The organism is Streptomyces sp. NPDC037242, from assembly GCF_055604165.1.
This window is the reverse complement of sequence record NZ_JBVJUY010000022.1, coordinates 1-107759: the sequence shown is the minus strand read 5'-3', so window position 1 is coordinate 107759 and position 107759 is coordinate 1. Positions and strand designations below refer to the sequence as shown.

Annotated in this window: 105 protein-coding genes (1 of these 105 running past the window's edge); 42 read left to right on the top strand and 63 right to left on the bottom strand. The window is 73.6% G+C overall.

Features of this window, described 5'->3' with window-relative positions:
* The 3 genes from ACZ7GJ_RS25005 to ACZ7GJ_RS24995 form a co-directional block, all read left to right on the top strand.
* Positions 1 to 538, top strand: partial view of a DUF4352 domain-containing protein gene (locus ACZ7GJ_RS25005; RefSeq protein ID WP_470754846.1) — the 3' portion only. The gene continues 101 nt to the left of window position 1, outside the view; 538 of the gene's 639 nt are visible here — the last part of the coding sequence; the start codon falls outside the window, past its left edge; the stop codon is at positions 536 to 538.
* 116 nt (positions 539 to 654) lie between these two features.
* Positions 655 to 1986, top strand: a complete 1332-nt coding sequence (locus ACZ7GJ_RS25000; protein ID WP_470754844.1) for a glycoside hydrolase family 18 protein — start codon at positions 655 to 657, stop codon at positions 1984 to 1986.
* 116 nt (positions 1987 to 2102) lie between these two features.
* Entirely contained in the window at positions 2103 to 2987 is an 885-nt protein-coding gene (locus ACZ7GJ_RS24995; protein WP_470754843.1) for an aldo/keto reductase, read from the top strand.
* On the opposite strand, the gene ACZ7GJ_RS24990 is transcribed toward ACZ7GJ_RS24995, so the two are convergent.
* Both ACZ7GJ_RS24990 and ACZ7GJ_RS24985 read right to left on the bottom strand, forming a co-directional pair.
* Positions 2988 to 3968: a PfkB family carbohydrate kinase gene (locus tag ACZ7GJ_RS24990; protein ID WP_470754840.1), complete on the bottom strand. Its 981-nt coding sequence runs from the start codon at positions 3966 to 3968 to the stop codon at positions 2988 to 2990.
* Positions 3965 to 4633: a bifunctional 4-hydroxy-2-oxoglutarate aldolase/2-dehydro-3-deoxy-phosphogluconate aldolase gene (locus ACZ7GJ_RS24985; RefSeq protein WP_470754839.1), complete on the bottom strand. Its 669-nt coding sequence runs from the start codon at positions 4631 to 4633 to the stop codon at positions 3965 to 3967. Before ACZ7GJ_RS24985 ends, ACZ7GJ_RS24990 begins: the two co-directional genes overlap by 4 nt.
* Positions 4634 to 4737: 104 nt before the next feature.
* On the opposite strand from ACZ7GJ_RS24985, the gene ACZ7GJ_RS24980 reads away from it, so the two are divergent.
* Positions 4738 to 5547 (top strand): IclR family transcriptional regulator, encoded by an 810-nt coding sequence (locus ACZ7GJ_RS24980; RefSeq protein ID WP_470754838.1) that lies wholly within the window; start codon positions 4738 to 4740, stop codon positions 5545 to 5547.
* Positions 5548 to 5752: 205 nt separating this feature from the next.
* Entirely contained in the window at positions 5753 to 6970 is a 1218-nt protein-coding gene (locus tag ACZ7GJ_RS24975; RefSeq protein WP_470754836.1) for a phthiocerol/phthiodiolone dimycocerosyl transferase family protein, read from the top strand.
* 88 nt (positions 6971 to 7058) lie between these two features.
* Here the strand turns inward: ACZ7GJ_RS24975 and ACZ7GJ_RS24970 are convergent, their stop codons facing one another.
* Complete coding sequence (locus tag ACZ7GJ_RS24970; protein ID WP_470754835.1) at positions 7059 to 9176, bottom strand: tetratricopeptide repeat protein; 2118 nt, start codon at positions 9174 to 9176, stop codon at positions 7059 to 7061.
* Between the two features lie 132 nt (positions 9177 to 9308).
* Positions 9309 to 10274 carry a hypothetical protein gene (locus ACZ7GJ_RS24965; RefSeq protein WP_470754834.1) on the bottom strand — a complete coding sequence of 322 codons (966 nt, stop codon included), beginning with the start codon at positions 10272 to 10274 and terminating at the stop codon, positions 9309 to 9311.
* 118 nt (positions 10275 to 10392) lie between these two features.
* On the opposite strand from ACZ7GJ_RS24965, the gene ACZ7GJ_RS24960 reads away from it, so the two are divergent.
* The 3 genes from ACZ7GJ_RS24960 (at position 10393) to ACZ7GJ_RS24950 (ending at position 15366) form a co-directional block, all read left to right on the top strand.
* Positions 10393 to 11085 (top strand): MerR family transcriptional regulator, encoded by a 693-nt coding sequence (locus tag ACZ7GJ_RS24960; protein WP_470754832.1) that lies wholly within the window; start codon positions 10393 to 10395, stop codon positions 11083 to 11085.
* Between the two features lie 76 nt (positions 11086 to 11161).
* On the top strand, positions 11162 to 12808 hold the full coding sequence (locus ACZ7GJ_RS24955; protein ID WP_470754830.1) for a sigma-70 family RNA polymerase sigma factor: 1647 nt from the start codon (positions 11162 to 11164) through the stop codon (positions 12806 to 12808).
* Positions 12809 to 12924: 116 nt separating this feature from the next.
* Positions 12925 to 15366, top strand: coding sequence for a helicase associated domain-containing protein (locus tag ACZ7GJ_RS24950; RefSeq protein WP_470754828.1), 2442 nt, complete (start codon positions 12925 to 12927; stop codon positions 15364 to 15366).
* Positions 15367 to 15392: 26 nt separating this feature from the next.
* Here the strand turns inward: ACZ7GJ_RS24950 and ACZ7GJ_RS24945 are convergent, their stop codons facing one another.
* Positions 15393 to 16799 carry a glutamate decarboxylase gene (locus tag ACZ7GJ_RS24945; RefSeq protein WP_470754827.1) on the bottom strand — a complete coding sequence of 469 codons (1407 nt, stop codon included), beginning with the start codon at positions 16797 to 16799 and terminating at the stop codon, positions 15393 to 15395.
* Positions 16800 to 17055: 256 nt separating this feature from the next.
* Between ACZ7GJ_RS24945 and melC1 the strand changes: the two genes are divergently transcribed.
* Positions 17056 to 17454: an apotyrosinase chaperone MelC1 gene (gene melC1 / locus ACZ7GJ_RS24940; RefSeq protein ID WP_470754826.1), complete on the top strand. Its 399-nt coding sequence runs from the start codon at positions 17056 to 17058 to the stop codon at positions 17452 to 17454.
* Positions 17451 to 18296 carry a tyrosinase MelC2 gene (gene melC2, locus ACZ7GJ_RS24935; RefSeq protein ID WP_470754825.1) on the top strand — a complete coding sequence of 282 codons (846 nt, stop codon included), beginning with the start codon at positions 17451 to 17453 and terminating at the stop codon, positions 18294 to 18296. The genes melC1 and melC2 overlap by 4 nt, the downstream gene beginning before the upstream one ends.
* On the opposite strand, the gene ACZ7GJ_RS24930 is transcribed toward melC2, so the two are convergent.
* On the bottom strand, positions 18254 to 18958 hold the full coding sequence (locus ACZ7GJ_RS24930; RefSeq protein ID WP_470754824.1) for a response regulator: 705 nt from the start codon (positions 18956 to 18958) through the stop codon (positions 18254 to 18256). The two genes, melC2 and ACZ7GJ_RS24930, sit on opposite strands and share 43 nt — an antisense overlap.
* Positions 18955 to 20571, bottom strand: coding sequence for a sensor histidine kinase (locus ACZ7GJ_RS24925; RefSeq protein WP_470754823.1), 1617 nt, complete (start codon positions 20569 to 20571; stop codon positions 18955 to 18957). The genes ACZ7GJ_RS24930 and ACZ7GJ_RS24925 overlap by 4 nt, the downstream gene beginning before the upstream one ends.
* A gap of 105 nt (positions 20572 to 20676) precedes the next feature.
* Here ACZ7GJ_RS24925 and ACZ7GJ_RS24920 point away from each other — a divergent pair, with 105 nt between their 5' ends.
* Positions 20677 to 22029, top strand: a complete 1353-nt coding sequence (locus ACZ7GJ_RS24920) for a cation:dicarboxylate symporter family transporter (protein ID WP_470754822.1) — start codon at positions 20677 to 20679, stop codon at positions 22027 to 22029.
* Between the two features lie 276 nt (positions 22030 to 22305).
* Positions 22306 to 24072, top strand: coding sequence for a S8 family peptidase (locus ACZ7GJ_RS24915; protein ID WP_470754821.1), 1767 nt, complete (start codon positions 22306 to 22308; stop codon positions 24070 to 24072).
* A 97-nt stretch (positions 24073 to 24169) separates the two neighbouring features.
* Here the strand turns inward: ACZ7GJ_RS24915 and ACZ7GJ_RS24910 are convergent, their stop codons facing one another.
* Positions 24170 to 24838 (bottom strand): (2Fe-2S)-binding protein, encoded by a 669-nt coding sequence (locus tag ACZ7GJ_RS24910; RefSeq protein ID WP_470754820.1) that lies wholly within the window; start codon positions 24836 to 24838, stop codon positions 24170 to 24172.
* 6 nt (positions 24839 to 24844) lie between these two features.
* Between ACZ7GJ_RS24910 and ACZ7GJ_RS24905 the strand changes: the two genes are divergently transcribed.
* Entirely contained in the window at positions 24845 to 25528 is a 684-nt protein-coding gene (locus ACZ7GJ_RS24905; RefSeq protein ID WP_470754819.1) for a GntR family transcriptional regulator, read from the top strand.
* Positions 25529 to 25768: 240 nt separating this feature from the next.
* Here the strand turns inward: ACZ7GJ_RS24905 and ACZ7GJ_RS24900 are convergent, their stop codons facing one another.
* Complete coding sequence (locus ACZ7GJ_RS24900) at positions 25769 to 26569, bottom strand: alpha/beta fold hydrolase (RefSeq protein ID WP_470754818.1); 801 nt, start codon at positions 26567 to 26569, stop codon at positions 25769 to 25771.
* A gap of 140 nt (positions 26570 to 26709) precedes the next feature.
* Between ACZ7GJ_RS24900 and ACZ7GJ_RS24895 the strand changes: the two genes are divergently transcribed.
* Positions 26710 to 27396, top strand: a complete 687-nt coding sequence (locus ACZ7GJ_RS24895) for a GNAT family N-acetyltransferase (protein ID WP_470754816.1) — start codon at positions 26710 to 26712, stop codon at positions 27394 to 27396.
* A gap of 64 nt (positions 27397 to 27460) precedes the next feature.
* On the opposite strand, the gene ACZ7GJ_RS24890 is transcribed toward ACZ7GJ_RS24895, so the two are convergent.
* The 3 genes from ACZ7GJ_RS24890 to ACZ7GJ_RS24880 are packed head-to-tail and all read right to left on the bottom strand — an operon-like array spanning position 27461 to position 30699.
* Complete coding sequence (locus ACZ7GJ_RS24890; protein WP_470754814.1) at positions 27461 to 28489, bottom strand: TolB family protein; 1029 nt, start codon at positions 28487 to 28489, stop codon at positions 27461 to 27463.
* Between the two features lie 30 nt (positions 28490 to 28519).
* On the bottom strand, positions 28520 to 29818 hold the full coding sequence (locus ACZ7GJ_RS24885) for an MFS transporter (RefSeq protein WP_470754813.1): 1299 nt from the start codon (positions 29816 to 29818) through the stop codon (positions 28520 to 28522).
* Between the two features lie 2 nt (positions 29819 to 29820).
* Positions 29821 to 30699 (bottom strand): alkaline phosphatase family protein, encoded by an 879-nt coding sequence (locus ACZ7GJ_RS24880; RefSeq protein WP_470754811.1) that lies wholly within the window; start codon positions 30697 to 30699, stop codon positions 29821 to 29823.
* Positions 30700 to 30961: 262 nt separating this feature from the next.
* Here ACZ7GJ_RS24880 and ACZ7GJ_RS24875 point away from each other — a divergent pair, with 262 nt between their 5' ends.
* Positions 30962 to 32191 carry an alpha/beta hydrolase gene (locus tag ACZ7GJ_RS24875; RefSeq protein ID WP_470754810.1) on the top strand — a complete coding sequence of 410 codons (1230 nt, stop codon included), beginning with the start codon at positions 30962 to 30964 and terminating at the stop codon, positions 32189 to 32191.
* Here ACZ7GJ_RS24875 and ACZ7GJ_RS24870 read toward each other — a convergent pair.
* A complete protein-coding gene (locus ACZ7GJ_RS24870; RefSeq protein WP_470754808.1) occupies positions 32169 to 33671 on the bottom strand; it encodes a carboxylesterase/lipase family protein in 1503 nt (500 codons plus the stop codon). The genes ACZ7GJ_RS24875 and ACZ7GJ_RS24870 overlap by 23 nt on opposite strands.
* Positions 33672 to 33797: 126 nt before the next feature.
* Here ACZ7GJ_RS24870 and ACZ7GJ_RS24865 point away from each other — a divergent pair, with 126 nt between their 5' ends.
* Positions 33798 to 34148: a hypothetical protein gene (locus ACZ7GJ_RS24865; protein ID WP_470754807.1), complete on the top strand. Its 351-nt coding sequence runs from the start codon at positions 33798 to 33800 to the stop codon at positions 34146 to 34148.
* 95 nt (positions 34149 to 34243) lie between these two features.
* Positions 34244 to 34519, top strand: coding sequence for a chaplin (locus tag ACZ7GJ_RS24860; protein WP_470754806.1), 276 nt, complete (start codon positions 34244 to 34246; stop codon positions 34517 to 34519).
* Positions 34520 to 34617: 98 nt separating this feature from the next.
* Here the strand turns inward: ACZ7GJ_RS24860 and ACZ7GJ_RS24855 are convergent, their stop codons facing one another.
* The 8 genes from ACZ7GJ_RS24855 to ACZ7GJ_RS24820 all read right to left on the bottom strand — a co-directional run bounded on the left by ACZ7GJ_RS24855 (position 34618) and on the right by ACZ7GJ_RS24820 (position 41463).
* Positions 34618 to 35481 (bottom strand): tyrosinase family protein, encoded by an 864-nt coding sequence (locus ACZ7GJ_RS24855; protein ID WP_470754804.1) that lies wholly within the window; start codon positions 35479 to 35481, stop codon positions 34618 to 34620.
* Positions 35482 to 35487: 6 nt separating this feature from the next.
* Positions 35488 to 35868, bottom strand: a complete 381-nt coding sequence (locus tag ACZ7GJ_RS24850; protein ID WP_470754803.1) for a tyrosinase family oxidase copper chaperone — start codon at positions 35866 to 35868, stop codon at positions 35488 to 35490.
* Positions 35869 to 35927: 59 nt separating this feature from the next.
* Positions 35928 to 36464, bottom strand: a complete 537-nt coding sequence (locus ACZ7GJ_RS24845) for a GNAT family N-acetyltransferase (RefSeq protein WP_470754802.1) — start codon at positions 36462 to 36464, stop codon at positions 35928 to 35930.
* A gap of 16 nt (positions 36465 to 36480) precedes the next feature.
* On the bottom strand, positions 36481 to 37092 hold the full coding sequence (locus ACZ7GJ_RS24840; protein WP_470754800.1) for a trimeric intracellular cation channel family protein: 612 nt from the start codon (positions 37090 to 37092) through the stop codon (positions 36481 to 36483).
* Between the two features lie 126 nt (positions 37093 to 37218).
* A complete protein-coding gene (locus ACZ7GJ_RS24835; RefSeq protein WP_470754799.1) occupies positions 37219 to 38019 on the bottom strand; it encodes a hypothetical protein in 801 nt (266 codons plus the stop codon).
* Positions 38020 to 38075: 56 nt separating this feature from the next.
* On the bottom strand, positions 38076 to 39278 hold the full coding sequence (locus ACZ7GJ_RS24830) for an acyl-CoA dehydrogenase family protein (RefSeq protein ID WP_470754797.1): 1203 nt from the start codon (positions 39276 to 39278) through the stop codon (positions 38076 to 38078).
* A complete protein-coding gene (locus ACZ7GJ_RS24825) occupies positions 39275 to 40465 on the bottom strand; it encodes an acyl-CoA dehydrogenase family protein (RefSeq protein WP_470754796.1) in 1191 nt (396 codons plus the stop codon). Before ACZ7GJ_RS24825 ends, ACZ7GJ_RS24830 begins: the two co-directional genes overlap by 4 nt.
* The gene (locus tag ACZ7GJ_RS24820) at positions 40462 to 41463 is read right to left on the bottom strand and encodes an NADPH:quinone oxidoreductase family protein (RefSeq protein ID WP_470754794.1); all 1002 of its coding nucleotides are present in this window, start codon (positions 41461 to 41463) and stop codon (positions 40462 to 40464) included. Before ACZ7GJ_RS24820 ends, ACZ7GJ_RS24825 begins: the two co-directional genes overlap by 4 nt.
* Positions 41464 to 41624: 161 nt before the next feature.
* Here ACZ7GJ_RS24820 and ACZ7GJ_RS24815 point away from each other — a divergent pair, with 161 nt between their 5' ends.
* Positions 41625 to 42596 (top strand): SDR family oxidoreductase, encoded by a 972-nt coding sequence (locus ACZ7GJ_RS24815; protein ID WP_470754791.1) that lies wholly within the window; start codon positions 41625 to 41627, stop codon positions 42594 to 42596.
* A 121-nt stretch (positions 42597 to 42717) separates the two neighbouring features.
* Here the strand turns inward: ACZ7GJ_RS24815 and ACZ7GJ_RS24810 are convergent, their stop codons facing one another.
* Together ACZ7GJ_RS24810 and ACZ7GJ_RS24805 are read right to left on the bottom strand one after the other, a co-directional pair.
* Positions 42718 to 43551, bottom strand: a complete 834-nt coding sequence (locus tag ACZ7GJ_RS24810; RefSeq protein ID WP_470754789.1) for an enoyl-CoA hydratase/isomerase family protein — start codon at positions 43549 to 43551, stop codon at positions 42718 to 42720.
* Between the two features lie 23 nt (positions 43552 to 43574).
* Complete coding sequence (locus ACZ7GJ_RS24805; protein ID WP_470754787.1) at positions 43575 to 44342, bottom strand: PIG-L deacetylase family protein; 768 nt, start codon at positions 44340 to 44342, stop codon at positions 43575 to 43577.
* A gap of 18 nt (positions 44343 to 44360) precedes the next feature.
* Between ACZ7GJ_RS24805 and ACZ7GJ_RS24800 the strand changes: the two genes are divergently transcribed.
* Both ACZ7GJ_RS24800 and ACZ7GJ_RS24795 read left to right on the top strand, forming a co-directional pair.
* Positions 44361 to 45197, top strand: coding sequence for an MBL fold metallo-hydrolase (locus ACZ7GJ_RS24800; RefSeq protein ID WP_470754785.1), 837 nt, complete (start codon positions 44361 to 44363; stop codon positions 45195 to 45197).
* Positions 45194 to 45892: an alpha/beta fold hydrolase gene (locus ACZ7GJ_RS24795; RefSeq protein ID WP_470754783.1), complete on the top strand. Its 699-nt coding sequence runs from the start codon at positions 45194 to 45196 to the stop codon at positions 45890 to 45892. Before ACZ7GJ_RS24800 ends, ACZ7GJ_RS24795 begins: the two co-directional genes overlap by 4 nt.
* A gap of 61 nt (positions 45893 to 45953) precedes the next feature.
* Here the strand turns inward: ACZ7GJ_RS24795 and ACZ7GJ_RS24790 are convergent, their stop codons facing one another.
* From ACZ7GJ_RS24790 to ACZ7GJ_RS24780, 3 genes are all read right to left on the bottom strand, one after another.
* Positions 45954 to 47270: an alpha/beta fold hydrolase gene (locus tag ACZ7GJ_RS24790; protein ID WP_470754781.1), complete on the bottom strand. Its 1317-nt coding sequence runs from the start codon at positions 47268 to 47270 to the stop codon at positions 45954 to 45956.
* Between the two features lie 127 nt (positions 47271 to 47397).
* Positions 47398 to 48483: an S-(hydroxymethyl)mycothiol dehydrogenase gene (locus ACZ7GJ_RS24785; protein WP_470754778.1), complete on the bottom strand. Its 1086-nt coding sequence runs from the start codon at positions 48481 to 48483 to the stop codon at positions 47398 to 47400.
* Positions 48484 to 48557: 74 nt separating this feature from the next.
* The gene (locus tag ACZ7GJ_RS24780) at positions 48558 to 49547 is read right to left on the bottom strand and encodes a LysR substrate-binding domain-containing protein (protein WP_470754774.1); all 990 of its coding nucleotides are present in this window, start codon (positions 49545 to 49547) and stop codon (positions 48558 to 48560) included.
* Positions 49548 to 49618: 71 nt separating this feature from the next.
* Here ACZ7GJ_RS24780 and ACZ7GJ_RS24775 point away from each other — a divergent pair, with 71 nt between their 5' ends.
* Both ACZ7GJ_RS24775 and ACZ7GJ_RS24770 read left to right on the top strand, forming a co-directional pair.
* Positions 49619 to 50512, top strand: a complete 894-nt coding sequence (locus ACZ7GJ_RS24775) for a dihydrodipicolinate synthase family protein (protein WP_470754773.1) — start codon at positions 49619 to 49621, stop codon at positions 50510 to 50512.
* Positions 50513 to 51008: 496 nt separating this feature from the next.
* Positions 51009 to 51692, top strand: a complete 684-nt coding sequence (locus tag ACZ7GJ_RS24770; RefSeq protein ID WP_470754772.1) for a LysM peptidoglycan-binding domain-containing protein — start codon at positions 51009 to 51011, stop codon at positions 51690 to 51692.
* On the opposite strand, the gene ACZ7GJ_RS24765 is transcribed toward ACZ7GJ_RS24770, so the two are convergent.
* From ACZ7GJ_RS24765 to ACZ7GJ_RS24730, 8 genes are all read right to left on the bottom strand, one after another.
* Complete coding sequence (locus ACZ7GJ_RS24765; protein ID WP_470754771.1) at positions 51656 to 51832, bottom strand: hypothetical protein; 177 nt, start codon at positions 51830 to 51832, stop codon at positions 51656 to 51658. The genes ACZ7GJ_RS24770 and ACZ7GJ_RS24765 overlap by 37 nt on opposite strands.
* Before the next feature lie 10 nt (positions 51833 to 51842).
* On the bottom strand, positions 51843 to 52757 hold the full coding sequence (locus ACZ7GJ_RS24760) for a phytoene/squalene synthase family protein (RefSeq protein ID WP_470754769.1): 915 nt from the start codon (positions 52755 to 52757) through the stop codon (positions 51843 to 51845).
* A gap of 18 nt (positions 52758 to 52775) precedes the next feature.
* Positions 52776 to 54482 (bottom strand): serine/threonine-protein kinase, encoded by a 1707-nt coding sequence (locus ACZ7GJ_RS24755; protein WP_470754767.1) that lies wholly within the window; start codon positions 54480 to 54482, stop codon positions 52776 to 52778.
* A gap of 27 nt (positions 54483 to 54509) precedes the next feature.
* On the bottom strand, positions 54510 to 56186 hold the full coding sequence (locus ACZ7GJ_RS24750) for a peptide-N4-asparagine amidase (protein WP_470754764.1): 1677 nt from the start codon (positions 56184 to 56186) through the stop codon (positions 54510 to 54512).
* A gap of 101 nt (positions 56187 to 56287) precedes the next feature.
* Positions 56288 to 56773, bottom strand: coding sequence for a ribonuclease E activity regulator RraA (gene rraA / locus ACZ7GJ_RS24745; RefSeq protein WP_470754761.1), 486 nt, complete (start codon positions 56771 to 56773; stop codon positions 56288 to 56290).
* Positions 56774 to 56843: 70 nt separating this feature from the next.
* Entirely contained in the window at positions 56844 to 57110 is a 267-nt protein-coding gene (locus tag ACZ7GJ_RS24740; RefSeq protein ID WP_470754758.1) for a GlsB/YeaQ/YmgE family stress response membrane protein, read from the bottom strand.
* A gap of 84 nt (positions 57111 to 57194) precedes the next feature.
* Positions 57195 to 58082, bottom strand: a complete 888-nt coding sequence (locus ACZ7GJ_RS24735; RefSeq protein WP_470754756.1) for a hypothetical protein — start codon at positions 58080 to 58082, stop codon at positions 57195 to 57197.
* Complete coding sequence (locus ACZ7GJ_RS24730; protein ID WP_470754753.1) at positions 58079 to 59134, bottom strand: phosphatase PAP2 family protein; 1056 nt, start codon at positions 59132 to 59134, stop codon at positions 58079 to 58081. Before ACZ7GJ_RS24730 ends, ACZ7GJ_RS24735 begins: the two co-directional genes overlap by 4 nt.
* 168 nt (positions 59135 to 59302) lie before the next feature.
* Here ACZ7GJ_RS24730 and ACZ7GJ_RS24725 point away from each other — a divergent pair, with 168 nt between their 5' ends.
* A complete protein-coding gene (locus tag ACZ7GJ_RS24725; protein ID WP_470754751.1) occupies positions 59303 to 59959 on the top strand; it encodes a TetR/AcrR family transcriptional regulator in 657 nt (218 codons plus the stop codon).
* A 156-nt stretch (positions 59960 to 60115) separates the two neighbouring features.
* On the opposite strand, the gene ACZ7GJ_RS24720 is transcribed toward ACZ7GJ_RS24725, so the two are convergent.
* Both ACZ7GJ_RS24720 and ACZ7GJ_RS24715 read right to left on the bottom strand, forming a co-directional pair.
* The gene (locus ACZ7GJ_RS24720) at positions 60116 to 60640 is read right to left on the bottom strand and encodes a TerD family protein (RefSeq protein ID WP_470754749.1); all 525 of its coding nucleotides are present in this window, start codon (positions 60638 to 60640) and stop codon (positions 60116 to 60118) included.
* A gap of 122 nt (positions 60641 to 60762) precedes the next feature.
* Entirely contained in the window at positions 60763 to 61827 is a 1065-nt protein-coding gene (locus tag ACZ7GJ_RS24715; protein WP_470754747.1) for a hypothetical protein, read from the bottom strand.
* Positions 61828 to 62065: 238 nt separating this feature from the next.
* Between ACZ7GJ_RS24715 and ACZ7GJ_RS24710 the strand changes: the two genes are divergently transcribed.
* The gene (locus ACZ7GJ_RS24710; protein ID WP_470754746.1) at positions 62066 to 62878 is read left to right on the top strand and encodes a glutamate ABC transporter substrate-binding protein; all 813 of its coding nucleotides are present in this window, start codon (positions 62066 to 62068) and stop codon (positions 62876 to 62878) included.
* On the opposite strand, the gene ACZ7GJ_RS24705 is transcribed toward ACZ7GJ_RS24710, so the two are convergent.
* Both ACZ7GJ_RS24705 and ACZ7GJ_RS24700 read right to left on the bottom strand, forming a co-directional pair.
* Positions 62862 to 63821, bottom strand: a complete 960-nt coding sequence (locus ACZ7GJ_RS24705; protein ID WP_470754745.1) for an SMP-30/gluconolactonase/LRE family protein — start codon at positions 63819 to 63821, stop codon at positions 62862 to 62864. The two genes, ACZ7GJ_RS24710 and ACZ7GJ_RS24705, sit on opposite strands and share 17 nt — an antisense overlap.
* A gap of 148 nt (positions 63822 to 63969) precedes the next feature.
* Positions 63970 to 64536: a DJ-1/PfpI family protein gene (locus tag ACZ7GJ_RS24700; protein ID WP_470754743.1), complete on the bottom strand. Its 567-nt coding sequence runs from the start codon at positions 64534 to 64536 to the stop codon at positions 63970 to 63972.
* 255 nt (positions 64537 to 64791) lie between these two features.
* Between ACZ7GJ_RS24700 and ACZ7GJ_RS24695 the strand changes: the two genes are divergently transcribed.
* Positions 64792 to 65634 (top strand): endonuclease I family protein, encoded by an 843-nt coding sequence (locus tag ACZ7GJ_RS24695; RefSeq protein ID WP_470754741.1) that lies wholly within the window; start codon positions 64792 to 64794, stop codon positions 65632 to 65634.
* A gap of 114 nt (positions 65635 to 65748) precedes the next feature.
* Complete coding sequence (locus ACZ7GJ_RS24690; RefSeq protein ID WP_470754903.1) at positions 65749 to 66081, top strand: DUF3040 domain-containing protein; 333 nt, start codon at positions 65749 to 65751, stop codon at positions 66079 to 66081.
* Positions 66082 to 66154: 73 nt separating this feature from the next.
* On the opposite strand, the gene ACZ7GJ_RS24685 is transcribed toward ACZ7GJ_RS24690, so the two are convergent.
* From ACZ7GJ_RS24685 to ACZ7GJ_RS24675, 3 genes are all read right to left on the bottom strand, one after another.
* Positions 66155 to 67798 (bottom strand): beta-N-acetylhexosaminidase, encoded by a 1644-nt coding sequence (locus ACZ7GJ_RS24685; RefSeq protein WP_470754901.1) that lies wholly within the window; start codon positions 67796 to 67798, stop codon positions 66155 to 66157.
* Between the two features lie 61 nt (positions 67799 to 67859).
* Positions 67860 to 68297, bottom strand: a complete 438-nt coding sequence (locus ACZ7GJ_RS24680) for a GlcG/HbpS family heme-binding protein (RefSeq protein WP_470754739.1) — start codon at positions 68295 to 68297, stop codon at positions 67860 to 67862.
* Positions 68298 to 68340: 43 nt separating this feature from the next.
* Positions 68341 to 69552, bottom strand: coding sequence for an MFS transporter (locus ACZ7GJ_RS24675; protein WP_470754737.1), 1212 nt, complete (start codon positions 69550 to 69552; stop codon positions 68341 to 68343).
* Positions 69553 to 69740: 188 nt separating this feature from the next.
* On the opposite strand from ACZ7GJ_RS24675, the gene ACZ7GJ_RS24670 reads away from it, so the two are divergent.
* Positions 69741 to 70196 carry a MarR family winged helix-turn-helix transcriptional regulator gene (locus ACZ7GJ_RS24670; RefSeq protein ID WP_470754735.1) on the top strand — a complete coding sequence of 152 codons (456 nt, stop codon included), beginning with the start codon at positions 69741 to 69743 and terminating at the stop codon, positions 70194 to 70196.
* Positions 70197 to 70294: 98 nt separating this feature from the next.
* On the opposite strand, the gene ACZ7GJ_RS24665 is transcribed toward ACZ7GJ_RS24670, so the two are convergent.
* From ACZ7GJ_RS24665 to pdxR, 4 genes are read right to left on the bottom strand one after another with little or no spacing between them, the layout of a single operon-like run.
* Positions 70295 to 70855: a hypothetical protein gene (locus ACZ7GJ_RS24665; RefSeq protein WP_470754733.1), complete on the bottom strand. Its 561-nt coding sequence runs from the start codon at positions 70853 to 70855 to the stop codon at positions 70295 to 70297.
* Positions 70852 to 71508, bottom strand: coding sequence for an RNA polymerase sigma factor (locus ACZ7GJ_RS24660; protein ID WP_470754732.1), 657 nt, complete (start codon positions 71506 to 71508; stop codon positions 70852 to 70854). Before ACZ7GJ_RS24660 ends, ACZ7GJ_RS24665 begins: the two co-directional genes overlap by 4 nt.
* A gap of 8 nt (positions 71509 to 71516) precedes the next feature.
* Positions 71517 to 71945 (bottom strand): LAETG motif-containing sortase-dependent surface protein, encoded by a 429-nt coding sequence (locus ACZ7GJ_RS24655; RefSeq protein WP_470754731.1) that lies wholly within the window; start codon positions 71943 to 71945, stop codon positions 71517 to 71519.
* 44 nt (positions 71946 to 71989) lie between these two features.
* Positions 71990 to 73510: a MocR-like pyridoxine biosynthesis transcription factor PdxR gene (gene pdxR / locus ACZ7GJ_RS24650; RefSeq protein ID WP_470754730.1), complete on the bottom strand. Its 1521-nt coding sequence runs from the start codon at positions 73508 to 73510 to the stop codon at positions 71990 to 71992.
* A gap of 29 nt (positions 73511 to 73539) precedes the next feature.
* On the opposite strand from pdxR, the gene ACZ7GJ_RS24645 reads away from it, so the two are divergent.
* Positions 73540 to 74511, top strand: a complete 972-nt coding sequence (locus ACZ7GJ_RS24645; RefSeq protein WP_470754729.1) for an EamA family transporter — start codon at positions 73540 to 73542, stop codon at positions 74509 to 74511.
* A gap of 48 nt (positions 74512 to 74559) precedes the next feature.
* Entirely contained in the window at positions 74560 to 75402 is an 843-nt protein-coding gene (locus ACZ7GJ_RS24640; protein WP_470754727.1) for a helix-turn-helix domain-containing protein, read from the top strand.
* 39 nt (positions 75403 to 75441) lie between these two features.
* Here the strand turns inward: ACZ7GJ_RS24640 and ACZ7GJ_RS24635 are convergent, their stop codons facing one another.
* The 6 genes from ACZ7GJ_RS24635 to ACZ7GJ_RS24610 form a co-directional block, all read right to left on the bottom strand.
* Positions 75442 to 76068 carry a class I SAM-dependent methyltransferase gene (locus ACZ7GJ_RS24635; RefSeq protein ID WP_470754726.1) on the bottom strand — a complete coding sequence of 209 codons (627 nt, stop codon included), beginning with the start codon at positions 76066 to 76068 and terminating at the stop codon, positions 75442 to 75444.
* Positions 76069 to 76093: 25 nt separating this feature from the next.
* Complete coding sequence (locus ACZ7GJ_RS24630) at positions 76094 to 77509, bottom strand: VWA domain-containing protein (protein ID WP_470754725.1); 1416 nt, start codon at positions 77507 to 77509, stop codon at positions 76094 to 76096.
* 24 nt (positions 77510 to 77533) lie between these two features.
* Positions 77534 to 80974, bottom strand: a complete 3441-nt coding sequence (locus ACZ7GJ_RS24625) for an endo-alpha-N-acetylgalactosaminidase family protein (protein ID WP_470754724.1) — start codon at positions 80972 to 80974, stop codon at positions 77534 to 77536.
* A 156-nt stretch (positions 80975 to 81130) separates the two neighbouring features.
* A complete protein-coding gene (locus tag ACZ7GJ_RS24620) occupies positions 81131 to 81505 on the bottom strand; it encodes a YbjQ family protein (RefSeq protein WP_470754723.1) in 375 nt (124 codons plus the stop codon).
* A gap of 51 nt (positions 81506 to 81556) precedes the next feature.
* Positions 81557 to 82330, bottom strand: coding sequence for a response regulator (locus ACZ7GJ_RS24615; protein ID WP_470754721.1), 774 nt, complete (start codon positions 82328 to 82330; stop codon positions 81557 to 81559).
* On the bottom strand, positions 82320 to 83522 hold the full coding sequence (locus tag ACZ7GJ_RS24610) for a sensor histidine kinase (protein ID WP_470754720.1): 1203 nt from the start codon (positions 83520 to 83522) through the stop codon (positions 82320 to 82322). Before ACZ7GJ_RS24610 ends, ACZ7GJ_RS24615 begins: the two co-directional genes overlap by 11 nt.
* An 876-nt stretch (positions 83523 to 84398) precedes the next feature.
* On the opposite strand from ACZ7GJ_RS24610, the gene ACZ7GJ_RS24605 reads away from it, so the two are divergent.
* Both ACZ7GJ_RS24605 and ACZ7GJ_RS24600 read left to right on the top strand, forming a co-directional pair.
* Positions 84399 to 84563, top strand: a complete 165-nt coding sequence (locus ACZ7GJ_RS24605; protein ID WP_470754719.1) for a hypothetical protein — start codon at positions 84399 to 84401, stop codon at positions 84561 to 84563.
* Positions 84564 to 84729: 166 nt separating this feature from the next.
* Positions 84730 to 85548: an SAM-dependent methyltransferase gene (locus tag ACZ7GJ_RS24600; RefSeq protein WP_470754718.1), complete on the top strand. Its 819-nt coding sequence runs from the start codon at positions 84730 to 84732 to the stop codon at positions 85546 to 85548.
* 43 nt (positions 85549 to 85591) lie between these two features.
* On the opposite strand, the gene ACZ7GJ_RS24595 is transcribed toward ACZ7GJ_RS24600, so the two are convergent.
* Positions 85592 to 86500, bottom strand: a complete 909-nt coding sequence (locus ACZ7GJ_RS24595) for a helix-turn-helix domain-containing protein (RefSeq protein ID WP_470754717.1) — start codon at positions 86498 to 86500, stop codon at positions 85592 to 85594.
* A 91-nt stretch (positions 86501 to 86591) separates the two neighbouring features.
* The gene (locus tag ACZ7GJ_RS24590; RefSeq protein WP_470754715.1) at positions 86592 to 86822 is read right to left on the bottom strand and encodes a DUF397 domain-containing protein; all 231 of its coding nucleotides are present in this window, start codon (positions 86820 to 86822) and stop codon (positions 86592 to 86594) included.
* A 357-nt stretch (positions 86823 to 87179) separates the two neighbouring features.
* Here ACZ7GJ_RS24590 and ACZ7GJ_RS24585 point away from each other — a divergent pair, with 357 nt between their 5' ends.
* Both ACZ7GJ_RS24585 and ACZ7GJ_RS24580 read left to right on the top strand, forming a co-directional pair.
* Positions 87180 to 87635, top strand: coding sequence for an SH3 domain-containing protein (locus tag ACZ7GJ_RS24585; RefSeq protein WP_470754714.1), 456 nt, complete (start codon positions 87180 to 87182; stop codon positions 87633 to 87635).
* 177 nt (positions 87636 to 87812) lie between these two features.
* Positions 87813 to 88478: a hypothetical protein gene (locus ACZ7GJ_RS24580; protein WP_470754713.1), complete on the top strand. Its 666-nt coding sequence runs from the start codon at positions 87813 to 87815 to the stop codon at positions 88476 to 88478.
* Between the two features lie 57 nt (positions 88479 to 88535).
* On the opposite strand, the gene ACZ7GJ_RS24575 is transcribed toward ACZ7GJ_RS24580, so the two are convergent.
* The 4 genes from ACZ7GJ_RS24575 to ACZ7GJ_RS24560 all read right to left on the bottom strand — a co-directional run bounded on the left by ACZ7GJ_RS24575 (position 88536) and on the right by ACZ7GJ_RS24560 (position 91910).
* Positions 88536 to 89444 (bottom strand): phosphatase domain-containing protein, encoded by a 909-nt coding sequence (locus ACZ7GJ_RS24575; RefSeq protein ID WP_470754900.1) that lies wholly within the window; start codon positions 89442 to 89444, stop codon positions 88536 to 88538.
* Positions 89445 to 89480: 36 nt separating this feature from the next.
* Complete coding sequence (locus tag ACZ7GJ_RS24570) at positions 89481 to 90689, bottom strand: RNA ligase (protein WP_470754712.1); 1209 nt, start codon at positions 90687 to 90689, stop codon at positions 89481 to 89483.
* Between the two features lie 63 nt (positions 90690 to 90752).
* Complete coding sequence (locus tag ACZ7GJ_RS24565) at positions 90753 to 91445, bottom strand: Rossmann-fold NAD(P)-binding domain-containing protein (protein WP_470754709.1); 693 nt, start codon at positions 91443 to 91445, stop codon at positions 90753 to 90755.
* A 30-nt stretch (positions 91446 to 91475) separates the two neighbouring features.
* Complete coding sequence (locus tag ACZ7GJ_RS24560) at positions 91476 to 91910, bottom strand: VOC family protein (protein WP_470754707.1); 435 nt, start codon at positions 91908 to 91910, stop codon at positions 91476 to 91478.
* A 70-nt stretch (positions 91911 to 91980) separates the two neighbouring features.
* On the opposite strand from ACZ7GJ_RS24560, the gene ACZ7GJ_RS24555 reads away from it, so the two are divergent.
* Positions 91981 to 92694, top strand: a complete 714-nt coding sequence (locus tag ACZ7GJ_RS24555; protein WP_470754705.1) for a DUF1275 family protein — start codon at positions 91981 to 91983, stop codon at positions 92692 to 92694.
* Here ACZ7GJ_RS24555 and ACZ7GJ_RS24550 read toward each other — a convergent pair.
* Together ACZ7GJ_RS24550 and ACZ7GJ_RS24545 are read right to left on the bottom strand one after the other, a co-directional pair.
* Positions 92651 to 93634: a tellurite resistance/C4-dicarboxylate transporter family protein gene (locus tag ACZ7GJ_RS24550; protein WP_470754899.1), complete on the bottom strand. Its 984-nt coding sequence runs from the start codon at positions 93632 to 93634 to the stop codon at positions 92651 to 92653. The two genes, ACZ7GJ_RS24555 and ACZ7GJ_RS24550, sit on opposite strands and share 44 nt — an antisense overlap.
* Positions 93635 to 93657: 23 nt before the next feature.
* Positions 93658 to 94071 carry a hypothetical protein gene (locus tag ACZ7GJ_RS24545; protein ID WP_470754703.1) on the bottom strand — a complete coding sequence of 138 codons (414 nt, stop codon included), beginning with the start codon at positions 94069 to 94071 and terminating at the stop codon, positions 93658 to 93660.
* A gap of 206 nt (positions 94072 to 94277) precedes the next feature.
* Here ACZ7GJ_RS24545 and ACZ7GJ_RS24540 point away from each other — a divergent pair, with 206 nt between their 5' ends.
* From ACZ7GJ_RS24540 to ACZ7GJ_RS24530, 3 genes are read left to right on the top strand one after another with little or no spacing between them, the layout of a single operon-like run.
* Positions 94278 to 94913, top strand: coding sequence for a metal ABC transporter ATP-binding protein (locus ACZ7GJ_RS24540; protein WP_470754702.1), 636 nt, complete (start codon positions 94278 to 94280; stop codon positions 94911 to 94913).
* Positions 94910 to 95779 carry a metal ABC transporter permease gene (locus ACZ7GJ_RS24535; protein ID WP_470754700.1) on the top strand — a complete coding sequence of 290 codons (870 nt, stop codon included), beginning with the start codon at positions 94910 to 94912 and terminating at the stop codon, positions 95777 to 95779. The genes ACZ7GJ_RS24540 and ACZ7GJ_RS24535 overlap by 4 nt, the downstream gene beginning before the upstream one ends.
* The gene (locus ACZ7GJ_RS24530) at positions 95737 to 96555 is read left to right on the top strand and encodes an ABC transporter substrate-binding protein (protein ID WP_470754698.1); all 819 of its coding nucleotides are present in this window, start codon (positions 95737 to 95739) and stop codon (positions 96553 to 96555) included. The genes ACZ7GJ_RS24535 and ACZ7GJ_RS24530 overlap by 43 nt, the downstream gene beginning before the upstream one ends.
* Positions 96556 to 96632: 77 nt before the next feature.
* On the opposite strand, the gene ACZ7GJ_RS24525 is transcribed toward ACZ7GJ_RS24530, so the two are convergent.
* Complete coding sequence (locus tag ACZ7GJ_RS24525) at positions 96633 to 98345, bottom strand: AMP-binding protein (RefSeq protein WP_470754696.1); 1713 nt, start codon at positions 98343 to 98345, stop codon at positions 96633 to 96635.
* The gene (locus ACZ7GJ_RS24520; protein ID WP_470754695.1) at positions 98342 to 100198 is read right to left on the bottom strand and encodes a CoA transferase; all 1857 of its coding nucleotides are present in this window, start codon (positions 100196 to 100198) and stop codon (positions 98342 to 98344) included. Before ACZ7GJ_RS24520 ends, ACZ7GJ_RS24525 begins: the two co-directional genes overlap by 4 nt.
* A gap of 209 nt (positions 100199 to 100407) precedes the next feature.
* Between ACZ7GJ_RS24520 and ACZ7GJ_RS24515 the strand changes: the two genes are divergently transcribed.
* Positions 100408 to 101496: an acyl-CoA dehydrogenase family protein gene (locus ACZ7GJ_RS24515; RefSeq protein WP_470754693.1), complete on the top strand. Its 1089-nt coding sequence runs from the start codon at positions 100408 to 100410 to the stop codon at positions 101494 to 101496.
* Between the two features lie 43 nt (positions 101497 to 101539).
* Here ACZ7GJ_RS24515 and ACZ7GJ_RS24510 read toward each other — a convergent pair whose 3' ends face one another.
* Complete coding sequence (locus ACZ7GJ_RS24510; protein WP_470754691.1) at positions 101540 to 102604, bottom strand: sugar ABC transporter permease; 1065 nt, start codon at positions 102602 to 102604, stop codon at positions 101540 to 101542.
* Entirely contained in the window at positions 102601 to 103767 is a 1167-nt protein-coding gene (locus tag ACZ7GJ_RS24505) for an MFS transporter (protein ID WP_470754897.1), read from the bottom strand. The genes ACZ7GJ_RS24510 and ACZ7GJ_RS24505 overlap by 4 nt, the downstream gene beginning before the upstream one ends.
* A 352-nt stretch (positions 103768 to 104119) precedes the next feature.
* On the opposite strand from ACZ7GJ_RS24505, the gene ACZ7GJ_RS24500 reads away from it, so the two are divergent.
* The 4 genes from ACZ7GJ_RS24500 to ACZ7GJ_RS24485 all read left to right on the top strand — a co-directional run bounded on the left by ACZ7GJ_RS24500 (position 104120) and on the right by ACZ7GJ_RS24485 (position 107660).
* A complete protein-coding gene (locus tag ACZ7GJ_RS24500; RefSeq protein WP_470754690.1) occupies positions 104120 to 104731 on the top strand; it encodes a hypothetical protein in 612 nt (203 codons plus the stop codon).
* Between the two features lie 164 nt (positions 104732 to 104895).
* The gene (locus ACZ7GJ_RS24495; protein WP_470754688.1) at positions 104896 to 105489 is read left to right on the top strand and encodes a sigma-70 family RNA polymerase sigma factor; all 594 of its coding nucleotides are present in this window, start codon (positions 104896 to 104898) and stop codon (positions 105487 to 105489) included.
* A gap of 99 nt (positions 105490 to 105588) precedes the next feature.
* On the top strand, positions 105589 to 106863 hold the full coding sequence (locus ACZ7GJ_RS24490; protein ID WP_470754686.1) for a VWA domain-containing protein: 1275 nt from the start codon (positions 105589 to 105591) through the stop codon (positions 106861 to 106863).
* Complete coding sequence (locus ACZ7GJ_RS24485; protein ID WP_470754685.1) at positions 106863 to 107660, top strand: hypothetical protein; 798 nt, start codon at positions 106863 to 106865, stop codon at positions 107658 to 107660. The genes ACZ7GJ_RS24490 and ACZ7GJ_RS24485 overlap by 1 nt, the downstream gene beginning before the upstream one ends.
* Positions 107661 to 107759 lie beyond the last annotated feature (99 nt).

Here is a 107759-nt window from a genome sequence, read left to right as displayed (position 1 = left end):
CCTGCTCGCGCCCGCCCTGCTGGGCGCGGCCGGCGCCTCCGGCGAGACCATCTCGCTCTCCGGCGACGGGCCGGGCGAGCGGCTCGACGTCACGCTCACCCGGGTGGTGGACCCGGCGACCCCGACGGACCCGGCCGACCCGGCGATCCCGGCCGACCCGGCGATCCCCGCCGAGCCGACGGAGCCCGCCGGCCCAGCCGACCCGACCGCCCCCGCGCCCGCGCCCGCGCCCGCGCCCGGCAGCGCCGATCGCCTGGTCTCCGTGGAGTTCCGCCTGGAGAACACCGGGACCGCCGTGTACGAGGACTCCCCAGCCGCCGCCGCGCACCTGCTGGACACGTACGGCCACCGGTACACCGGCGCCGGCATCTCGACGCAGGCGGGTGCGGCCTTCCCCGACACCGTCACCCTCGACCCCGGCGGCACGGCGCTCGGCTTCGCCACCTTCCGGCTGCCGAAGGACGCCCCGCTCGCCGCGGTGCAGTTCGCTCTGAACGGCGGCCTCGCCGACGACGTCGGCCACTGGAGCCTGTCCTGAAGCAGCCGGACCCGCCCTCTTGACCCACTCTGGTCCAGACCAATAGTTTCCGCATGCACAGCGCACGCACAGCACGGCTCAGGAGCACCACTCCCCCGCGTCCGTAAAGGAAGCCCATGCGCCGCAGCATGCTCGGCAGGCTGGCCGTCGCCGCCTGCTCCCTCTCCCTGCTCACCGCCTTCGCGCCCGCCTCCTCCGCCCACGGCGACGGCGACGGCGCCCGCGGCGGCTCCCCGTACAAAAGGGTCGGCTACTTCACCCAATGGGGGGTCTACGGACGGGACTTCCAGGTCCAGGACCTGGAGGCCAACGGCAGCGCCGGCAAGCTCACCCACATCAACTACGCCTTCGGCAATATCAGCCCGGACGGAAAGTGCTTCACCGGCAACGTGCCCGGCGAGGCCGACGCCTGGGCCGACTACGTCCGCCCGCTCGACGCGGAGAACTCCGTGGACGGCGTCGCCGACGACTGGCAGCAGCCCCTCGCCGGCAACTTCAACCAGCTGCGCGAGCTCAAGGCCAAGCACCCGGGCCTCAAGGTCCTGCTCTCGCTGGGCGGTTGGAGCTGGTCCACGCACTTCTCGGACGCCGCGCTGACCCCGGCCTCCCGCAAGGCCCTCGTGGAGTCCTGCATCGACCTCTACATCAAGGGGAACCTGCCGCAGGACGGCACCCGCGGCGGCGCGGGCGCGGCCGCCGGCGTCTTCGACGGGATCGACCTCGACTGGGAGTGGCCCGGATCGGCCGGTGACACCGACACCACCTACCGCCCGGAGGACAAGCGCAACTTCGCCGAGCTGGTCAAGGAGTTCCGCACCCAGCTGGACGCGTACGCCCAGAGCCAGCGCAAGCGGACGAAGTACGAGCTGACGGCCTTCGTCCCGACCGCGCCGGCCAAGATCGACGCGGGCTTCGACGTCCGCCGGATCATGCGCGACCTCGACTTCGTGACCCTCCAGGGCTACGACTTCCACGTCTCGGGCGAGAAGACGACGGCCCAGCAGTCCGCCCTGTACGCCCGCGGCGACTTCAGCGTGGACGGAACGGTCGACGCCTGGCAGCGGCGCGGCGCGCCCGCGCGCAAGCTGGTGATGGGCATGCCGTTCTACGGACAGGGCTGGACCGGCGTGAGCGGCGGCGGGGACGGCATGGGACAGCCGGCCACCGGCCCGGCGCCGGCCACCTGGTCGGCCGGGTACGAGGACTACAAAGCGCTGAAGGAACTGGCCGGTTCGGGGACGTACAAGGTCTACCGCGACCGGCGCGGCGGCCACGCCTGGCTGTTCGACGGCAGCACGCTGTGGACGTACGACGACCCGCAGGTGCTGCGCACCAAGACCCGGTACATCCGCGAGCACGGCCTGGGCGGCGCCATGTTCTGGTCCCTGGACGCCGACACCGCCGACGGCGAGCTGATGACGGCCGTCGACCAGGGTCTGCGGGGGTAGTAGGACGTCTGGGTGCCCAGGTCCCCTGACAGCGCCGCCGGGCCGCGGAAGCGTCCGGTCCGGCGGCGCGCCAGGCCGCGCCCTCCCCGCGCGGCGGGCCCGGTTACCCTCACCGGATGACTTCGGACAAGATCAACGCCGCCGACGCGGGCACCTGGCGGCTCGGCGACCTGACCGTCAACCGCATGGGATTCGGCGCGATGCGCCTCACCCACCTCGCGGACGGCTCCCCCAGCGACCGGGAACGGGTGACCGGCGTGCTCCGGCGCGCCGTCGAGCTCGGCGTCAACCACATCGACACCGCCGCCTTCTACTTCTCCCCGACCCGCTCCGCGAACGAGCTGATCAACCACGCCCTCGCCCCGTACGGCGACGAGCTCGTGATCACCACCAAGGTCGGCCCCGGCCGGGACCCGTCGGGGGCCTGGTGGTGGGCCGAGCCCGGGCAGCTGCGCGGGCAGGTGGAGGAAAACCTGCGCCAGCTGGGCCGCGACCACCTGGACGTGGTCAACCTGCGCCTGCCGCCCTCGGCCGCCGCCACGCCGCTCGCCGAGCACTTCGGGGTCCTCGCCGAGCTCCGCACGGCCGGGCTCATCCGGCACCTCGGGATCTCCAACGCCGGCGCCCACCACCTCGCCGAGGCCCAGGCCATCGCACCGGTGGTGTGCGTGCAGAACGCGTACGGGATCGGGGCGCCGGCCGAGGCGAACGCCCTGCTGGACGCGTGCGGGGAACAGGGCATCGCCTTCGTGCCGTTCTTCGCCATAGCGGGCGCCGGCCGGGAGGCCGGGGTCGTCGCGACCGAGGACGAGCGGGTACGCCAACTCGCCGCGGCCCACGGGGTCTCCCCGGCCCAGCTGCGCCTGGCCTGGACGCTGAACCGCGGCGCCCACGTGCTGGCGATCCCCGGCACCGGGAACCCGGAGCACCTGGCCGAGAACATCGCCGCGGGCGCGCTGCGCCTGTCCGCCGAGGAGATCGCCCTGCTCGAACCCGCCTAGTCAGCGCTGCGCGGCGGCCAGGGCGGCCGTGTCGGCGAAGGCCGGGATGCCGCCGGTGCCCCCGCGGCCGGACACCGAGAGGGAGGCGGCCGCCAGCCCGTACGCGACGGCCTGCGCGAGGCCGTCGCCCAGAGCGAAGCGTGCGGTGGTGGTGCCGGTGAAGCAGTCCCCGGCACCGGTGGCGTCGACCGGGTCGGGGTTGACGGGCACGGGGTGGTACGCGGCCCCCGAGCCGTCGTCCAGCAGCAGCCGGCCGGCGCCCGCGGTGACGGCGACCGTACGGGCCCCGAGTGCGCGGTAGCGGGCGGCCGCGGTGGCCGGGTCGGTGGTGCCGACCAGGGCCAGCGCGTCGGCCGGGCAGGAGGTCTTGAGCAGCCCGGTCAGCGGGGCGATCCGGGCCAGCAGCTCCCGGGCCTCGCTCCGGCTGGTGAGCCGGGGCCGGAAGTTGGGGTCGTACGAGAGGTGGCCGCCGGCCTCGTGCACCACCTGGGCGGCGGCCAGCACCGCGGCGCGGCTGCTCGGGGACAGGGCGCCGGCGATACCGCCGGTGACCAGCGCCTTGCAGCCGGCCAGCAGCCCGCGCCAGGACTCGACGTGCTCGACCCCGAGGGTGGAGCCGGCGCTGCGGGTGCGCCAGTAGACGAACTCCCGGTCGCCCTCGGGGTCGGCAGAGAGCAGGTAGGCGCCGTTGGGGCGGGGGGCGCGGCGTACGTGGGAGACGTCGACGCCGAGTTCGGCGGCGCGGGCCAGCAGCGGGACGCTCAACTCGTCGTCCCCGACGACCGCGAGCAGCGCCGTGCGGGCCCCGGCGGCCGCGGCGGCGGCCGCCGCGTTGAGGGCGTCGCCGGAGTAGGAGATGCGGGCGGGGGTGCCGTCGGCGGCGTCGCGCAGGGCGGCGTCGGCGTGGATCTCGACGAGTACCTCGCCGAGCACGAGGACGTCGTAGGCCCCGGTGGCACCGGCGGTAGCGGTCACGCTCACGGTCGCGCCCCCGGGCCCGCACAGTCGCCCAGGCCGCAACAGGGCAGGGCCAGCTCGGCGAACACGGCGGCGAGTTCGCCGGGGTCGGCCGGCAGGCCGCTGCCGATGCCGACGGCGGCCGCCCCCGCGGCGAGCCACTCACCGGCCTCGGCGGGTGCGATGCCGCCGGTCGGGATGATCAGGGCCTCGGGCAGGACCGCCTTGAGGGAGCGGATGAACCGGGGTCCGCCGACGTGCGCGGGGAAGACCTTGGCCGCGCCGGCGGACCGGGCGGCCGAGGCGATCTCGCCGGGGGTGAAGCCGCCCTCGACGAAGACGGCCCGGCGTTCCTCGGCGGCCTTCCGGACCTCGGGGGCCGGGTAGGGGGAGATCAGGAAGGCCGCGCCGGCGTCGAGAGCGGCGTGCGCGTGTCCGGCCGTGGTGACGGTGCCGACGCCGATCAGGGCGGGTCGGCCGCGCGCGTCGGCGAGCGGTGCGGTGCGGGCGACCGCCTCGGCCCAGCCGGGTGTGGAGGTGGTCAGCTCGACGGCGCGGCAGCCGGCCGCGAGCAGGGCGGTGGCCTGGCGGACGGCCTCGTCCGCGTCGGAGTTGCGCAGCACCGGCAGCAGGCGCTGGGCGGCTATGACCGCGTACGGATGGCAGGACCCGACGCGAGCAGTAGGCACGTACGGCACGGACGACACAGTCCCTCCAGTTGTTCCACGTAGTGGAACTCCGTATCATGTAGCGGAACCATTTGGTCTAGACCCTACACATGGCGGGAGGCCCCGTGTCAACGGAGGAGACGAAGGAGACCGAGGAGACCGAGGAAGCCGCGGGCGGTACGCGCGGCGGGCGGACCTCGACGGCCGGCTCGGCGCTGGAGAAGTCCCTGCGCATCCTGGAGGCGGTGGCCGCGCCCGGCGGACCGCACCGGCTCGCCGATGTGACGGCCGCCGCGGCGGTACCGAAGTCGAGCACGTTCCGGATCCTGGCCTCGCTCATCGAGCAGGGCTTCGTACGCTCCGAAGGCGACAGCCGGTACGGGGTGGGCCCCCGGCTCCGCGGACTGTCCGCCATGGTCAGCGGCGGGGAGCCGGCGAGCATCGAGGGGATCCTGCGGGAGCTCCAGCAGTCCACCGGCCAGACGGTCCACCTCGCCCTGCACAGCGGGGAGACCATCACCTACATCCGGAAGCTGGAGGGCACCCAGCCCTTCCGGACGGCCTCCCGCATCGGCATGCGGATGCCGCTGCACACGACGGCCATCGGCAAGAGCGTCCTGGCCCACCTGCCGGCCGGGGACGTGGCGGAGCTGATCTCCGCCACCGGGCTGCCGGGCCGGACGCCGAACACGCTGACCACCCCCGAGGCCCTGCGGACCGAGCTGGCGGCCATACGGGAGCGGGGCTTCGCGCTCGACGACGAGGAGAACGAGCCCACGATCCGCTGCATCGGCGCCGCGATCCTCGGGCCGACGGGCCGCCCGGTCGGCGGGGTCAGCGTCACCACGGTCACCTTCCTGGTCTCCCGCGAGGAGATCGAGGCGTACGCCCCCGCCCTGCACGCGGCGACCCGGGCCCTCGCGCCGCTGCTCTGAGCACCTCTTTGCCACATGAATCCGTGCGCCTGCGGCACCCCCTAGACTGACTTCCTCATAAATGCCCGTTTAGGCAGCAAAGGACAGCTTTCGCATGACTGAGACGGTCTCGTCGGTTATGGCCGGCCGGATGTTGGCTCCGTCCGAGGCCCTGTACTTGGAGCCCGCGAAGACCGTGGCGTACGCCCTCGTCATCGAGGGCCCGTTGAACGCCCTCGCCTTGTCGGAGGCATTCGAGGCGTTGTGCCGAGCACATCCGGTCTTCACCGGGTACATCCGGTCCGGACATGCGGGGCACGAGTTCGTAGTGGATGGCGACCGCCCCGCCCCCGCGGTTCGGATCCGCGCCGGAGACGGGAATCCGGCATCGGCGACCCGAAGGCTGAACCACACCGAGGAACTCATCGGCCTGGAGGTCTCCCACTGCGGTGGCCGCTCGACGGTCGCCCTGCTGACGGACCACTGCATCGCGGACGCCGCCGCATCCGTCGCACTGCTCGCCGAATTGTGGGGTCACTACACCGACATCGTCGAAACCGGTCTTCCCACGTCGCTCGGTGTGTTCCCGATTCCGGAATCGCTGGAATCGCTCCTGGCGCACCGGCAGGTCCCCCGACTCGGCCGCAGCGGAGTGGAAGCGCTCTTCGAGCCGGTGGTGGTGCCGGATCGGCCGGAGGCGACGTCGTCGGCCGCGAAGGCGCCCCCCGCCGAGCAGGCGCATCGCCGGATCCGGTTCACGGCCGAGACGACCTCGGCGCTCGGCCGGCTCGGGCGCTCCAACGGGATCTCGATCCACGGTCTGGTCTCGGCGTCCGTGATGATCGCCCATGCCACGGTCGCCGCCGACGGGCCGCAGGAGGTGGCCGTTCCCTTCATGTATCCGGTCGACGTGCGCACCCGTATCAGCCCGCCGGTGGACGCGCTCGCAGGGACCAACGTCTTCGGGACGGTCGGATTCAAACGAGCCGTCGGCGCGAACACCGACCCGCTGGCGCTCGCCAAAGACCTGCTCGGCGAACTGGACGCGAGCATCAGCGACGGCGTCGTACAACAGTCGCAGCTCCACCTGACCGGCCAGGACCAGGAGCCTTCGGCAGGCGGCCCCGCAGATGACCCGGAACCGAGCGGGACACCGGTGACGCTGGCGCGGGACACGACCATGCTGACGAACTGGGGACGGATCCCGGACCTGCGCATCCCACCGGATCTCACCCTCGTGGACTTCCGCGGCACCATCCTCGGTGAACATCTCAGGCCGGCCGAGGGAGCCGATCCGGGCGAACCGCCGGCCCCCACGTCCACCTACATCGCCACGACCTTCGACGGACGCCTCAGCGTCGAACTGGCCACTGCGCACTCTGCGTCATACGCAGACGACGTCTGTTCGGCCCTCGAAAAGACCATCCGGCAGCTGACCGCCTGAGGGCCACCCCGTATTCAGGCCGCCCCAGCAGCCGAATCACGGGATCGGAGACAAGCACCAGGAACTGCCGTCCGGGTCGTCCGCGAAACTACGCCCTCCCGCGGCCGGCGGCCGCGCCGCCGGTCAGCAGCTCGCGCGCCGCCCACACGTGCCGGTGGCCCGGCTCCAGTACGGACTCGGCCTCCGCAAGGGCGGTGGTCAGCACCTCCCGGGCCTCGGCCGGGCGGCCCTGGGCGATCAGGGCCCGGGCCCACTCCAGCCGGGAGTGGATCACGTGCGGGTGGCCCTCGCCGAGCACCCGGGCCCGGTCGGCCGCCAGCGCGCCCCAGGCCCCGGCCGCCTCGGCGGTGGCGCCGGCGCGGGCGGCGAGTGCCGCCAGGCTGCCCCGGATGGCCAGGGTGTGTGGGTCGTCCGGGCCGATCCGCTCCTCGGCGTCGGCCAGCAGCTCCGCCAACGCCCGCTTCGTCTCGGCCGGTTCCCCGGGCCGGAACCAGATCAGGCTTCGCCGGGTGGCCAGCACCTGCGGGTGCCCGGCGCCCTGGACGCGCAGCCGGTCCGCGAGCAGCGCCTCCAACTGCCGGGCCGCCGAGCGGTGGTCGCCCGCCTCACCGGTGAAGTAGGCCAGTTGGTGCCGCGTCGCCAAGGTGTCGGGGTGGTCGGCGCCCAGCACCTCCGCGGTGTCCGCCGCCAGGGCCGCGAACTGCGCCGCGGCCGCCAGGGGGTTGCCGGACTCGCCGGTGAAGAAGGCGAGTTGGTGCCGGGCCGCCAGGGTGTCCGGGTGCCGCGGGTCGAGCCGGTCCGTGCGCCGCCGGACGATCCCGGCGAGGTCGGCGGCCGCCCGGCGCGGCTGACCCGCGTCCCCGATGGCGGTGGCCAGCGGCAGTTCGGCCCCCTGGACCCCGCCGCGCAGGGCGAGCGCGAGGGCTTCGACGGCCCGGGCGAGCCGCCCCTCCTGGTGGGCGACGAGCCCCATGTCATAGGCGTCCGCGGGCTCCACCCGGGCCAGCAGGCCCCGCCACAGATGATCGGGAACCGGCCCCTGGCCCGGCGCGTTCAGCAGGTAGTCGAAGGCCGTGTAGCCGGCCCCGTAGTTGCCGACCAGCAGCCCGCTCGTGGCGTAGGCGGCCGCGCAGGCCCACTCCATCGCCGCGGCGAAGGGCTCCGGCTGGAGGTCGCCGCCGCCGCGCGCGGCCAGGTAGGGGACGTGCAGCTCGCGCAGCCAGTCCCGGGTGACCGGGCGGCGCAGCCCCGCCCGGCGGCAGTCCACCGCCGCCGTCACCACGGCCGCGCCGCGCGGGTTGGCGCCGGGTGCCCAGGCGTTCTCCCAGGAGGCGAGCAGCTCCGGTCCGGCGGCCAGCACCTCCGCGACCCCGAACCGCTCCCCCGCGGACAGCGCGGCCCCGATCCGCGGGTCGCCCCGATGGGCGGCGGCCCGGTCGCGCTCCCGCTCGGACCAGTGGCGGGGCAGCCGGATGACGGCGGCGTTCTGCAGCAGGTCGCGCTGGGCCCGCCAGGCGTCCCGGTCGGAGCCGGTGAGCCGGCTCTCCTCACGGGCGTCGTAGCGGCGGTACTCCTGTACCCGCATGGTCGCGATCACCACGGTCCGGCGGAGCGCGGCGAGCCGGGCGGCCGTGAGCCCGCCCGCGCCGAGGTGGTCCTCCAGGTCGTCGAGCCACAGCACGGCGCGGCGCCGGCGCGCGGCGATCCGTACCGCCTCGGGCAGTGCGGCGCGGGACAGCGGCCGGACGAAGGCGTGCCGGGGGTAGCGGCTACGGGCCACCTCGTAGGCGAGCCGGGTCTTGCCGGCGGTGGACTCCCCGACCACGAGCACGAAGCGGGCCCCGTCCAGGGCCTGGCGCAGCCGCGGTTCGGCGTCGCGCTCGATGTACGCGGGCGGCGGGTGCCCGGGGCCCTCGGCGGGGTGCGCGCCGGCGAGTTCGGGCCGGTGCACCTGGCGCAGCCGCGGGATCCGCCCGGCCGGGGTGCGCAGCACCTCTCCCGGGGCGTTGCCGGCCGGCTCCGCCGGGCGCATCAGTTCCGCGACGAGTCCGGAGAGCGTGGTCACGGCCGCGCCGATCCCGGCGGCCCAGGCTCCCGAGGTCCACACGGCCGCGAGGGCCACCGCGCCCGCGCCCAGTCCGACCGCTCCGAGGTAGCCGATCCAGCCCCTGGTCCGGCCGGTACCCCGTAATGGCAACGCCGACATGCCGCCCCCCACCCGCCCGTGGTCACCCCCATTGTGACCCCGCGAACGCGTTCGGGTACCCCAACGGAAAGCGGCGGTACCGGAGTTCCCCGGAACCGCCGCTCCCCCCGCCGCCCCGCCGCCCCCGGGGGCTCAGCCCCCGGCCGCGGCCCCCGCCGGCTCCCGGTGCCGGTCCGCCGGCCGCCGGGACCGCAGCGCGAGCACCGCCCCCGCCGCCGCGGCGACGGTGCCGGCCAGTGCCGCGGCGGCCGTCAGGGTCGCGCCGTCGGGCGAGGTGAGCGGCTGGCCGCGCAGGGCCTGCCAGGTGGCCAGGCCCACCAGACCGGCGTATCCCGCCCCCGCCACCAGTACGAGGCGCGGCCGCACCCCCGTGTCGGCCGCCCATCCGTACCGCCGGGCCGCGAAGGTCAGCCCGAGCGCGAGCAGCGGCAGCACCTGGAGCGCGTGCATGCCGACGAAGTGGGCGATCCGCAGGTCGCCCCCGGTGCTGGCCCAGCCGGTGACGGGCAGGTGCGGGCCGCCGTCCGGGACGCCGACGCTGTGCGCGCCGGTCGTACCTGTGGTCCGGCCGGCCAGTTGGTCGGCGGTGGGCTGGGTCATCAGGAAGCCGAGTCCGAGGCCGGCGAGGGCGATGACCGAGCCGATCCGGATCGCCCACGTGGTGGCCCGGTCGGCGAGCTTCTGCCGCCAGAGCAGTACCGCCATCACCAGGGTCGCCAGCCACAGCACCACCACGGTGGTGCCCATGAGGCTGAACAGCATCTGGTCCAGCGGGGTTTCGGTGTTGAAGTGGCTGCGTCTGCCCCGTAGGACCTGGCCGACGATCACGACCATCTCCAGGAGGCTCGCCACCGCCACGACGGTCCCCGCCCACCAGCTCGTCCGTCTCCCGCGGGTCAGCAGCGAGTGCATCCAGGCCAGGGTCGACCCGTACAGCACGAAGGAGATCGAGAACTTGAGCGGCTTGTGCCAGATCGGCGAGCCGACGAGTGTCCGGTCGTCCACGATCAGCCCGCCGGCGCTGACCAGGGCGAGCACCCCCATGGCGGCCGAAAGGCCGAGGAGTGGGCGATGCCATCCTTCGATGTGGTTCCGCATACTGTTCCCCCCGTAGTGGATAGCTCTACTATCCAATTACCGATAGCTCCACTATCCATAACGCACCCCGGCCGCGCAAGGCCCGGGGACCACACAGAGGAGAGAATTCACTTTGCGCATGGGCGAGTTGAGCCGCACCACGGGCATCCCGGTGCCCACGATCAAGTACTACCTCCGCGAAGGCCTGCTCCCCGCGGGTGAGCTGACCAGCCCCAATCAGGCGCACTACGGGGACCGGCACGTCCGCCGGCTGCACCTGATCCGCGCCCTCACCGAGGTCGGCGGACTCCCGCTGGCCTCCGTGGGCAAGGTCGTGGAGGCCGTGGAGGACCACGAGCGGCCGGTGCACGAGCTGTTGGGCGCGGCCGCCCGGACCATCGACCTCGACTATCCGCAGGAGACCGACGCCGCCCATCACGAGCAGGCCCGGGCCATGGTCGAGGAGCTGATCGACCGCCGCGGCTGGCAGATCCCGCCCGACCACCCGGCGACAGTGGCCCTCACCTCCGCCATGGCCTCCATGCTCGCCGTGGGCCACGGGGACTACCTGGACCTCCTGGACGAGTTCGCGGGCGCCTCGGAGCGGATCGCCGCCGCCGACCTCGCCTACGTGGCGCTCCGGGAGCAGCCGGAGGACCTGGTCGAGCGGGTGGTGGTGGGGACCGTACTGGGGGATGCGATGCTGGCTGCCCTGCGGCGGAGCGCCCAGGTGGACGCCTCCGCACGGCGCTACGCCCCGGTCCCCGGCGGCCCGGCACCGCGCCCCTCGCACGGCCACCCTCCGCAGGCCGGGAACACGACTTCCGGATAAGTGTTATCGGGGCCCCTCTCGACGGTCTCCCAGGTATTGGGCATCATCGACCGCCGGCACGGACAGGGAACATCACATGACTACTGAGCACACGGCAGCGCTGGTCGCCGCGGCCCGCGCGGGCGATCCCCGCGCGCAGGACGACCTGGTCAGCACCTATCTGCCGCTCGTCTACAACATCGTCGGGCGGGCCCTGAACGGGTCCTGCGACGTGGACGACGTGGTCCAGGACACGATGCTGCGTGCGCTCGACGGACTGGACGGCCTGCGCGCGGACGAGAGTTTCCGCTCCTGGCTGGTGGCGATCGCGATGAACCGGGTACGGGCGCACTGGCAGGCCCGGCAGAGCGCCCCCGGCGAGAGCGGCCTGGAGGCCGCCTGGGAGCTGGCCGACCCGGGCGCCGACTTCGTGGACCTGACCGTCGTACGGCTCAACCTGGAGGGTCAGCGGCGCGAGACGGCCCGCGCCACGCGCTGGCTGGAGCCCGACGACCGGGCGCTGCTGTCGCTGTGGTGGCTGGAGTGCGCCGGTGAGCTGACCCGCGCGGAGATGGCGGCAGCGCTGGAGCTGTCCCCGCAGCACACGGCGGTGCGCGTGCAGCGGATGAAGGCGCAGCTGGAGTCGGCACGGGTGGTGGAGCGGGCGCTCGGCGCGCAGCCGCCGTGCGAGGCGCTGCGGGTGGTGGCGGCGAGCTGGGACGGTCTGCCCTCCGCTCTGTGGCGCAAGCGAATAGCCCGGCACGCCCGGGAGTGCGTACGTTGCTCCGGGCTGTGGGGCGGTCTGATGCCGGCCGAGGGGCTGCTGGCGGGGCTGGCGCTGGTGCCGGTCTCGGTGGCCCTGCTGGCGGGCGTACGGTCGGCCGCGGCGGCCGGGTTCGACCTCGCGGGCACGGCCGCGGGCTTCGCCGACGGCGTCGGCCACGCGGGCGCCGCCGGTGCGCCGACGCAGCTCACCCCGGCCGGGAGCCCGGCCGGGAGCCCGGCCGGCGGCCGCGGCGCGCTGCGCAGGCGGCGGCAGAACCGCCGCCGCGCGATCGGCGGCGCGGCGCTCGCCGCCTGTGTCGTGGGGGGCGGCCTGGTGTACCTCGGCACCCTGCCGGGCAGCGGTGACGCCGAGGCGGGCGGCGGCGCGCCCGCGGCCCCGATGGCCGCGCTCTCGGCCACCGAGGGCGGCGGGCTCCCCTCCGAATCGGCGTCCCCCTCCCCCTCCCCGTCGGCCTCCGCCTCGCCGAGCCCGTCGGCCGCGAGTCCGAGCCCGAGCCCGACACCGACCCCGTCGCAGACCCGCCCCACCCCGCCGGCGACCACTCGCGCCCCGGCTCCCCCGCCGGCCCCCGCGCCGCAGGGCGCCGCGGCCCAGGTGGTGGCGCTGGTCAACACCGAGCGGGCGGCGGCCGGCTGTGGTCCGCTCAAGGAGGACTCGCAGCTGCGTGCAGCCGCCCAGGGGCACTCCGACGACATGGCGAAGCGGGACTTCTTCTCGCACACCAACCCCGACGGCGCCGACCCGGGGCAGCGGACGACCGCGGCCGGGTACCGCTGGTCCACGTACGGGGAGAACATCGCGGCGGGCCAGCAGACCCCGCAGCAGGTCATGGACGCGTGGATGAAGAGCCCGGGGCACCGCGCGAACATCCTCAACTGTTCCTTCAAGGACATCGGGGTCGGCATCCACCAGGGCGCGGGCGGTCCCTGGTGGACGCAGAACTTCGGGGCGAAGTAGCCGCCCCTCCCCGCCGGCCTGCCCCGCCGCGCACCCCGCCTCCGCTGCCTGATTCAAATCCGGGGCAAGATAGGGGCTGGAGGTGAACGGGCAGATCACGGGGTGAGGTGACGCGCATGGCACGCAAGAAGCTCCGCCCCCACCAGCGCGAAGCGGTCGACGCGGTGGTGCGGGCACTGGAACTGCCCGTCGGGGGCGAGGTCCCCCGGGCGGGTCTGCGTACCCAGGTCATCATGGCGACGGGCTCCGGCAAGTCCCTCGTCGCGGTGCACGCCGCCGAGCAGATGCGGGCCGGCCGGGTCCTGGTGCTGGTGCCCTCCCTGGACCTGCTCGTGCAGACGGCGGCGGCCTGGCGGGAGGGCGGCCGGACGGGGCGCGCCTTCGCGGTGTGTTCGCTGCGCGGCGAGGACGCGGGCGTGCCCACCACGACCGATCCGGCCGCGCTGGCCCGCTGGGCGGGCCGCGGGGTGGACCGGGTGACGGTCTTCGCCACGTACGCCTCGCTGGGCCTGGGCACCGTCGAACGCGCGCACCGCGAGGGGCTGCCGGGCTGGGACCTGATCGTCGTCGACGAGGCGCACCGTACGTCCGGGCGGATCGGCAAGCCCTGGGCGGTGGTTCACGACAACGACCGGATCCCGGCCGTCCGGCGGCTGTACATGACGGCCACGCCCCGGGTGTGGCAGGACGGCGAGGAGAGCGAGGACGGCGACGGGGCTCCGGCGGCGGCGCCCAAGGGCCGGGGCGACCTCGTGGCGTCGATGGAGGACGACCCGGACGGGCCGTTCGGCGCGCGCTGTTACACCCTGACCCTCGCGGAGGCCATCGACCGGGGGATATGCGCTCCGTACCAGGTCGTCTGCGTGGACGTCACCGATCCGGGGTTCCAGGCGGCCGTGCTGCTGGGTCCGGACGGGCGGTCGGACGCGGTGCGCGGGGCTCGGCTGGCGGCGCTGCAGGCGGCGCTGGTGAAGGCGGCCGCCGAGCAGGGGTTCCGCCGGACGCTGGTCTTCCACCACCTGACCAAGGAGGCCGAGGCCTTCGCCGCCGGGCTGCCCGCGGTGGCCGCACGGCTGCGTGCCGCGAGCCGCTCCCTGCAACCGGTGTATCCCCGTACCGTGTGGGCGGACTGGCTGTGCGGACAGCACACCCCGGCCCATCGGCGGCGGGTGCTGGACGACTTCGCGACCTACCGGGTCGCCGACAAGGCGTTCCTGGGCAGTGTGCGGGTGCTGGGCGAGGGCGTGGACACCAAGGAGTGCGACTCGGTGTACTGGGCCGACGTACGGGGGTCCATGCCCGACCTGGTGCAGGCGGTCGGGCGGGCCCTGCGGATCCGGCCGGGCGAGGGGAAGATCGCCTCGCTGGTGGTTCCGGTGCTGCTGGGCCCGGGCGAGTCGCCGGAGACCATGCTGACCTCCCGTGCGTACGGGGACCTCGCGCGGCTGCTGGAGGCGCTGCGGGCGCACGACACCCGCATGGTGGAGTCCCTGGCGCAGCCGCAGGTGGCGGGCCGGCGCGGGGCGCGGAGCGGGCCGGGCGAGGCCCCGGAGGCGGGCCTGCGGGCCGGGGCCCGGTCCCTGTTGAGCTTCTCCAGCCCGCGCGATCCGGCGCTGCTGGCCGCCTTCATCCGGCTACGGGTCCTGCGGCCGGAGCGCGAGCACTGGCGGCGCGGGGTGGAGGCGGCCCGGATCTACGCCGCCGCGGCCGGGGACCTGAAGGTGCCGTTCGCGTACAAGGTGCCAGCGGCCGGGGAGCAGTGGCCGCCCGGGCTCGCGGGTTTCCCGCTCGGCCAGTGGATCGCGGACGCCCGGCGCACGAACCGGCGCGGCGCGCTGGGCCGGGAGCGCAGGGCGCAGCTCGACGAACTGGGCATGGTGTGGAGCCACTTCGACGTGGCCTTCGAGGAGGGGCTGGCGGCCGCCGCCGGCTGGGCGGCGGAGCACGGGCACCTGCTGCCGCCGGTGGACGCCACCTGGCGCGGCGCGCCGGTCGGGGTGTGGGTCAAGAACCAGCGGGCCGCGGCCCGTCGCGAGGGGCCCGGCGCCCTGTCGGCCGAGCGCCGGGAGGCTCTGGAGGCCGTCGACCCGTCCTGGTGCCCGGCCTGGGAGATCTCCTGGCAGCGGGCCTTCCACCTGACCCGGGCCCACCTGGAGGCGGGTGGGCGGCTGCCGGACGGCCCCGGCGCGGCCGTGGTCCAGGGCGAGGACCTCGGCGTGTGGCTGCGGACCCAGCGGCAGTCGTGGGACCGGCTGACCGGGACCCAGCGGTGGCTGCTGGAGCACGCGCTGGGCGTGGTCCCGGCGGCCGGGGGGCAGCGGCCGCAGCCGCGGCTCGGCCATGCCGCCGCGTGGGCGGCCCATCTGGAGGCGGCCCGGCGGTTCCACGCCCGGGAGCAGCACCTGCGGGTCCCCCGTACGCATGTGGAGCGGGTCGGCGACCAGGAGTTCCGCCTCGGCGCCTGGATCGCCAACCAGCGCTCCCGCGCCGCCTCCCTCACCCCGGCGCGCGCCGAGGCCCTCACGGCCCTGGGCATGCGCTGGCCGGCGCCCGGGTGACGCCTCCCGACAAGCTCAGACACGCCCTAGTGATGGAAGCCCGACCGGGGTTCGGCGGACGGCGTGGGCGGTGGGGCCGCGGTCAGGTGTTCCACGGCCCGCCTCAGGTCGGAGGCGAGGAGCGCGATCTGGTCGCGGGTCACGCCGTGGCGGATCAGGACCCGCTGGATGACCGTGTCCTCGCGGTCGGCCGGCAGCGGGTACGAGGGCACCTGCCAGCCGCGCATGCGCAGCCGGTCGGAGAGGTCGTAGAGGCTGAAGCCCGCGGCGGCCGGGTCGGTGAGCGTGTAGGAGACGGCGGGCAGTGCGCCCCGGCCGTCGTAGAGGAGGGTGAAGGGGCCCATGGCGGCGATCTCCCCGGCGAGGTACTGCGCGGTGTCGGCGCAGGCCTGCTGGACGCGCCGGTAGCCGCCGCGGCCCAGGCGCAGGAAGAGGTAGTACTGGGCGATGACCTCGCCGCCGGGGCGGGAGAAGTTGAGGGCGAAGGTGGGCATGTCGCCGCCCAGGTAGTCCACGTTGAAGACGAGGTCGGCCGGTAGCAGGTCGGCGGCGCGCCAGACGATCCAGCCGACGCCGAGCGGGGCGAGCCCGTACTTGTGTCCGGAGGTGTTGACGGAGGCCACCCGCGGCAGCCGGAAGTCCCACACCACTTCGGGGTGCAGGAAGGGGGCGACGAAGCCGCCGCTCGCGCCGTCCACGTGGATGGGGACGTCCCAGCCGTGCTCGGCCTGGATCCGGTCGAGGGCGGCGGCGAGGTCGGCGACGGGCTCGTAGTCGCAGGTGTAGGTGACGCCGAGGATGGCGACGACCCCGATGGTGTTCTCGTCGACGTACGCGGCGAGCTGGTGGGGCAGCAGGCCGGTGGCGCCGGGTTCCAGGGGGACCTGGCGCAGCTCGACGTCGAAGTAGCGGGCGAACTTCTCCCAGCAGATCTGGACCGGCCCGCACACCAGGTTGGGTCGGTCGGCGGGGAGGCCGGCGGCGCGGCGGCGCTCGCGCCAGCGCCACTTGAGGGCGAGGCCGCCTAGCATCGCGGCCTCGCTGGAGCCGGTGGTGGAGCAGCCGGTGGCGGCGCTCGTGGTGGGGCCGTCCGCGGTGGGGGCGTTCCACAGGTCGGCCAGGATGTTGACGCAGCGGGCCTCGATCTCGGCGGTCTGCGGGTACTCGTCCTTGTCGATCATGTTCTTGTCGAGGCACTCGCTCATCAAGCGGTGCACGCCGTCGTCGGACCAGGTGGTGCAGAAGGTGGCCAGGTTCTGGGCCGCGTTGCCGTCGAGGAGCAGCTCGTTGCGGAGCAGTTCGTAGACCACTCCGGAGGGTGAGTGGTCGTCAGGCATCCGGTTTTTGGGGAGGATCTCACCGCTCAGGGCGGACGCGAACACGTCCGTCTCGGCGTCGCGGGCGCGTGCGTCCTTCGTCTTATGAAGAGGCATATCGGGACTATAGGGGAATATGACCCATAGGACGGTGATGCACCTTCCGGCCGACTCTGGAGTGTGACCCCTCCCATAGGCGGTCCGTGCGACCGAAAGAATTACCGGCCAGTAGGATGTTGTCCGCAGATCTTCCCGTCCGGGCCGCTGGATCCGACCCGGACGGGAAGATCATCCAAATCGTTCTATGCGCAACTTATCCACTGATGTCCGGATGTCGGTCAACCGGCGTTGCCGGCCTGATAGTTCTTCGGCCATGAACAAGATCACCCGTCGACAGGCCTTAGGCACCACTGCCGGTGCCCTCACCGCCCTCGGCATCGCCGGCGCCACCGCGCATGCCGCCACCACCGATTCCCGCGCCGCCGCCACACCCGCCGGCAAGGTCGACGAGGTGTACCAGGGCCGCCGCATCCAGATAACCCCCGCCTCGGGAGGCGGAGGCCACCACGGCGGCCACCACTCCCCCGGCATGCCCACCGTCCGGATAGACGGCCGCGAGCTGCACGTGATGCAGAACGCGGACGGCACCTGGATCAGCGTGGTCAACCACTACGAGACCTTCGCGAGCCCCCTGCCGCTCGCCCGCGCCGCCGTGCGCGAGCTCCAGGGCGCCCCGCTCCTCCCGTTCGCCCCGATGGGAGGCACGGCATGACCGTCCGCAAGAACCAGGCCACGCTCACCGCCGAGGAGAAGCGCGCCTTCACCAACGCGCTGCTGGAGCTGAAGCGCACCGGGCGCTACGACCGGTTCGTCAGCACGCACAACGGCTTCATCATGGCCGACACGGACTCGGGCGACCGGGTGGGCCACCGCTCCCCCTCCTTCCTGCCGTGGCACCGCCGCTTTCTGCTCGAATTCGAGGCGGCTCTGCAGGCGGTGGACGCGAGCGTTGCGATCCCGTACTGGGACTGGAGCGCCGACCGCACCACCCGCTCCTCCCTGTGGGCCGCCGACTTCCTCGGCGGCACCGGCCGGGCCCGCGACGGACAGGTCCTCGACGGACCGTTCGCGTACTCGACGGGCAAGTGGGACGTGAACGTACGCGTGGACGGGCGCAACTACCTGCGCCGGGCGCTCGGAGCGGGCGTCGCCGAGCTGCCGACCAAGGCCGAGGTGGACGCCGTACTCGCCATGCCGGTCTACGACACGGCCCCCTGGAACAGCTCCTCGACGGGCTTCCGCAACAACCTGGAGGGCTGGCGCGGCGCCAACCTGCACAACCGGGTGCACGTGTGGGTGGGCGGCCAGATGGGCACCGGCGTCTCCCCCAACGACCCGGTGTTCTGGATGCACCACGCCTTCGTGGACAAGCTGTGGGCGGACTGGCAGGCCCGGCACCCGCAGTCCACCTACCTGCCCGCCGCCGGCACCCCGAACGTCGTGGACCTGCGCGACACGATGCGGCCGTGGAACGACGTGACCCCGGCGGACATGCTGGACCACCGGAAGTTCTACACCTTCGACACCGAGCCGGCCGCGGCCAGCCAGCGGTAGTGCAGTTCGGGGCGGCCCACCTGGCCGTACCGGGGGGTCCGGTCCGCGCGGCCGGTCTCCACCAGGTGCTCCAGGTAGCGCCGGGCGGTGATCCGGGAGATCCCGGCCGCCTCGGCCGCCCCGGCCGCGGTCAGCCCCTCGGGTGCCGACCGCAGGAGCGCGGCGACCCGGTCCAGGGTCGGCGCGCTCAGCCCTTTGGGCAGTTCCGCCGGGCGGGGCGCGCGCAGGGCCGCCATCGCCCGGTCCACATCGTCCTGACCGGCCGCCTCGCCCGCGGCCGTCGCCCGGAACTCCGCGTAGCGCAGCAGGCGTTCGCGAAGGGTGGGGAAGGCGAAGGGTTTCAGCACGTACTGGACGACCCCCAGCGAGACGCTCTCGCGGACCACGGTCAGGTCCCGCGCCGAGGTCACCACGATGACATCGGCGGGATGTCCGGCGGCCCGCAGCCCGCGCGCGAAGCGCAGCCCGTGCCCGTCGGGCAGGGTGAGGTCGAGCAGCAGCAGGTCGACCCGGGTCCGCTCCAGGATCCGGGTGGCCTCGGCGAGCGAGTGGACGGCGCCGACCGGGGTGAAGCCGGGCACCCGGCCTACGTACAGCGCGTGCGCGTCGGCGGCGACGGGGTCGTCCTCGACCACCAGGACCCGCACCTCGGGCGTGCTCATGCCGGACCGCCTTCGCCCCGCGCGGCCGCCTGCGCCAGGGGCAGGCGTACGGTGAACTCCGCGCCGCCCCCCGGCCCTTGGTTGGCGGTCACCCCGCCACCGTAGCGCTCGGCCACCTGCCGGACCAGCGCGAGGCCGAGACCGCGGCCCTCCCCCTTGCCCGACCAGCCCCTGAGGAACACGTCCACACCCTCGGGCAGCCCGGGGCCGTTGTCGGCCACCCGCAGCAGCAGTTCGTCCCCCTCGGGCCGCAGGGTCACCGCGATCCGCGCCCCCGGCACGGCGGTGACCGCGTCGGCCGCGTTGTCGATGAGGTTGCCCAGTACGGTGACCAGGTCGCGGGCCGGGGGCAGGCCGGCGCCGTCGGCGAGGCTGCGGCTGTCCGAGGTGACGACCAGCTCGACACCCCGCTCGTGCGCCTGGGCGGCCTTGCCGAGCAGCAGCGCCACGAGCACCGGCTCACCGACCGCGGTGACGACCTCGTCGGTGAGGGCCTGGGCGAGCCGGAGTTCGGCCGTGGCGAAGTCCACCGCCTCCTCGGCGCGGCCGAGTTCGATGAGCGAGACGACGGTGTGCAGCCGGTTGGCCGCCTCGTGGGCCTGCGAGCGCAGGGCCTGGGTGAACCCCCGCTCGTGATCCAGTTCGCCGGCGAGCGACTGGAGTTCGGTGTGGTCCCGCAGGGTGACCACGGTGCCCCGGCGGCCGCCGCCGGCCACCGGTGAGCTGTTGACCACCAGGACCCGGTTGGCGCTCAGGTGCACCTCGTCCACCCGGGGCCGGTCGGCGAGCAGCGCGCCGGTGAGCGGCGCGGGCAGCCCGAGGTCGGCGACTCCGGTGCCCTTGATCTCCCCGCTCAGGCCCAGCAGTTCGCGTCCGGCGTCGTTGATGAGGGTGATCCGGCGCTGCCCGTCGAGCATCAGCAGGCCTTCGCGGACTCCGTGCAGGGCCGCCTGGTGGTAGTCGTACATCCGGCTGAGCTCGGCCGCGTTCATGCCGTGGGTGTGGCGGCGCAGCCGTGCGTTGACGACGTAGGTGCCGATGCCGCCGAGGGCGAGGGCGCCTCCCGCGACCCAGGCCAGGGCGGTGAGCTGCTCGGCGAGCCGGGCGCTGATCGCGCGGACGGTGATGCCGGCGCTGACCATGCCGATGACGCGGCCGTCGTCCGTCAGCGGGGTGACCACGCGGATGGAGGGGCCGAGGGTGCCGGTGTAGGTCTCGCTGAAGGTCTCTCCGCGCAGGGCGGGGGCGGTGTTGCCGAGGAAGCGCTCCCCGATGCGCCGCGGGTCGGGATGGGTCCAGCGCCGCCCGTCGGGAGCCATGATCGTCACGAAGTCGACGCCCGAGTCGGCGCGGACCCGCTGCGCGTAGGGCTGAAGCGCGGCCGAGGGGTCGGTGCCGCGTGCGGATTCCCGTACGGCCTCCAGGACCGACGGGGAGTCGGCGACCGCGCGGGCCACGGCGCCGGCCTGGCGCCGGGCGGCCTCCTCGGCCTGGCCGCGGGCGGTCGCGTAGGCGAAGACGGCGCAGCCGGCGACGACCACGGCGACCAGCAGCACCTGCATGGCGAAGAGCTGGCCGGCGAGGCTGCGTGGGGGGCGGGGGAAGCGGAGCATGGCGTTCAGTGTGCACCCGGCCGTGAACTCAATGAACGCAAGGGTGACCGGGGTCACAGGCCCGGGCGATGGTCTCCCCGAACGTATTCACCACCAGGAGGCATCGTGGCCGCCAGACGCGACAAGACCCACTATCTCTACATCGCGGTGATCGGCGCGGTACTGCTCGGTATCACCGTCGGCTTCGCCGCTCCCGGCGTGGCCGTGGAGCTCAAGCCGCTGGGCACCGGCTTCGTCAACCTCATCAAGATGATGATCTCGCCCGTGATCTTCTGCACGATCGTGCTGGGCATCGGTTCGGTGCGCAAGGCCGCCAAGGTGGGCGCCGTCGGCGGGCTGGCCCTGGGCTATTTCATGGTCATGTCCACGGTCGCGCTGGCGATCGGCCTGCTGGTGGGCAACCTGCTGGAGCCCGGCAGCGGGCTGCACCTGACCGAGGCGGCGCGCAGCGCCGGCGAGGCGCAGGCCAAGGCGGGCGGGGCGGAGAGCACGCCCGAGTTCCTGCTGGGGATCATCCCGACCACCCTGGTCTCCGCCTTCACCGGCGGCGAGGTGCTCCAGACCCTGCTGGTGGCGCTGCTGTGCGGGTTCGCGCTGCAGGCCATGGGGTCGGCGGGCGAGCCGGTGCTGCGCGGGATCGGGCACGTGCAGAAGCTGGTGTTCCGGGTGCTCGCGATGATCATGTGGGTGGCCCCGGTGGGCGCCTTCGGGGCGATCGCGGCCGTGGTCGGTGCGACCGGCATCGACGCGCTGAAATCCCTCGCCGTCATCATGATCGGCTTCTACACGACCTGTCTGCTCTTCGTCTTCGTGGTGCTCGGGACGCTGCTGCGCGTGTGCACCGGGATCAACGTGTTCACGCTGCTGCGCTACCTGGGCCGCGAGTTCCTGCTGATCCTGTCGACCTCCTCCTCGGAGTCGGCGCTGCCGCGGCTGATCGCGAAGATGGAGCACCTGGGGGTCTCGCGGCCGGTCACCGGCATCACGGTGCCGACCGGGTACTCCTTCAACCTGGACGGGACCGCGATCTACCTGACGATGTCCTCGCTGTTCGTCGCGGAGGCGATGGGCAAGCCGCTCGCGCTGGGCGAGCAGATCTCCCTGCTGCTGTTCATGATCGTGGCGTCGAAGGGCGCGGCCGGGGTGACCGGCGCGGGTCTGGCCACGCTGGCCGGCGGACTCCAGTCGCACCGGCCGGAACTGGTGGACGGGGTCGGGCTGATCGTGGGCATCGACCGGTTCATGAGCGAGGCCCGGGCACTGACGAACTTCGCGGGCAACGCCATCGCCACGGTGCTGATCGGGACCTGGACGAAGGAGTTCGACCACGGGCGGGCCACCGAAGTGCTCGCCGGGCGGCTGCCGTTCGACGAGGCCACGCTGGTCGACGACGGACACGGAGCCCCCGCCGCCGTGCCGGCCCAGCCGGCCGTCACCAAGGACGGCGTACCGGTGTAACCGCGCAGCCGGCGCGCTGAACGGACCGGCCGGGCAGGGCTCGCCCCCACGGTGCCCCACCCGGCCGGTCTCCACATGTGCAGGCCATGGTCGAGTTTCAGCCAAGTCCGATCTGACTCTCGTGCTGCAAAAGGTACTTCCATCTCGTGGCATGCATCTGACATCTTGCGTCCACCACTCGTTTCGTACGGCTCGGTACGTGCCACCCGCACCGCCGGGCCGTCATCGGAGGACGCATTGATACCCCACATATCCAGCCGACCTCGACGTACTCTCGTGATGGCGGCCGCCCTCGGCGCGGCACTGGCCTTCGGGGCCCCCGCCGCACTGGCCGGCACCGCGCCGGTCTCGCCTTCCGGCGTGGTCGTCCCGTCCGCCCCCGCCAAGGCCTCGGCCGCGGCGCCGACTTCCCAGAGTGCGACCTGGGCTGCCGGCACCCGCGCCTACCTGGTGATCACCGCCCCCGGTGACAGCTCGGCCGTCCGCTCGGCCGTCGCCACCAACGGGGGTTCGGTCTTCTCGTACTACGACGCCATCGGCGTGATCGTGGCCCACTCCACCTCCAGCACCTTCGCCACCACCATGCGCGGGGTCAGCGGGGTCCAGAAGGTGGGTGCCACGCGCACCTCGGACGTCCCGGCCGACGCCTACAACCCGGCGCTGCCCGCCAACCCGTCCCAGTCGACCACGCCCACCGGCGAGCCGGTCCGTGCCGACATGAGCCAGATCAAGGCCGACCAGGCCTGGGCCGTCAACCCCGGCTCCGCCTCCGTCAAGGTCGGCATCCTCGACACCGGCGTGGACGACCAGCACCAGGACCTGGCGCCGAACTTCAACGCGGCCGACTCCGTCTCCTGTGCCTACGGCAAGGCGGACACCCGCGCCGGCGCCTGGCGGGACGTGGACACCCACGGCACCCACGTCGCCGGCACCGTCGCCGCCGCCAAGAACGGCAAGGGCGTCGTCGGCGTGGCTCCGGGCGTGAAGATCTCCTCGGTCCGGATCGCCGAGCCGACCTCGACGCTGTTCTTCGCCGAGAACACGGTCTGCGGCTTCATGTGGGCCGGCGACCACGGCTTCAAGGTCACCAGCAACAGCTACTACACGGACCCGTGGCAGTTCAACTGCCCGGACAACGTCGACCAGGCCGCCATCATCGAGGGCGTCAAGCGCGCCCAGGAGTACGCCGAGGGCAAGGGCTCGCTCCAGGTCGCCGCGGCGGGCAACGAGGACTACGACCTCGCGCACAAGACGACCGACTCCGCGAGCCCGAACGACTCGACCCCGGTCACCCGCACCATCACCAACGCGTGCATGGACATCCCGACCGAGCTCCCGGGCGTGGTCACGGTGGCGGCGAACGGCTCCGGCGTCACCAAGGCCTCGTTCTCCAACTTCGGCCAGGGCGTCATCGACGTCGCGGCCCCCGGCAGCAACGTCTACTCCACCGCGCCGGGCGGCGGTTACAGCACCAAGAGCGGCACTTCGATGGCCACCCCGCACGTCGCGGGCGTCGCCGCGCTCATCGCGAGCGCCAACCCGGGCATCACCCCGGCGCAGATCCGCGACAAGCTGGCCACCCAGGCCAACGACGTGGCCTGCCCCTCGGACAGCCGCTGCACCGGGACGACCGCCAACAACGGCTTCTTCGGCGAGGGCCAGGTCGACGCGCTGAAGGCCGTCGGCTCCACCCCGCCTCCCGGGAAGTACTTCGAGAACCTCGGGGACTTCGCGGTCAACGACAACGCGACCGTGGAGAGCCCGATCACCGTCAGCGGCGTGACCGGCAACGCGCCGGCCACCCTCAAGGTGGGCGTGGACATCAAGCACACCTACATCGGTGACCTCAAGGTCGACCTCGTGGCCCCGGACGGCACCGTCTACACGCTGCACAACCGCACCGGCAGCGGCACCGACAACATCGCCCAGACCTACACCGTGAACGCCTCCTCCGAGGTGGCCAACGGCGTCTGGAAGCTGCGGGTGAACGACAACGCCAACCAGGACACCGGCAAGATCGACGCTTGGAACCTCACCTTCTAGTGAAGTGAGGCACCGAGCGGAGCGCTAGGACGGGGCCACCGGGGAGCAGTGCGACTGCCCCCGGTGGCCTCCGTCGTTCTCCCCCTGCGGCCGGCCGCTACCTGGTCCGCAGCACGCAGTCCCCGCAGAGCCCGCCGCCGGGCACCTTGTAGTAGAGGCAGCAGCTGCGCCGTACGAAGGCCACCCCGAGCCCCTCCTCGTGGATGAAGGTGCCGGTCCCCCCGAGCGGGCCGCCGTCGGCCAGCAGGGCGGCGGCCGCCTCCACCGCCGCGCCGCCCGGAACCCGGTCGATGAGCACCCGCAGCGCCCCGACGAGCGCGGAGGCGGTGTTCCCGCGCAGCACCTTGGGCGAGACCCCGAACCGCTCCCGCAGCGCCGCGTCGAGCGCGTCGAGGTTGCCCAGCACGTTGTCCCCGAGCGCTCCGGCCGGGAGGTACTGCGGCTCCGGCAGCCACAGTTGGAGCGAGCCCGTCTCGGGCAGCCGCCACCACACCCGGTCGGGGCCGAGGTCGGGCACCCGCCCCGCCAGGGCCGTGCACCCCAGCCCGAGCGACCAGAGCCGCGAGGCGATACCGAGCTGTGCGGTCGAGGCGGCCACCCGCCCGGGCCCGCTCCCGATCCGCCGCCCCACCTCGGCGACGTACGGTCCGAGTTGCCCGCCGTACAGCTGCGAGAGCGGCCGGAAGCCGGGCCCGGGCGGCTCCTTCCCGTACGGCACGGTGAAGAACGGCCCTACGGCGGCCAGCTGCCCGAGTACCTCGTCCATCCCCGGATGATCTCAGGCCGCGCGGCCTGCGCGGTCCGCGGGATCAAGCTGCCTCCCGAGCGCGAGCTCTGCACCCGGCTCGACGCCTCCCGCGTGACCTTGCGCCGGGCGCTCGGGCACCTGGTCGACCAGGGCCTGGTCACCGCCTCGCACGGCCGCGGCTGGTTCGTGGCGGCCACCGCGCCGCCCGCGCCCGCCCGGGACTGGCCCAAGGACCTGGAGTCCTTCACCGCCACCGCCCGCCGCAAGCACATGCGGGCCGGCTCGGTCGTCCTGCGCCACGACACCGTCACCGCCTCGCTCGACGACGCGGACCGGCTCGGGGTGCCCGCCGGCACCGCGCTGCTGCGCCTGGAGCGGATCCGGCTGCTCAGTGACGTACGGATCGCCCTCGACCGGACCCTGGTCGTCACCGAGCTGGCGCCCGACCTGACCCGGACCGACTTCCGCGAGGCCTCCCTCTTCGACGAGCTGCGGCGCTGGGGCGTGCAGCCGCAGCGCGCCGAGGCGACCATCGAGGCGCGCAGCGCGGACGCGGAGCTCGCCGGGCACCTGGGCATCGCCGAGGGCGCGCCCGTGCTCGTCCTCGACCAGACCGTGTACACGCGTGGCCAGCGGCCGTTGCTGCTGTCGACGGTGGAGTACAGCGGCGACCGGTACCGGCTGCGGACCACCCTCCAGACAGACTGACACGCGGAGGCGGGACGCCCGGGCGCCGTTGGGCACCCAGGCACCCGGCGAAACGCCCTACTTCGACACCCCGGCCGGCCGGGCGGGCGGGAGACCGACCACCCGGGTGAAATAGGGCGCCGAACACACGTAGTAGGCGGGGAGCGGGGTCCATACCGTCACGCCCCCGTTGGATCAACGGCAGTGGCCCTTCCGGCAGGCCCAATGGGCGCCTCTGGAGGCGGGCCACTTCACCGCCGCTCAGAGCCCTGCCAAGAACTCCAGCAGCGCCTGGTTGAAGGCCTCCGGCTGCTCCACGCCCGGCAGGTGCCCGGCCCGCTCGATGACGCGGAGCACCGAGTGCGGTACCAGCGCGTGCAGGGCCTCGGCCTCCGCGACCGGGGTGTAGACGTCGTCGCGCCCGACCAGGATCAGGCAGGGCTCGGTGAGCCCGGCCAGCATCGGCCGGTAGTCGGGGCGCTCCGCGCGCCCACGCAGCGCGGCGGCCGCACCCTCGGGATCGGTCGCGAGCATCATCGCGGTCACGTGCGCCGCGGCCCGCGGGTTGCCGGTCACGTTGTACGGGGCGAGCATCTTGTCAATGACTTCCCGCGCGTACGGCTCCATGCCCTCCGCGAGCAGCCGGTCGGCGAGCTCCCGGCGGTACTTCTTGCCGTCCTCGGTCTCCGGGACCGGGGAGGTGTCGGCGAGCACGAGGGCCCGTACCCGACCCGGGTGGCGCAGCCGCATCTCCATCGCGATCTGCCCGCCCATGGAGACTCCGCCGACGACCGCCTGTTCGATGCCCAGGCGGTCGAGGAGCGCGGCGAGATCGTCGGCGAGGCCGGCGAACGGGGCCGTGCCGGGCACGGCCGGGTTCTCTCCGTATCCTCGCAGGTCAGGGGCGATCACACGGTATCCGGCGGCCGTCAGGGCAGCCGTCTGGGGGTCCCACATCGTGCGGTTGAACGGATGTCCGTGGATCAGGATTACGGGCTCTCCGGCGCGGGGACCCAAGTCGTCGGAAAACAGTCTCGCGCCATTGCCAAATTGGGGGTTCATGCGAGGACTTTAAGGGGCTACATTGAGCCACTCGCGTTCACCTGACAGCCCGTTGCCTTTCACCCGTGTTTTGCACGGGGGGCGACGTCAGGGACGCAGACTGTGCAACCACCCCACCGCCCAGAAGGACCGAAGGCTCCGTGCCCGTACCCGTACTCCTCGCCGGCCGCACCGTGCGGCTCGAGCCCCTCGCCCCCCACCACACCGAGGCCCTGGCCGTGGCCGGGGCCGAGGATCGTACGACTTACGCCTTCACCCCCGTACCCCACGGCGTGCAGGCGTCCCACGAGTACATCGACCGTGCCCTCGCCGATCAGGCGGCGGGTCGATCGCTCCCGTTCGCGGTGGTCAGAGCCACCGACGGGCGGGTCGTCGGTTCGACACGCTTCCTGGAACTGGACTACTGGCAGGGGCCGCTGGTGTGGCCCGCCGTGCCGGGGGTCCCGTTCGGCGATCCGGCGACGGCGATCCCCGATGCCGCCGAGATCGGCAATACCTGGCTGTCCCCGGGCGCCCAGGGCACCGGCATCAACACCGAGGCGAAGCTGCTCATGCTCCGCCATGCCTTCGAAACCTGGGGCGTGCGCCGCATCTCGCTGCGCGCGGACGCCCGCAACGGCCGGTCGCGTGCCGCGATGGAACGGCTCGGGTTCACCTGCGAGGGGGTCCGCCGGGCCCATTCCCGGGGGCTCGACGGGGCCGTGCGCAGTACGGCGTTCTACTCGATCCTCGACGAGGAGTGGCCGACCGTCCGGTCGATCATCGAGCTGAGGCTGTCGGCGGGCGCTCAGCGCAAGCGGCGCCGCAAGACGCTCATTCCGGCGTAACGGTCCTGCGCCGACGGTTCCCGCTGCCCGCCGTCCGTCCCCGCCGTCCCCGTCCTCCCCGGTGTCAGCCGAGGAAGGCGGGGGCGAGGGCCGATGCCATCAGCCTGGCGGGGACTCCGCTGCCGTCGGCCGGCACCGAGTACAGGTCGGCGCCGAAGTCCCCGGGCAGGGAGTAGACGACGGTCCGGTCGTCCGTCCACACCACCTGGTCGTCCACGCTGCGCTCCTCCCCCAGCGGGGTCTCCCGCATCGAGGCGAGCTCCAGGACGTACAGGCGCCAGGGCGCGTCCGCCGACGGGCCCGGTACGCGCTTCTTGAACACCAGCCGGGTCCCGTCGGGCGACAGCGACGGGCACTCCAGGTTCTCGCGCAGCGTGGTCACCGTGCGTTCGGCGAGGTCGCCGCGGACGAGGTAGGTCTGGCCGCCGGTGGCGAGGGTCGCGTAGAAGGTCCTCTCGTCCGCGGCGAAGGTGACCCCCCAGAAGTTCACGTCGGCATTGCGGTACGTCTTGCCGTCCTTGCGGATCGTGAAGTCCTCCAGGGAGGCGTCGTACTTCCCGGTGCGCAGGTCGAGCAGTGAGGTGCGGGTGGAGAAGTCGGTGCCGGCGTACGAGTCCCCGCCCACGAAGACCGTCCAGGCGGCGAGGTGGCCGCCGGGCGAGACCCGCGCCCGGGTGGGGATGCCGGCCAGCGGGCGGGTGGCCACCTCCTTGAGGCCGGCGTCGAGGACGACGGCCTTGTAGCCGTCCTGCACCCCGCCCTTGTCGGCCTGGAGGCAGACCCCGGTGCCGGCAGCCGCGTGGAAGCGCAGGCAGCTCACTCCGGACGCGGTACGGGGCCCTTCGGGCGCGTCGGCCGGCACGGTGGCGAGCTCGTCGCGGTGCGGGCCCCAGGCCATGTTCCGGAACGCGATCCGCCGGCCGCCGTCGCCCGGGGCCAGGGAGACCCGGCCCTCGTCGACCGCCGGGCCGCCGGCCTGGGTCCGGTTCTTCTCCTCGGCCCGGGAGGAGGCCCGTACGACGGCGACGACGCCCACCCCGGCGAGCAGGAGGACGGCGACGACGAGGATCAGGATCCGGCGCTGGAGGGTCATGGGGCGGGGCCTTTCGTCGCGGGTGGGGGGTCAGGCGTCGGCGGGCCGCAGCCGCAGGCACACGGCGGTGGCCGCGGCCAGCAGGACGGTGGCGACGGCGAGCGCGGGGCGGGCGCCCCACACGGTCCAGGCGGCGCCGAAGCCGATCGAGGCGGTGAACCGGGCGAGGGCCTGGCCGGTCTGGACGAGGGCGAGCCCGCCGCCCCGGTGCTCCTCGGGCACCGCTCCGGCCGCGGCGGCCATCAGTACGCCGTCGGTGGCGGCGTAGAAACCGCCGTGGAGCAGGAGGACGGCGTAGGGCAGCAGTGCGTGGTCGGCGCGCGGCCCACCGGCCGCGAGCAGGAGCGCGTAGGCGGCGAGCAGTGCGAGGTGCCCGCCGAGGAAGACGCGCCAGCGGCCGATCCGGTCGGCGAGCCGGCCGAGCGGCAGGGCGAGCAGGAAGAACGCGGCGGCGGTGCCCAGCGGCAGCAGGGCGAACCAGCGGTCGGTGATGCCGGTGGCGTGCTGGAGCAGCAGGAACACGAAGGCGTCGCTGACGGTGCACAGGCCCAGCAGCAGCGCGCACAGGCCGGTCCGGCGCAGGTCGCGACGGCGCAGCAGCCCGAAGGAGGCCCGCAGGGAGACGGGCCGGGCGTCGGCGCCGGCGCCGGTCTTCGGGGATCCCGGGGGCCCCGGTCGGCGGCCCGGTACGAAGAGCACCAGCACCAGTACGCCGAGCGCGGCGACGCAGGCGCTGACGGTGAAGACGGCGTCGTAGCCGTCGGCGGCGCCGCGCAGGACGAGGAAGGCGAGGATCGGCCCGATCAGCGCGCCCGCGGTGTCCATGGCCCGGTGGACGCCGAAGGCCCGACCGCGTTCCTCGGGGGCGGCGGCGAGCGAGATCAGCGCGTCGCGGGGGGCGGTGCGCAGGCCCTTGCCGGTGCGGTCGAGGGCGAGGACGGCGCCGATGGCGGGCAGGGTGTGCGCGAGCAGCAGCAGCGGCTTGGCCAGCGCGGAGAGGCCGTAGCCGATGCCTGCGAGGGCCTTGTGGCGGCCGAAGCGGTCGCCGAGGTGGCCTCCGGCGAGCCGGACGAGGGCGCTGACCCCGTTGTAGAGGCCGTCGAGCAGTCCGAAGCCGAGCGGGGAGAGCCCGAGTCCGGCGACGAGGTAGAGCGGGAGCACGGCCGTGACCATCTCGGAGGAGACGTCGGTGATCAGGCTGACCGTGCCGAGGGCGAGCACCGTGGGTGCGAGCGGGGCGCGCCGCCCCGGGCGGGTGCCCGGGGCGGGGCCTTGCGGCTCGGGGGTCACGGCGGGCGCGGGCGTGCCGCGGCTGTCCGCAACGTACATGGTCAGGAAGCCCAGATCCCCGTGATGTCCTTGGCGGTGGCGGCGTTCCCGGCGTGGGTGGTCAGGCCTGCGAGGCCTTCCAGGGTGCGCAGTACGTCGTAGTGGTTGTAGGTGGTGCTCGAAGTGGAGCCGGGGGTCACGGGCTGCCCGTAGAGGACGGTGGGGATCTTGTTGCCCGCGAGCCGGTTGTCCTCGTCGAAGGTGACGACGAGCAGGCTGTTGTGGGTCTTGGCCCAGTCCGCGTAGGCCTTGAGGTTGTTCTTGAGCCAGGTGTCGCCGGTGCCCACCGAGCAGTCGTGCATGTCGTTGCACAGGTTCGGGACGACGAACGACACCTTGGGCAGGGTGGTGAAGTCCGTCGGGAACTGCGTCATGGTCTTCGCCGTGCTGGTGGGCACGTTGGAGAAGGCGAACCACGGGTTGTGCTTGCGCGCGTACTTGCCGCTGGAGCAGGTGGTGGAGCCCTGGCTGGGGAGGGTCTCGTTGTAGCTGGCCCAGGTCTTGCCGGCGGCGATCAGCTCGGAGGCCAGGTTGGGCGCGGAGCTGAAGCCGGGGGTGTAGCAGCTGTCGCCGGTCACGCCCTGGTTCGAGCCCGAGAAGAGCTGGAGGTAGTTGGGCTGGCTGGGGTGGGTGATGCCGTAGGACTTGGTGAGGTTGGCTCCCCCGGACTTGAGGGAGTTGATGTAGGGGGCGCTGGAGCTGCCTATGACCTGGCTGTAGGCGTGGTTCTCGAAGACCACGACGACCACGTGGTCGGGGGCGGGCAGGCCGGCCGCGTGCGCGGGCTGGGCCGCGCCCGTGCCCGCCCACAGCGCGGCGCCGGCGACGGTGAGGCCGAAGGCGGTGGCGAGGGCGGCCTTGCGGGATATTGAAACGGACATGCCAAACACGGAACGTACCTCCGGGCGGGGGGCTTCGGGGGCGGCGCGGACGCACCATACCGATGGACATGTGCACTGGCCAGGGATACTCGGCGAACAGAACGGGAACTCCGCAGGCCCTTTCTGGGTCGGGCAACGTCCTCCTCCAGGGAACCCCAAGAGAAGGAAAAATCCGGAACCGATCCGCACGTACGCGCATCCTTCGAACGAAAGCATGTCGACCCCGCCCCAACGGGGCAGCACCAGCCGGAGACCACCGCACATGTCGTACTCACCCGACGGACAGCAGCAGCCGTACCGGTCGGAAGGACAGTTGCAGCAGCAGTCGCACGGCGAGCCGTACGGCCGGCCGTATCCGCCCCAGGGCCACCAGCCCCCGGCCGGCTTCGGTCCGCCGCTGCCGCCCTACGGCGAGCCGCTGCCGCCCGAGGGGCCCAGGCGTCCGTCGCGGGTCCGGCGCTGGGTGATCGCGGGTGTCTCCGTCCTCGCGCTCGCGGGCATCGCGGCGCTCGTGATGGACCACTACGAGATACCGCCCTTCACCGACAAGGGCGACGCCGTCTCCTTCGGCAAGCCGCACGCCGACGGCAAGGGCGGCGGGGGCGCGCAGCAGTCGGCCAACTCCAAGGCCCTGATGCCCACGGGCCCGGCGGCCGACTTCAAGAACTCGATGACCCTGCCCGACGGCACCCACGTCGCAGTCACCACGCTGGACGGCAAGAAGTCCGGCTTCAAGGGCAAGGTCTGGGTCTGGGCACCCAAGGAGTACGACGACCCGAAGTACGCCAAGAGCGGCTTCCCGGTCATGATCGCCCTGCCCGGCGGCGCCGGTTTCCCGAGCAACTACTGGATGGGCACCGACCTGGGCCTCCAGACCAGCATCAGCAAGTGGTACGGCGAGGGCAAGAGCAAGCCCTTCCTCCTCGCCATGCCGGTGCTGAACCCCGAGCCCGACGACAAGGGCATCTACTGGGACGGCTCCGACATCCCCGGCCAGCCCAAGATGGGCAGTTGGCTGACCGAGGACGTCCCGGACCTCATGAAGGCGAACTTCCGCACCGTCAAGTCCCGTGACGGCTGGTCCTTCATGGGCTCCTCCACCGGCGGGTTCGCCGGTCTGAAGGCCGTGCTGAAGCACCCCGACAAGTTCAAGGCCGTCATCGCCTCGGGCCCGGACATCGTCCCGGACTCCCCGCTGTGGAAGGGCCACGACAAGGAGAAGGCCGAGAACAACCCGGAGCTGCTCGCGAAACAGCTCATCGACGCCAAGGGCCCCGACGTCTACCTGGCCTTCCAGGTCGGCACCGACGAGAGCAACAAGAACACCCTGCCGAACGTGCAGAAGTTCATCGCGGCCTACGGCAAGGGCCCGATCCACACCGACCTGAGGATCATCCAGGGCGGCAAGCACAACGCCAAGACCTACGTGCCCAACATGGGTGAGGGACCGATCCAGTTCATCAGCAAGGTCATGGAAGGGCCCGTGGAGTAACCGCCGTCTCCCGCGTCCGCTCCCGCTCAAGCTCCCGCTCCGGCCCGCCGAACACCTTCGGCGGGCCGTTGCCGTCCCAGGGGGCCCAGCCCGGGTCCCCCTCGACGGCGAACCGCACCCAGGCCGCGTGCATCTCGTCGGCCAGCGCCTGCGGAGTGTCGGGGCCCGCCAGCCAGGCCGACTCGGGCACGGCCAGGTTGTCGAAGACGAAGCCGAGCTCCAGCGCGTGGCAGGAGCCGAGCCCCGGGACCCCGGAGGGCCACGCGAACTCGTACACGAACCCCGGCGCCGTCCGCCGCGCGCCCGCGAGCCTGCGCAGCGGGTCGCGCAGCAGCCGGTCGGTGAGCAGGTGCCCGGCGAGGTCGGCGGGGCCTACCCCGGGCCGCTCGGCGCGCAGCGCCCGTACGGCGGCCCGGTCCTTGCCGCTGCGCAGGCGCGCCAGCGCCATGGTGAGCGGGCCCAGCCGGTCCAGCACCCGCATCCCGCCCGTGGGAGCGAGCCAGAGCCGGTACTCCTCGGTGGTCCAGCCCAGCAGCAGCGGTACGCCGCTCGCCGCCGATCCGGGCGCCGCGGCGGTCTCCAGGGGGTCGGCGGGGAGCGTGTCCGGGTCGGTGACCAGGCCGAAGGCGGGACCGCCGACCAGCGGGGAGGAGCGGCGCAGCACGGCCGCCTGGGCCGCGAGCAGATCGGGCAGGGCGGTGGCGGCGAAGGCCCGGGCGGTGGCCTCCACCTTGAGCAGCGAGGCCATCCGCCGGACCATGGTGCGCACCCCCGCGCGCGGCAGCACCTCGGGGGCCCCGCTCTGCAGGACGGCCCGGGCGAAGAGCCCGCGGGCGCGCGGGGCGGCGAGCAGGGCGCCGATGCTGATGGCCCCGGCGGACTCGCCGAAGACGGTGACCCGGGCGGGGTCGCCGCCGAAGGCCTCGATGTTGTCCCGGACCCACTCCAGGGCGGCGATCTGGTCCAGCAGCCCGCGGTTGGCCGGGGCATCGGGGAAGAGCCCGTACCCGAGCACGCCGAGCCGGTAGTTGAAGGAGACGAGGACCACGCCGTCGCGCGCGAAGGCGGAGCCGTCGTAGACGGGGACGGCCGCGGAGCCCCGGGTGAGGGCGCCGCCGTGGATCCACACCATGACCGGCAGCCGGGCCCCGGACAGCGCCCCGCCGACCGGGGCGGGGGCCCACACGTTGAGGTTCAGGCAGTCGTCCCCGGGGACCTCGGGGTCGGGGAGCAGCGCCGCGAAGGTGTCCGGGTACGGAACCTTCGGCGCGGTGGGCCCGTACCCGCCGGCGTCGCGCACCCCGTCCCAGGCCTCGGGAGGCGCGGGCGCGGCGAAGCGGCGGGGGCCGACGGGCGGGGCGGCGTACGGGATGCCGCGGAAGACCGCGATCCCGCCGGGTCCGGTGCGGCCCTCGACCACTCCGTGCCCGGTCCTGGCCCGGGGCCGGCCGTGGTTCCCGGCCTCGCCCGCTGCGCCCATCGTGTCCTCCCGAGGTGTCCCCGAACCGCTGGATCCGGTGCTCCGCGCACGGTCGCACAGGCGTCCAAGGGGTGACAAGGCGTGACCCGGTCCCGGGCGGGTCGGGTTGGGCCGGGCATGCGATCCATGGGAATCCCCCTCACCATCCCCGCCCTGCTGCTGGCGGCCGTGGCCGCCGGAGCCGGCGCCGGCACCGCCCGGGCCACCGACGGCCCCGTCATCGGCGGGGGGACCGTCGTCGGTCCCGAGTTCCAGTACGTGGGCCAGGACGACAAGGTCCACTCCCTGCCCACCCGCAAGGGCTGCGCCAAGGCGGAGGGCGGCGGTTCGCGCGGAGTGACGAACAACACGCGGGCTGTAGTGGCCCTCTACCGGGAGCCGGGCTGCGTCGGCACTCCGGTGCAGGTCCTGCGGCCGAAGGAGGTCACTCAGGTGCAGCCGTCCTTCGCTTCCGCGGAGTTCCGGATCACCAGGTAGGCGCATCGCCCGTGACCCCCGGGCGGCCGGTGCGTTGTATGCCATGTCAAACGCCGCAGTTCCTGCGGTCACCCATTTCTCACGAGGAGATCTTGATGTCGCGTATCGCGAAGGCATTCGTCATCACCGCTGCCGCCGGTAGCGCCCTGGCCGCCGGTGCGGGTCTGGCGGCTGCCGATGCCGGAGCGCACGGTGCGGCGGTCGGTTCCCCCGGTGTCCTGTCGGGCAACCTCCTGCAGGTTCCGGTCCACGTCCCGGTCAACGTCTGCGGCAACACGGTCAACGTGATCGCCCTGCTGAACCCGGCGTTCGGCAACACCTGCATCAACCAGTCGGGCGGCGGCCACCACACCGAGGGCTACGGCGGCTGATCACCCGCGTCACCTGTTCGACAGCTGAACCGAAGGGCCCCCGCCGTACGGCGGGGGCCCTTCCCATGGAGCCGGTTCGGGCCCCGGTGGGCCCGCTCTCATTCGTAGCGGTAGAGGCCCTGGTGGCCGAGCATCTGGCGCGGGGTCATGTCCCACGGCGGCATCGGCTCGTCGAGGGCGATCACCCGGCCGCGCTGGAGGTCACCCGGTTCGAGCGGGGCGGCGGGCAGGTAGCCGGAGCCGGGGTGGCGCCGCTGCCAGCGGTCCCAGAGCAGGTCCACGAAGGCGTGGTGCAGCCAGAACGCCGGGTCGTTGGGCGCCGTGCCGCCCGTCATGTGGCCGCCGATCCACTGGTGGACCTTGTTGTGGTTGCGCCAGCGCTCGCTCTTCGGGGCCGCCCAGCCCTCCAGCTTGTTGCGGAAGCCACCGCCGGAGGAGGTGGAGTCCCAGGGCGAGGTGTCGTAGGTCGGGTCGTCGAGCGCCCACTGGAGCTCGGCCGCGGTCGGCAGGCTGATCGGGTTCTGCGGCCGGCCGAGGTTGCGGGTGAGGAAGCGGGCCTCCGTGATGCCCACGGTGACCGTCCAGTTGCCCTTGTCGTAGGCGAAGGGCCCGGTCATCACCTGCCGGTCGCTGTCGCGGCCGGTACCGCCCAGGAAGTCGTCGGCCCAGAGCGAGGAGACCGGGCTGTTGTCGGTGGTCCAGTCCCAGTACGGGATGGAGACGCCCGGGTCCACGCTCTGCAGGTGCCTCTCGAACTCCAGCAGGTAGCGCCGGTGCCAGGGGAAGAAGGACGGCGACATGTGGCCGACGCGGAGTTTGCGGGCCCGGTCGGGCACGAAGTACTTGTCGTGCGTCCGCACGAGGTCGTCGTAGACGCCGCTGCGCTTGACCTCCAGCACGGCCGCCGTGAACCGCTTCTTCTGCGCGCTCGTCAGGTCCCTCTGGTTCTGCCTTGTGTACAACGCGGACTACTCCTGTCCACCGTGGTGCGGGGCCGCGAACGCCAACTGGTTGGTGCCCAGTTCATCGACGGCCGCGCGCGCGAGCTCCAGGGGGGTCGCGTAGGACTGGAAATGGTTGATCCCGCTGAGGTAGCTGCCGTCGGCGCGGCGCATCACGTGCAGCGGCCGGCCGTCGATGCGGACCGACGCCGACGCCAGGTCCACCGCGATGTGCCGGCCGCGGTACGTCTCCTCGGAGAGCGGGGCCGGGGTGAGGGTCTGCCTCGGCCGCCGGGCGCGCAGTACGGGGGCCAGGGCCGCGGCCGCGCCCGCGCACACGGCCGCGGTGAAGGCCGTACGAAGGGCCGCGCGGCGGGTGAATGGTGCGGCGGCGGGTGCTGCGTACATACGGTCTCCCTCGCTCGGTGCCCGGTGCCTACGGGTCTAACGCGGCGCGGCGGGCGAGGTCACCGACACCGGCTCGGGTGCTTGTAGAAGAGGGTGGTGGGGTGCAGCCGCCCGGCCGGGTCGGTGGCGTAGTCGGGGATGGTCCCGGCCTCGGTCCAGCCGGCGGAGCGGTAGACGTGCTCGGCGCCGCTGCCGGTCTCGGTGTCGAGGAACAGCAGCACCACCCCGGCCAGGGCCGCCGCCCGCTCGGCCTCGGCGAGCAGCGCGCGGGCGGTGCCGCGGCCGCGGGCGGCGGGGTGGACCATCAGCTTGCGCAGCTCGGCGCGGTGCCGGCCGTTGGGCTTGGACTCCCGGTACCAGCTGACGGTGCCGTCGATCCGGCCGTCGCCGCCGGTGCGGGAGACCCAGAGCGCGAGGTCGCCGTCCTCGACGGCGGGCAGCAGCGAGTCCCACCAGGCGGCGGCGCCTGCGTGGTCGAGGCCGGCGAGAAAACCGAGGGAGGAGCCGCCGTCGACCACGGCGAGGAGGAGTTCGGCGAGTTCGTCGCGGTGGGCGGTCAGCGCGGCGGCGTCCAGCCGGGTGATGGCGGAGATCATCCCGCGAGGATAGGGATCAGCCGGCGACCCGCTGCAGGCGGGGCAGGTGCAGGTCGCGGAAGATCGCGGCCAGGCGCAGGGCGAAGACCAGGCCGACGCAGACGGCGGTGTTCACGGTGTCCGGGGCGCCGGCCCAGTGCAGGCCGAGATAGGCCGCGGCGCCGGCGAGTGCGGCGGTGGCGTACACCTCCTCGCGCAGCAGCAGCGGCGGGAACTCCCCGCACAGCACGTCGCGGACGACCTCGCCGGTGACGCCGGTCAGGACCGCGAGGATGAGCACGGCGACCGGGGTCACGTGGGCGTCGATCGCGGCGCGGGCGCCGATGACGGTGACGACGGCGAGGCCGAGGGCGTCGACGACCATGAGGGTGCGGTGCGGGAGGGTGCGGCGGCGCAGGTAGAGCATGGTGGCGACGGCGACGGTGGCGATCAGGACCAGCAGCAGCCAGTCGTGGGTCCAGTAGAGCGGGTGCCGGTCGAGGATGAGGTCGCGCAGGGTCCCGCCGGAGATGCTGGCCGCGAAGGCGAGAACGAGTCCGCCGAAGGGGTCCATGTTGGCCCGGTGCGCGGCCAGCACGCCGGAGGCGGCGAAGGCGGCGATGCCGAGGAGGTAGAGGGCGTGCAGCATGGCGCCTCCTTCACGAAGAGCGGTCCGGGAACCCACAGAGCCTGGCTCACCCGGCGCCCCGCCCGCATCGGCCGTTCGGCCACCGTCGGCGCCGCGGAGGTCAGCCTCGGACCCCCCGCGCAGGCCTCAGGGCGCCCAGGGGAGGCGGATCGCCTCGATCTCGGTGTCGGCGAGCAGCGCTTCGATGAGCGACGGCGGTCCGGCGACCTTGGTCGCCCACAGGTCGTAGTCGGTGCAGATCACCCACGCGTGGTCCTCGGCCCACAGGTTCGACGGCGTGAAGTCCGCCTCGGGGTTGTCGTACAGCGCGGCGGCGTCGCCGAGGCGCCCGGCGCGGACGTGCAGGTGGGCGAAGTCGAACCGGCGGACCAGCATGGGGTTGTAGTAGGCCAGGCAGCGGGTGTCCGGGCCCTCGGGGCTGTGTGCGGTGAGCAGTTCGACGAGCCGGTTCCAGGTCGGCCGGTCGAGGCTGCCCTCCGCGGGCGGCTCGATCCCGAGGGGCCAGCTGCCGTTCCTGCGGGCGCCCGAAAGACAGCGGTAGGACGGCAGCAGCCCCTCGGGTACGACCGCATCGCCCGTGCGCCGGGCGAGCTCGGCCCAGCGCAGCCGGCGCCAGCCGGGGCCGGGGTGCTCGGCGCGGCCGAGGCCGCCGCCGGTGGTGGTGAGCTCCTCCAGGCCGTGGTCCCCGACGGTGAGGGGGGTGACGCTCCCGGCGGCCAGGCCCGCCCGGCGGTGCTCGTCGTGGGTCGGACCTCCGGGGGCGCCCTCGCGCTCGTACATCGCGTTCAGCACCCAGGCCGCGTCCGGCAGCGGCGGCGGCATGAACCCCGTCAGGCCGTCGTCGTCGGCGAGCTCCCGCAGCCAGTCGGTGGCGCGGGACGGGGCGAGCGGCCAGCGGGCTTCGATCATGGGGGATGTCTCGGACATTCCGCCATGATCGCAGCCCGCCCGCGGAGAACGCCGGGACCGCGGGGGCCGGCTTGCTACGGCGCCGGCAGCTCTGCGAAATCGGCGACCAGTGCGCGGTGGTGGCCCGCCGTCCCGAGCGCCAGCGAGTCGGCCTTGGCGCGCTTGAGGTAGAGGTGGGCCGGGTGCTCCCAGGTCATGCCGATGCCGCCGTGGAGCTGGACGCACTCCTCGGCCGCGCGGACGGCGACGCCCGAGCAGTAGGCCTGGGCCACGGCGACCGTCAGCGGCGCGTCCGCGGCCCCGGTGGCCAGGGCGTCGGCGGCGGCCCGGGCCGCCGCGCGGGCCGAGGCCACGTCGAGCCAGAGCTGCGCGAGGCGGTGCTTGAGGGCCTGGAAGGAGCCGACGGGCCGGTTGAACTGGTGGCGGCCGCGGACGTACCCGACGGTCTCCGCCAGGCACCACTCGGCCAGCCCGAGCTGCTCCGAGGCCAGTAGACCGGCCCCGGAGAGCAGTGCTCCGGCTACGGCCGCGCGGGCGGTGGCCGGATCGGCGAGCCGGGTGCCTGCGGCCGCGTCGAGGCCGACGGTCGCGAGCGGCCGGGTCAGGTCAAGCGGAACCTGCGCGGTCATCGTGGCGGAGGCGGCCGGTACGGCGTACAGCCCGGTGTCCGCGAGGACCAGCAGCACATCGGCGGCCACCGCGTCGGCGACGGAGGTGACGGTGCCGCTAAGCACCCCGGCGCCGGAGTCCCGTACGGCCGGGGGCAGCGGCGCGCCGGGGGCCAGCGTCAGCGGCACGGCCGGTACGCAGATCTGCCGCCCGGAGGCCAGTTCGCGCAGCAGCGCGCCCGCCTCGGCCTCGGCCGGGTCGCAGCCGAGCAGGATCTCGGTCGCCAGCACCGCGCTCGTGAGGTAGGGGACGGGCGCCACGGCCCGGCCGAGCTCCTCCAGGACCACGGCCGCCTCCCGGTGGCTCGCGCCCTGGCCGCCGAGCTTCTCCGGTACGAGGAGGCCGGCGGCGCCGATCCCGGTGGCGAGGGTGCGCCACAGGTCCGGGTCGTGCGGGCGGCCCGTCTCGATCCGGGCGAGGATGCCCGGGGCGTCGCAGCGGCCGGCGAGGAGGGCCCGTACGGCGGACCGGAGCTCTTCCTCGGCCTCGGAGTACAGCAGGTCGAGGGTGGTGCCCGGCGCCGTCGGCGCGATCGGCGCGGTCGGCCGTACGGGGTCCGCCGGCTTCGTCTGCTCCGTCTGCTCCGTCTGCTCCGTCTGCTCCGTCATCGCTTCAGGTCCTTCCAGGCCAGGTCCTTGTCGTCGCGCGGCTCCGGGGGCAGGCCGAGGACGCGTTCGGCGACGATGTTGAGGAGGATTTCGCTGGTGCCGCCCTCGATGCTGTTGCCCTTGGCCCGCAGGTAGCGGTACCCGGCGTCGCGGCCGGTGAAATCGACCAGTTCGGGGCGGCTCATGGTCCACTCCCCGTACTGGAGGCCCTCCTCGCCGAGGAGTTCCACTTCCAGTCCGCTGATCTGCTGGTTGAGGCGGGCGAAGGCGAGCTTCATCCCCGACCCCTCCGGGCCGGGCTGTCCGGCGACGAGCTGCTGGCGCAGCCGCTCGCCGGTGAACCGGGCCACCTCGGCCTCGACCCACAGTTCGAGCAGGCGCTGGTGCAGCGCGTGCGTGCGCAGCTCGGGGCGCTCGCGCCAGGCGGCGGCGACGGGCGCGATCATGCCGCCCTCGCGCGGGATCCGCATGCCGCCGATGGAGACGCGCTCGTTCATGAGGGTGGTGCGGGCCACCGCCCAGCCCTGGCCGACGGCGCCGAGGCGGCGGGAGTCGGGGATGCGGACGCCGGTGAGGAAGACCTCGTTGAACTCGGCCTCGCCGGTGATCTGGCGCAGCGGCCGGACCTCGACGCCCGGGTCGTGCATGTCGCACAGGAAGTACGTGATGCCCTGGTGCTTGGGGAGCGCGGGGTCGGTGCGGGCGATCAGGATGGCCCAGCGGGCGGTGTGGGCACTGGAGGTCCACACCTTCTGCCCGTCCACGATCCAGTCGCCGGTCGTCTCCTCGCGGACGGCGCGGGTGCCGAGGGCCGCGAGGTCGGAGCCGGCGCCGGGCTCGCTGAAGAGCTGGCACCAGACCTCTTCGCCGGTCCACAGGGGGCGCAGGAAGCGCTGCTTCTGCTCCTCGGTGCCGTACGCGAGGATCGTCGGCGCGGCCATGCCGAGGCCGATGCCGATCCGGCGCGGGTCGTTGTCGGGGGCGCCGGCGGCCTCCAGCTCGGCTTCGACCACGGCCTGCAGGGAGCGCGGGGCGCCGAGTCCGCCGAGGCCCTCGGGGTAGTGGACCCAGGCCAGTCCGGCGTCGAAGCGTGCGCGCAGGAAGTCGGCGCGGTCGGCGGCGGCGGGCGGGTGTGCGGCGAGCAGTTCCCGTACGCGGGCGCGCAGTTCCTCGGCGGTGGCGGTCACCGGGCACCGCCGTCCGCGGCCGCTGCCGTGCTCGGCCCCGGTACGACCACCAGCCGGCCGGTCGTGGTGCCGTCGGCGAGGCGCTGGACGGCGTCGGCGGCCCCGGCGAGCGGGACCCGTTCACTGACCAGTGGCTTGACGGCGCCCTCGGCGGCGAGCCGGGTGAGCTCGGTGTGGCAGGCGAGGATGGCGGCCGGCTCCTTGGCGGCGTACAGGCCCCAGTGGAGTCCGAGGATCGTGTAGTTCTTCACCAGGGCGTGGTTGAGGGCGGGGGCGGGGATGGCGCCGCTCGCGAAGCCGACGACCACGATCCGGCCCTCGAAGGCCACGCATTTGGCGGAGGCGGTGTAGGAGTCTCCGCCGACCGGGTCGTAGACGACGTCGGCGCCGCGTCCCGCGGTGAACTCCTTGACGCGGGCCGCGATCCCGGCCGGGTCCTCGCTCGTCCGGTCGATGACGAAGTCGCAGCCGAGTTCCTCGGCGGTACGGGCCTTCGCCTTGCCGCCGACGACCCCGATGACGGTGGCGCCGGCGGCCTTGCCGAGCTGCACGGCGGCGCTGCCGACCCCGCCCGCGGCGGCGTGCACGAGGAGCGTCTCGCCGGCCTGGAGCCGCGCCCGGCGGTGCAGGCCGAACCAGCCGGTCTGGTAGCCGATGTGCAGGGCGGCCGCCTCGGCGTCGTCGAGGGTGTCGGGGGCGGGCAGCAGGGCGCGCGCGGAGGCGGTGACGTACTCGGCGAATCCGCCGTGGGGCAGGCTCGGGTTGGCGATGACGCGGCGGCCGTCCTCGGTCTCGCCGCAGATCTCGACGCCGGGGGTGAAGGGCAGGGGCGGGCGGATCTGGTACTGGCCGCGGGCGAGCAGGGCGTCGGGGAAGTTGACGTTGGCGGCGAGGACCCTGAGCTTCACCTCGCCCTCGCCGGGCACCGGTTCGGGAACCTCCTCGAGGCGCATGGCCTCGCGGGGCTCGCCGGGGGTGTGTACTCGCCATGCCTGCATCCGGGGCCTCCAGCCGCCGTCGAGGAACCACGCTCGGCGGCATACTAAGCGGTCGCTTGTGTCCTTGGGAACCCGGACACCAGGATTCGGAGCGGCCGGAGCCGGGGGCTCCCCGGTCGCGGCCATTCAGATCTGGACCTCGGCACGCTATCGATGGGCCCATGCATCCCCCCGAGAACAGCGTGGCACCCGCAAGCGGCCCGGCCGGACCTCCCGGGCTGTCAGGACCGCCCGGTCTGCCGGGGCTGCCCGCACCGCCGCCGCTCGGCGCCGCCGCGCTCCCCCAGGGCACGTACGAGGGCCGGGTGGTCCTCGTGACCGGCGGCGGCACCGGGCTCGGCAAGGCCATCGCGACCGAGTTCGCGCGGCTCGGCGCGGATCTGGTGATCGCCGGGCGCCGGGCCGAGCAGCTGAAGTCGGCGCGGGAGGAGCTCGCCGCCGTGCCCGGTGCGGGCCGGGTGACCGCGGCCGTCTGCGACATCCGGGACCCGGAGCGGGTCGCGACGGCCTTCGACGCGGCCGGGGCGGCCTTCGGGCTGCCGGACGTGCTGGTCAACAACGCGGCCGCCAACTTCCCCTGCCCGGCGGAGGACCTGTCGCCGAACGCCTGGCGGGCGGTCGTCGACATCACCCTTACGGGTACCTGGTTCATGACCCGCGAGTTCGGCCGGCGCCACCTCGCCGAGGGCAGCGCCGGGTCGATCGTGAACATCGGCGCCTCGTACGCCTGGACGGGCGGGCCGGGCTTCGCCCACAGCGCGGCGGCGAAGGCCGGGGTGAAGAACCTGGTGGAGACGCTCGCCGTCGAGTGGGGCCCGTACGGCATTCAGATCAACGGGCTGGTGCCCGGGCTGTTCCCGCACGCCGACATGACCGCAGACATCCGCGGCGGCCTGGAGCGGGCCGCTCCCGATGCCAAGGACGCCCGGCAGCCCGCCCTGCGGGTCGGCGCGCCGCGCGAACTGGGCTGGGCGGCCACCTTCCTGGCCTCTCCCTACGCCCGCTTCATCACGGGACACACCCTGGTGGTGGACGGCGCGAACTGGCAGCGCCGGGCTCTCGTGAACCCCGAGGTGGTCCCGGTCCGGGAGCAGTTGGGCCGGGGCCCCTTCGCGGCGCGGCCGCAGGAGTAGCGCGCCCGGCGCCGTCGGTGCACGGCGGGGACGGCGGAGAGGCCGTCCGCGGCGGCTACCGCAGGCTGCGGGAGCGGCTGCGGCCGGCCACGTCCGGGACGCGTTCGCGGTCCGCCCGTGCTCAGCCGCCGGTGAAGTGCGGGGGCCGGCGCGCCGCCTTGGCGGTGTAGCCCTCCCGGCAGTCGTCCGAGGTGAGGGTGAGGGCCGCGGTCATCGCGACGCGGTCGAGGGCCGCCGGCAGGGCCGCGTCCGCGAAGCCGTCGACCGCCCGCTTGATGCCCTGGACCGCGAGCGGGGCGTTCGCCGCGATCTCCGCCGCCACCGACCGCGCGGTCCGCGCCAGTTCCGCGGGCGGGACGACCAGTTGGACGAGGTTCAGGCGCTCGGCGGTGGCGGCGTCGATCCGGCGTCCGGTCAGCGCGAGGAACTTGGCCCAGCCCGCGCCCGCCTCCCGGGCTATGCGCAGGTCGCCGCCCGCGTCCACCGCCACGCCCAGACCGGCCTCCGGCAGGGCGAAGACGGCGTCGTCCGCCGCCACCCGGATATCGGCCATCAGGGCCAGCTCGAAGCCGAAGCCCAGGCAGTACCCCTGGACCGCGGCCACCACGGGCTGCGGGAGGCGGGCCAGGACGGCGAAGCGCTCGTGGACCCAGCGGATGCCCTCGTAGTAGTTCCGGGTCCGCTCCGCCCCGGACTCCCCCGTGATCGCCCCGCCCGGGGCGGTCACGTCGATGCCCGCGCAGAAGGCCCGGCCCTCGGCCCGCAGCAGGACGACGCGGACGCCGGGATCGAAGCGGATCCGGTCCGCCAGCAGGCCCAGCTGGCGGGTGGACTCCCAGCTCCAGCCGTTGAGCTTGTCCGGCCGGCACAGGGTGAGGACCGCGATCCCGTCCGCTACGTCCAGACGGATCCGCTCCTCACCCTCCGCGATCTCCGTGCTGATGGTGTCGATCACCCCGTCACCCTAGGGGGCACCGATCAGCGCGGGAAGACCTCGAACGGCACTGCCGGGCGGCCGCCGAACCGGGCCGCCGCCTGCTGGGCGTTGCCCGTCAGGAAGGTGCGTACGTACTCCTCGGGGTCCTGCTCGGTGAGCGCCTCGATGTACGCCTTGTGCTCCAGCAGGGACTTGACGGAACGCTCCAGGCCGGGCCCGGCGTCGGCCGCGTGCGTCGGCGTGCTGGAGCCGGCCACCGCGACCCAGCGCACCCCGTCCCAGGGCTCCAGGCCCTGCTCGCTGATGAGTTCGGGGAAGATCCACCGGTTGCCGGCGTCGCCCGCCGCGTCCAGGGCGGCCCGGCCGACGGCCTTGTGGTCGGGCGTGTTCCAGAAGCCGCCGCCGCCCTGCCCGCCCCATGTGTCGCGGTGGTTGAGGGTGATGATCAGCTCCGGGCGGTGCCGGCGGATGGCGGCCGCGATGTCGCGGCGCAGGTCCAGGCCGTACTCGACGATCCCGTCGCGGTGGTCCAGGAACTCCACTTCGGAGACGCCCACGACGGCCGCGCTCGCGCGCTGCTCCGCCTCGCGCAGCGGGCCGCAGGCCTCGGGGGCGACGGAGTCGATGCCTGCCTCGCCGCGCGTGGCGAGGACGTAGACGACCTCCCGGCCCCCGTCCGTCCAGTCCGCGATGGCGGCCGCGCAGCCGTACTCCAGGTCGTCGGGGTGGGCGACGACCGCGAGGGCGCGCGTCCAGTCGGTGGGCATGGGCTGCAAGGGCGCCGGCTGATCGGATCGTTGTTCGCTCATACGTCGCACAATAAGCGAATGGACAGATACGGGAGGGTCATTGCCCTGCTCGACGGCACAGGTACGTTCTTCGAACCGGCGCACACCGCCTTCCCCGGGGCGAGCGCCGACGACTGGGCCCGGGCGGGCGCCCTGGACCCGGGCGCGGCCGGGCCGGACGGGTCGTGGCGGCTGGACTTCCGGTGCTTCGCCGTCTCCCGGCCGGGCGGCCGGTGGGTCCTGGTCGACGCCGGGGTCGGTCCTGCGCACGGGCCGGCCGCCGGCTGGGCCCCGGTGCCGGGCCGGCTGCCCGAGGCCCTCGCGGGGGCGGGGATCGCGCCGCAGGACGTGGAGGCAGTGGTCCTGACCCACCTGCACGAGGACCATGCGGGGTGGGTCAGGGACGCGGCCGATCTGCCGTTCTTCCCTCAGGCGCGGTACGTCGTACAGCGCGCGGAGGTGGCGGCGCTGGACCGGGCGGACCCGGTGTGGGACTGGGCGGTGGCTCCGCTGCGGGCCGCCGGGCGACTGCACGAGGTGGAGGGGGTGCACCGGCTCGCCCCCGGCCTGACCCTGCTGCCGACGCCGGGTCACACGCCGGGGCACCAGTCCGTGGTCGTGGAGGGGTCGGACGGGTCGCGGGAGGTGCTGGTGACCGGTGATGTGCTGGTGCATGCCGTGCAGTTGGGCAATCCGGCCGTGCCGTACTCCCACGAACGGGACCGGGAGGCGGCGCGCACGTCGCGCCGGGCCCTGCTGACCCGGGCCTCGGAGCGCGGTGCGCTGCTGGCCACGGCCCATCTGACGCGCGCGTTCGTGGAACCGCCGGCGCTGTCGGGGCCGTTGTCGGACCGGGCGGATACCTTGCCTTCATGACTGAATTCGTACTGGTGGCAGGTGTCTGGCTCGGGGCGTGGGCCTGGGACGAGGTGGCCGCGCAGTTGCGCGCGGCCGGGCAGGGGGCCCGTCCCGTGACACTGTCCGGGGTCGCCGAGAAGCAGGGGGCTCCGGCCGGGCAGCAGATCCATGTCCAGGACATAGTGGAGGAGATCGAGCGCCTCGATCTGCGCGATGTCGTCCTGGTCGGGCACAGCTATGCGGGCATTCCCGTCGGGCAGGCCGCCGAACGCATCGGCGACCGGCTGAAGCACGTGGTGTTCGTCGACGCCAGTGTGCCGGCCCACGGCGAGTCCTTCGTCTCCGCCTGGTGGCAGGGCCCGGCCGCGATGGAGGCCGAGCTCGCCGGCAACGGCGGGTTCTGGGCCCCGCGGACGGCCGCCGACTACGAGGGCCAGGGGCTCACCGACGAGCAGATATCCCGCATCGTGGGCGGCTCGACGCCGCACCCCGGCGCCTCGCTCTCGGAGCCGGCCGTCCTGGCACGGCCGCTCGGCGACCTTCCGGCGACGTACGTCAAGTGCCTGCTGGACGGCCCCGAGCCGACCGAGGACGTGGCCCGGCTGCTCAAGGGCGGGCGCTGGCGGCTGGTCGAGATGGACACCGGCCACTGGCCGATGTTCTCCCAGCCGGCGGAACTCGCCCGGATCCTCCTCGACGCGGGCGGGAACTGACAACCCCTAGGGAGTGTCGTCAAAGTGCCCCGCCGGCCAGACGGGACTTTGACGACACGACCTAGCGGGCCAGGTCGTCCCGTACGAGGGCCAGCAGCCGGTCCAGTACGCGCGGGCCGCCGGCCCGGACCCCGTCGTGCTCGAACTCGTCGGTGACCCAGGTCCGCAGGCCCCGGATCGCGCGCGCCGTCTCCAGGGAGTGCGCGGTGTCCACGTAGAGGTCGTCGTGGTAGACGGCGGCGGCCACCGGCACCTCGTTCTCGGCCAGCCGGGCCGGGTCGTAGAGGGGCGCCCAGCCGGTACGGGCCGCCAGCAGCTCCGCGGTCTCGCGCAGCGGGGCCAGGGCCGGGTCCGTGGTGAAGTGCCAGGGATGGACGTTCTCGGCGGTGAAGAGCAGGGGCTCGTCGCCCGCGAGGGTCTTCGCGGCGTCGAAGCGGGAGTGGCGGGCACGCACCCGGTCGGCGGCCCAGCCGGTCGGGGTGGCGGGGTCCTGGGCGTAGATCGACTCGTGGAGCAACGCGTAGAGGGGGTGTCCGGCGAAGGAGAGGAGCCCTCGGACGCCTTCGAGGAAGGCGTCGGAGAGGGCCGGCCCGGCCGGGGTCGGGACGAAGGCGTCCTCCAGGAGGTAGTGCAGCTGGTGGCTGCCGTCGCCCGAGCCCAGGAGGATGCCGAGGGACTGGAAGGCCTCGACGGTGAGGCGGTGGCCGCCGGGGAGTTCGGCCGGGCGCTCGGCGAGGTGGGCGGCGATGCGCCGGGCACGCTCCACGTCCATGGGGTAGCGGGCGTAGTGCGCGCGGGTCTTGTGCTCCATGCGGGGGTAGGCCGCCTCGTACACCTCATCGGCGGTGGCGGTCAGCGAGGGGAGGCCGCCGGTGATCAGCGCGGCGGTGAGGCCCTCGGGTGCCGTGCTCAGGTAGCGGGTGGCGCAGAAGCCGCCGAAGCTCTGGCCGAGCACGGTCCAGGGCGCGCCGCCGGTCAGGGCGGGGCGGATCGCCTCGGCGTCGCGCACGATCGAGTCGGAGCGGAAGTGGGCGAGGTACTCGGCCTGCTCGGCGGGCGTGCCGCGCAGGGGCAGGGTCTGCCGGTTCAGCGGGGTGGAGCGGCCCGTTCCGCGCTGGTCGAGGAGCAGCACCCGATACTCGGTCAGGGCCCGCTCCAGCCAGGCCTGGCGGCCGATGAACCGCCGGGCGCCGAATCCGGGCCCGCCCTCCAGGTACAGCAGCCAGGGCAGCGCGGCCGGGTCCTTGCCGGTGGCGACCACCTCGCGCGCGTACAGCTCGATCCGCTCTCCGTCGGGCCGCTCGTGGTCGAGCGGCACGGTGAAGTGGTGGTCGGTCAGGACGGTGCCGGGCTGACGGTAGGTGTGCGCGGTGGTCACGGACGGCCCCTGGGGTACGAGGAGATGCGGAAACCCGCGCTCCGGCCGGGTCGCGGCCGGGCGCGGGTGAGGTCCGCCCGATTCTAGTACGGGTCCCCGCTGTGGCTCGGGGCTTACGGGTGGGCCGTCAGAACTCGACGACCGACCGGAGCACTTCGCCGCGTTCCATCCGGGCGAAGGCGTCCTCGACCCCGTCCAGCGGGATCTTCTCGGACACGAAGGCGTCCAGGTCGAGCCGGCCCTGCAGGTAGAGGTCGATGAGCAGGGGGAAGTCCCGCTCGGGCAGGCAGTCCCCGTACCAGGAGGACTTGAGGGCGCCGCCGCGCCCGAAGACGTCGATGAGCGGGAGTTCCAGCTTCATGTCCGGGGTCGGGACGCCGACCAGGACCACCGTGCCCGCCAGGTCGCGCGCGTAGAAGGCCTGCCGGTAGGTCTCGGGGCGGCCCACGGCCTCGATGACCACGTCGGCGCCGTTTCCGCCGGTCAGGCCCTGGATGGCCTTGACCACGTCCTCGCTGCGGCCGTTGACGGTGTGCGTGGCGCCCAGGCCCCGCGCCCACTCCAGCTTCCGGTCGTCCAGGTCGACGGCGATGATCCGCGAGGCCCCGGCCAGCCGGGCGCCGGCGACGGCCGCGTTGCCCACTCCCCCGCAGCCGATGACGGCGACGGAGTCGCCGCGGCCGACGTTGCCCGTGTTCAGGGCGGCGCCGAGGCCGGCCATCACCCCGCAGCCCAGCAGTCCGGCGGCGGCGGGCGCGGCGGCCGGGTCGACCTTGGTGCACTGCCCGGCCGCGACCAGGGTCTTCTCGGCGAAGGCCCCGATGCCGAGGGCTGGCGACAGCGGGGTGCCGTCCTCCAGGGTCATGGGCTGGGTGGCGTTGTGCGTGGCGAAGCAGTACCAGGGGCGGCCGCGCTTGCACGCCCGGCAGTTCCCGCACACCGCCCGCCAGTTGAGGACGACGAAGTCGCCGGGGGCGACGGATGTGACGTCCGGGCCGACGGATTCGACGATTCCGGCGGCCTCGTGGCCGAGCAGGAAGGGGAACTCGTCGTTGATGCCGCCCTCGCGGTAGTGCAGGTCGGTGTGGCAGACCCCGCAGGCCTGGACCCGGACCAGCGCCTCGCCGGGTCCCGGGTCGGGCACGAGGATCGTCGTCGTCTCCACCGGTGCGCCCTTGCTCCGGGCGATGACCCCTCGTACGCGATGCGTCACGTGCTACCCCGATCTCGATCTCGTTCGAATCCCATGAGCAACGTACACGGAGACCACCTCATAAGGGAGTTGTGTCACATCCCGGCGCGTGATCCGGCCAACTCCGGCGGAAGTGCCTCGCGCAGCGCCGCACCGAAGGCGGCCACGGCCGGATGGGCGGCGGCTCCGCTGCGGAAGGCGACCTTCGTACGGCGCTCCATGAGCAGCCGGGTGAGGCCGACGGCGGGGTCCGCGTGTCCCGCGACCCCGAGCTGCGGCACCACCGCCACGCCTTGCCCGGCCGCGACCAGGGCGAGCACGGTGGCGAACTCGTCCACCTGGTGGCGGACCCGCGGGGTGAACCCGGCGGCCTGGCAGGCCCGCACCGCCATGGCCCGGCAGAGCGTGCCGGGCGTGGCCGTGATCCAGGGCGCGTCGGCGTACGTACGCAGAACCGCGCCCTGGTCGGGGCCGGGACCGGGGCCCGCACCCGGCTCCGGCCCTGGCCCTGGCTCCGGCCGCGCACCGGGCCCCGTACCCGGTCCCCGGCCGGTCGCCGGTGCGGCCAGGTACATCGCCTCCCGGTACAGCGGCTCGGTGGCCAGCCCGGGCTCCTCCGGCGTCGGCACGAAGTCGTACTCGTGGACCAGGGCCACGTCCAGGTCCCCGGCCCGCAGCGCGTGCGCGACCGCCGCCGGGTCGGTCTCCGAGACCATCGGCTCCAGCCCCGGATGGCGGCGGGCCAGGATGACCAGGGCGGCCGGGACGATGGCCCTCGTGGCGGTGGGGAAGGCCCCGATCCGCAGCGCCCCGGCCAGGCCGCTGCGCGCCTCGGCGAGATCGGCGTCGGCCTGTTCCAGCCGCTCCAGCACGGCTTCCGCGTGGCGGACCAGGTTCTGCCCGGTGGGGGTGAGCCGGACCCGGCGGCCGGTGCGCTCCAGCAGCGGCAGGCCGGCCTCGCGTTCGAGGACGCCGAGCTGCTGGGACACCGCCGAAGGGCTGAAGGAGAGGGCCTCGGCCACGGCGGCGATGGTCCCGCGGCGGGCCAGTTCGCGCAGCAGGCGCAGGCGTCGTACATCGAGCATCGGCTCAGCTTACGCTTCATGTAAGAAATGCGAACTGGATTCGATGCTTCGGACAGGTCAGGCTCGACGTCATGCGACAGGACTTCTCCCTGCACGGGATCCACGTACCCCTGATCACCCCCTTCACCGCCGGCGGTGACATCGCCGCCGACGCCCTGGAAGCCCTCGCGCACGAGGTGCTCGACGCGGGCGCCACCGGGATCGCGGCGCTCGGCACCACCGCCGAGACCGCCGCCCTCGACGAGTCGGAGCGCGATCTCGTCACCGATGTCTGCGCGCGGGTCTGCCGGGAGCGCGGCGCGCTGCTGAGCGTGGGGGCCGGCGCGAGCGGCACCCGGGCCGCGGAGGCGTCGCTCGCCCGGCTGGCCCGGTGGCCCGAGGTGCGGGCCGCGCTGGTGACGGTGCCGTCGTTCGTACGGCCGGGGGCGGCCGGGGTGGTGGCGCACTTCACGCGGCTGGCCGAGGTGAGCCCCGTACCGCTGATCGTCTATCACATCCCGTACCGGACCGGGCAGCCGCTGGACGAGGCCGCCCTGCGGGCCGTCGGGTCGCTCGCCGGGGTGGCCGGAGTGAAGTACGCGGCGGGCGGCATCGACCAGGAGACGGTGGCGCTGCTGGGGCGCCTGCCGGACGGTTTCGACGTGATGGCGGGCGACGACGCGTTCGCCTCGCCGCTGATGGCGCTCGGCGCGGCGGGCGGGATCCTCGCCTCGGCGCACCTCGAAACGGCGCGGTTCGTGGAGCTCGCGGCGGCTTGGCGGGCGGGCGACGCGGACCGGGCCCGCTCGCTGGGCCACGCCCTGGCCCGGCTCTCCGCCGCGGTCTTCGCCGAGCCCAATCCGGTGGTCATCAAGGGAGTGCTCCACGCTCAGGGCCGCATCCCGACCCCGGACGTCCGCCTCCCGCTGCTCCCGGCGCACCCGGATTCGGTCATGGCGGCCCTGAAGGAACTCACCGGGTTCTAGGGACTGTCGTCAAAGTGGCGTCGGCCGCCCGAAGGGCAGGCCCCGCCGGCCAGACGGGACTTTGACGACACGACCTAGGCCCGCGTCAGCCGGTCCTCGGGGCCCGGGGCGACCCGGGCCCCGCCAATTGTCCGAAAAGCCCCTCCCTAGGCGATTGGCGGATAACGCGGCAGTCGCCCGAATCAGGCATGCGGACGGGCGAGTTGCCCGTATTGCGGAGCGGGCCCGCGGCCCGTGATGTGAGTCACGCGGGCCACCTCAACATCATTTCCCCGAAAGGGCCGATTCCCTTTTCCCGGCGGGAAAGTTGGCAATTCTCCGAAGCCCTTTTCAAGGTCATTCTCGGGGCCGATAGCGGGATGTCGATCTCCGGGTCAAATTCAACTCTTGTTCCGGTCGCGCGGACTCACTTACGGTCGCCTCGTTCCCGGTGGTCAGCTGCCCCATCCGGCCACCACCAGGGCTCTCCCGTACCCCGCACGTGAGGAATTCCGCCATGCCCGCAAAGGGAAAGCACCGCCGGCCCAAGCACAACCCGATCACCCGCAAGCTGGCCCTGGCCGGCACGGGCGGCGCGGCATTGGCCCTTCCGTTGATCAGTGCGACCACGGCCGGTGCGGCGGAGGTGGCGGCCGCGCCCACGACGTACTCGGTGGTCAGCGGTGACACCCTGTCCGAGATCGCGGCGAAGCACTCCATCAGCGGCGGCTGGAAGCAGCTCTACGAGGCGAACCGCGGCATCGTCGGCGCCAACCCGTCGATCATCCGCCCCGGCATCAAGCTGAGCCTCGGCACCCAGGCGAACACCACCACGGCCACTCAGGCCGTCGCGAAGACCGCCAAGACCGCCAAGACCTACGCGAACAACCTCGACGGCTGGATCCGCGAGTCGCTCGACGTCATGGCGCAGCACGGAATTCCCGGCAGCTACGACGGAATTCACCGCAACGTGATGCGGGAGTCCTCCGGCAATCCGCTGGCCATCAACAACTGGGACTCCAACGCCGCGGCCGGCATTCCCTCCAAGGGACTGCTCCAGGTGATCGACCCGACCTTCCGCGCCTATCACGTCCCGGGCACGTCCCAGGACTCCTACGACCCGGTCGCCAACATCACCGCCGCCTGCAATTACGCGGCCGCCCGCTACGGCTCGATCGACAACGTCAACGGCCCGTACTGAACCGGCCGGGGCGGTGGGCCGAGCACCGCCTCGCTCAACTCCGCCCTGACCGCCTCGGTGCGGCCCGGCAGCAGCCCCAACTGCACGTGGCCGACGGCGTGCTCGGGCGCCCCGTCGGCCAGACGGGACTTTGACGACACGACCTAGGCCTCAGGCCGGCGTACGCCGCCTCCGCGCTCGGGCGCGGGCCAGGGTGCGCAGGGGGGCGGCCACCCCGTAGCCGATGTCCTTGCGCAGGGCTCCGGCGCCGGCCCGCTCCACCGCGCCGAGCTGGTGCTCCATGAGCTCCGTCATGGTGGCGATGACCGGCCGCAGCCCGGGTTCGGCGAGGGCCAGGATGCCGTCGGCGGCCTCCAGTGCGGTACGGGCGCGCCGGCACTCGGCGGCGAGCAGCTCACGCACCGCCGGGGTGTCGCGGGCCCGTTCCAGGTCGGCGCGGGTCACGGAGTGCTCGGCCAGGCGCGAGGCGGGCAGGCACAGGCGGCCCTCCGCGAGGTCCCCGGAGAGGTCCGCGAGGAAGTCGACCCGCTGGGCGGCGTCGACGAACCGCCGCCAGCCCGCGGCCTGTTCGGCGTCGGGCCCGCCCTGGTACTGGAGGCCGGTGAAGATCACCACCCCGGGCCAGGCATAGGCGTCGAGGTACTCCTGGAAGTCCTCCTCGGTGGCGAATCCGTCGAAGTCGGCTTCGGCCGTGGCCGCACCGTCGAGGAAACGCGTGACCCAGTGGACGGGCAGGCCGCGGGAGCCGACCGCGTGGGCGTAGGCGCGCAGCAGCGGGTCGGGGCTGTCCCCGCCGCGCAGCGCGGAGTCCACTTCCGCAGCCAACTCCTTGAGGGCGTGGGCCCGTTGTCCGGGGGTGCCGGTCTCGGCGACGTCGTCGACCCGGTTCATGAACGCGAGGCCGGCCGCGAGCCACGGCACCAGGGGCGGCGCGGCCAGCAGCCGCAGGGCCAGGTAGGGGGCCGGTTCGCGGCGGAGCACCCGGCGGGCGGCGTGCGTGTAGTCGTCCCGCAGCCGGGGGTCGCGTATCCCGGCAGCGGTCAGCGTGGTGCGCCAGGTGGGCATGGTGGCCGGGCTCCCTCGTCAGTTCCGGTAGACCTTCTTGACCTTGCCATCGGTACCCGCGAGCACAAAACCGCCCTGGCCGTAGGGGTCGCTGAGATAGGGGCGCATGGACGGTGTCCCGTCCTGCCAGATCTCGACGTTGATGTAGCGCGAGGTCGGATTGGGGATGCCGAGGTCCTGCTTGGACTGCTCCAGGAGGGCGGGCAGGGCGTCCCACTCGACCTTGGCCATGTCGATCAGCGGTTTGCCGTCCTTGACCGTTCCGGCCGGGCCGCTGCGCTTGGCGGCGCCGTTGCGGTACTGCCAGGAGTCGACGGTCCTGGCTCCGGGGGCGGTGGGGATCGAGGCGATCACGTACCCGTCGTAGATCTTCATGTCCACGAAGGTGGTGGTGCCGGTCTGCTGCTTCAGCGCCTCGATGGCGGTGCGGATGTTGGCGGGCGCGATCAGGGAGCCCTTGGGCGGTTCGACGGTGCCGCCGGTCTGCGGCGTGCTCGTCTTCGGGGTCGGGCTCGGGGACGGGGTCGAATCGGCGGTCGGGCCCGCGGGGCCCGTCGAGGCCGAATGGGTCGCGCCGCCCTTCGCGGCGCCGCCGTCGTCGTCCCGGTCGGAGAGCGACTTCACGACGCCGGTCACGCCGACCGCGAGGACCACGGCGATCAGCCCGGCGAGCAGGGCCGGGCGCCGGCGCGGGGCGGCCGGGGCGGGGACGGGCACCGTGGCCGCGTACGGGTTCGGGCCCGGCGGCCGACCCGTCGCCGGGCTGGGGCCGGGGCCGGGGCCGGGGCCCGGGCCGGACAGCGGCTGCATCGGGGGCGGCGTCGGCGGCCCGTACTGGCCCAGGGCGACCGGAGGCGTGACCGGGGTGGCACCGCCAAGAGCACTGCTCGCGCTGCGGAGCAGGGCTTCCAGCTCCTCGCCGTCCGGACGCGCACCCGGGTCCCGCACCAGCAGCCGTTCCAGTACGGGCCCCAGCGGTCCGGACCGCACCGGCGCGGGGATCGGCTCGTCCAGCACGGCGACCACCGTGGCCAGACTGGTGGCCCGGCGCAGCGGGTGGACGCCCTCCGCGGCCACGTACAGCAGCATGCCCAGCGACCACAGGTCGGAGGCCGCCAGCCCCTCCTCGCCCCGCACCCGCTCCGGCGCGATGTACTCCGGCGAGCCGATCAGCACCCCGGTCGAGGTCAGCGCGGTCGACCCGTGCAGCGCCGCGATCCCGAAGTCGGTGAGCACGGCCGATCCGTCGGGCCGCAGCAGCACGTTGGCCGGCTTCACGTCCCGGTGCAGGACCCCTTCGGCGTGTGCGGCCCGTAGCGCCGACAGCACGTCGAGCCCGAGCCGCAGCACCTCTGCCACCGGCATCGGCCCCGGTGCCAGCCGGTCGTACAGGGAGCCGCCCTTGACCAGCTCCATCACGATCCACGGATGCCCCTCGGCGCCGTCCGCCGGCTCCACGATGTGGTGGATCGTGACGACGTGCGGGTGCGCCAGGCGGGCCAGTGCGCGGGCCTCGCGGACGGCCCGTTCGCGCAGTTGGTCGGCGAGACCGGGCTGGGCGGCGGCGGTCGCCGGGTCCGGCGGGCGCACCTCTTTGAGTGCGACATCCCGGTGCAATGCGATGTCGCGGGCGCGCCACACCGTTCCCATGCCGCCGCTGCCCAGGGGCGCGATCAGTTCGAAGCGCCCGCCGACCAGTTGTCTGCCGGCCTCACTGTTGTCCATGGGCGGTCATCGTAGGGGCCGCCTGCGTCAGCAGCGTCGGCGGTCCACCGTCACGGTGCCCTGCTCGGTCGCCACCGTGCGGTCGTAGCAGCCGCCGGGAGCGCCCGAACCCAGGAGCCGGTGGCGGGCGTTGGTCGTGCCGACGGCGTGCCGCTGGTCGCGCGGGACGTTGGCCGTGTAGGTGGCGTCGCCCGTGTACCGGTCGTCCAGTCGGGACCATTCGACCTGCCGGCCGCCCCGCAGGGTGACGGTGTCCGCGGCGTCGCCGAGCGAGAGGGCGGTGCGCAGCCGGTCACCGGCGCCGAGGGTGGTCTCGCCGTCCATCGTGTACGTGCGCTTCGTGCGGGTGGCGGTCGCCCCGCGGGTCACCGTCTCCTCGTCGGTCCAGGTGGCGTCGAGCGCGTCCCGGGCCTCGCCCTCCGTCCAGCGGTGGACGGAGGTGCCCCGCACGGCCCGCGTGACGGTGGTGGTGACCCGGCCGTGGGAGGTGTCGAGGTGGCCTGCGACGGTGAGCCGGTGGCTGCCTTCGGTGTCCAGGCGGTGCTCGGCGCCGGGCGCGGCGGGCGTCCAGCGCGAGGAGCCCTGGGGCGCGCCCTCCTCGTGGCGGGTCAGCGCGCCGGTGACGACCTCGCGGGCCCCGTCCTGCCAGAGCAGCAGGTTGGCGGGGGTGTTCCAGCCGCTCCGGCCCTCCGGGACCCCGGCGACGTGGACCTCGATCCGGTGCGGGAGGCCGTCGTTGAGGACGGCGGCGTAGGGGGTGAGGTCGTAGCGGATCGGCTGGACGTCGAAGGCTCGGGGGCCGGGGGTGACGTACCAGAGGAAGGGGTTGGACCAGCCGCCGGTCCAGACGGTGGGGAAGGGCGCGGCGACTCCGGCGAGCTGCCCGTCGACGGAGACCTGGACCTCGCGGTAGGGGCCGTCGGCGGCCTTGCAGGAGTACGGGGCGGCGTCGGGGGCGGTCATGTACCAGTACTCCTCGCAGCCGCCGCCGGAGCCGGTGGCGTACACCTCGGCGAGGAGCCGTTCGGTGTTGCGCGGGGTGGTGAGGGTCGGGCCGGTGAGCGGCAGCACGCGGTCGGGCGTCGCGGGGGCCGGGTTGCGGCCGTCGGTGGCGTAGAAGGTCAGGCTGACCCTGACGTCGATGACGCCGGTGTAGGTGTCGTTGACGACGTTGCCGATGAGCATCTCGACCGGCTGCGGACGGCTGAGGGTGTCGCGGTACTGGGTGACGTCCTTCTCGACGGACCAGGTGATCCCGTCGGGCGAGGGCTGGGGCGTGGAGGTGTGGAGGATCTGCACCCCGCCGACGGAGAGGTGGCCCAGGCGGTCGTACTGGCGGCCCTTGACCTTGCCGTCGAGGCGGAGCACCACCTTGGCCCAGGTGCCCGCGCCGCAGGCCGTGGGCGGTGCGTAGCTCCCGCGGTACGGGGTGAAGTCCCGGAACTGGGCCTCCGCCATGGTCACCTCGCAGGCCCGGGTCGCGGGCCGGGCGACGGGCGGGGCGGCGGTGAGGGGGTCGTGCCAGTCGGTGCCGAACTCCGCCGGCGGGGTCGTCGCGGCTCCGGCGGGGGCGACGGGCGCGCCGGAGCCGGTGGACCTGCCGGAGCCGGTGGGGTCGGCCGCGCTCGCGGGTCCCGCGGCGGCCAGGGTGGCCGTGGCCAGCGCGAGCGCGCCGAGCAGGCCCATGATCCTGTGTCGTCTCATGGGCCCGCAGTGAAACCCGACCCGGCCGGTCACCGCCAGAGCCGGTGGCCGGCTCTGGCCGGAACTCGCCGGTGCGTGGCGGACCTGTCGCGTGGCGGGACTCAGCCCGCGGCGGGGAGGAGCACCACGCCGTCGTCGTCCGCGTGCAGTACGGCACCGGGCCGGAAGGTGAGCCCGCCGATGGTGACGGGCTCGTCCACCGTGCCCGCGCCGGTCTTGCCGCTCTTGCGGGGGACGGTGCCGAGCGCCTTGATGCCGAGGTCGAGGGCGCCGAGCGCCACGCTGTCCCGTACCGCGCCGTTGATGATCAGACCGGCCCAGCCGTTGCGCTGCGCCGCAGCGGCGAGCAGGTCTCCGACCAGGGCGGTGTGCAGGGAGCCGCCGCCGTCCACGACGAGGACCGCGCCGCCGCCCGGTGTGTGGACCAGCTCGCGCAGCAGGGCGTTGTCCTCGTGGCACGCGAGGGTTCGTACGGGCCCGGCGAAGAGCCGTCGGCCGCCGAAGGGGCGGAACTGCGTGGTGCAGATGCCGAGTCCTTCGCCGTGCTCGTCGTACAGGTCGGCGGTGGGGACGGGGGTGACACTCATCCGGTTCGGGGCTCCTCGCAGCTCGTACGTCGCGCCGTGCGGGCCCAGCCTATGAGCTGGTCCGCGGGATTCAGTCGCGGGAGTTGCCGAACAGAATGCGGTAGCCGATGAGCAGTACCAGGGAGCCCGTGATGGCGGAGGCCCAGGTGGTGAGGTCGAAGAAGTCGTTCTGGACCGTGCGGTCCAGGAACTTCGCCGAGAGCCAGCCGCCGGTGAAGGCGCCGGCGATGCCGATGAGGGTGGTGCCGATCAGACCGCCGGGGTCCCGGCCGGGCAACAGGAACTTGGCTATCGCCCCGGCCAGCAGTCCCAGGATGATCCAGCTGACGATCCCCATACCCGTTCACTCCGCTTCGTTCGTGTGCACGTACTCACCTGCGAGGACGCGCACCCGGCTGAAACGGTTCTGTGGCGGGCCGGATCACACCGCCGCGTGCGTCATCGCCGCTGCCGCCGGGGAGGTGGGTACGGCGGCTGTCCCGACTACGGCCGACGGGGCCGTACGGGTCAGCAGCAGGACCCCGCGGGCCGCGGCGAGGGCGCCCGCCACGGCCAGCAGGAGCCCGAGCGCGCCGCCCTGGAGGCGTTCGCCGAGCAGGACCATGCCGATCGCGGCCGCGGCCAGCGGGTTGGCCAGGTTGACCACCGCGAGGGGCGCGCCGAGGCCGCCGCGGTAGGCCCGTTGGGACAGCAGCAGCCCGCCGACCGCGAAGACCACCACGAGCAGGGCCACCGAGACGACCCGGACGCTGAGCAGGGCCCCGCCCCGGCCGGCCGCCACGGCGACGGTCTGGGTCAAGGCGGAGGCGGCCGCCGAGGCCAGCCCGGACGCCGTCGCGTGGCGCAGCCCCGAGCGCGTGTCGCGGCGTGCGGTCAGCAGCACGATCACCGCGACCGTCGCGCCCGAGACGGCGAGGGCCTCGGCCAGGGTGAGGGTGTCGTCGGGCGCCGGTCCGGAGGCCGGGAGCAGGAGCAGGCCGAGCCCGACGACGGTGGCCAGGGTGCCCCGCCACTCGGTGGCGGCGACCCGGCGGCCGGCGCCGTGCGCGCCCAGTGGGACGGCGGCGACGAGGGTGAGGGCGCCGAGCGGCTGGACCAGGGTGAGGGGCCCGTAGCGCAGGGCGGCCGCGTGCAGGAGTGCGGCGGCGGCGTTCAGTCCGGCCGACCACCACCAGGCGTGGTTGCCGAGCAGGGACTTCGCGCTGCGGGCGGTGGCGCGGCGGGCGAGCCGTTCCTGGGCGACGGCGGCGGCCGCGTAGGTGGCGGCCGAGGCGAGGCAGAGCGCGACGGCGAGGAGGGTGGCGTTCACCGCGCGGCCCCCACGGTCCCCGCGCCGACGGCGGGCACGGGCGCCTGAGCGTCAGCGCCGGGCACGGACGGGGCAGCCGCGGCAGGCGGGGCAAGGGCGGCGGGCCCGCCAGGAGCAGCGAGCACCGCAGCAGCGGCAGACACGGCAACGACGGCGGCCGGGGCAGGAGCGGCGGGCACGGCGGGCGGGGCAACGGCGGCGGACACGGCAGGAGCGGCGGGCACGGCAGGCACGGCGGCAGCCGTGTCGGCGGCGCCCTGGGCCGGCGTGCCCGGGGTGGCGGGGCGCTGCCGCGGCAGGGTCCGTACGGCCACCAGGGACCGGCCGGCCGGGCGCGGGACCAGCAGCAGGGCGGCGCCGAGCAGCACGGTCGCGACGGCGGCGTCGATCCAGTAGTGGTTGGCGGTGCCGACGATCACGAGCAGGGTCACCAGGGGGTGCAGCAGCCACAGCACGCGCCACCGCGACCGGGTGGCCGCGATCATCCCGAGGGCCAGCATCAGCGCCCATCCGAAGTGCAGGGACGGCATCGCGGCGAACTGGTTCGCCATGGTGTCGGTGGCGGGCGCGGCCCCGTAGACGGTGGGCCCGTAGACCTGGCCGGTGTCGATCAGCTGCGCCTCGCCGAGCATCCGCGGCGGCGCGAGCGGGTACGACAGGTGCAGGACGAGCGCGGCGCCGGTCAGCAGGGCCAGGACCCGGCGGCTCCACAGGTAGTGCGCGGGGCGCCGCAGGTAGAGCCAGACCAGGAAGAGCGCGGTGGCCGGAAAGTGCACGGCCGCGTAGTAGGTGTTCGCGCTCTGCACGAGTGCGTCGCCGTGCAGGAGCAGTCGCTGGACCAGGCCTTCGCCCGGCAGGTGCAGGGCGCGCTCGGCGTCCCAGACGCGCGTGGCGTTGCGGAAGGCCTCGTCGGTGCGGCCGGTCGAGAGCATCCGGCCCGCCTTGTAGACGGCGAAGAGGCCCGCGACGAGCAGCAGCTCTCGTATGAGGCGGCGGCGCTGGTCGGTTCTCGGTCCGGCACCTGCCTCGGCGGGTGTGGTCTGGGAGGTCATCCCCCGGTCTCTCTTCCTGTCACGGGCACACAATCGACACGCCAGTGTATCGATACATTGGCGTATCGATACGATGGTGTACCGATACGCTTGCGTTCCCGTAGACTTCGACTGGAACGAGATCCAGCCACGAAGGCACCGAGGCGCCCCCGAGGAGAGCCGCACCCCATGACGTCTCCGACGCCGACCATCGCGCGCCGCTCGAAGATCACCCCCGAGCGGGAGCGGCAGTTCTACGACGCCGTCCTGGAGCAGCTGCGCGAGCACGGGTACGAGGCCCTGACCATGGAGGGCATCGCCGCCCGGGCGTGCTGCGGCAAGTCCACGCTCTACCGGCAGTGGAAGACCAAGCCCCAGCTCGTCGCGGCCGCCCTGCGCGCGAACCGGCAGGGCACACTGGCCGCCGTGGACACCGGAACCCTGGCCGGGGACCTCCGCGAGGCGGCCAGGATCGCGGCCGGCACCTCGGGGCGCGACACCCTGCTCACCCAGGCCATGGGACACGCCGTGCTCAGTGACGAAGAACTCCAGGCGGCGCTGCGCGAGGCGCTGATCGAGCCCGAGCTGGCGGCTTTCGACGCGATGGTCGAGCGGGCCGTGGCCCGCGGCGAGATCACCGCGGAGCACCCCGCCGTGGAGTTCCTGCCGGCTCAGCTGATGGGCGTGCTGCGCATCCGGCCGGTGCTGGAGGGGCAGTACGCCGATGCCGAGTACCTGGTCCGGTTCGTCGACGCGGCGCTGCTTCCGGCCCTGGGCCTGCATGCGCCCCCGGTCCCGGTCCCTTCCTCTGCCCCTGCCCCCGCCAAGGCCTCTGCGGCCACCTGAACCGGCGGGCCGCCGCCCCCGATGACCGGACGGCGACCTGCCCGCGCTGCCTCGTGGGGACGGCGGCAGCGCGCCACCCGGACCGGGCGGCGGTCACCCTCAGGGAGTGACCGCCGCCCGATCTGCGCGGCCCCGGCAGACCTCACCGCCTCGGGCTCACCCCCGAGGGGCGCCCATGACGCGGGCGAACTCCTCCGGGTCGGTGTCGAAGCCCCGTACCGCGGTGTCCAGCGACCAGGCGCCGGAGTCGTCGCGGGTGAACTCGGCGACCGTGGCCGCGGTGGAGTCCGGGACCTCCGCGAAGTCGCCCTGCGCGAGGTCGGTGTAGCCCTCCCGGATCCTGAACCCCTTGCCGGCGACGTCGGCGAAGGTCGTCGACCCGGCCTGGATCACGACGCCCACCACCACGCGGCGCAGCTCCGCCGCCATCCGCTCCAGTTCGATGGTCATCACCTCGTCGAAGCCGAGGCCCAGACCGGTGTGGCTGTCCCGGTTCAGGGTGATGGTGCCGTCGGGGGACCGGCTGCCGAAGTGCACGAGGTACGCGGGCCGTCCGTGCGGGTCAGCCGCCCCGTACACCGCCGCCACTATGTCCAGATCGTGCGCGGGCGCCCCGGCCGGGCTGGGGTCCCAGCGCAGCGCGATCTCCACCTTGGACAGGCCCTTGCGTACACCGCTCACCGAACTCCCCCTCCACTTACCGTGTGTTGCCCGGCCATGCTGCCATGCGACTGGCGCCCCGCCCGGGCCGACCGTACGTTCCCGGCCAGCCGGACGGCCGCCCCCGCCCGCCGCGCGGGCTCCTACCAGTCGCCGTCCTTGACGGGTGCGCCCGGCCGCGGCGCGTTGCCCAGCGGCTTGACCTGGCCCGGGGCGGGCGGGGTCCACGGGGCGTGGTCGTCGCCCAGCCACTCCCCCACGGGCTTGACCGCTTCGAGCGGACCGGCCGGCGCGAGGTCGGTGGCGGACTCGTCGTAGTAGTCGAACCAGGGCAGCCCGGCCTTGGTGTAGGCGGCCCGGTCGACCGGCGAGGGCGGCGGGCGCTCCCCGGTGATCCGGTGCCACGCGGGCGGGGTGACCAGGTGGACGAAGACCCGCGCGAGCGCCTCCTCGGCCCAGTCGGACAGCGGCCGGTGGTCCTCGTACACCTCCTGGTGCATGGAACCGCCTACGCCGAGGCCCATGGCGGGGGCCGCCGGAGCCGGTGCGGCGCCCGGCGGGGGCGGTCCCGCCGCTGCTCCCGGGGCGTACGGCATGGCCGCGGGCGGCATGGACGGGGCCGGAGCCGCGCCTGCGTACCCGACGCTCCGCGAGCCGGTCCGCGGCGCGCGCGCCTCGCGCCACTGCGCCAGCCGGTCCGGGCGCAGCGGGAAAGCCTGGAGCTGCACCCCGCCCGTGGTCTCCTCGCCGGTGACCTGCCCCTCCACGGTCGCTCCGAGCCCGAGCGGTACGGCGACGAACTGGCGCACCGTCCCGTCGCCGGAGTTGATCCCGTCGAGCCAGGGCTGGCGCGGCAGTACCACGTAGTTCTGCGGGCGCCGCGCGAGGCGTCCCGTCCAGCGCTCACCCGAGACGGCGCACACCTTGCCGACGCCGACCTGGAGCGCGGTGGGCTCCGCGGTCCCGCCGAAGCTGAGCCACATCGCCTCGCGCAGGTACACGGGGAGCATCACCCCGCCCTTGGCCAGCCACTCCGGGGGCGCCGTGTCCGGATAGTCCTCCACCCGCCGCAGCGGGAACTCCCCCAGCCCCGGCGGCAGTGCGTGCGTGCCCGATTCCGGTAGCCGCAGGGTCCGCATGAAGCTGACCCTCGCTCCGTCCCCCAGCAGCAGTTGGTTCCCCTCGATCCTTGTCCCACCAGCAGTCACGCACCCAGCCCCTCTCCCGCCCGGCACCGGATCGGCCACAGGATCTGCGGCCTACCCGGATCGTTACCTCAAGTTTTGCTCAGATCCAGTGACACTGCGCCCGTCACTTTCCTAGCTTCCTCGTACACGCGTCTCCACGTCCGCGCGGTTCCCTGTGTTCCGGTAATCCCGGCGCCGCCGCGCTGCCTCCGCGTGCCCGTTTACCGCGCGATCCGCGTTCCCGAGGAAAGAGTGCAGCATGAAGGTTCCCAAGGCCGGTGCGGTTGCCGCAGTGATCGGCCTCAGCCTCACCGTCTCCGGTTGCATCGGCGGCGACGATGACAAGGGGACCCTCTCCATCGGCATCAAGTTCGACCAGCCGGGCGTCGGCATGCGCGAGACCGACGGCACCTTCACCGGTTTCGACGTGGACGTGGCGACATACGTGGCCAAGGAGCTCGGCTACAAGCCGGAGCGGATCGAGTTCAAGCGCGTCGACAGCTCCGACCGCGAGCTGCTGCTCCAGTACGGCGAGGTCAAGTTCGTCGCGGCCAGCTACTCGATCAACGACAAGCGCAAGGAGAAGGTCAGCTTCGCCGGCCCGTACTTCCTCGCGCACCAGGACCTGCTCGTCCGCGCCGATGACCCCACCATCACCAAGGCCGAGGACCTCAACACCAAGAAGCTCTGCTCGGTCACCGGCTCCACCTCGGCGGAGAACGTCAAGAACAAGCTCGCCCCCAAGGCCAGCCTCCTTGAGCTCCTCGGCTACTCGGAGTGCCTGGTCGCCCTCCAGGACGGTCTGGTCGACGCCATGACCACGGACAATTCCATCCTGGCCGGGTATTCCGCCAGGAAGGGCAACCAGGGCAAGTTCAAGCTGGTCGGGCTGAGCCTGAGCAACGAGAACTACGGCATCGGCGTGAAGAAGGGCGACACCGCACTCCAGGGCAAGATCAACACCGCCCTCAAGAAGATGGTCGAGGACGGCTCCTGGGACGCCGCCGTGAAGAAGAACTTCGGCGACAACTACAAGTCCGAGCCGGCCCCGCCGGTCACATCGGGCAGCTGACGATCGTCGAGGCGGTCGCCGGGTCCGACCAGTCGGAGTCGAAGGCCGCGTTGACCACGTAGAGACGGCCGCCGTGGACGGCGGCCGTCGTCGGCTCGTCGAAGCGCGGGTCGGTGATCTGCTTGACGAACCGGGCCCGCAGTCCGTCCGCGCTGAGCGTGAACACGTCGATGGCGTAGGCCCAGTTGCGTACGACGTACAGGGTGCGGCCGTGGAGCACGAGCCCGTCGCCGTTGCCGACGGAGCCGCCGTCGAGCACGGTCCGGGTGGCCGCGCCGGTGCGCGGGTCGACGCGGAACAGCGCCTGCGCGGTGTCGTGCACCACCAGCAGCGCCCGGCCGTCCGGGGTCCGCTCGATGCCGTTGGAGCCCCAGTACTCGCCGCCGGGCGGGGTCGGGGTCCACTCGCCGCCGAGGGCCACCGTGCGCGGGGCGGCGCCGGCGCCGGTGAGGTCGCGGCCCGCCGGGAGGAAGTACAGGACGTCGTTGAAGGAGTCGGTGAACCAGGCCCCTCCGCAGCCGACGACGACGTCATTGACGAAGGTCGTGCCGGTCGCGGCCTGGTGGGTGGCCAGCACCCGCCCGTCGCCGGCGTGGACGACGCGGATCTGGCCGCTGAACCCGCCCGCGACGAGCAGCCTGCCGTGGGTGTCCAGCTTGAGCCCGACCGACATGGGGCCCTCGCCCTTGGTGATGATCCGGCCGGCGCCGGTGGCGAGGTCGGCGCGGTAGATCGAGCCGTCGATCAGGGAACCCGTGTAGAGCGTGCCCCGGGCCGATACGGCGATCCCCTCGGGCTGGAAGCCGGCCGGGACGGCGATGGAGTCGGGGCGCCGTGCGGCGGGCTGCGCCTGGGCGAGGGGGGCCAGCGGCCCGGCGAGCGCGGCCGTACCGAGGGCCGCGGCCGCCCCGATGAACCCGCGTCGACCCAGAGTTCCAGTCACGGTAAGTCCCTTCAACTGCCTTGCGAACAACGTTGATTGACTCACCCACCTCAACACACGACCGGCGCCCCGTCAGTCCCCCGACCCGCACACTTCACAAGGGAATGGGGAACCTCCCCTTCGCCCGACGCCCCTTTGACGACACGACCTAGGCGAGCGGCGCCTTGCCGCGCAGCACGGTGAGGAACTCCCGCATCCAGGCCGAGTGGTCCGGCCACGCCCGGGCGGAGACCAGGGTGCCGTCGACGACGGCCTCGGAGTCCTCGAAGTCCGCCCCGGCCGCCTTCATGTCCAGCTCCAGTGCCGGGTACGCGGTGACCCTGCGGCCATCCAGCGCACCGGCTGCGGCGCTGATCAGGGGGCCGTGGCAGATCTGGGCGATCGGCTTGTCGGCGCCGGCGAAGGCGGCCAGGATCCGCCGCACGTCGGGGTCGTTGCGCAGGTACTCCGGCGCGCGACCTCCCGGGACGACCAGCGCCGCGTACTGGGCCGGGTCGACGTCGGCGAAGGCGATGTCCGCGGGCCAGGTGTAGCCGGGCTTCTCCGTGTAGGTGTCGAAGCCGTCCTCGAAGTCGTGGACCACGAAGCGCAGTTTCTTCACGGCCGGCGCCGCGACGTGGACCTCGTACCCCTCCTCGCGCAGGCGCTGGTAGGGGTAGATGACCTCCAGCGACTCCGCCGCGTCGCCGGTCACGATGAGGATCTTCGCTGCCATGGGCTGCTCCAGGTGGGGCTGTTGACGGTTCCAACGGTCCGGTCGGCCCCGCCGGGGCCTTTGCCACCGTGCCCGCACCCCGGCGTTCTGCCAAGAGGGCCCCACCCGACCGGGGCCGGGAGGGGGCCAAAGTCCTGGTTCCGGACACATGGCCTTAACCTGTTCGGCACATGACAATGTAAACCTCGCTCCGCCACCTGAAACCCCGCCAATTCCCCGGGCGGGGACGATGCTTGTAATGAGGTCCCCCACATCATGAGAATCTCCCGCATAACCCCCTGCGCTGCCGCGCTCGCGGCGGCAGCGCTGCTCCTCGTCCCGGCCGCCGCCTCCGCGGGCCAGCAGCGGGCCGCGGCCGACCCGTCCGCGGCATCCGCCCCCGCGTCCGCATCCGCATCCGCCTCGGCCGTATACCCGGACTCGTACTACGCGGCCGCCGAGGGCAAGACCGGAGCCGCGCTGAAGACCGCGCTGCACGACATCATCAAGACCCAGTCCAAGGTCAGCTACGACGGCGTGTGGAACGCCCTGAAGGTCACCGACCAGGACCCGGCGAACCCGAACAACGTCATCCTGGTCTACTCCGGCCGCTCCCAGTCGAAGTCCACCAACGGCGGCGGCGTCAACGACTGGAACCGCGAGCACGTCTGGGCCAAGAGCCACGGCGACTTCGGCACCGCCACCGGACCGGGCACCGACCTGCACCACCTGCGGCCCGAGGACGTCACGGTCAACAGCACCCGCGGCAACAAGGACTTCGACTACGGCGGCGGCCCCGTCTCCGAGGCCCCCGGCAGCTACACCGACTCGGACTCCTTCGAGCCGCGCGACGCGGTCAAGGGCGACGTGGCGCGGATGCTCCTGTACATGGCGGTCCGCTACGACGGCGGTGACGGCTTCGCGGACCTGGAGATGAACGACAGGGTCAACAACGGCTCCGCACCCACCTTCGGCCGGATCAGCGTCCTGAAGCAGTGGAACCTGCAGGACCCGCCGGACGCCTTCGAGCAGCGCCGCAACCAGGTCATTTACGACACCTACCAGCACAACCGGAACCCGTTCATCGACCACCCGGAGTGGGTCAACTCCATCTGGTGACCATCCGCCTGCGCCGCCGCGGCCGTCGGGGGTTGATCCGTCTCAGGCCGGGTATTCGCACGCCAGAGGCTGAGGTCCGCGCAGGGCGGCGGCAGCAGGTGGAGGTACGTGGCCATGGACGGAGCCGGACTCTCCGATCGCGAGCAGCGCGCCCTTTCCGCGATCGAGGCCCAACTGAAGGGCGACCGGTCCCTGGACCGGTCCCTGGACCGCTTCGCGCGGTCCGCGCACCGGCGCCGGCGCATCGCGGCGGCCTACCTGCTCGGTGCGCTCACGGTGGCGCTGATGGTCGCCGCGTCGATCACCGTGGCGGAGCCTCTGATCTGGGGTTTCGCCACTGCCTGGACGCTGACCGTGGTGACGGCCCTGCCGCTGCTCGGCCAGTCGCTCCAGCGGCGCTGGCAGCGCCGCGAGCGCACCCCGCAGCCCCAGAGGGCAGCCGACTAGCCGTAGTGGGGGTGCGCAGCCCCCTGACCCGACCCCTCGCCGACCGACCCCCTCAGAGCCGGTCGGCGAGGGCTCAGAGCCGGTCGGCGAGGGCCTTGAACTGCTCCCAGGCCTGCTGCGGGGGCCGCGCGTCCCAGACCTTCTGGGCCAGCGCGGCCAGTGGCAGCCGGATGCCGGCCGCCACCTGCGCCTGGGTCTGGGAAGCGGCAAGATCGCACCAGACGGCGAGCCGGGCGCCCAGGATCTGCGCCCCGAAGCTCGCGGGCACGGGGGCGGTGCCGCGCAGCACCAGCGGCGTCCACTGCTCGTAGATCCGCCGGCCGGTGGGGTAGGTGAACTGGTTCGGCTCGCCCAGCACGTAGTACAGGAACTCATCGTTCAGGTTGACGAGCTTGCGGCCCTCGCGCAGGTACTCCAGCGGCGGCCGTGCGCCGATCTCCTTGCCGGTCCAGTACTCGACCTGAAGGTCCTTGGCGGCCTGGACCACGCCACCGGTGAAGAAGCCGTCGTTCCACGCCTTGAGCGCCTTGCCCGACGGGCGGATGACGGCCGCGCGGTCGTCGAGCCAGCCCGTCGCCAGGTCCTGCACCCGGGCGGTGGGCCCGTACCGCTGCCGGGCGGCGGCGGCGAGCTGCGGGAAGGAGGCCTGCGGGTCGCGGACCACCAGCGCCTGGTACTCGTCGGCGCCGAGGTGCCAGGCCCCTCCGGTGAACAACGGCAGGTACTCGCGCAGCAGTTCGTCGATCAGCTTCGCCGACGCCGGGTTCGAGATGTCCACGGCCCCCTTGACCACCCCGCCCTGCGCGTTGCGCAGTTGCAGGTCCGGGTGGGCGCGCAGCACGGCGCCGAGGTGGCCGGGCGAGTCGATCTCCGGGACGACGGTGATGTGCAGGCTCCGGGCGAGTGCCACGATGCGGGCGACCTCGGCCTTGGTCAGGTGGGGGGTGGAGACGATCTCCGGGTGGGAGGTGGACTCGATGCGGAAGGCCTGGTCGTCGGAGAAGTGCAGGCCGAACTGGTTGAGCTTCAGGTCGGCCATCTCGCGCAGCCGGTCCTCGATCCAGCCGGCGGCGAAGTTCTTGCGGGCGATGTCGAGGTTGAGGCCGCGCTGGGGCTTGGCCGGGCCGTCGCGGACCGTGCCCTCGGGGGCCGAACCGCCGTTCGCCACCGCCTGTTTGAGGGTGCGGGTCCCGTAGAAGACCCCGGCTTCGTCGGGGCCGGTGATACGGGCCTGCCCGTTCTGCACGGTGAGGGTGTACGACTCGGGCGCGCCGGAGTCCTTGGCGCCCAGGTCGAGTTCGACGTCGCCCCGGCGTACGTCGGCCGACTCCGCGAATCCCATGCGCAGTTCGCCGGCGAGCAGCCGGCCCTCGTCGGACAGGGCGGCGCTGTCGGCCGGCTGGACCACCACCCGGGCGTCGGGGGCGGGCTTCCAGCCGGGTCCGCGGGCCGGCACGTGCTCCCGTACGGCGGGAATGGTGCGCGGGGCCGTGGACAGGGCGTACGAGGCTGTCGGGCTGGGCGGCGGCGCCTGACTCGGGCTCGGGCTCGGCGCGCGTACGGCGCCCGGCGAGCTGACAGCCGCCGGGGTGGCCGGGCCGGTGGGGGCGGTCTGCTCCGAGGCCTCCGTACAGGCCGGGACGGCGAGGGTGACCAGCGCGGCGACGGTTGCCGTCGCGATGACGTGGACTCTCCCGTACTGCCTCGGATTCCGCATCATGCACCCGTGTCCCCCGTACCAACGTGGCACGGGGGACGCGGGCGCGCGACCGGACGGCTCAGCCGGCCAGGGCGCCGAGGGCGGTCGCGGCGAAGCCGTGGTCCTGGGCGGGGGCTCCACCGCCGACCCCGATGGCACCGATGAGGCGGCCTTCGCGGTGGACGGGCAGGCCGCCCGCGATGAACAGCAGCGGCCGGTCGAGGGCGGTGGGCAGGGTGTGGAAGGGGCCGCCGGGCCGGACGGCCTCGACCAGGTCGGCGGTCGGGGCGTTCAGCTGGAGCGCGGTGAAGGCCTTGCGGGTGCTGGTCTCTCCGGAGATCAGTACGGCGCGGTCGTCGCGGCGGAAGGCGAGCAGGTGGCCCCCGGCATCGAGGACGCTCACGCTGACGGTGACCCCGGCCGCCTCGGCGGCGGTCTTCGCGGTGGCGACGAGCAGTTCGGCGTCCTCGGTGGTCAGCGGGGCGACGGCGGTGCGGTGCGCGGTGGTGGTGGTCATGACGGTTCTCCTGTGGGGCGGTTTTTCGTACGAGGGGGGTGGCTCAGTGGTGGAGGGGAGCGGCGGCCCGGGACGCCCCGACCACGACAGCCGGCCCGGCCGCCCGGGCCTCGGTACGCCGCTCCAGCGCGCCGGACACGAGGGCGAGCACCAGGGCGGAGGCGGCGAGGGCGGCGCCGACCCAGTTCGGGGCGGTCCAGCCGAGCCCGGCGGCGATGACGAGCCCGCCGAGCCAGGCGGCGAGCGCGTTGCCGAGGTTGAAGGCGCCGATGTTCACGGCGGAGGCCAGGGTGGGGGCCCCGGCGGCCTGGTCGAGGACCCGCTTCTGGAGCGGGGGCACGGTCGCGAAGCCGAGGGCACCGATGAGGACGATCGTGGCGGCGGCGCCGAACTTGTTGTGGGCGGTGAGGGTGAACAGCGCGAGTACGGTGGCCAGCGCGCCGAGGGACACGTAGAGCATCGGCATCAGCGCGCGGTCGGCGAACCGGCCTCCTATCAGGTTTCCGGCGACCATGCCGAGGCCGAAGAGGACCAGGAGCCAGGTGACGGAAGTGTCCGCGAAGCCCGCGACGTTGGTCATCATCGGGGTGATGTAGGTGATGGCGGCGAAGACCCCGCCGAAGCCGAGGACGGTCATCGCCATCGCGAGCAGCACCTGGACGTTGCGGAAGGCGGCCAGCTCGTGGCGGATCCGTACGCCTTCGGGCCGGGGCAGTTCGGGGACCAGCTTCGCGATGCCGAGCAGGCCGAGGACACCGAGCGCGGCGACGATCAGGAAGGTGACGCGCCATCCGAGGTGTTGGCCGACGAGGGTGCCGAGCGGGACTCCGACGACGTTCGCCACGGTCAGGCCGGTGAACATCATGGCGATGGCGCCGGCCTTCTTCTCGGGGGCGACGAGGCCGGCGGCGACGACCGAGCCGATGCCGAAGAAGGCACCGTGGGCGAGGGAGGCGACGACGCGTCCGGCGAGCATCACGCCGAAGGCCGGGGCGAGTGCGGAGAGCACGTTGCCGACGACGAACAGGCCCATGAGCAGCATCAGCATGCGCTTGCGGGGGATGCGGGTGCCGAGGATCGTCATCAGCGGTGCGCCCAGGACCACGCCGAGGGCGTAGCCGGTGACGAGGAAGCCCGCGGTGGGTATCGAGACGCCGTAGCCGGCGGCGACCTCGGGGAGCAGGCCCATGATCACGAATTCGGTGGTGCCGATCCCGAAGGCCCCGATGGCGAGGGCGAGGAGAGCGAGAGGCATGAGGGGTGGTGCCCTTCAGGGGAGGTGGCGGTGCTGTCGCGACGGGTGGCCGCGGTCGCCGCGACGTGTTGATGCCGTCGCCGCTTACATGCGTCCACATTAATTGCAGACGCGGGATATTTGCAAGCGCGGGCTATTGCGGATGTGACCTATCCTGGGCATTGGCACATGTACCGAAGGAGGAGCCCATGACGGCCACGGACAGCGCGCTCACCGCCCTCGCCCAGGGCTGGTGCGCCCTCTCCCTCCTGCACGGGCGGATCGAGACGCACATCGAGCGGGCCCTGCAGGCCGGGCACGGGCTGAGCGTGCGCGAGTACTCCCTGCTCGACGTCCTCAGCCGCCAGCACAGCGGCCCGGGCGGCCACCTGCGGATGAACCAGGTGGCGGAATCGGTGGTGCTCAGCCAGAGCGCGACGACCCGCCTGGTCAGCCGGCTGGAGGACCGCGGGCTGCTGAACCGCTACATCTGCGACACCGACCGGCGGGGCATCTACACCGACGTCAGCGAGGCGGGCCTGGCCCTCCTGGGCGAGGCCCGCCCCACCAACGACACCGCCCTGCGTGAGGCCCTGGACGAGGCCGCGCGCAACCCGGAGCTCGCCCCGCTGGTGGCTGCCGTGGAGAACGCGCGGCCGGTCTAGGGGGTGTCTGATGGATGTCCGTGGGGAAGGAGCGGCGTCCGGTGCGTGCTCTCGGCGTGCCGGGCGTCGCGACGCCGCGGAGATCCGTCAGACATCCCCTAGCCCTGCGTCCCCTGCGTACCGGGGGGCGAGGCGCTCGGCGGTGACGAGCGGACCGGGCCCGACGCGCTCCGCTGGGCCGACGGGGCCAGGGACGGGCTCGTGCTCGGCGGGGCGCCGCTCGGCTTCGTCTGCGCGACCTCGGGCACGGATGCCGACGGAACCGGCGACGAGGGGGCCGAGGGGGACGACGGAACCGACGACGGGGTCGCGGTCGGCGGCAGCGACGGCTGCGGTCCGGGATTCGTGATCTCGGGCGGCGAGGCCGGCGGCACGGGGCGGACCGGAGCCGCGTCCGGAGCCAGTACGAGGTACCCCACCAGGGCGGCGGCCGCCGCGGCCAGGCCGGCCAGGCCGGCCAGGGGCAGCGTGAACCCCCGCAGCCGCGCGAGCGACAGCGGCAACCGCAGCCGTCGTACGTGCGGCCCCGGCGGATCGGCGGGGCGCAGCTCGCGCACCGTCACCCCGGCCGCGCGGGCGTCGAGGGCCTGGCGCAGCCGCCGCTCGACGGGCCGCTGCTCGGCAGCCCGCTCACCGGTGCGCTCGACGTCAGGCGTCATATCCGACCCTCCAGAATCCGCTCCAGCGCGTCCAGCGCCCGGCTCGCGTTCGACTTGACCGCGCCCCGGCTTATCCCGAGCGTCTCGGCTATCTCCGCCTCGCTCAGGTCCGCCCAGTAGCGCAGCACCAGTACCTGACGCCGCCTCGGCGTCAACCGCCCCAGGGCGGCGAGCACTTCCCGGTGCGCCTCGTCGAGGACCACGGACGCCTCGGCGGACGGTACGTCGACGGGTGCGGGCGGGGTCCAGGCCCGGGCGGTGCGCCTTCGCCTCAGTACGGAGCGCGAGGTGTTGACGACGGCGGTGCGCAGGTAGCCGAGCGCGTTGTCGACCTCGGCGATCTGCTCCCCGTGGCGCCGGTACAGGGCGGTGAACGCGTCCTGCACCACGTCCTCGGCGGTGCCCAGGTCGTCCACGAGCAGGACCGCCAGCCGGACCATCCGCAGCCGGTGCGCGTGGTAGAGCGCCGTGACGGTGGGCGGCGGTGCGCCGCCGTCCCCCTCTTCACGAGCATCGGCGTACGCGTATCCGTACGGCTGCGCGGGGGTCGGCGGGGCGGGGCGCTCGCGGTGGAGAAGCAACGACCACAAGCCCCGCCGGGCCCGGCCGAAGCCGGGCACGACGGAGCTCAGGGGTGGTGCGAGGTGAAGCACGGGAGTCCTCAGCCGTTGGCGCGGCGCCGCACGGAGTACAGGGTCCCGGCCCCGGCGACGACGAGTACGGCGGCCCCGGCCCCGATGACGGTGGTGGTCGTGGAGGAGCCAGTATGCGCAAGCTCGGGACCTCCGGACGAATCGGCGGACCCGGCGCTCGGCACTGCGCTCGGGGCCGCGCTGGGCGCGGTGCCCGGGGGCAGGCTGACCGAGGCGCTGGGCTTGGCGGCGGGCTGCGAGGGCGACGGCTTGGACGGCGAGCTCGGCACCGCGCTGGGGGCGGCGCTCGGCGCGGCGCTGACCGAGGGCGACGGCGCGGTCCCGGCCCCGCTCGCGGCGAGGGCAGGCCCGGCGAGCGCAACGGTCACCCCGGCGGTGGCGGCGGCGACGGCCGCTGCCCGGCGGACGGACAGGGAGACGCGCTTCAGGTTCTTCAAGGTGGTTCTCCACGGTCGGTTGAACGGGCGCGGGTTCACGCCCTTCACCCCTGCACGACGCGCGACCCCCGGGGAGGTTGCCGCCGGTTGCGAAGAATTTTTCGCAGGGCCGCACCGAAGACCGCGATGCCCTCCTCGATCTCGCCCTTCGGGCCCGCCGCGTAGCCGAGGATCAGGCCGGGCGGGCCCGGGGCCATCCGGTGCCAGGACAGCGGATGGGCCTTGACCCCCAGCTCCAGGGCCGCCGAGGCGAGGGCGGTGTCCTCGAAGCCGGCGCCCTCGAAGGTGACCATGAGGTGCAGCCCCGCCGCCGCCCCGTGCACCCGGGCGCCCGGCAGTTCGGCGGCGATGGCCCGCAGCATCGCGTCCCTGCGCCCGCGGTGGCGGCGCCTGACGAAGCGCAGGTGGCGCTCCAGCTCGCCCGAGTCCATCAACCGGGCGAGGACGAGCTGGGCGAGGACCGGGTTGCCGAGGTCGGCGTAGCGCTTGGCGGCGACCACCGCGTCCAGGTAGCGCGGCGGGACCAGCAGCCAGCCCAGCCGCAGGGCCGGCGCGAGCAGTTTGGACACGCTCCCGGCGTAGCAGACCGCCTCGGGCAACAGGGCGCGCAGCGCGGGGACCGGGGCTCGGTCGTAGCGGTGCTCGGCGTCGTAGTCGTCCTCGATGACCACTCCCCCGGCGGCGGCCCAGCCGAGCAGTTCCCGGCGCCGTTCGCCGTCGAGGACCACCCCGGTCGGGAACTGGTGCGCCGGGGTGAGCAGCGCCGCCCGCGCCCCGCAGGCCCTCAGCGCGGCGACGTCGAGACCGCCCTCGTCGACCCGTACCGGGACCGTCTCCAGCCGCCCGTACTCCAGTTGCTGCCGGGCCCCGAGCGAGCCGGGGTCCTCCACGGCGACGCGTCGTACGCCGTCCTCGCGCAGGACGTGCGCGAGGAGCCCGAGCGCCTGCGCGACCCCGGCGACGACGACCACCTCCCCGGGGTCGGCGCGGATGCCCCGGTTGCGGGCCAGCCAGCCGACGACGGCCTCCCGAAGCGCGGGGGCGCCCTGCGGGTTGCCGTAGCCGAAGTCGGCGGGGGTGAGCCCGGCCAGGACCCGGCGCTCGGCCTGGAGCCAGGCGGTGCGCGGGAAGGCGGTCAGGTCGGGGACGCCGGGCGAGAGGTCGATCCGGCACGGTACGGCGCGCAGCGCGTCCACGAAGCCTCCGCGCAGCGGCGCCGCCGGGGTCGCGGCCACCGGTGGCGGCGCCGCGACGACCACCGTGCCCGCGCGGCCGCGGCCGGCCACCTGCCCGGTCTCGGCCAGCCGCTGGTACGCCTCGGTCACCAGGCCCCGGGAGACCCGGAGTTCCGCGGCGAGCACCCGACTGGGCGGAAGCCGGCTGCCGACCGCGAGGGTGCCGTCGGCGATGGCGGCGCGCAGCCGCTCGGCCAGCCACTCGGTACGGCCGCCCGCCGGGGCGCGGCCGAGGTCGAGCTGGAGGAAGTCCGCTCCACTGCCCGCGGCGGGTGTTGCGGAGGACCCTGTTTTGGACCCCTGGACCTGTCCCTCTTTGGACCTGCTCATGGGTCCATTCTGGCGCCAGGCTCGACGGTATGAACACTCCGTCCGCTTCCCTGCGCGCCCTCGCCCCCGGCATCGCCGGCATGGCTCTGGTCGGCAGCAGTGTCACCGTCTCCCGTTCCCTGGTCGACGCCCCGCTGTTCGGCGTCCAGGCCGTCCGCTACGCGGCGGCCACGCTGCTCCTGCTCGCCCTCGCCCGGTGGGCCGGGGTGCGGATCCTGCGGCCGCGCGGCCGGGAGTGGCTGTGGCTGGCCGGGACCGCGGCGACCGGGCTGGTGCTGTTCAACGTGGCCGTCGTACGGGGCGTCGCGCATGCGGAGCCGGCCGTCATCGCGGTCGCGGTGGCCTCCGTACCGATCCTCCTCGGGCTGATCGGCCCGCTGCTGGAGGGGCGCGGGCCCAGCCGGCAGGTGCTGCTGGCCGCGCCCGTCGTGGTGGCCGGGGCGGTGCTGGTGGAGGGGACGGGCCGGACCGACGCCGCCGGGGTGGCGTGGGCCGCGCTGGCGCTGGGGTGCGAGGCCGGGTTCACCTTGCTCGCGGTGCCGGTGCTGCGGCGGCACGGTGCCTGGGGGGTGTCGGTGCACGTGGTGTGGCTGGGGGCGGTGATGCTGGCGGGGCTGACGGTGTTCGTCGAGGGGCCCTCCGAGCTGGCGTCGGTGACGGCGGGCCAGTGGGCGGCCGCCGGGTACCTGGCCGTCATGGTGACCGCGGTGGCGTTCCTGCTCTGGTACCGCACGGTGGCCGCCGTGGGCTCCGGCCGGGCCGGACTGCTGACCGGGGTCGCCCCGCTCGCCGCGGCGGCCGCCGGGGCCCTCACCGGCGGCGGTGTACCGGGCCCGACGGTGTGGCTGGGGCTCGGCGTGGTGATCGCCGGGCTGGCGGCAGGGCTGCGCCCGGCCCGCACCGCGGCGGCCCCCGCGGGCCGGGCGGTGTCCGCGGGCTCTGCGGCCCCGGCCGCCTCCGCGGCGGAAACCGGCCCGGAACGGGCACCGGCGGCTCCTTGAGCGCCCGCACCCTTGAGGGCGCTCGGCCTTGTGGATCACAATCCGCAGATGGCAACGCCCCCGTACAGCAGTTGGATGCGGTACTTCTCGCCGACCGCCAACCACCGCCGGCTCGGCCTGGTCTGTCTCGGGGTGGGGGTACAGCAGGGCGTGCTGCCCGTCGTCGGCCCGCGCGCGCTCGACCACCACGTCGCGGTGATCGTCTCGGCCGGCCGGGGCTGGTTCAGCCACGCCGGTCGGCCCCCGCAGCCGTTGACCGCACCGGCGCTGCTGTGGCTGGTGCCGGGGGTGGAGCACCACTACGGGCCGGACCCCTCGACCGGATGGGACGAGTGCTTCGTGGACTTCGCGGGCCCGAGCGTGGAGGCGTACACCGACCTCGGCTACATCACCCCGGACCGGCCGCTGGTGCCGCTGGGCGGGACCGCCGGGGTCCGGCACGTGGTCGACGGGATCGTACGGGCGGCCCGGCGCGGCGGACCGCTGCTGGAGGTGGAGGCCGCGGCGGCGGTCCACGGGCTGCTCGTCGCGCTGCGCTACGCCCGCTCCGAGGTGTCCTGGCGCGGCGACGCGGTGATGGACGCCCTGGCCCGGGACGCGCTGCTGCCGATCTCGGTGGCGGAGCACGCGGCGCGGCTCGGGATGCCGCTGCCCGAACTGCGCTGGGCGGTGCGGCGCAGTACGGGCGAGGGGGTCAAGGAGTACCTGCTCGGCATCCGGCTGAGCCGGGCGAAGGAACTGCTGGCCCGCACCGACCTGCCGGTCGCCGGGGTGGCCCGGCGGGTCGGCTACGAGGATCCCGCCTACTTCAGCAGGCTGTTCAGCCGCCGGGTGGGCATGGCCCCGGTCCGGTTCCGCGCCCAGCAGTCGGCGCGCGGGCCCGGCCGGTGACCCCGGTGACCGGGCGGGTGGTCCCGCCCGGCGGCCGTGTCAGGGCCGGCGGGCGAGGCAGAACAGGTGGTCCTCCGGTTCTGCCGACCCGTCGTGGGGGTGGAAGACCCGCGTGTGGTGCTCCAGCACTTCGAGGCCGGCAGCCGTCAGCACGGCCAGGTGGTCCTCCGTGGAAAGGCTGCTGACGACGACCCGGTGGCCCATCCACTCGATGTCGAGGTTGCGGATGTCGCCCGGAACCGTGGCCATCACGAAGTACCCGCCCGGCACGACCCAGGACGCCATCCGCCGCAGCGCCCCGGCCACCTCCGGCTGGTCCATCATCAGCAGCGGGAAGAAGGAGCACACCGCGTCGAAGCCGTCCTGCGCGGGCTCGTACGTACGCACATCGGCCTGCTCGAAGCGCGCCCCCGGCACCCGGGCGCGCGCGAGGGCGACCATCTCCCGCGAGACGTCGATGCCGGTCACCGCGCAGCCCGCCCCGGCCAGGACCTCGGCGGTGGGCCGGCCGGTGCCGCTGCCCACGTCCAGCACCCGGGCGCCGCGCGGCAGTCTGGCGGTGAGCCAGTCCAGGGCCTCCAACTGCGCGGGGACCCGGCCGAACGCGTCCTCGTAGCGCCCGGCCAGCGCGTCGAACACCTCTGCCGCGGAACTGTGATCGCTCATCGGTCTTCTCCTCCACCAGCGCGGGTCACCGCAGGATGCCCGCCTGGCGGGCGGCGCGGATCCAGGACGGGAACTCCGACAGGAGCCGGTCGTACAGCTCGGGGTCGGAGAGGGTCTCGATGTCGTCGACCGCGAAGAAGCCCACGTTGTCGACGCGGCGGCCGGGCAGGGTGTCGAAGCGTTCGAGCACCCCGTAGTCGGCCCGGCCGAGGCCGATGAACTGCCAGAACAGCGGTTCCTCCACGGCCGCGCGCAGCTCCCGCTCGATCGCGTCGTTGCGGTAGACGCCGCCGTCGGAGAAGAAGAGCACCAGCGTCGGGTCCGGGACGGGATGGTCGCGGACGTAGGCGCGGACCTGCGCGATGACCTTCTGCTCCTCGTTGCCGACGCCGACCGTGCGCATGTCGAGTTGGCCCGGGACCAGCCCCTTGGGCGGCTTGCGGCGGCGGAACAGGCCCAGCTCGCCGACGCGCACGTGCAGGCGCAGCCACTCGGGCAGTTCGGCGATCACGAGGTCGGGGAGGCGCGCGGGACTGGAGGCGAAGGTCCAGGCCTGCATCTGGCCGTCGTCGTCGAGCTGGGCCGCCACCGCGGCCATCCGCTCGGCCACGCCCGCGACGGTGCCGCGCCGGTAGTGGAAGCTCATCGAGCCCGAGGCGTCGAGGACGAGGATGACGCGGGCGGTGAGGGATGCGACCCCGTGCTTGCTCAGGCTGACCGCGACCTGCTGTTTGCGCAGCGACAGGCGGGCGCGCACCTCGGTGGGCAGCAGTTCCTCGCCCTTGGTCAGCCGGACGGCGGTGGGAGCGGGGGCCGCCGCCGGGGCGGGGACCGAGGGCGGCGCCGCCATGGGGGTCGGGACCGGGGTCGGGACCGGGGTCGGGACCGGAGCCTGGGCCGGCACCGGAGCCGGAGCCGGCGTCGGCGCCTCGTCCACGCTGATGCCGTAGTCCGTCGCCAGGCCCGCCAGCCCGTCGGCATAGCCCTGTCCGACGGCCCGGAACTTCCAGGCCCCCGACCGCCGGTACAGCTCGCCGCTCACGTACGCCTTCTCCGGGCCCGCCTCCATGTCGAACCGGACCAGCTCGGCCCCGGACGCCGCGTCGAGCAGCAGGAGGTGCAGCCCGGGCACCTGCCCGAAGGAGCCGCCGTCCGCCGAGGCGCAGAGCACGACGCGCTCGATGCCGGGCTCGATCGCGCCGAGGTCGACGGCGATCGTGTCGGCGCCGGGCCGTTTGCCCTGGTGGGTCACGGAACCGGACGCGTGCCGCGGCTGGTTGTAGAACACGAAGTCGGCATCGGAGCGGACGCGCCCGTCGCCGCCCAGCAGCAGCGCGGACGCGTCCACGTCGGGGACTCCGGCCCCCGCCGACCAGCCGAGCACGGCCCGGACGGCGGTTGCCCCGATCGGCAGGTTGGCGCCCTTGTTCAGTGAAGTCACGGCGACCAGTCTGCCCGCCGGACCCTACGGCCGGTAGCCGATGTTCAGTTCTGCCACCGAGGTCCACGCATTGCCGCCCACCTCCCCCGTGGCCCTGAGCTTCACGTACCGGGCGGTCCTGGCGGTGAAGGAGACGTCCTGCTGGGCCGCGCTGTCCGCGAAGGTGCCGGAGGCCGCTGCGGTCCCCCAAGTGACGCCGTCGGTCGAGGTGAAGACCTGGTAGTCGGCGATGCGCCCGTTGCTCTGCGTCTGCCGGGGCAGGTAGTGCAGGTCGGAGACGTTGTACGAGGCCCCGAGGTCGAGGGTGATCTCGTGCGGCATCGGCGCGGTGGCCGCGTACCACTGGGTGTGCCAGATGGTGGCGCTGTCGCCGTCCAGGACGTTGGCGGCGCTGCCGTTCTCGCCGGCGGTCTCCTGGCTGTCGACCGCCTTCACGCTCATCTGCCCCTGGGGGACGAGGACTTCACCGCCGCCCACCGGTCCGAGGTCGTCGACGGCGAGGTCGTCGAGGATGAGGTCGGCCTCGTCGTGCGAGTCCTCGGCGGTCACCTTGCGTACGCCGATCCAGGCGTCGGCCCCGGCGGTGAACGTCTTGGTGAAGGTGGTGGCCGTACGCGCCTGGTTCAGCGCGGTGGCGGTCTCGGTGCTGCCGGAGCCGGTGATGAACTGGTAGTCGCCGCTGAAGCCGTTCTCGTAGCTGAAGGCGACCTTGTACGCGTGCCCCTGCGTCAGCCGCAGCGTCTGCGGGAGGGTGCGGTAGACGAGCCCGCTGCGCTCCTCGTGGGACTTGAGCGAGTTCTGCCCGGCGATGACGTCGTCGACCAGCTTGCCGCTCCAACCGGCCTGGGTGTACGGGGCGTTGCGCTGGGCGATGTGGGTGCGCGGGTCGGTGGCCGAGCCGCCGGCGCCGCCGAAGACGAAGGGGCCCCAGCCGGCGTCGACGTTCTCGAAGTCCTCGGTGAACCAGTGGCCGCCGAGCGGGGTGCGGGCGGAGGGGACCACTCGCACGTCGTCGAGGTAGACGGTGCCCGAGCCGGCGGCCGAGGACAGCCGCAGGGTGGCGGTGGACTGGCCTGCGGGCACGTCGAAGAGGACCTTCATGCGCTGCATCTTCGTGCCGTTCTTCTCGCTGCCGCCGAGGTTGTTGGTCAGCGGTGAGGAGTCGGCGTACACGGAGGCGGCGCTGCCCCCGGCCGGGGTGACGGTGAGGGTGGCCGCCCGGCCCGTGGGGGTGGAGACCCAGACGGAGGCGGCGTAGGTGCCGGGGTCGAGGCCGGTGAGCTGCTGGGAGACGGCGGGGGCGGCGCCGGCGGCCATGGTGAGCTCGCTCTGGCCCTGGGCGTTGCGGGTGACGGCGGCCCCGGTGCCGGTGACGGTCCAGGCGGCGAGGTTGCCCGCGTAGAAGGACGGGTCCTTCAGGGGAGTGCCCTCGCCCCACTTCGGGTCGGGCTGGGCGGGCGCGGCCCCGTTGGTGACGACGTACGCGGTGCGCGCGGCGGAGTTGACGGTGACCTGGCTGCCCGGGCCGACGGTGAGGTCGCCGATCAACTGGCGTCCGGTGTCGGTCAGTTTGTACAGCTTGGGTGCGCTCCAGCCGGCGGGAAGGGTCCAGGTGGTGGAGCCCCCGGCCTCGTTCCAGTGGTAGAGCTTGCCGTCGCGCGGGAGCAGGAAGCTGGTGCCGTTCAGCACGGTGCGGCCGCCGGTGGTGATCTTGCGGGTGCCGCCGGTGGTGGTGACGGAGGTGCCGTTGGCGAGGGTGACCGTGTCGGCGGTCCACTTCACGATCGGGGATTCCTGGAGGTACTTGGTCGGCAGGTTGGTGGCGAAGGTGGTGTTGAGGAAGGCGGTGAAGTCCTTCTTGCCCTGCCAGCCCTCGTACGCGGTGACCTCCGCGCCGCCCAGCAGCGGGTTGCGGGCGATCCAGTCGTCTTTGGCGTGGTTCGCGATGAACCGGGCGATGCCCGAGTTGATGCCCTTCAGGTCGCTGCCGCCGTAGTTGACGTCGGTGGCCCAGTGGTGCCAGAGGGACTGTTCGGTCAGGGTGTTGGGGAATTCGGTGGCCAACTGAAGCCCCAGGCCGCCGATTTCGCGCTGGAGCTTGCGCGATACGTACCCGTCCCCGTACCAGACGTCGACGTAGAGGAAGTCGAGTCCGGGGGCCGCGGCCTTCAGGTCCTGGAGGCGCTTCAGGCGCTGCCCGGACTGGCCGTCCTTCCTGGTGTCCACGTAGTAGGACTGGTCGAGCCAGTCCCAGCCGCGGCCGCCGCTCTGGTGCGCCGGGTCGAAGGTGGCCGAGACCGGGTACTCCTCGGTGGCGTTGATGTGCACCCCGAAGTCCGCGTTGTAGGCGTGGCCCGCGGTGGTGAGGGCGCCCAGGCCGGCGGCGCCGCCCAGTTTGGCACCGATGTTCTTGTAGTCCATGTGCGCCGAGTCGTGGCCCTCGGAGGCGTACCCCTTGAGCAGCACGAACTGGCCGAGGCCGTCGGTGGCGAGGCTGACCCGCTTGGTCTCGTCGAGGGTCTGCGCGAAGGGGTGCGTGGCCTCGGAGGCGAAGTTGAAGGGGATGCGCTGGACGACGCGGTCGCGGGTCTGCTGCCAGCCGGTGGGCGGGGTCCAGATGTCGCGGTAGGCGATGGCCGCGTCCTGCCAGTCCACGGTGGAGTCGGCGTTGCGGTCGCCCGTGATCGCGACCCGGGCGTAGGGCAGCGGCTCGGTGTCGCCGTCCGCGGCGCCGGAGGCCCGGTAGAGCCAGGCGCCGCTCCACAGGCCGGCGCGGCGGTAGGTCCCCTTGTCGGTGACCCGCTTGCTGATCCGGCCGTTCTCGCGGGCGGTGCCGCCCGAGGGGGCGTCGTAGAGGGAGTTGGAGTCGACGGCGGCGGCCAGCTTGCCGGTGTTGGCGAGGCCGTGCATCACCGTCACGGCGGCGGGGTCCACGGGGGTGTTCGCCTTGAGGGTGGTGAAGGTGTCACCGGTGCCGGTCGTGGCCGTGTGCATGTTCGCCGTGGCCAGCGCGGCGCCCGGCTGGTCGCTGCGGACGCTGACGAGGTTGTGGTCGGGGATCGCGAGGCTGCGCACGCGCAGCGCGGCGGTGTCCTCGATGGCGGTCACCTTGAACTCCACGACCGAACCGGCCACCGAGAGCCGGGATCTGATGGTCACCCCGGAGAAGGACAGGGCGTAGTCCACGCCGGAGGCGGAGGGGGTCGAGGTCACTGCGGGGGTGTAGGTCGTCCCGTTGACGACGATCGCGCCGATGGTGTCCTCGTTGCCGTTCAGCACGTCCCCCGTGGCTCTGCGGGTGTAGCTGATGACGCGGGGGAAGCCGCTGTCCACGCTGACGGACAGTTCGGGCGAGGTGATCGTCACGGGTGCGGCCGCCGCGGCAGGTGCGGCGGGCGTGGCCACGACCAGGGTGGCGACCAGGCCGGCCATCGCGGCTGCGGCCGGCCAGAGGGGGGTGCGCATCGAGCCTCCGGGAGTCGGCGCTTCCTTGGCGGAAGACCGCACGGCCGGGGGGCACGGGCGGTCCGCTCACTGACCTGACAGCTTGCGGACCGCGGCACGGCAGGCCCATGGACAAAGCGGAGCGCCGTCCTGGACTTACGTGGTGGGGGCGGGGCGTCAGGGGGAGGCGGGCACCAGCACGACGGCCGTTCCGTACGCGCACACCTCGGTCCCGACGTCGGCCGCTTCCGTGACGTCGAAGCGCATCATCAGCACGGCGTTCGCGCCGCGCGCCTTCGCCTGTTCGATGAGCCGCTCCATGGCCTGGTTGCGCGTCTCCACGAGGGTCTTGGTGAGGCCCTTGAGCTCGCCGCCGATCATCGACTTCAGGCCCGCGCCGATCTGGCTGCCCAGGTGGCGGGAGCGCACGGTGAGGCCGAAGACCTCACCGATCACCCGCTCGACGTGATAGCCGGGGACGTCGTTGGTCGTCACGACCAGTACGCCGGTCTGCTCGGCGCCGAGGCCGCCGCCGTAGTCTTCGATACCCATGGACCCACTGTGGTGCCGCCCGCCGCCGCGCGCATCCGCTGGGCTCCGCGGTCACGGCATTCGGGCGGCGACACCGAACTCGTGCGCCACGACCACGGCCTGGGCGCGGCTGGACAGTCCGAGCTTGCTCATGCAGCGGTGCACGTGGGTCTTGACGGTGGCGGCGCTGAGGACGAGCCGGCCGGCGATGTCGGCGTTGGACAGACCGGCTCCGACCAGGCCCAGCACCTCGCGTTCGCGCGGGGTCAGTGCGTCCAGGCCCGGGTGGGGGGCGCGGGCGACCGGGGCGGCGCAGGTGTCGATGAGTCCGCGCAGGGCGCCGGGGCTGAAGAGCATCTCGCCCGCGTGCACGGTGGCGATGGCGGCGAGCAGCCGGTCGGGCGGGGTGTCCTTGAGGAGGAATCCCGCGGCCCCGACCCGAAGGGCCCGCAGGACGTACTCGTCGGAGTCGAAGGTGGTCAGCACGAGCACCTTGGGGGGCCGCGGGCCGACGACCCCGGCATCGGCTTCGGCATTGGCATTCGCATCGGCATCGGCATCGGCATCGGCATCGGCTTCCGCGAGGATCCGTTCGGTGGCGGCGATCCCGTCGGTGCCCGGCATCCGGATGTCCATGAGCACGACGTCAGGGCGGGTCGCGGCGGCGAGCCGGACCGCCTCCTCGCCGTCCCCGGCCTCGCCCACGACCTCGAAGCCGGGCGCGGCGGTGAGCAGTGCGGTCAGCCCGGACCGGATCAGGAACTGGTCGTCGACGACGAGCACCCGCAGCGCAGCGGCTCCCGGCCCGGCGCCCGGCCCGGCGGACCCCGTCTCCTCAGGCGCCATGGACCGCTGCCCTGGGCACGGGGACGCGCAGGCTGACCTCGAAGCCGCCCCCGGGGGCGGGCTCGGCGGTCACCGTGCCGTGGTAGATCGTCGCCCGCTCTCGCATCCCGATCAGCCCCTGTCCGGTGGCGGCCGACGCGGCGCCCGGGGCGCGCACGGGCACCGTCCGGCCCGGCCCGTCGTCCTTGACCCGTACGCGGACCTCGTCCTCGCCGTAGTGCACGCGGACGGTGGTGCGCGCGGCCGGGGCGTGCTTGATCACGTTCGTGAGCGCTTCCTGCACCACGCGGTACGCGCACAGGTCGATCCCGGGCGGGAGCTCGTACGCCGTGCCCGTGACCCGTACGTCCACCGGGACGCCCGCCTCCGCCACCCGTTTGACCAGCTCGTCGAGCTTCCCCATGCCGCCGGCCCCGGGGTGCGTCGGCGCGCCCGGCGCCGGGTCCTCCTCGCGGAGCACCACCAGCATCCTGCGCATCTCGGCGAGGGCCTCGTGGGCGCTGTCCCCGATGGTGTCCAGGGCCCGGCGGGCGGTCGGCGGGTCGGAGGAGAACACGTACCCGGCGAGACCGGTTTGGATGGAGATCACCGAGACGTGGTGGGCGATCACGTCGTGGAGCTCGCGGGCGATCTGGATGCGTTCCTCCATGACGGCCCGCCGGGCCTTCTCCTCCTGCTCCAGGCGGAGCCGGCGGGTGAGGTCGCGCAGCCGCCGGGAGCCGTCGCCGGCCACCCAGCAGACGATGGTGGAGACGGTCACGAAGCCCACGCTGAGCGGTCCGATCCCCGGCTCGGCGAGCCGGGTGCCCCACAGCAGTACGAGGAGCGCGCCCGCCGCGGCCCGGAAGGAGACCGGGCGGGGGCGCAGGGAGGCGACGGTGTAGAGGGCGAGGAGCATGCCGCAGACGGCGGGCACGTGGTAGTAGCCGAGGGTGAAGTACGTCCCGATGCAGAGGCCGGTGCTCACCAGGACGGTGACGGGGAAGAGCCGGCGCAGGGCGAGCGGGAGGTAGACGGCGGCGAGCAGCCCGTAGGCGAGCGCGTCGGTGTCCCGCCAATAGCCGCTGGGGTCGGGCCAGTTGCGGAGCATGGTGGAGGAGATCCAGAGCGAGCCGACGGCGTACACGATCTCGCCGGCGACCGGTAGCGCGGCGCGGATCCGGACCGCCGCCGGACGTTCGGACAACTGCACGTCAACCCCCTCCTGTACACCTCTGGTTGTACAGGGATACCGCCCGTGGGGGTAGGCGGGGTTCAACCTGTGGATGGGCGAGGCCGGCGCGGTGTCGGCCGTAGATTTCACCGCGCCGGCCCCAACCGGCAGCGGCCCAGTCCCCCCGGGGCCCGCCGCGCGGCCGTGCCCGTTCGGGGGCGGGCACGGCCCCGTCACGTCCCGGGCATTCCGCCCTGAGCGTAGACGCGGGCGTTCACCCATTGATGCGTTTGTTTCACGGCCGCGCTCCTGTTGCACGGGCTGCCCGGGGCGCGCGGGGCCGCCCGGAGCGTCCGGTCGCAAACACGTCCGGTGGACCGTCATACGTACCGAACACCCGACTCAGCTGCCCACATCTCCGGTCGGGCCGTGCCGAATTCACGGATGCGACGCAGCAACTTTCCCATATGCACGTGCATCTGCGGGTGCAGCGGCATTTCAGCCGTCGAAATAGGCCGTCAATTACGACTACTTCAATCATTGACGATCACAAGTGAACCCGACACAACGGGGTTAGCGGGAAATCGGGCATTACCGAGCGCCCCGCTTGCATGCGGGAGACGTTGCATGAAAGGGCGCCTCGAAGGGATGAATGGAGCAGGACGCGAATTGATCCGGAGTGACTGTAGGATCGCCGCATCACGCAATGGCCGACGGCCAGTTGCGTGGTGGTCCCGGGTTGCAGCCCGGGACCACCCGACAAGCCAGGTACCTACAGAAAGGCACACGATGGCCTGCGGAAAGGAACGGGTTGGCCACGCAAGCGACCCCGAACCTCGCCCCAGCATTATCCCTGACCCTCCCCGTCGGGAAACCTCCGCCGACGACAGGAACAAGGCACGCTTCTGGTCGACCGTGATCGTCGCGCTCTACCTCGTCTGCGCGGCGGCCCTGGTGATCCGCCATCCGCGGGTGGGGCCGACGGTCCCGCTGCTGACCGCGCTGGCGGCCGCGATCGGCACGGTCTGCTTCTTGTCGTTCCTGCGGTTCCTGCACCGTCGCCGGCGTCGGCACTCCTGACATCCCTCGTGGGGGCGGCGCATCACCCGCCCCCACCGCACTCGCGCCGCTCGCGCCGTCCGTGCACCAGAACCCCCGTACGAGTGATTGGCCCGCCCCGGGTCGACTCCCTACCATGGGCCGTTCACCACACCGCCGAACCTCTGACCAAGGTGGGCCCACGGACATGGATTCAGGGCAGAATTCCCGCATTCCCCAGATTGACATGCACACCCCGAGCGTGGCCCGGATGTACGACTGGCTCCTCGGCGGGGTGGAGAACTACGACAGCGACCGCCAGGCCTGTGCCGCGCTGCTGAAGATCGCCCCCAGCACCCAGCTGCTGGCCCGAAACAACCGGGCCTTCCTGCGCCGGATCGTCCGCATCCTCGTCGAGGACTACGGGATCCGCCAGTTCCTGGACCACGGGTCCGGCCTGCCCACCCAGGACAATGTGCACGAGGTGGCACAGCGGGCCCACCCGGACTGCAAGGTCGCCTACGTCGACAACGACCCCATGGTCCTCGCGCACGCCCTGACCACGCTGCACGAGAACCCGGGCACGCTCGTCATCCCCAAGGACATGCGCCTGACCCGGGAGATCCACGAGGAGACCGAGGGGTTCCTCGACTGGAAACAGCCCATCGCCGCCCTGTTCGTATCCGTCCTGCACTGCCTGCCGGACGCGGACGACGACACCGGTCCCGCGGCGGTCGTGCGGAACACGGCCGAACTGCTGCCTCCGGGCAGCTTCATGGTGATCTGCCAGCTCGTCAGCGAGGACCCGGTCGTACGGGACGACGTCACCCGGCTCATGGACGTCACCACGCACGGCAACTGGGGCCGGGTCCGGGAGCCGCACGAGGTGCGCCGCTACTTCGACGGCCTGCGGATCCTCGAACCCGGCCTGGTGGACGTGGTGGACTGGCGGCCGGACGCCCCGCCCCCGCCCGCGGGCAACCGGCCCACGGACTGGGTCGAGTGGGGCGGAGTGGGCCGGCTCTGACCCGGCCCCCCGCCCCGCCGGCCGCCGCCCCGACCCTGCCGCCCTATTTGAAGCGGCTCTTCGCCGCTTCGATCAGGGCCCGGCTGTCGTCCCTGGACTCCGCCGCCTGCCGCAGCTTCGTGAGGGCGTTGCGGTAGTCGTCCAGGGCCCGCGGCCGGGTCACGTAGGTCGCGCTGCTGATGTGCTCCACGTACGCCAGTTCTGACTGCTCGGGGTCGCCGAACTTCAGGTGCATGATCGGGTACGGCGGCGTGGCGCTGTAGGCGCGGGACATCATGAGCACTCGTATGTTCACCTTGGCGACTCCGCACGCCTCCAGCAGGTGGTCCAGCTGTTCGCGCATCACCTCGTGCTCGCCGTAACGGCGGTAGAGGATGCCCTCCTCCAGCAGGACGGTGACGCGCGGCAGCGGGCCCTCCATGAGCCGCAGCTGCCGCTGGCGGCGCAGTTCGACCACCCGCGCGATCTCGTCGGGGTGGGCACTGGGCATGGCGGCCTCGACCATGCACCGGGCGTAGTCGGTGGTCTGGAGGATCCCGGGGACGACGAGGTTCTCGTAGACGCAGATCTCCTCCGCGTCGCCCTCCATCTGGATGAGGCGCTTGAGGAAGTCGGGCGTCACATCGCTGAACTGCTCGTACCACTCGGAGGTCCGGCCGAGTTCGAGGAGGCGCTCGATCATCCACATCTCGTCGGCGTTGGCGCCGTAGTGGCGGGCCAGGTCGAGGACGTCCCGGCGCTTCGGCGGGCTCTCGCCCCGCTCCAGCCTGCTGATCTTCGACACCGAACCGCGGATGACGGGAGCCACGTCCCGCAGGGTGAGGCCCCGGGCCTCCCGCAGGGTCCGCAGCTCCTGGCCCAGCATCCGGTCGGCCGCCGCCCGTCCCGGCTCCTTGCCCATGGGCAGGACACAGGCTCCGGGGTCGGGCAGTGGCTCGGGGAGGGCAGACATACAAACTCCAATATGACTGAGGAAGTTGTCAGTCACCACAATGGGGCTTGAATGCGTACCCTCCAAGCTTTGGCCTGAGGTCAGGCCGCCATCAGGTCAGTTGATCGAATTCGGAACGCTTGACGCCGTCGATGAAGGCCTCGATCTCCGCGGCCGTGAACAACAGCGCCGGCCCGTCCGGGAAGCGCGAGTTGCGCATCGCCGCGCCACCGCCGGTCAGCCCGGCGACTTCCACACAGTTTCCGTTGCCCACGCTGGCGGTGCTCTTGACCCAGACCGCACCGGGGATTTCGCTGGCGGCCATGCCATTGGTCAACTGCATGATTCGACCTCTCCCTTGCCCGACACCCATGATCGTGCAATCCCATATGGGATTGCACGACAACCACTTGCGAGAATGCTAGCTACGCGGAGCGAGCCCGGGAGTCCCCCGAAAGGGGGCTCGAATTTCGGCCTCTTCATATGATCAGAGATTGACTCGTATCGACCCGGCTGTCGACCGGACCGCAATTCCGAGTTCCGAATGAAACGCCTATCATTGCGCAAATCGGGCTAATCAGCGGTGAGTCAACCGGTCGGCGCCGCCGCCCCTCGCCATAGTCGTCCGTGGCGATCGTCAGATCGCCGCCCCGAGCCGCACGCCGCGGCCGGGTGGATGTCTTCATAGAGGAGCCGGCTCATGCTGAAGCCCACCAGGACCGTCCTCGCCCTCGCCGCCGGAAGCCTGGTGCTCGGCCTGATGGGGGCGGGCGCCGCCGTCGCCGACGAGGAGCCGATGCCCGACATGCCGGGGCACGAGAGCCTCGTGGCCCGGGACGAGCCCGACGGGGAAGACGGGGAAGATGGGGAAGACGGGTACGAAAGCGCCCTCGGCGTGGTCGTTTCGCACGGCAAGCTGAACGTCCGCAGCCGGCCGAGCACCCACGCGGACAAGGTGGGTGTGGTGTACCCGCACCAGAAGCTCGAGATCGAGTGCAAGAAGCGCGGTGAGCGGGTCGGCGGAAACGACCTCTGGTACCGCCTGGACGGCGAGGAAGACAAGAACCGCGGGCCGAAGGCCGCCAAGTACGACGAGGACCGCTACGTCTCGGCCCGCTGGGTCAAGAACCTCACCCACGTGGAGTGGTGCTACTGACCTGCACGAACGACCCTGAACCGGCCGTCCGGAGCCCCCGCGGGGCGCCGGACGGCCGGCTTGTGCCCACATAAGCCGCCTACCGGACAGAGAGGTGGAGCCGGCGCCCCCCGGCAGGTAGACAGGGCGCTGTACCCGCAGGCAGACGGCCCGCGGGCGGAATGAAGGACAGACCACGTGCGGCTCACAGGACGCCCCCGCCAGTCGGCCACCCTCGCGATGCTCGCGGCCGCCGGAGCCGTCCTCGCCGGCTGTTCCTCGGCACCGGACGGCTCCGTCGACGCGGCCGCCTCCCGGGCGGTCGTCCCTGCGCCCGCCTCCTCCTCGCCGTCCGCGGCGCAGACCGCGACCCCCTCCACCGGGACCGGGGGCACCGCCGGCCCGCAGTCGGCCAAGACCTGGCCGGACGTGAGCGCCGTCATCATGCAGTGGCGCAACCAGCCGCGCGGGACCGCGGCCCCCGACGCGGAGGCGGTCCACGCCAAGTCCGTCGGCCTGCTCAACGACGCGGAGAGCCGCTACGGTTCCGACAAGGGCTCCAAGTGCTGGCCGCAGCGCGCCACCTCGCTCACCCCGGCCTGCGCCGACCATGCCGCCAAGGCCGCCGAGACCGCCAGGACCTCGCTGTCGTGGATCGCCCACGAGGACCCGCGCACCTTCACCACCCTGCGCGGCCACGCCGACAAGGTCATCAAGGCCGCCGAGACCTACGCCGCCCGTTCCTGCGCCGACGCGCCCGCCGCGGCGGGCGAGCGCGAAGCCTGCTGGGAGGCCGGCCACACCGTCGCCCAGGCCTACGGCAGGCTGCGCGACGGGTTCAACGCCGGCCTCCAGGCCCACTGAACCGGCTTCCGGCCGGGCCTGGCCTGGCCCGGCCCGGCCCGGCTCGGCCCGGCCGGGTCAGAAGTCGCCGTAGTTGACCTGCCAGGTGGCCAGGCCCATCCGACGCCAGATCGCCACCACGCGGTCCCGGTCGTCCAGCGAGACCCGGACCGCGTAGCGGTCGCGCACGTGGGTGTTGAACAGCTCCGCCTTCACGATGTCGTCGCGGCGGGTGTCCCCGGCGGGGCGCATCCACAGCTCGTCGTACGGGACTTCGTGCCGCGCCAGCCAGGCCTCCGTCTGCTGACGGAACTCCTCGCCCCGACCGGACAGCAGCACGATCGTGTCCCCGTCGGCGCGCCTGAAGGCGCCCAGGGCGTCGCGCACCGGCGTGTTCAGCAGGTCGATCTCGCAGCGCGAGAAGTCGTACGGGTTGCGCTCGCCGGTCAGCGCGAGCGTGCCGTCGATGTCGCACATCACCGCCGCGGGCAGCGCCGGGTCGGCCACGTACGGGGACACGTCCGGCTGCTCGTTGAGCCACTCGGCCGTGAGCCGCCAGCCGCCCTTCCTGGCCTTGGCGTGCTTGTCGGCGAGTATCCGGATGATCTCCTCGCCGACCTGGCGTTCGCGCGCGGCGTCGCGGCGCAGGCACTCCTCCACGGGCACGTCGGTGAAGTCGTGCACCACGAAGGTCGCCCGGCCGGCGACGGCCGCCTTGAGCCGCTTGGGGATGTGCGAGGTCAGGTGCGTGTTGTCGACGACCACGTCGAAGCCGCCGTCGACGGCCGCGCGCACCGCCTCGTCCTGGATCTCCAGCACGGTCTGCTCGTGCCGGTAGGACCGGCCGCGCTCGGGGTCCGGCACGTCGAGCATGGCCCTCAGGTCGTCGAGGTTGACGCGGCGCATGCGGCCGGCGGCCTCGGCCTGCAGGGCGCGCGCGGCGGTCGTCTTCCCGGAGGCCGGCAACCCCGTCATGACGTGTACCACCGGGAGTGCAGGGGTTACGGGGACTTCGGACACGGGTCAGTTCTCCTCATCGGTCGTGAAGGGGTCGGACGTCTCGGGTCGTACCTGCCGCCATACGACGAGCTCGGTCGGCCGGTCGTCCAGGCGCAGGAACAGCGCGGCGCGGATCTGCCGGTCGGGCAGTTCCTTCGCGGCGTGCGCGAACGCGCCCCGGTCGTCGGCCAGGTGGGCGAGCTGGGCGTACGCCTCGTCGATGGCGCGCTCACGCTCCGCGGCCTCGCCTTCGAGCCGCTCGATCACCGAGCGCACCCAGGTGTCGAACTCGTCGGGCACCTGCTCCAGCAGCGCGTCGAGCGGCTTGCCGCCCGACGCCTCGATGTCGGCGACCGTGCAGTTCAGGCCCTGGGCCAGCTGCTTGGCGGGCAGGCCGGCGAACCGCTGGATGCCGTGGCTGCGCCAGATGTCCCGCTCGGTGACGGCGGTGAGCACCCGGTGCAGGCGTACGTACTCGGTCAGCTTGGCCTTCGCGCGCACGCCGGAGGCGAACCTCAGCACGAAGCCCTCGGCGTCGGTCCCGCGGGCGTTCGCGCCGTCCGGCAGGGTGTTGGACTCGGCGAGCGCGATCAGCTCCTCGATGGGCATGGCGGGCCACACGGTGACGACCGAGCCGATCCCCTGCCAGTGAGCCGCCGCCTCGGCGAGCGGGACCTCGGTGGCGTCGGCGCCGAAGGCCGCGAGCAGGACCAGGTCCCGGCGGTCGCCGTAGTCGACGACGATGCGGTTCTGCGGGTAGAGGATCTCCGCGAGGTACGTGGTGCCGGGAACCAGGGCGCCCGTGTCGCGGCCGTCGAGGAGGCGCTGGGCCCAGGTGGCCTGCGTGCTGATGAAGGAGCCCTTGGACGCTACGCGCCACCGGTCCGCGTAGTGGAAGACCACGGCGAGGCTGCCGTCGACCTTGTCGTACACCTCGAACGGCTCGTCCGGCAGGGCGGGCGCGTACGGCTGACCGGACTCGTGCTCGCCGACGTTGAAGAACTTCGGCAGCGGCAGGGCGACCACGGCGCCGGTGGTGTCGTCGGCGACGAGGCCACGGCAGCGGGTGGTGACCTGGTTCCAGACGCGCTCGTACTGGGCCGTCCGCGTGTAGGTGTAGATGGACAGCGGCAGCTCGGGGTGCGACTTGCGGGTCACGTATCCGGCGTCGATGGCCTCGGCCAGCGCCTGCGCGGGCATCAGGTCGTGCAGAGTCAGGCGGTCCTGGCTCATGGGGTCCCCTCCCGGTTCGAGATGGCTCATTCTCACCCGTGGAAGGGACCGCCTGGAACTGAATTACCGCTGGTCGGGACGGGCGGTGGCGATCCGGTTGATGTCGCGCGGGCGCAGGACGCGCCCGTGCGCCGCGGCGTCGGCGCCCGGTCCGGCCACCGCGATCATGGCGCGGCCGATGGCCTCGGTCGTGATGACGAGGTTCGGGGCGATGCGGCGCAGCACCGGGAAGAGCGGTGCGGTCAGCGCGTACGCGGTGCGGTAGAGCCTGGTCTTGGACGGAATGCCGCGGTCGGGCTGCACGATGCCGGGGCGGAACATGTAGGCCCGGAAGTCCAGCTTCAGCAGGTCGTTCTCGGTCCGGCCCTTGACCCGGGCCCACATGGAGCGGCCGCGCTCGGTGCTGTCGGTGCCCTCGCCGGAGACGTAGGCGAAGGTCAGCCGCGGGTTGGCGGCCGCGAGGGGGCGGGCGACGGCGAGGGTCAGGTCGTGGGTGACGCGGCGGTAGGCGTCCTCCTTCATGCCGACGGAGGAGACGCCGAGGCAGAAGAAGCAGGCGTCGTACGAGGCCAGGTCCAGGTCCGGTGCCGACAGGTCGGACACGTCGGCCCGCACCAGCTCGCGCAGTTTGGGGTGGGTGACGGCGAGCGGGGTGCGGCCGACGGCCAGAACGCTTTCGACGGTGTCGTCGCGCAGGCACTCGCGCAGCACGCCCCGGCCGATCATTCCGGTCGCGCCGAAGAGGATGACGTTCACGCGGCCCACACTATGCGCCGCGGTGCCCGGTCAGTGGGAGACGCAGAGCTCGTTGCCCTCGGGGTCGGCGATGGTGGTCCAGACGGAGGGACCCTGGCGGCCCTCGTGGAGGAACTTGGCGCCCTTGGCGAGCAGCCGTTCGACGACCTCCTTGGGGTCGTCGTCGGCGGTGCGGACGTCCAAGTGGACGCGGTTCTTGACGGTCTTGGGCTCCGTGATGAGCTGGAACAGGATGCGCGGGGCCCGCTCCAGGCCTTCCGGGTGGCGGATCGCGGCGCCGACCTTCCAGACCAGCACGCCGTGGTGGGTGGTGGTGTCCTCCTCGCTCGCGTGCCCGGCGGCGACCAGGTCCCGGATGAACGCCTCGTCGCTGGGCTCCACTTCCCAACCCAGGGCGTCCGCCCACCAGTCTGCGAGCGGGTGCGGGTCGGCGGAGTCGATCGTCACCTGGAACGTGTAGGCCATGCCGGAACCCTAGCGCGACACGCTCGCCGCGCGTCCGCTGGAGTCCGGCCCCCGTGGTACCACGGTCCGCATGACGTCCACCGGAGGGCGCGGAGTGCTGCGGCCGCTCGCCGCGCTGCTCTTTCCGCCAGGCCCCGACGGCGCGTCCCAGCCGTACGGGGTGCTGCCGCCGCTGCTGGTCGTACTCACCTTCGTCAGCGGACTGGTCGACGCGGTCAGCTATCTCGGGCTCGACCACGTCTTCGTCGCCAACATGACGGGCAATGTCGTCTTCCTCGGCTTCGCGCTCGCCGGGGACCGCCAGTTGTCCGTCGCCGCCTCCCTCCTGGCGCTCGCCGCCTTCTCGGCGGGGGCCGCGGCCGCCGGCCGCGTGCGGCGTGCCGCGGAGGCGTCCCGGATGTTCGAGCCGCTGATGGCGGTCCAGGCCGTACTGGTGAGCGGTGCGCTGGCCCTGACCGCGGGCGGCGCGGGACGGCTGCCGGTCGTCGGCCTGCTGGCGCTGGGCATGGGCCTGCAGAACGCCGTGGTGCACCGGCTCGCCGTCCCCGACCTGACCACCACGGTCCTCACCCGGACGCTGACCGCTCTGGTCGCCGACCCGTGGGGGCCGGCCTCGGTCCGCCGGGTCGTGTCGGTCGCGGCCCTGCTGCTGGGGGCGCTGGCCGGGGGTCTGCTGACGTTGGGCCACGGGTCGCGCTGGGCGCTGGCGGCGGCGGTGGCGCTGCTGGCCTGGGTCGCGCTCATGGGCCTGCGGGCGGGCGCCGCGCGGAGCGGCCGGTCGTGAGCAGCGCGGCGAAGGTCAGCAGCCAGGCGGCGACGGCGATCCACAGCAGCACCTCGCCCAGCGGCCGCAGCGGGCCGACCCCCGTGGGAGCCGCGGCGGAGAGGCAGGCCGTGGCGGTCATGCCGAGCGGGAAGACGGTGGCCCAGCGCCGGATGTCGTAGTGCGGGCGCGGCCGCAGGACCTCGGCGACGAGCAGGACCGGGTACCAGGCGAGCGCGAGTCCGAGCGTCACCAGGGTGGTGGTACGCAGTGCCGTGTGCGCGGAACCCTCCCAGACGGGTGACGCGGTGAGCTTGGATCCGGCGAGGGCGCAGATGGACAGCGCCCCGCCCGCCACCCAGTGGTCGCCCGCGCCGGTCAGCACCTCGCGGAAGTCGAAGCGTACGAGGGCCTCGGCGTACAGCAGCAGCCCGAGGAGGAAGGCGGCCAGCGCCGCCCAGGCGAGCCATTCGCGGCCGGTGGCGGTAGCCAGCGTGCCCGCCAGGACGGCGAGGCCCTGGGTGGCCACGCAGACGAGGAAGGCCGCGCCGGGCACCCGCCGCTGCCAGTGCAGGAGGACGTGGAGCAGCAGTCCGGGCCAGAGTGCGGCGGAGAGCGCGAGCAGCGCGGCGGCGGCCTCCTGCCGGCCGAGGAGGGAGAGCCGGGCGCCGAGCACGGTCGTGGCGGCGACGGCGGTGAGGGCGGCCGGGGTGTCGGCCTCGGCGCGGAACCGGCGGCGGTCGCCGAGCAGCCGGTAGCCGAAGTCGGCGGCGAGCAGGGCCCACAGCGCCCCGGCTCCGGCGAGCGCCACGAGCGAGGGTCCTTCGAGGCCGATGAGGTGAAGGCCGATGGAGATGATGCCGGCGGCCATGACGGCGGCGCCCGCGGCCGGGGGCAGCCCGGCCCACCAGCGGCCGACCGGACCCTGCCGGACCGCGGCGCGCCGGCCCGGTGACCCGATCGGGTCGGGGCCGGGCGGCGGGGTCACACCACGCCGTCCGGGTCGCAGCTCTCCCGGGTCAGGCCGATCGCCCGCAGGGCGTGCATCAGGCCGTCGCCGTCGCCGTCGCGGACGATGTGGACGGCACCGTCGACCGCCAGCCCGGCCAGCCCGGCCAGCGCGGCGGACTCCGCCGTGGCCGCCGTACGCAGGACCACCCCGCTCGGGGGGTCCAGGGCGCGCACCCCCTGGAAGACGCCCAGTGCGCCGGGATCCGCATCGAGGGCGCCGGGCACGGCCAGGACGGTGACGTCGGGGAGCAGGACCCGGGCGTGCGCGAGGGCCACGGCGGGCTCGGCGGCGTGCGAGATGACCCGGAAGTGCGGGTTGCTCTGGATCCGCGACCGCAGCCGCTCCAGTTCCTCGCCCTCCGGCACGCCCACCACCAGAACCGTCATCACAGTCCCCCATCCTCCGCCGCCCCGCCGTCCTCGGCCAGCGGGGCCACCCGCGCGGGCCATTGCGGCCCGAGGAGAAAAGGTCCGGGCCCCGGAACCCGCAGGGTCCGCCGTACGACTCCCTCCCCGTGCGGACAGCCGACACGGACACGGACAGCGGGCAGCGGGCAGCGGACAGCGGGCTACGGAGCGCGGAAGGGCGTGGGATGGGCGGGCTGGACATTCGGATGCGGGAGGTGGGCTGCCGGCACGGGCGGGTCGAGGCCGTCGCCGGGGTGGACCTGGAGATCGCCGCGGGTGAGCGCGTCGCGCTGACCGGGACCAACGGCTGCGGCAAGACCACGCTGCTGCGCGCCGTCCTCGGACTGCACCGGCAGGTGAGCGGCACGATCCTGGTCGGCGGCCGCGGCACCGGTTCCGCGGCCGACTGGGCCTGGCGGCGGCGCGCCTGCGCCTGGATCCCGCAGAAGCCCGCGGTCGGCCGGTTCCCGCTGCTCGGCAACGAACTGCTGGCCTCCGGGGCGGCGCCGACGCAGGCCGCCGAGGCCGCGGACCGGCTGGGGGTGGGGCGGCTGACCGGCCGGCCCCTGCACACCCTCTCCGGCGGCCAGCTGCAGCGGATGTACCTCGCCCGGGCGATCGGCTGCGTCGCCGCCGGGGCCGAGGTGCTGCTCGCCGACGAGCCCACCGCCGCCCTCGACTTCGACGGTCAGGAGGAGGCCGCCGACGTACTGGCCTCGCTGCCCGTGACCCTCGTAGTCGTCACCCACGACCGGGCGCTCGCCGAACGCTGCGACCGCGTACTGGAGATGGCCGCCGGTCGGCTGCGGGAGGTCCGGTGAACACCCTGGCCACCGCCGACGTCGGGGAGCTGCTGCAACTGCTTCCCGTACAACGGGCTGGCGTGGCACTGCTGTTGGCGGCGATCGGTCTTCCGGTGATCGGTGTGGTCATCGTCGGTCTCGACATCATGCCGGTGCGCTTCGCGATGATGCACGTCGCGCTGCTGGGCATCGCCGTGGGCCTGCTGACCGGTCTCGACCCGATGTTGTGCGCCCTGTTGGCCTGCGCCCTGGCCGGTGCGGGCGTGGCGCCGCTGGCCCGGACGCCGGACGGCCTGTCCGGTGCGATGGGTCTGCTGATGAGCCTGGCCATCGCGGCGGCGCTGTTGCTGCTCGCCGTGTCCGGGGTCAACGCGTCCGGCGCGTTCGCGCTGTTGTGGGGTTCGATCCTGTCGGTGGGCACCGCCGACCTGGTGGTGCTCGGGGCTCTTGCCGTCCTCGTTCCGGCCCTGTTCTGGTGGCGGCGGCGCGAGGTGGCGCTGCTGTTGTACGACCGGGAGCTCGCGCAGTGTTCCGGTGTACCGGTCCAGGCGCTGACGGCGGTGCTGCTGGTGCTGGTCGCGGTGGCCGTCGCGGGTGCGATCAAACTCACCGGCGCCCTGCTGGTGGACGCGCTGACCCTGCTTCCGGCCCTCGCCGCACGCCGGTTGGGCACTTCGCTGCGGTCGATCACCGGGTGGGCGGTCGCCATCGGCGTCGCCGTGAACCTGGTCGGCTTCCTCACCGCACTCTGGCTGGACTGGCCGCCCGGGCCGGTCCTCGTCCTCACCGCGGGGGCGGTCGTCCTCGTGGTCCACATCCTCCCCGAACGGAGAATCAGCTCATGGCGCGTACCCGCGTCCGATTCGCTTCCCTCCTCGCACTGAGCGCTGCCATGGCCCTCGCCCTGGTCACCGGCTGCGGCGACGACGGGGACGGCGTCGACGGCAAGGCACCGGTGGCAGCGGCGAAGGACGGGCGGAAGCCGGCGGTCGTCGTCACCACCACCTGGGAGGGCGGCTTCGCCAAGGCCGCCGGGGCCGAGGACGTCAAGGTGATCGTGCCCCAGTCCGTGCACCACGCGCCGGACTACGATCCCAAGCCGTCCGACCTCGCCGCCGTCGGCAAGGCCGACTTCGTGCTGTACGCGCCCTTCGAGCCGTACGCGGCGAAGATCAAGGAAGCCGCCGGGTCCAAGGCGCAGTTGGTCGAGGTGAACCTCGACAACGACCCCGACAAGGTCAAGGCCGAAGTGGCCCGGCTGGGCAAGCTGTTCGGCACCGGCGAGGCCGCCGCGCGCTGGAGCGCCTCCTTCGACACCGAGTACGCGATGCTCTCGCAGGACGTGCGCGCCGGCTGGCCCGGCGGCCGCAGCCCGGTGGTCGTCAGCCAGGTCTTCACCGCCTGGTCCGCGAAGCTGGCCGGCGCCACCACGGTCGGTACGTACGGCCCGGAGGCGGTCACTCCGGCGCAGTTGGCGGAGCTGTCCGCGAAGAAGCCGGCCCTGGTCCTGGACAACGCGCACATGTCGACCGGAACCGTCCTGCCCGACTCGGGCGCCAAGCAGGTCGAGATCGTCAACTACCCCGAGAAGGACCTCGACCTGCTGCCGGTATACCGCAATGCCGCCACCGGGCTGCTGAAGGCCATGGCGGGGTCCTGAGGGCGGCGTGACTTCCGCCCCCTGACGGCGGCGGGGCGATCCGGTCGTGGATCGGCCCGCCGCCGTCGTACGTCCGGCTACCGGGCCGCCGGGCTCCCGGGCTGCGCGGTCACCGTGACGCGAAGCTCCGGCGGCGAGGCGGCGAGGCGCTCGCGCAGGGCCGTACGGTCGGGCTTGCCGGCCGGGGTCAGCGGGATCCGCTCCAGCAGCAGCAGGCGCTCGGGGTGCTTGCGCCGCTCCAGGCCGCGCAGCCCGAGGTGTTCGCCGAGCGAGTCCAGGGCGGGCGCCTCGGGGCCGCGGGGTACGACGCAGGCCGCGAGCCGTTCGCCCATCACCTCGTCCGGTACCCCGACGCACACCACGTCGCGCACGCGCGGGTGGGAGGCGAGCTCCCGTTCCACCTCGGCGGGGCTGATGTTGGCGCCGCCGCGGATGACGATGTCCTTGAGGCGGCCCACGACGTGCAGGAGCCCGGACCGGTCGATCCGGCCGAGGTCGCCCGTACGGACCCAGCCGTCGGCGGTGCGGTAGCGGGCGTCCAGCTCGGGGGAACCGACGTAGCACATGGGGGTCATGGGGCCGCGCGCGGTGATCTCGCCGGTCTCGCCGTCCGGGAGCGCCCGTCCCGTTGCGGCGTCGGCGATGCGAATGTCGGCGACGCGCGGGTCGGGGCGCCCGACGACGATGCCCGCGCCGTCGGGGACCTCTTCGGCATCTGTGTCCGAACCGCCCAGTCCCGTGTGGCAGTTGACCCCGTCGGCCGAGCCGTAGAGGTTGACGACCGGGCACCCGAAGGCGCGGCCGGCCTGCTCGGCGGTGGTCTCGTCGAGGGCGGAGCCGCCGAGTATCAGGGCGGTGGGGGCGGGCAGTCGGCCACGTCCTGCCTCCTGCGGGCCGTCCAGGAGGTCGAGCATCATGCGCACCATCGTGGGGACGCCCAGGACGTGTGTCGGGGCGTGCTCGCGGATCGCCGCGAGGGCCGCCTCCGGGGTGAAGTGGTCGAGGAGGACGAGGGTTCCGCCGTGCCGGGCGAGGGTGACGGCGGTGCCGCTGGAGCCGAAGGCCGAGCCGAGCGGTACGAGGAACAGCGCGCGCGGCGGGGTCCCGTCGGGCATGAGCGAGGCGAGGAAGTTGCCGCGGCCCCCGGCGAGCGCGTTGTGCGAGTACGCGATCATCTTCGGCTCCGCCTCCGAACCGGAGGACACCAGGATGCGGGCGGCGCTGTCGGGGTCGGGGCGGGCGGCGACGAAGGCGGCCGGATCGGAGCGCAGCAGCCCCGTCAGCGGAATCGTTCCTTCGGGTGCGGTTCCCGGCCCGGCGGCGATGACGTGGCGCAGCGCGGGCAGGGCGGCTGCCAGCGTGCGCAGGTCGGCGGCGTGCCGGTTGCCCCGGTGTTCGACGGACGCGATGACCGCGACGGCCTCGGCTCTCCCCAGCAGGGACTCGGCCTCCAGGCCGCCCCGGCCGACGGGGAAGGGCAGCGCGACCGCGCCGATCGCGGCCAGGGCCAGGTCGGCGATGACGGCCGCGCGCCCGTTGGGGAGTTGTACGCCGACCACGTCGCCGGGGCGTATGCCGAGCTGTGCGAGCCCGGTGGCCAGGCATCGCACCTTGCGGTCCAGGGCGGTGTAGCAGAGCGCCCCCTTGGAATCGAGTACGGCGGTGCGGTGCAGGTCGGAGATCTGGCGGGCCCGGAAGAGGCTGTAGAGGTCGAGATCGGGACAGGAGCCGTCCACCGCCCAGGAGCGGCGCAGGCCCGTGGGCAGCAGATCGTGCAGTGCGACGGTCATGTGAAGCTCCAGGGGTCGGGAACGGCGGGGGCACCGTGCGCGTCCCGGCTGATCGAGCCGGTGAAGCGCGGGTCGTGGTGCAGGTCGGCCGGATCGGCCGTGACGGCGGTGGCGGCGAGCCCCTGCGTGCGCAGCCGGGCCACCGCCTCGCGGGTGGTCAGGGAGCGCAGGCCGGGGGCGGCGGCCGCCGCCGCATCGGCGTCGGCATCGGCGGGGGCGACCCAGCCGTCGGCGGTGCGCAGGGGGCGGCGGAAGCCGGCCGGGCGCCGCGGGTCCCGCCCTTCGCGCACCCGCCGCAGGGCGGGTGCGATCAGGACGTCGGAGGCGCCCAGCAGGGAGGAGTCGACGCGGACGCCCCGCCCGGTGCGCTCGCGCGTCAGGAGCCCGGCGAGCACCGCCTCGGCGCCGAGCAGTCCGCCCAGGACGTCCAGCAGGGTCATCAGGGACGGCGCGGGCACCTCGTCGCGCGGGCGTACGGCTTCGCCGACTCCGGTGCGGGCCTGGACCATGAAGTCCGTGCCCATCGGGGTGTCGGCGAGCCGGCCCGCGCCCGTCCCCGTGCCCCAGCCGCCGGTGTACGCGTAGACGAGCGCCGGGTTCACGGCGGCCAGGTCTGTGTGGTCGAGGCCCAGTTCGGCCGCCTTGCCGGGGGCCCAGTTGTGCAGGAACACGTCGGCCCCGGCGGCCATGTCGAGGAGCAGGCGCCGGTCGCCGGGGGACTTGATGTCGATCTCCACGGCCCGTTTGCCCCGGTTCAGCGCGAGCCAGCGGGCGGAGATGCCGGAGCAGGCGGGAGGCATGCCGCGCAGCGGGTCGCCGCCCGGGGGCTCGATACGGACGACGTCGGCGCCGAGCAGGCCCAGCAGGTGCGCGGCCAGGGGTGCCTGGATGCGGCGGCCGGCCTCCAGCACGGTCAGTCCCGCCAGGGGCTTCGCCGCGGTGGGCCCCGCCTTCGGGCCGGTGGGGACACGGCGGGCCGGGCCTGCTGACGGCGGCTCGTACGGGGCCACGGACCAGGGGGCGGCTCCGTCGTGCTCGGCGGCGCGCTCGGCCAGGGTCCGCAGCCGGCAGACCTCGGCGCCGGAGCGGGCCGCAGCCTGCCGCAGGCGCTGCCAGGGGTGGGCCCGCGCGGTGTCGTGCAGGGCCTGCGGGAAGGGTGCGCAGGCGGTGGCGTAGCGGAACTGGAAGGGCCGCCACCCGGCCCGTATCGCGTCGGCCGGGGCGTCGAGGGCCCGCCAGAACTCGGCCCACGCCCCCGGGTCCAGGGTTTCGAGCTCGAAGAGGATGCCGTCGGAGGAGGCGAACGGCGGTCCACCGGGGTCGAGTTCGGCCGCTTCACCCTCGTCGGCGCCGGATGCCGCGAGGTACTGCGCGACCGCCAGCAGACCGGCCCGGTCGGCGCTCGTCTCCACCCGGGCGGCCCCTTCCCCGCCCCGGGCCCGGCCGAGCAGCCCGGCGAGGAGGCCCTGCGTGGTGAGCACGGCCGCCGCGGTGGCGGCGTAGTCGGCGGCCAGGCCGCGCGGTTCGCCGTCCCGGCGCCCGTGGACCGCCATGATGCCGGTGGCGGCCTGCGCGGTGGCCTCGTCGGTGATTCCGCCCGTCGGGTCCGCCGGGTCCGCCGCCCAGCTCAGGCGGGCTTCCTGGGGATCGTGGCCCCGCCCGCCCAGGGTGATCCGCGCGGTGTGCGCGTCGACATCCGGGGCCTCCCTTGGGTGTGCGGACCTCGGGGCGGGGCCGGCGCCCAGGAGTGCGAGGTGCCCGGCGACGGGGCCGGTCAGTGCGGGCGGGCCCGAGACCGCCACGTACAGCCCGTCGAGCGGCCGCACGGTCGGCGCGATGACTGGTGACGCCATGCCTCTCCTCTTTCCTTTCCTCTTCCTTGCGGATCTTCTCGCTGCGGGACTCGGGAACCAGGCCGGGCGTGCGCCCGACCAGCTCCACGGGCAGGCAGTCGGACTGCCGTTCCCACGGGTTCCCGGCACGATGGAGGAAAGCGGTGGAGGAGAACGGCGACGCGCATCGACTGCGGTGCCGGGTCGCGGAGTTCGTACGGAGTCGGGTGATGCCGTACGAGCCCGTGCTCGACGCGGGCGGGCCCGCCGCCGCGAGTGCGCTGCGGGAACTGCGCGACCGGGCCCGGCAGGAGGGGCTGTGGGCCCTTCCGCTGCCCGCCGAACAGGGCGGCCAGGGGCTTGCGTTGGCCGCATACGCCCAGCTCGCCGAGGCCGAGGGCGCGAGCGACCACGGGCCCGCCGCCCTGGGCTCGGCCCCGCTGCTCGACGTCACGATGCTGGAGCGGCACGGCTCCGAGCGGGTCCGCGCCCTGTACCCGAAGCAGCTCACCGCGGGGGCACTGCGCGCCTGCTACGCGATGACCGAGCCGGACACGCCCGGCACCGACCCCTTCCTCACCGCCACCCGCGCCGTGGAACAGGCCGACGGGAGCTGGACCGTGAGCGGCCGCAAGTGGTTCGTGTCCGGCGCCGCCGGGGCCGACCTGGTCACCGTACTGGTGCGCACCGACGGCGAACCGGGCGACCGCGAAGGCCTCTCGCTGCTGGTGGTGCCCACCGGATCCGCCGGCTTCCGGGTGGTGCGCGAGCTGCCCGTGTTCGGCGCGTCCGGCCAGTGGGAGATCGAGTTCGACCGGGTCCGGGTGCCCGCCGACCACCTCCTCGGTGAGCGCGGCCGGGCCCTGTCGATCGCCGCCGAACGGCTCCAGTTGGGCCGCACCCTGCGCTGCCTGCGCTGGCTCGGCCAGGCCCAGCGCGCCTTCGACCTCCTGGCCGAGCGCGCCAACTCCCGTACCGGATCGCGTGGGTCGCTGGGCTCGCACCAGCTCGTCCAGCAGCACGTCTTCGAATCGCTGCTCGCGCTGCGCAGCACCCGCCCGCTGGTGCACGCGGCGGTCGCCAGGATCGGCGCCGGGCTCGACGCGCACGTCGAGGTGGGCCTGGCCAAGGTGGCCGCGGCCCGCATGCTCCAGCAGGTGGCGGACGCGGCGATCCAGGTCCACGGAGCGGCCGGGCTCGGACCCGACACCGCGCTGCCCTCGCTCTTCCGCACCGGACGCGCCGCCCGCATCCTCGACGGCCCGGACGAACTGCACATCACCTCGGTGGCCCACCGGGTGCTGCGCGGCTACGCCTAGGGAGTGTCGTCAAAGTCCCGTCTGGCCGGGGAGGCCCGCCGGGTCACGCCTCCAGGACGTCGGCCAGCCCGGTCAGTGCGGCCAGCCCCTGCGCCAGGAAGAAGTCCCCCCACACCAGTTCGTGCCGTACGGCGGTGCCGCGCGCGGCGTCGTAGCAGCCGTCCAGGAGCCGGCCCCCGGCCAGGTGCGCGCCCGCCAGGCGCTCCAGGATCGCGGCCGCGCGCTCGCCGTACGCGGCTGTCCCCGGGCCCGGTACCCGCGCGAGCTTCAGCAGGGCGACCGCTGTCACGGCGGCGGCGGAGGTGTCCAGGGGGCCACCGGGACGGGCGGTGTCGGCCGGCGGGACGAGGTCCGCGGGCCCGGCGGCCAGCCACCGCGCCGCCCGCGCCAGCCGGCCCGGGGGTGTACGCAGGGCAACGCCGGGGCGGTGCAGTGCGTCGGCCACCGCCAGCAGCAGCCAGGCCCTCCCCCGGCTCCAGCCGGGCGGCGGGTCCTCGCACGCGAGCCAGCCGCGTGCCGCCGCGAAGGACCGGGCGGGGGCGAACACCCGGCCGTCGCCGCCGTCACCGCACAGGTCGAGGTGCCGGTTCAGGTGCGCGGCGGCCGCTTCGGCGCCCTCCCGGCCCGCGGCGGCGAGCAGCCCCGCCATGCCCGGTACACCGTCGACCCGGGCCAGCAGCCGCGGGCCGCCGAAGGCCGACCCCCAGGGCACCAGCCCGAGTTCCCCGTCGAACGCCTCCAGCGCGGCCCGGGCGGCCCGGGTGCGCAGCTCGCGCGCCCCGTGGTCCCCTCCGGCCAGGGCGGTCCCGTACCAGAGGATCAGCCCGCGCGTGGCGGTGTCGGCGGCCACCCAGTGGGCGAGGCGCGCGGTGCAGGCGGAGGCGGCCGCCCGGTCGACGGGATGCCCGGTGTGCCGGGAGCGCAGCCACAGCAGCCCGGCCCAGAAGCCGCCGGTCCACGACCCACGGCCGGTGGTCACCCAGTGGCCCGTGCCGGGGTCGGCGTACAGGGGGAAGCGGTCGCCGACTTCGGCCCGGGTGACGGCGACCCGGTCGAGCAACGCCGCCAGGGCCGGTCCGGCCCACGGGGGCGGTGTCCCCGGGGTCACGCCGCACCCCGGGAGGCCCGGCGCCGCTCCCGCAGCGCCCACGTCGTGGCGACGGCTCCGGCCGCCGCGAACTCGGCGGCGACCAGCAGCCAGCCGGGGCCGTAGCGGTCCGCCTGCGCGAGGAGCCCGAAGAGCGGCGGCCCGACCGCGAACCCGGCGAAGAACCCCGCCGAAACCCGCGCGGAGTCCCGTCCGGCCCGGCCGGGGGCGGCACGCTGCATCACCAGCACCATCGAGACGGCGTTGCCCGACACGGCGAACGCCCCCGCGGCCACCGCGGCGGCCCAGACCAGCGGCGCTGCGTACAGGGAGGCGGCGAACAGACCGGCAGCCACCACCGCGCCGCCGGCCAGCAGCCCCGGCAGCCACTCGGCGCGACCCGGCCGGGCCGCCTTCGACCAGCCCACGCGACCGGCGATGCCCGCGACGCCGAGGACCGCCACCAGGGCCGCGGCAGCCGTGGGGCCCATTCCGAGCCGCTCGGCGCCGAAGAGCGAGACGTACGTGTTGACCGAGGCGATCCCGCAGCCCAGGAACAGCGAGAAGGCCGCCAGCCAGCCGGTCGCATCGCGCGGCTCGGGATCCGGCTCGCACTGCGCCTCGGGCTGCGCGTCCCGGGCCGACGGCCGCGGCGGTGCCGGCGCTGCCCGCCGATCGGCGGGCAGCCCGCGCAGCGCCCACACCGCCGCCCCCACCGCCGTGGCGGCCGCGGTCCACACCGCGCCGCGCCAGCCCACGCCGCCCGCCAGCGCGGCCAGCGGCAGTCCGGCCGCGAACGCGCCCAATTGCACGCCGGACTGCTTCATCCCGGTCACCGAGCCCCGCCTGGCGGGCGGAACCGCGGCCAGGATCGCCTTGTTGGTGGCGGGGTTGGCCAGCGCCTGGGGCAGCCCGCCCAGCGCGACGGCCGCGAGGAGGAAGCCCGGACCGGGCGCCGCACCGATCAGTGCGAGCGCGACGGCGGACACGAGGAGGAGGGCGACGAGGGAGCGCCGCGGACCGAACCGGTCCACCACGCGGCCGCCGAGCGGTGACAGCACCGCCGCCGTCCCGAAGCCGATCGTCGTCGTCAGGCCGAGCAGGGCCGGTGTGACGTCCAACTCGTCCACGAGCCGCGGCCCGAGCGCACCGAGCAGGAACAACTGCAGCATCGAGAAGGCCATCGCGCACGTGAGCAGCCCCGTGAGCGGTGCCGTGCGCGGTGCAGTGGGCGGGCCGCCCAACCCACCAACCCCGGATGCCTGCGCCCGCTCCGCCGTCGCCTTCCGCTCGCCCACCGCTGACTCCGCTCCCCCGCCGCCCACTGGTCCACGGCAGCAGTCGGCCGGCTCTCCCCGGGAGTTCCCGGCACCCCAAGTGGCCCCGGTCACATGAGGACTTGAGGCGTACTCAGGGAATGCTCCGATTGTGAGTGCCCCCCTGTGGCGGACCCGAACCGGATGCGACGATGAGCCCGCCATGACTCCCGGTCGATGTTGCCGTGCGGTTCGGGCCGCGACGTTCGCGGCCACCTGTGTGCTGCTCGCTGCGTTCGGCCACGTGTTCATGTCGGCGACGCCGCTGCCCTGGTGGGCGCCGGCCTCGGCGCTCGCCGCGACCGGCGCGCCCGCCTGGCTGCTCGCCGGACGGGAACGCGGCCTGGCCGCCGTCACCTGCGCCGCCGTCGCCGCGCAGACCGCGCTGCACGTCGGGTTCTCCCTGGCCCAGGCCTGGGCACGGCCGTCCGCACCGCCGACGGGCTCGGTCCATGTCCACCACGACATGGCCGGGATGGCCGGGATGGCCGGGATGGCCGGGATGCCGGGCATGTCGGCCATGGCCGACGCCACGGGAAGCGTGCCCGACCCGGGCGGCATGCCGACGGCCGGCATGCTCGCCGCCCACCTGCTGGCCGCGCTGCTGTGCGGCCTGTGGCTCGCGTACGGGGAGCAGGGCGCGTTCCGCGTACTGCGCGCGGTGGCCGGCTGGCTCCTCGTACCGCTGCGGCCGGCCCCCCGCCCGGCCGCGCCCGCGCACCGGCCGCGCGTGCGCCCCCGCCGGGACCGGCGCGGCCGCTCGCCGCGCCGGCTCCTGCTCGTCGACGCCATCACCTCACGGGGTCCGCCCTGCGGGACCGCTGTCATCTGACAGCCGGCTCCCCGACGCGCGACGGGCCCACCGGGCCCATCACGGCGCGCCTCGGGCATCGGCCATGCCGTCCCGGCAGGCCGTACCGCTCACCGGCCCGCAGCGCGGCGCCGGACACCGGATCCCCCGTCCGGGATCCCGGATCCCCAGAAGGACACCTGGCGATGACCCCTGCCCTGCTCCACCCGGACACCGCCGAGGCGGCCCCGTCCACGCGCCGTACCGACGGGCCCGACGAGGCGACGACCCTCCTCGCGCTCGCCGCCCGCGACGGCGACCCCGACGCCGTCGACCGCTTCGTACGCGCCCTGCAGCACGACGTCCGGCGCTACGTCGCCTACCTCAGCGCGGACCCGCAGTCCGCCGACGACCTCACCCAGGAGACCTTCCTGCGGGCGCTGCGCGGCCTGCCCCGGTTCGAGGGGCGCTCCTCGGCCCGCACCTGGCTGCTGTCCATCGCCCGGCGCACCGTCGTGGACAGCCTGCGCCGCAGCGCCGCCCGGCCCAAGGTCGCCGACCGCGACGACTGGCAGAGCGCCGCCGAGCAGGCCCAACCGCTGGGCCTGCCGGGCTTCGAGGACGGCATCGCGCTCGCCGAGCTGCTGGCGGCGATCCCCGCCGAGCGGCGCGACGTGTTCGTCGCCACCCAGTTACTGGGACTCCCGTACGCGGACGCCGCCACCGCCCTCGGCTGCCCCATCGGTACGGTCCGCTCCCGCGTGGCCCGGGCCCGTACCTCCCTGATCGAGCTGCTCTGACCCGGTCGGCCCCGCGGCTTCCGCGGGGCCGGCCCCGGTCGAAAGCCGCTCCCGCGAGACGGTTTTGGTTTGGCAGACGATCCTCAATACGATCCGGCGATGATCACTAGAAAATGGCTGGCGGCCGGGGCCTGCGGCCTGCTGGCCACTTTGGCCGTCGGGCTCTTCCCGGCGAGCGCCTCCGCCGGTGAACCCGTATCGAAAGAACCCCCCAAGGTAGAGCTCGTACTGGACGTCAGCGGCTCGATGCGGGCCCAGGACATCGACGGGCAGTCCCGGATGTCCGCGGCGAAGCAGGCGTTCAACGAGGTCCTCGACGCCGTCCCCGATGAAGTGCGGCTCGGCATACGGACTCTCGGGGCCAACTACCCCGGCGACGACCGGAACGTCGGCTGCAAGGACACCAAGCAGCTCTACCCGGTCGGTCCGCTGAACCGGACCGAGGCGAAGACGGCGGTGGCGACCCTCGCCCCCACCGGCTGGACCCCCATCGGCCCGGCCCTGCTGGGGGCGGCGGACGACCTCAAGGGCGGTGACGCCACCCGCCGGATCGTGCTCATCACCGACGGCGAGGACACCTGCGCCCCGCTCGACCCGTGCGAAGTGGCCCGCGACATCGCGGCCAAGGGCATCCACCTGGTCATCGACACGCTCGGTCTCGTTCCCGACGCCAAGACCCGCAACCAGCTGATCTGCATCGCCGAGGCCACGGGCGGCACGTACACCTCGGTGCAGCACACGGCCGAACTGTCCGGGCGCGTGAAGCAACTGGTCGACCGGGCCGCCGAGCCCGTCGTCACCCCGGTGGCGACCGCGGGCACCAAGCAGTGCCAGGACGCCCCGGTCCTGAAGGCCGGCCTCTACAGCGACCGCGAGACCTTCGGCGAGCACCGCTGGTACCGGGTGGCCGTCAAGCCGGGACAGGAGCTGCGCGCCTCGGTGAGCATCGGCGCCGACCGCGCCGTCAACAACGACTACGGCGTGATGCTGCGCGCGACGACCCTGCACGGCCGGGAGATCGTACGCGGCTCGGAGGCGGGCGACGGGCGCACCGACCTGATCTCGGCCGGCCTGCGCTACCCGAAGGCCACCCTCGACGACGCGGACGGCGAGGCCGAGACCGCGCCGGAGACCGTATGCCTCCAGGTCAGCAACTCCTTCTCGGCGCCCGCGTCGGTCAAGACCGCCCCGGGCATGCCCGTCGAGCTGACCATCGACCTGGTGGACGGCCCGGACGAGGCGTCCGACGTGGCCGCCTTCGGCCTCGGGCGCGGCTGGTGGCTGCTCGCCGTTCTGGCGCTCACCGGTCTGCTGGTCGGGCTGGTGTGGGGCTGGGTCTCCCGCTGGCGTATCTCGGTCTGGAGGACCAACTGATGCGTACCGTACGCATGCTGAGCGCCGCCCTGCTGGCCGGCGCGGGCCTGCTCGGCCCGGCCGGTGCGGCCGTGGCCGCCACGCCTTCGCCGACTCCGAGCGCGAGCAAGAGCGGTGGCGCGGCCGGGCCGACCGAGGCGGGCACCACGTTCCGTACCGCCACGGCGGTCAAGGTGGGCCAGGAGGCCACGGCGGACGCGTCCACCGGTGACTACCTGTACTGGGTGCTGCCCCTGGACACGGGCCAGCGGGCGACGGTCACGGCGAAGGTGGCCCTGCCGCCCGCGGCCTCCCGGCACTCCGCCTCGACCTGGCAGATCGACGTGTACGACGGGCTGCGGCGCCGCCAGCCGTGCACGTACGGCGTCCAGAGCGCGTCGGCGGGCAAGGACGCCGCCGAGGTCCGGCTGTCGTGCACGCTGCGGCCGGTCCGGGCCGGGGCCGACCAGTGGGCGAACGATCCGCTGCCCGGCAGCTACTACGTGCGCCTGACGGTGGTCGACCTGGCTCCGGAGGACCTGGGACAGCCGGTACGGGCACAGCTCCGGACGGACGTGAAGGACATGGGCGGTGCGTACGCGGTGGACGGCGCGCTCGCCGCTCCGCTCGTGCCCGGTACCTCGGCCGAGCAGCGCGTGAGCGCCGCCGAGCCGGCCGACGGCTGGTCCGGCGGCTGGTGGTCCGACCGCTGGATCTGGACGGTGGCGGGCGGTCTGCTCGGCGCCCTCGCCGGTATCGGCGGGTACGCGCTGACGCGCGGCGCGGGCCGTCCGGTGCGGGCGGGCTCCCACCCCTGACCGACCGCGGGGGGGGGGGGGGGGGGGGGGGGGGGGGGGGGGGGGGGGGGGGGGGGGGGGGGGGGGGGGGGGGGGGGGGGGGGGGGGGGGGGGGGGGGG

What these genes read in the sequence shown, in the direction of transcription:
- ACZ7GJ_RS25000 (WP_470754844.1), top strand. Translation starts at nt 655, where the DNA reads ATGCGCCGCAGCATGCTCGGCAGGCTGGCCGTCGCCGCCTGCTCCCTC.
- ACZ7GJ_RS24995 (WP_470754843.1), top strand. Translation starts at nt 2,103, where the DNA reads ATGACTTCGGACAAGATCAACGCCGCCGACGCGGGCACCTGGCGGCTC.
- ACZ7GJ_RS24970 (WP_470754835.1), bottom strand. Translation starts at nt 9,176, where the DNA reads ATGTCGGCGTTGCCATTACGGGGTACCGGCCGGACCAGGGGCTGGATC.
- ACZ7GJ_RS24965 (WP_470754834.1), bottom strand. Translation starts at nt 10,274, where the DNA reads ATGCGGAACCACATCGAAGGATGGCATCGCCCACTCCTCGGCCTTTCG.
- ACZ7GJ_RS24960 (WP_470754832.1), top strand. Translation starts at nt 10,393, where the DNA reads ATGGGCGAGTTGAGCCGCACCACGGGCATCCCGGTGCCCACGATCAAG.
- ACZ7GJ_RS24955 (WP_470754830.1), top strand. Translation starts at nt 11,162, where the DNA reads ATGACTACTGAGCACACGGCAGCGCTGGTCGCCGCGGCCCGCGCGGGC.
- ACZ7GJ_RS24950 (WP_470754828.1), top strand. Translation starts at nt 12,925, where the DNA reads ATGGCACGCAAGAAGCTCCGCCCCCACCAGCGCGAAGCGGTCGACGCG.
- ACZ7GJ_RS24945 (WP_470754827.1), bottom strand. Translation starts at nt 16,799, where the DNA reads ATGCCTCTTCATAAGACGAAGGACGCACGCGCCCGCGACGCCGAGACG.
- melC1 (WP_470754826.1), top strand. Translation starts at nt 17,056, where the DNA reads ATGAACAAGATCACCCGTCGACAGGCCTTAGGCACCACTGCCGGTGCC.
- melC2 (WP_470754825.1), top strand. Translation starts at nt 17,451, where the DNA reads ATGACCGTCCGCAAGAACCAGGCCACGCTCACCGCCGAGGAGAAGCGC.
- ACZ7GJ_RS24930 (WP_470754824.1), bottom strand. Translation starts at nt 18,958, where the DNA reads ATGAGCACGCCCGAGGTGCGGGTCCTGGTGGTCGAGGACGACCCCGTC.
- ACZ7GJ_RS24925 (WP_470754823.1), bottom strand. Translation starts at nt 20,571, where the DNA reads ATGCTCCGCTTCCCCCGCCCCCCACGCAGCCTCGCCGGCCAGCTCTTC.
- ACZ7GJ_RS24910 (WP_470754820.1), bottom strand. Translation starts at nt 24,838, where the DNA reads ATGGACGAGGTACTCGGGCAGCTGGCCGCCGTAGGGCCGTTCTTCACC.
- ACZ7GJ_RS24905 (WP_470754819.1), top strand. Translation starts at nt 24,845, where the DNA reads ATGATCTCAGGCCGCGCGGCCTGCGCGGTCCGCGGGATCAAGCTGCCT.
- ACZ7GJ_RS24900 (WP_470754818.1), bottom strand. Translation starts at nt 26,569, where the DNA reads ATGAACCCCCAATTTGGCAATGGCGCGAGACTGTTTTCCGACGACTTG.
- ACZ7GJ_RS24890 (WP_470754814.1), bottom strand. Translation starts at nt 28,489, where the DNA reads ATGACCCTCCAGCGCCGGATCCTGATCCTCGTCGTCGCCGTCCTCCTG.
- ACZ7GJ_RS24885 (WP_470754813.1), bottom strand. Translation starts at nt 29,818, where the DNA reads ATGTACGTTGCGGACAGCCGCGGCACGCCCGCGCCCGCCGTGACCCCC.
- ACZ7GJ_RS24880 (WP_470754811.1), bottom strand. Translation starts at nt 30,699, where the DNA reads ATGTCCGTTTCAATATCCCGCAAGGCCGCCCTCGCCACCGCCTTCGGC.
- ACZ7GJ_RS24875 (WP_470754810.1), top strand. Translation starts at nt 30,962, where the DNA reads ATGTCGTACTCACCCGACGGACAGCAGCAGCCGTACCGGTCGGAAGGA.
- ACZ7GJ_RS24870 (WP_470754808.1), bottom strand. Translation starts at nt 33,671, where the DNA reads ATGGGCGCAGCGGGCGAGGCCGGGAACCACGGCCGGCCCCGGGCCAGG.
- ACZ7GJ_RS24865 (WP_470754807.1), top strand. Translation starts at nt 33,798, where the DNA reads ATGGGAATCCCCCTCACCATCCCCGCCCTGCTGCTGGCGGCCGTGGCC.
- ACZ7GJ_RS24860 (WP_470754806.1), top strand. Translation starts at nt 34,244, where the DNA reads ATGTCGCGTATCGCGAAGGCATTCGTCATCACCGCTGCCGCCGGTAGC.
- ACZ7GJ_RS24850 (WP_470754803.1), bottom strand. Translation starts at nt 35,868, where the DNA reads ATGTACGCAGCACCCGCCGCCGCACCATTCACCCGCCGCGCGGCCCTT.
- ACZ7GJ_RS24845 (WP_470754802.1), bottom strand. Translation starts at nt 36,464, where the DNA reads ATGATCTCCGCCATCACCCGGCTGGACGCCGCCGCGCTGACCGCCCAC.
- ACZ7GJ_RS24840 (WP_470754800.1), bottom strand. Translation starts at nt 37,092, where the DNA reads ATGCTGCACGCCCTCTACCTCCTCGGCATCGCCGCCTTCGCCGCCTCC.
- ACZ7GJ_RS24835 (WP_470754799.1), bottom strand. Translation starts at nt 38,019, where the DNA reads ATGTCCGAGACATCCCCCATGATCGAAGCCCGCTGGCCGCTCGCCCCG.
- ACZ7GJ_RS24830 (WP_470754797.1), bottom strand. Translation starts at nt 39,278, where the DNA reads ATGACGGAGCAGACGGAGCAGACGGAGCAGACGGAGCAGACGAAGCCG.
- ACZ7GJ_RS24820 (WP_470754794.1), bottom strand. Translation starts at nt 41,463, where the DNA reads ATGCAGGCATGGCGAGTACACACCCCCGGCGAGCCCCGCGAGGCCATG.
- ACZ7GJ_RS24815 (WP_470754791.1), top strand. Translation starts at nt 41,625, where the DNA reads ATGCATCCCCCCGAGAACAGCGTGGCACCCGCAAGCGGCCCGGCCGGA.
- ACZ7GJ_RS24805 (WP_470754787.1), bottom strand. Translation starts at nt 44,342, where the DNA reads ATGAGCGAACAACGATCCGATCAGCCGGCGCCCTTGCAGCCCATGCCC.
- ACZ7GJ_RS24800 (WP_470754785.1), top strand. Translation starts at nt 44,361, where the DNA reads ATGGACAGATACGGGAGGGTCATTGCCCTGCTCGACGGCACAGGTACG.
- ACZ7GJ_RS24795 (WP_470754783.1), top strand. Translation starts at nt 45,194, where the DNA reads ATGACTGAATTCGTACTGGTGGCAGGTGTCTGGCTCGGGGCGTGGGCC.
- ACZ7GJ_RS24780 (WP_470754774.1), bottom strand. Translation starts at nt 49,547, where the DNA reads ATGCTCGATGTACGACGCCTGCGCCTGCTGCGCGAACTGGCCCGCCGC.
- ACZ7GJ_RS24775 (WP_470754773.1), top strand. Translation starts at nt 49,619, where the DNA reads ATGCGACAGGACTTCTCCCTGCACGGGATCCACGTACCCCTGATCACC.
- ACZ7GJ_RS24770 (WP_470754772.1), top strand. Translation starts at nt 51,009, where the DNA reads ATGCCCGCAAAGGGAAAGCACCGCCGGCCCAAGCACAACCCGATCACC.
- ACZ7GJ_RS24760 (WP_470754769.1), bottom strand. Translation starts at nt 52,757, where the DNA reads ATGCCCACCTGGCGCACCACGCTGACCGCTGCCGGGATACGCGACCCC.
- ACZ7GJ_RS24755 (WP_470754767.1), bottom strand. Translation starts at nt 54,482, where the DNA reads ATGGACAACAGTGAGGCCGGCAGACAACTGGTCGGCGGGCGCTTCGAA.
- ACZ7GJ_RS24750 (WP_470754764.1), bottom strand. Translation starts at nt 56,186, where the DNA reads ATGAGACGACACAGGATCATGGGCCTGCTCGGCGCGCTCGCGCTGGCC.
- rraA (WP_470754761.1), bottom strand. Translation starts at nt 56,773, where the DNA reads ATGAGTGTCACCCCCGTCCCCACCGCCGACCTGTACGACGAGCACGGC.
- ACZ7GJ_RS24740 (WP_470754758.1), bottom strand. Translation starts at nt 57,110, where the DNA reads ATGGGGATCGTCAGCTGGATCATCCTGGGACTGCTGGCCGGGGCGATA.
- ACZ7GJ_RS24730 (WP_470754753.1), bottom strand. Translation starts at nt 59,134, where the DNA reads ATGACCTCCCAGACCACACCCGCCGAGGCAGGTGCCGGACCGAGAACC.
- ACZ7GJ_RS24725 (WP_470754751.1), top strand. Translation starts at nt 59,303, where the DNA reads ATGACGTCTCCGACGCCGACCATCGCGCGCCGCTCGAAGATCACCCCC.
- ACZ7GJ_RS24710 (WP_470754746.1), top strand. Translation starts at nt 62,066, where the DNA reads ATGAAGGTTCCCAAGGCCGGTGCGGTTGCCGCAGTGATCGGCCTCAGC.
- ACZ7GJ_RS24700 (WP_470754743.1), bottom strand. Translation starts at nt 64,536, where the DNA reads ATGGCAGCGAAGATCCTCATCGTGACCGGCGACGCGGCGGAGTCGCTG.
- ACZ7GJ_RS24695 (WP_470754741.1), top strand. Translation starts at nt 64,792, where the DNA reads ATGAGAATCTCCCGCATAACCCCCTGCGCTGCCGCGCTCGCGGCGGCA.
- ACZ7GJ_RS24690 (WP_470754903.1), top strand. Translation starts at nt 65,749, where the DNA reads ATGGACGGAGCCGGACTCTCCGATCGCGAGCAGCGCGCCCTTTCCGCG.
- ACZ7GJ_RS24685 (WP_470754901.1), bottom strand. Translation starts at nt 67,798, where the DNA reads ATGCGGAATCCGAGGCAGTACGGGAGAGTCCACGTCATCGCGACGGCA.
- ACZ7GJ_RS24680 (WP_470754739.1), bottom strand. Translation starts at nt 68,297, where the DNA reads ATGACCACCACCACCGCGCACCGCACCGCCGTCGCCCCGCTGACCACC.
- ACZ7GJ_RS24675 (WP_470754737.1), bottom strand. Translation starts at nt 69,552, where the DNA reads ATGCCTCTCGCTCTCCTCGCCCTCGCCATCGGGGCCTTCGGGATCGGC.
- ACZ7GJ_RS24670 (WP_470754735.1), top strand. Translation starts at nt 69,741, where the DNA reads ATGACGGCCACGGACAGCGCGCTCACCGCCCTCGCCCAGGGCTGGTGC.
- ACZ7GJ_RS24665 (WP_470754733.1), bottom strand. Translation starts at nt 70,855, where the DNA reads ATGACGCCTGACGTCGAGCGCACCGGTGAGCGGGCTGCCGAGCAGCGG.
- pdxR (WP_470754730.1), bottom strand. Translation starts at nt 73,510, where the DNA reads ATGAGCAGGTCCAAAGAGGGACAGGTCCAGGGGTCCAAAACAGGGTCC.
- ACZ7GJ_RS24645 (WP_470754729.1), top strand. Translation starts at nt 73,540, where the DNA reads ATGAACACTCCGTCCGCTTCCCTGCGCGCCCTCGCCCCCGGCATCGCC.
- ACZ7GJ_RS24640 (WP_470754727.1), top strand. Translation starts at nt 74,560, where the DNA reads ATGGCAACGCCCCCGTACAGCAGTTGGATGCGGTACTTCTCGCCGACC.
- ACZ7GJ_RS24635 (WP_470754726.1), bottom strand. Translation starts at nt 76,068, where the DNA reads ATGAGCGATCACAGTTCCGCGGCAGAGGTGTTCGACGCGCTGGCCGGG.
- ACZ7GJ_RS24625 (WP_470754724.1), bottom strand. Translation starts at nt 80,974, where the DNA reads ATGCGCACCCCCCTCTGGCCGGCCGCAGCCGCGATGGCCGGCCTGGTC.
- ACZ7GJ_RS24620 (WP_470754723.1), bottom strand. Translation starts at nt 81,505, where the DNA reads ATGGGTATCGAAGACTACGGCGGCGGCCTCGGCGCCGAGCAGACCGGC.
- ACZ7GJ_RS24615 (WP_470754721.1), bottom strand. Translation starts at nt 82,330, where the DNA reads ATGGCGCCTGAGGAGACGGGGTCCGCCGGGCCGGGCGCCGGGCCGGGA.
- ACZ7GJ_RS24600 (WP_470754718.1), top strand. Translation starts at nt 84,730, where the DNA reads ATGGATTCAGGGCAGAATTCCCGCATTCCCCAGATTGACATGCACACC.
- ACZ7GJ_RS24595 (WP_470754717.1), bottom strand. Translation starts at nt 86,500, where the DNA reads ATGTCTGCCCTCCCCGAGCCACTGCCCGACCCCGGAGCCTGTGTCCTG.
- ACZ7GJ_RS24590 (WP_470754715.1), bottom strand. Translation starts at nt 86,822, where the DNA reads ATGCAGTTGACCAATGGCATGGCCGCCAGCGAAATCCCCGGTGCGGTC.
- ACZ7GJ_RS24585 (WP_470754714.1), top strand. Translation starts at nt 87,180, where the DNA reads ATGCTGAAGCCCACCAGGACCGTCCTCGCCCTCGCCGCCGGAAGCCTG.
- ACZ7GJ_RS24570 (WP_470754712.1), bottom strand. Translation starts at nt 90,689, where the DNA reads ATGAGCCAGGACCGCCTGACTCTGCACGACCTGATGCCCGCGCAGGCG.
- ACZ7GJ_RS24560 (WP_470754707.1), bottom strand. Translation starts at nt 91,910, where the DNA reads ATGGCCTACACGTTCCAGGTGACGATCGACTCCGCCGACCCGCACCCG.
- ACZ7GJ_RS24555 (WP_470754705.1), top strand. Translation starts at nt 91,981, where the DNA reads ATGACGTCCACCGGAGGGCGCGGAGTGCTGCGGCCGCTCGCCGCGCTG.
- ACZ7GJ_RS24545 (WP_470754703.1), bottom strand. Translation starts at nt 94,071, where the DNA reads ATGACGGTTCTGGTGGTGGGCGTGCCGGAGGGCGAGGAACTGGAGCGG.
- ACZ7GJ_RS24540 (WP_470754702.1), top strand. Translation starts at nt 94,278, where the DNA reads ATGGGCGGGCTGGACATTCGGATGCGGGAGGTGGGCTGCCGGCACGGG.
- ACZ7GJ_RS24530 (WP_470754698.1), top strand. Translation starts at nt 95,737, where the DNA reads ATGGCGCGTACCCGCGTCCGATTCGCTTCCCTCCTCGCACTGAGCGCT.
- ACZ7GJ_RS24525 (WP_470754696.1), bottom strand. Translation starts at nt 98,345, where the DNA reads ATGACCGTCGCACTGCACGATCTGCTGCCCACGGGCCTGCGCCGCTCC.
- ACZ7GJ_RS24520 (WP_470754695.1), bottom strand. Translation starts at nt 100,198, where the DNA reads ATGGCGTCACCAGTCATCGCGCCGACCGTGCGGCCGCTCGACGGGCTG.
- ACZ7GJ_RS24515 (WP_470754693.1), top strand. Translation starts at nt 100,408, where the DNA reads ATGCCGTACGAGCCCGTGCTCGACGCGGGCGGGCCCGCCGCCGCGAGT.
- ACZ7GJ_RS24505 (WP_470754897.1), bottom strand. Translation starts at nt 103,767, where the DNA reads ATGGCCTTCTCGATGCTGCAGTTGTTCCTGCTCGGTGCGCTCGGGCCG.
- ACZ7GJ_RS24495 (WP_470754688.1), top strand. Translation starts at nt 104,896, where the DNA reads ATGACCCCTGCCCTGCTCCACCCGGACACCGCCGAGGCGGCCCCGTCC.
- ACZ7GJ_RS24490 (WP_470754686.1), top strand. Translation starts at nt 105,589, where the DNA reads ATGATCACTAGAAAATGGCTGGCGGCCGGGGCCTGCGGCCTGCTGGCC.
- ACZ7GJ_RS24485 (WP_470754685.1), top strand. Translation starts at nt 106,863, where the DNA reads ATGCGTACCGTACGCATGCTGAGCGCCGCCCTGCTGGCCGGCGCGGGC.